The sequence below is a fragment of the Streptomyces sp. NPDC001401 genome (genome assembly GCF_042895385.1).
Taxonomy (GTDB): Bacteria; Actinomycetota; Actinomycetes; order Streptomycetales; family Streptomycetaceae; genus Streptomyces.
Genome location: NZ_JBIAWI010000015.1, coordinates 166,896 through 279,300, shown reverse-complemented (window position 1 = coordinate 279,300; position 112,405 = coordinate 166,896). Strand labels below are relative to the sequence as shown.

Annotated in this window: 111 protein-coding genes, 4 tRNA genes, 1 pseudogene and 1 riboswitch (2 of these 117 only partly in view); of the genes and pseudogenes, 38 read left to right on the top strand and 78 right to left on the bottom strand. The window is 69.2% G+C overall.

What is annotated here, in order from left to right; genetic code table 11:
- The 24 genes from map to rpsJ form a co-directional block, all read right to left on the bottom strand.
- On the bottom strand, nt 1–657 hold the 5' portion of the coding sequence (map, locus tag ACFY10_RS39045) for a type I methionyl aminopeptidase (RefSeq protein ID WP_390670028.1). Its footprint begins 180 nt before the window's first position; 657 of the gene's 837 nt are visible here — the first part of the coding sequence; it begins with the start codon at nt 655–657; the stop codon falls past the left edge of the window.
- A gap of 99 nt (nt 658–756) precedes the next feature.
- Nucleotides 757–1,419, bottom strand: a complete 663-nt coding sequence (locus ACFY10_RS39040) for an adenylate kinase (protein ID WP_232650423.1) — start codon at nt 1,417–1,419, stop codon at nt 757–759.
- A complete protein-coding gene (gene secY / locus ACFY10_RS39035) occupies nt 1,419–2,732 on the bottom strand; it encodes a preprotein translocase subunit SecY (protein ID WP_390670027.1) in 1,314 nt (437 codons plus the stop codon). Before secY ends, ACFY10_RS39040 begins: the two co-directional genes overlap by 1 nt.
- A gap of 187 nt (nt 2,733–2,919) precedes the next feature.
- The gene (gene rplO, locus ACFY10_RS39030) at nt 2,920–3,375 is read right to left on the bottom strand and encodes a 50S ribosomal protein L15 (RefSeq protein ID WP_003974249.1); all 456 of its coding nucleotides are present in this window, start codon (nt 3,373–3,375) and stop codon (nt 2,920–2,922) included.
- 2 nt (nt 3,376–3,377) lie between these two features.
- Nucleotides 3,378–3,560: a 50S ribosomal protein L30 gene (gene rpmD, locus ACFY10_RS39025; RefSeq protein WP_003974250.1), complete on the bottom strand. Its 183-nt coding sequence runs from the start codon at nt 3,558–3,560 to the stop codon at nt 3,378–3,380.
- Between the two features lie 2 nt (nt 3,561–3,562).
- On the bottom strand, nt 3,563–4,168 hold the full coding sequence (rpsE, locus tag ACFY10_RS39020) for a 30S ribosomal protein S5 (RefSeq protein WP_019753099.1): 606 nt from the start codon (nt 4,166–4,168) through the stop codon (nt 3,563–3,565).
- A 36-nt stretch (nt 4,169–4,204) separates the two neighbouring features.
- Nucleotides 4,205–4,588, bottom strand: a complete 384-nt coding sequence (rplR, locus tag ACFY10_RS39015; RefSeq protein ID WP_007494754.1) for a 50S ribosomal protein L18 — start codon at nt 4,586–4,588, stop codon at nt 4,205–4,207.
- 3 nt (nt 4,589–4,591) lie between these two features.
- A complete protein-coding gene (gene rplF / locus ACFY10_RS39010; RefSeq protein WP_390670026.1) occupies nt 4,592–5,131 on the bottom strand; it encodes a 50S ribosomal protein L6 in 540 nt (179 codons plus the stop codon).
- Between the two features lie 24 nt (nt 5,132–5,155).
- A complete protein-coding gene (gene rpsH / locus ACFY10_RS39005; protein WP_030930492.1) occupies nt 5,156–5,554 on the bottom strand; it encodes a 30S ribosomal protein S8 in 399 nt (132 codons plus the stop codon).
- A 213-nt stretch (nt 5,555–5,767) separates the two neighbouring features.
- On the bottom strand, nt 5,768–5,953 hold the full coding sequence (locus ACFY10_RS39000) for a type Z 30S ribosomal protein S14 (RefSeq protein WP_003948630.1): 186 nt from the start codon (nt 5,951–5,953) through the stop codon (nt 5,768–5,770).
- A 5-nt stretch (nt 5,954–5,958) separates the two neighbouring features.
- Entirely contained in the window at nt 5,959–6,516 is a 558-nt protein-coding gene (rplE, locus tag ACFY10_RS38995; RefSeq protein WP_007494758.1) for a 50S ribosomal protein L5, read from the bottom strand.
- Nucleotides 6,516–6,839 carry a 50S ribosomal protein L24 gene (rplX, locus tag ACFY10_RS38990; protein WP_018543913.1) on the bottom strand — a complete coding sequence of 108 codons (324 nt, stop codon included), beginning with the start codon at nt 6,837–6,839 and terminating at the stop codon, nt 6,516–6,518. The genes rplE and rplX overlap by 1 nt, the downstream gene beginning before the upstream one ends.
- 2 nt (nt 6,840–6,841) lie before the next feature.
- Nucleotides 6,842–7,210 (bottom strand): 50S ribosomal protein L14, encoded by a 369-nt coding sequence (gene rplN, locus ACFY10_RS38985; RefSeq protein ID WP_003998823.1) that lies wholly within the window; start codon nt 7,208–7,210, stop codon nt 6,842–6,844.
- A 97-nt stretch (nt 7,211–7,307) separates the two neighbouring features.
- The gene (gene rpsQ / locus ACFY10_RS38980; RefSeq protein ID WP_099930779.1) at nt 7,308–7,598 is read right to left on the bottom strand and encodes a 30S ribosomal protein S17; all 291 of its coding nucleotides are present in this window, start codon (nt 7,596–7,598) and stop codon (nt 7,308–7,310) included.
- Nucleotides 7,598–7,822, bottom strand: a complete 225-nt coding sequence (rpmC, locus tag ACFY10_RS38975) for a 50S ribosomal protein L29 (protein ID WP_030930505.1) — start codon at nt 7,820–7,822, stop codon at nt 7,598–7,600. The genes rpsQ and rpmC overlap by 1 nt, the downstream gene beginning before the upstream one ends.
- The gene (gene rplP, locus ACFY10_RS38970; protein WP_009327094.1) at nt 7,822–8,241 is read right to left on the bottom strand and encodes a 50S ribosomal protein L16; all 420 of its coding nucleotides are present in this window, start codon (nt 8,239–8,241) and stop codon (nt 7,822–7,824) included. Before rplP ends, rpmC begins: the two co-directional genes overlap by 1 nt.
- A 5-nt stretch (nt 8,242–8,246) precedes the next feature.
- Nucleotides 8,247–9,074, bottom strand: coding sequence for a 30S ribosomal protein S3 (gene rpsC / locus ACFY10_RS38965; RefSeq protein WP_126273791.1), 828 nt, complete (start codon nt 9,072–9,074; stop codon nt 8,247–8,249).
- Nucleotides 9,074–9,421 carry a 50S ribosomal protein L22 gene (gene rplV, locus ACFY10_RS38960; protein WP_003974262.1) on the bottom strand — a complete coding sequence of 116 codons (348 nt, stop codon included), beginning with the start codon at nt 9,419–9,421 and terminating at the stop codon, nt 9,074–9,076. Before rplV ends, rpsC begins: the two co-directional genes overlap by 1 nt.
- Before the next feature lie 44 nt (nt 9,422–9,465).
- The gene (gene rpsS / locus ACFY10_RS38955) at nt 9,466–9,747 is read right to left on the bottom strand and encodes a 30S ribosomal protein S19 (RefSeq protein ID WP_030930516.1); all 282 of its coding nucleotides are present in this window, start codon (nt 9,745–9,747) and stop codon (nt 9,466–9,468) included.
- Between the two features lie 12 nt (nt 9,748–9,759).
- On the bottom strand, nt 9,760–10,596 hold the full coding sequence (gene rplB, locus ACFY10_RS38950) for a 50S ribosomal protein L2 (RefSeq protein ID WP_390670025.1): 837 nt from the start codon (nt 10,594–10,596) through the stop codon (nt 9,760–9,762).
- 38 nt (nt 10,597–10,634) lie between these two features.
- Entirely contained in the window at nt 10,635–11,054 is a 420-nt protein-coding gene (gene rplW, locus ACFY10_RS38945; RefSeq protein WP_030930522.1) for a 50S ribosomal protein L23, read from the bottom strand.
- Entirely contained in the window at nt 11,054–11,710 is a 657-nt protein-coding gene (gene rplD / locus ACFY10_RS38940; RefSeq protein WP_266958977.1) for a 50S ribosomal protein L4, read from the bottom strand. Before rplD ends, rplW begins: the two co-directional genes overlap by 1 nt.
- A 7-nt stretch (nt 11,711–11,717) precedes the next feature.
- Nucleotides 11,718–12,362 carry a 50S ribosomal protein L3 gene (gene rplC, locus ACFY10_RS38935; protein ID WP_053753931.1) on the bottom strand — a complete coding sequence of 215 codons (645 nt, stop codon included), beginning with the start codon at nt 12,360–12,362 and terminating at the stop codon, nt 11,718–11,720.
- Between the two features lie 17 nt (nt 12,363–12,379).
- Nucleotides 12,380–12,688 carry a 30S ribosomal protein S10 gene (gene rpsJ, locus ACFY10_RS38930; protein ID WP_003948644.1) on the bottom strand — a complete coding sequence of 103 codons (309 nt, stop codon included), beginning with the start codon at nt 12,686–12,688 and terminating at the stop codon, nt 12,380–12,382.
- Nucleotides 12,689–13,277: 589 nt separating this feature from the next.
- Between rpsJ and ACFY10_RS38925 the strand changes: the two genes are divergently transcribed.
- On the top strand, nt 13,278–14,450 hold the full coding sequence (locus ACFY10_RS38925) for a right-handed parallel beta-helix repeat-containing protein (protein ID WP_390670024.1): 1,173 nt from the start codon (nt 13,278–13,280) through the stop codon (nt 14,448–14,450).
- Between the two features lie 122 nt (nt 14,451–14,572).
- Nucleotides 14,573–15,940 (top strand): S41 family peptidase, encoded by a 1,368-nt coding sequence (locus ACFY10_RS38920; RefSeq protein ID WP_390670023.1) that lies wholly within the window; start codon nt 14,573–14,575, stop codon nt 15,938–15,940.
- 148 nt (nt 15,941–16,088) lie between these two features.
- On the opposite strand, the gene ACFY10_RS38915 is transcribed toward ACFY10_RS38920, so the two are convergent.
- From ACFY10_RS38915 to ACFY10_RS38890, 6 genes are all read right to left on the bottom strand, one after another.
- Entirely contained in the window at nt 16,089–17,231 is a 1,143-nt protein-coding gene (locus ACFY10_RS38915; RefSeq protein ID WP_390670022.1) for an acyltransferase family protein, read from the bottom strand.
- A gap of 265 nt (nt 17,232–17,496) precedes the next feature.
- A complete protein-coding gene (tuf, locus tag ACFY10_RS38910; RefSeq protein WP_093905285.1) occupies nt 17,497–18,690 on the bottom strand; it encodes an elongation factor Tu in 1,194 nt (397 codons plus the stop codon).
- A 179-nt stretch (nt 18,691–18,869) separates the two neighbouring features.
- Nucleotides 18,870–20,996, bottom strand: a complete 2,127-nt coding sequence (gene fusA / locus ACFY10_RS38905; RefSeq protein ID WP_390670021.1) for an elongation factor G — start codon at nt 20,994–20,996, stop codon at nt 18,870–18,872.
- 39 nt (nt 20,997–21,035) lie between these two features.
- Entirely contained in the window at nt 21,036–21,506 is a 471-nt protein-coding gene (gene rpsG / locus ACFY10_RS38900) for a 30S ribosomal protein S7 (RefSeq protein WP_003998848.1), read from the bottom strand.
- A 2-nt stretch (nt 21,507–21,508) separates the two neighbouring features.
- Nucleotides 21,509–21,880, bottom strand: coding sequence for a 30S ribosomal protein S12 (rpsL, locus tag ACFY10_RS38895; protein ID WP_003948652.1), 372 nt, complete (start codon nt 21,878–21,880; stop codon nt 21,509–21,511).
- Between the two features lie 331 nt (nt 21,881–22,211).
- Entirely contained in the window at nt 22,212–22,676 is a 465-nt protein-coding gene (locus tag ACFY10_RS38890) for a DUF1707 and DUF4190 domain-containing protein (protein WP_390670035.1), read from the bottom strand.
- A gap of 435 nt (nt 22,677–23,111) precedes the next feature.
- Here ACFY10_RS38890 and ACFY10_RS38885 point away from each other — a divergent pair, with 435 nt between their 5' ends.
- The 6 genes from ACFY10_RS38885 (at nt 23,112) to ACFY10_RS38860 (ending at nt 30,404) form a co-directional block, all read left to right on the top strand.
- A complete protein-coding gene (locus tag ACFY10_RS38885) occupies nt 23,112–23,852 on the top strand; it encodes a Crp/Fnr family transcriptional regulator (protein ID WP_390670020.1) in 741 nt (246 codons plus the stop codon).
- Between the two features lie 180 nt (nt 23,853–24,032).
- Nucleotides 24,033–24,863 carry a hypothetical protein gene (locus ACFY10_RS38880; protein WP_390670019.1) on the top strand — a complete coding sequence of 277 codons (831 nt, stop codon included), beginning with the start codon at nt 24,033–24,035 and terminating at the stop codon, nt 24,861–24,863.
- The gene (locus tag ACFY10_RS38875; RefSeq protein WP_390670018.1) at nt 24,860–27,070 is read left to right on the top strand and encodes a hypothetical protein; all 2,211 of its coding nucleotides are present in this window, start codon (nt 24,860–24,862) and stop codon (nt 27,068–27,070) included. The genes ACFY10_RS38880 and ACFY10_RS38875 overlap by 4 nt, the downstream gene beginning before the upstream one ends.
- Nucleotides 27,071–27,098: 28 nt before the next feature.
- Nucleotides 27,099–28,622 carry a hypothetical protein gene (locus ACFY10_RS38870; protein ID WP_390670017.1) on the top strand — a complete coding sequence of 508 codons (1,524 nt, stop codon included), beginning with the start codon at nt 27,099–27,101 and terminating at the stop codon, nt 28,620–28,622.
- On the top strand, nt 28,619–29,161 hold the full coding sequence (locus tag ACFY10_RS38865; RefSeq protein ID WP_390670016.1) for a Pycsar system effector family protein: 543 nt from the start codon (nt 28,619–28,621) through the stop codon (nt 29,159–29,161). The genes ACFY10_RS38870 and ACFY10_RS38865 overlap by 4 nt, the downstream gene beginning before the upstream one ends.
- 46 nt (nt 29,162–29,207) lie before the next feature.
- The gene (locus ACFY10_RS38860) at nt 29,208–30,404 is read left to right on the top strand and encodes a M48 family metalloprotease (protein ID WP_390670015.1); all 1,197 of its coding nucleotides are present in this window, start codon (nt 29,208–29,210) and stop codon (nt 30,402–30,404) included.
- Nucleotides 30,405–30,478: 74 nt separating this feature from the next.
- Here the strand turns inward: ACFY10_RS38860 and ACFY10_RS38855 are convergent, their stop codons facing one another.
- The 11 genes from ACFY10_RS38855 to ACFY10_RS38805 all read right to left on the bottom strand — a co-directional run bounded on the left by ACFY10_RS38855 (nt 30,479) and on the right by ACFY10_RS38805 (nt 44,654).
- Nucleotides 30,479–34,378 (bottom strand): DNA-directed RNA polymerase subunit beta', encoded by a 3,900-nt coding sequence (locus ACFY10_RS38855; protein ID WP_390670014.1) that lies wholly within the window; start codon nt 34,376–34,378, stop codon nt 30,479–30,481.
- A 100-nt stretch (nt 34,379–34,478) separates the two neighbouring features.
- On the bottom strand, nt 34,479–37,964 hold the full coding sequence (rpoB, locus tag ACFY10_RS38850) for a DNA-directed RNA polymerase subunit beta (protein WP_390670013.1): 3,486 nt from the start codon (nt 37,962–37,964) through the stop codon (nt 34,479–34,481).
- A gap of 558 nt (nt 37,965–38,522) precedes the next feature.
- Nucleotides 38,523–38,906 (bottom strand): 50S ribosomal protein L7/L12, encoded by a 384-nt coding sequence (rplL, locus tag ACFY10_RS38845; RefSeq protein ID WP_186281297.1) that lies wholly within the window; start codon nt 38,904–38,906, stop codon nt 38,523–38,525.
- Between the two features lie 108 nt (nt 38,907–39,014).
- Nucleotides 39,015–39,545 (bottom strand): 50S ribosomal protein L10, encoded by a 531-nt coding sequence (rplJ, locus tag ACFY10_RS38840; RefSeq protein WP_390670012.1) that lies wholly within the window; start codon nt 39,543–39,545, stop codon nt 39,015–39,017.
- 279 nt (nt 39,546–39,824) lie between these two features.
- Complete coding sequence (locus tag ACFY10_RS38835) at nt 39,825–40,682, bottom strand: DUF1396 domain-containing protein (protein WP_390670011.1); 858 nt, start codon at nt 40,680–40,682, stop codon at nt 39,825–39,827.
- A gap of 112 nt (nt 40,683–40,794) precedes the next feature.
- The gene (locus ACFY10_RS38830) at nt 40,795–41,727 is read right to left on the bottom strand and encodes a hypothetical protein (RefSeq protein ID WP_390670010.1); all 933 of its coding nucleotides are present in this window, start codon (nt 41,725–41,727) and stop codon (nt 40,795–40,797) included.
- Between the two features lie 139 nt (nt 41,728–41,866).
- Nucleotides 41,867–42,592: a 50S ribosomal protein L1 gene (rplA, locus tag ACFY10_RS38825; protein ID WP_275775550.1), complete on the bottom strand. Its 726-nt coding sequence runs from the start codon at nt 42,590–42,592 to the stop codon at nt 41,867–41,869.
- Between the two features lie 79 nt (nt 42,593–42,671).
- Nucleotides 42,672–43,106 (bottom strand): 50S ribosomal protein L11, encoded by a 435-nt coding sequence (gene rplK / locus ACFY10_RS38820; protein WP_037858373.1) that lies wholly within the window; start codon nt 43,104–43,106, stop codon nt 42,672–42,674.
- A gap of 177 nt (nt 43,107–43,283) precedes the next feature.
- Complete coding sequence (nusG, locus tag ACFY10_RS38815) at nt 43,284–44,105, bottom strand: transcription termination/antitermination protein NusG (protein ID WP_390670009.1); 822 nt, start codon at nt 44,103–44,105, stop codon at nt 43,284–43,286.
- Between the two features lie 80 nt (nt 44,106–44,185).
- Complete coding sequence (secE, locus tag ACFY10_RS38810; RefSeq protein ID WP_275775554.1) at nt 44,186–44,473, bottom strand: preprotein translocase subunit SecE; 288 nt, start codon at nt 44,471–44,473, stop codon at nt 44,186–44,188.
- Nucleotides 44,474–44,581: 108 nt separating this feature from the next.
- Nucleotides 44,582–44,654, bottom strand: a tRNA-Trp gene (locus ACFY10_RS38805).
- A 283-nt stretch (nt 44,655–44,937) separates the two neighbouring features.
- Between ACFY10_RS38805 and ACFY10_RS38800 the strand changes: the two genes are divergently transcribed.
- Complete coding sequence (locus ACFY10_RS38800) at nt 44,938–46,164, top strand: pyridoxal phosphate-dependent aminotransferase (RefSeq protein WP_390670008.1); 1,227 nt, start codon at nt 44,938–44,940, stop codon at nt 46,162–46,164.
- A gap of 129 nt (nt 46,165–46,293) precedes the next feature.
- Nucleotides 46,294–47,322 (top strand): adenosine deaminase, encoded by a 1,029-nt coding sequence (locus tag ACFY10_RS38795; RefSeq protein WP_390670007.1) that lies wholly within the window; start codon nt 46,294–46,296, stop codon nt 47,320–47,322.
- 27 nt (nt 47,323–47,349) lie between these two features.
- Here the strand turns inward: ACFY10_RS38795 and ACFY10_RS38790 are convergent, their stop codons facing one another.
- Entirely contained in the window at nt 47,350–47,946 is a 597-nt protein-coding gene (locus ACFY10_RS38790) for a TetR/AcrR family transcriptional regulator (RefSeq protein WP_390670006.1), read from the bottom strand.
- A 102-nt stretch (nt 47,947–48,048) separates the two neighbouring features.
- On the opposite strand from ACFY10_RS38790, the gene ACFY10_RS38785 reads away from it, so the two are divergent.
- Nucleotides 48,049–48,681, top strand: a complete 633-nt coding sequence (locus ACFY10_RS38785; protein ID WP_390670005.1) for an NAD(P)-dependent oxidoreductase — start codon at nt 48,049–48,051, stop codon at nt 48,679–48,681.
- Between the two features lie 18 nt (nt 48,682–48,699).
- Here ACFY10_RS38785 and ACFY10_RS38780 read toward each other — a convergent pair whose 3' ends face one another.
- The 7 genes and pseudogenes from ACFY10_RS38780 to ACFY10_RS38750 form a co-directional block, all read right to left on the bottom strand.
- Nucleotides 48,700–49,755 (bottom strand): UDP-N-acetylmuramate dehydrogenase, encoded by a 1,056-nt coding sequence (locus ACFY10_RS38780; protein ID WP_390670004.1) that lies wholly within the window; start codon nt 49,753–49,755, stop codon nt 48,700–48,702.
- 487 nt (nt 49,756–50,242) lie between these two features.
- Nucleotides 50,243–50,566, bottom strand: a pseudogene (locus ACFY10_RS38775) (MFS transporter); the annotation flags it as partial.
- A 71-nt stretch (nt 50,567–50,637) separates the two neighbouring features.
- Nucleotides 50,638–51,066 carry a MaoC family dehydratase gene (locus ACFY10_RS38770; RefSeq protein WP_390670034.1) on the bottom strand — a complete coding sequence of 143 codons (429 nt, stop codon included), beginning with the start codon at nt 51,064–51,066 and terminating at the stop codon, nt 50,638–50,640.
- An 8-nt stretch (nt 51,067–51,074) separates the two neighbouring features.
- Complete coding sequence (locus tag ACFY10_RS38765) at nt 51,075–51,527, bottom strand: MaoC family dehydratase N-terminal domain-containing protein (protein ID WP_390670003.1); 453 nt, start codon at nt 51,525–51,527, stop codon at nt 51,075–51,077.
- Nucleotides 51,528–51,687: 160 nt separating this feature from the next.
- Nucleotides 51,688–51,852 carry a 50S ribosomal protein L33 gene (rpmG, locus tag ACFY10_RS38760; RefSeq protein ID WP_003948671.1) on the bottom strand — a complete coding sequence of 55 codons (165 nt, stop codon included), beginning with the start codon at nt 51,850–51,852 and terminating at the stop codon, nt 51,688–51,690.
- An 89-nt stretch (nt 51,853–51,941) separates the two neighbouring features.
- Nucleotides 51,942–52,014, bottom strand: a tRNA-Met gene (locus tag ACFY10_RS38755).
- A gap of 46 nt (nt 52,015–52,060) precedes the next feature.
- A tRNA-Thr gene (locus tag ACFY10_RS38750) sits at nt 52,061–52,133 on the bottom strand.
- Nucleotides 52,134–52,400: 267 nt separating this feature from the next.
- On the opposite strand from ACFY10_RS38750, the gene ACFY10_RS38745 reads away from it, so the two are divergent.
- From ACFY10_RS38745 to ACFY10_RS38735, 3 genes are all read left to right on the top strand, one after another.
- Nucleotides 52,401–53,708, top strand: coding sequence for an amidohydrolase family protein (locus ACFY10_RS38745; RefSeq protein ID WP_390670002.1), 1,308 nt, complete (start codon nt 52,401–52,403; stop codon nt 53,706–53,708).
- Between the two features lie 417 nt (nt 53,709–54,125).
- Complete coding sequence (locus tag ACFY10_RS38740) at nt 54,126–54,782, top strand: NAD(P)H-binding protein (RefSeq protein WP_390670001.1); 657 nt, start codon at nt 54,126–54,128, stop codon at nt 54,780–54,782.
- A 1-nt stretch (nt 54,783) separates the two neighbouring features.
- Nucleotides 54,784–55,164 carry a nuclear transport factor 2 family protein gene (locus ACFY10_RS38735; protein WP_390670000.1) on the top strand — a complete coding sequence of 127 codons (381 nt, stop codon included), beginning with the start codon at nt 54,784–54,786 and terminating at the stop codon, nt 55,162–55,164.
- 55 nt (nt 55,165–55,219) lie between these two features.
- On the opposite strand, the gene ACFY10_RS38730 is transcribed toward ACFY10_RS38735, so the two are convergent.
- A complete protein-coding gene (locus ACFY10_RS38730; RefSeq protein WP_390669999.1) occupies nt 55,220–55,432 on the bottom strand; it encodes a hypothetical protein in 213 nt (70 codons plus the stop codon).
- Between the two features lie 229 nt (nt 55,433–55,661).
- On the opposite strand from ACFY10_RS38730, the gene ACFY10_RS38725 reads away from it, so the two are divergent.
- The gene (locus ACFY10_RS38725) at nt 55,662–58,085 is read left to right on the top strand and encodes an MFS transporter (RefSeq protein ID WP_390669998.1); all 2,424 of its coding nucleotides are present in this window, start codon (nt 55,662–55,664) and stop codon (nt 58,083–58,085) included.
- A gap of 202 nt (nt 58,086–58,287) precedes the next feature.
- Here the strand turns inward: ACFY10_RS38725 and ACFY10_RS38720 are convergent.
- Nucleotides 58,288–58,369: transfer RNA gene (locus tag ACFY10_RS38720), tRNA-Tyr, on the bottom strand.
- A gap of 234 nt (nt 58,370–58,603) precedes the next feature.
- On the opposite strand from ACFY10_RS38720, the gene ACFY10_RS38715 reads away from it, so the two are divergent.
- A complete protein-coding gene (locus tag ACFY10_RS38715) occupies nt 58,604–59,092 on the top strand; it encodes a YajQ family cyclic di-GMP-binding protein (RefSeq protein ID WP_030945172.1) in 489 nt (162 codons plus the stop codon).
- Between the two features lie 124 nt (nt 59,093–59,216).
- Here the strand turns inward: ACFY10_RS38715 and ACFY10_RS38710 are convergent, their stop codons facing one another.
- Nucleotides 59,217–59,483: a GlsB/YeaQ/YmgE family stress response membrane protein gene (locus tag ACFY10_RS38710; RefSeq protein WP_390669997.1), complete on the bottom strand. Its 267-nt coding sequence runs from the start codon at nt 59,481–59,483 to the stop codon at nt 59,217–59,219.
- A 155-nt stretch (nt 59,484–59,638) separates the two neighbouring features.
- Here ACFY10_RS38710 and ACFY10_RS38705 point away from each other — a divergent pair, with 155 nt between their 5' ends.
- Nucleotides 59,639–60,889, top strand: a complete 1,251-nt coding sequence (locus tag ACFY10_RS38705; RefSeq protein ID WP_390669996.1) for an APC family permease — start codon at nt 59,639–59,641, stop codon at nt 60,887–60,889.
- A gap of 184 nt (nt 60,890–61,073) precedes the next feature.
- On the opposite strand, the gene ACFY10_RS38700 is transcribed toward ACFY10_RS38705, so the two are convergent.
- From ACFY10_RS38700 to ACFY10_RS38640, 13 genes are all read right to left on the bottom strand, one after another.
- Nucleotides 61,074–61,640, bottom strand: coding sequence for an SMI1/KNR4 family protein (locus ACFY10_RS38700; RefSeq protein WP_390669995.1), 567 nt, complete (start codon nt 61,638–61,640; stop codon nt 61,074–61,076).
- 116 nt (nt 61,641–61,756) lie between these two features.
- Nucleotides 61,757–62,149, bottom strand: a complete 393-nt coding sequence (locus tag ACFY10_RS38695; protein ID WP_390669994.1) for a YccF domain-containing protein — start codon at nt 62,147–62,149, stop codon at nt 61,757–61,759.
- Entirely contained in the window at nt 62,146–63,009 is an 864-nt protein-coding gene (gene htpX, locus ACFY10_RS38690; protein WP_390669993.1) for a zinc metalloprotease HtpX, read from the bottom strand. The genes ACFY10_RS38695 and htpX overlap by 4 nt, the downstream gene beginning before the upstream one ends.
- A 193-nt stretch (nt 63,010–63,202) precedes the next feature.
- A complete protein-coding gene (locus ACFY10_RS38685; RefSeq protein ID WP_390669991.1) occupies nt 63,203–64,723 on the bottom strand; it encodes an NADH-quinone oxidoreductase subunit N in 1,521 nt (506 codons plus the stop codon).
- Nucleotides 64,720–66,294, bottom strand: coding sequence for an NADH-quinone oxidoreductase subunit M (locus tag ACFY10_RS38680; RefSeq protein WP_390669990.1), 1,575 nt, complete (start codon nt 66,292–66,294; stop codon nt 64,720–64,722). The genes ACFY10_RS38685 and ACFY10_RS38680 overlap by 4 nt, the downstream gene beginning before the upstream one ends.
- Nucleotides 66,295–66,300: 6 nt before the next feature.
- On the bottom strand, nt 66,301–68,322 hold the full coding sequence (locus ACFY10_RS38675) for an NADH-quinone oxidoreductase subunit L (RefSeq protein ID WP_390669989.1): 2,022 nt from the start codon (nt 68,320–68,322) through the stop codon (nt 66,301–66,303).
- Entirely contained in the window at nt 68,319–68,708 is a 390-nt protein-coding gene (gene nuoK / locus ACFY10_RS38670) for an NADH-quinone oxidoreductase subunit NuoK (RefSeq protein ID WP_390669988.1), read from the bottom strand. The genes ACFY10_RS38675 and nuoK overlap by 4 nt, the downstream gene beginning before the upstream one ends.
- Entirely contained in the window at nt 68,708–69,445 is a 738-nt protein-coding gene (locus ACFY10_RS38665; RefSeq protein ID WP_390669986.1) for an NADH-quinone oxidoreductase subunit J, read from the bottom strand. Before ACFY10_RS38665 ends, nuoK begins: the two co-directional genes overlap by 1 nt.
- Nucleotides 69,442–70,044 carry a NuoI/complex I 23 kDa subunit family protein gene (locus ACFY10_RS38660; protein ID WP_390669985.1) on the bottom strand — a complete coding sequence of 201 codons (603 nt, stop codon included), beginning with the start codon at nt 70,042–70,044 and terminating at the stop codon, nt 69,442–69,444. Before ACFY10_RS38660 ends, ACFY10_RS38665 begins: the two co-directional genes overlap by 4 nt.
- Nucleotides 70,044–71,012, bottom strand: a complete 969-nt coding sequence (locus tag ACFY10_RS38655; protein WP_390669984.1) for an NADH-quinone oxidoreductase subunit H — start codon at nt 71,010–71,012, stop codon at nt 70,044–70,046. The genes ACFY10_RS38660 and ACFY10_RS38655 overlap by 1 nt, the downstream gene beginning before the upstream one ends.
- On the bottom strand, nt 71,009–72,655 hold the full coding sequence (locus ACFY10_RS38650; protein ID WP_390669983.1) for an NADH-quinone oxidoreductase subunit C: 1,647 nt from the start codon (nt 72,653–72,655) through the stop codon (nt 71,009–71,011). The genes ACFY10_RS38655 and ACFY10_RS38650 overlap by 4 nt, the downstream gene beginning before the upstream one ends.
- The gene (locus tag ACFY10_RS38645; protein WP_390669982.1) at nt 72,652–73,308 is read right to left on the bottom strand and encodes an NADH-quinone oxidoreductase subunit B; all 657 of its coding nucleotides are present in this window, start codon (nt 73,306–73,308) and stop codon (nt 72,652–72,654) included. The genes ACFY10_RS38650 and ACFY10_RS38645 overlap by 4 nt, the downstream gene beginning before the upstream one ends.
- Nucleotides 73,299–73,706 carry an NADH-quinone oxidoreductase subunit A gene (locus tag ACFY10_RS38640; protein ID WP_030945210.1) on the bottom strand — a complete coding sequence of 136 codons (408 nt, stop codon included), beginning with the start codon at nt 73,704–73,706 and terminating at the stop codon, nt 73,299–73,301. Before ACFY10_RS38640 ends, ACFY10_RS38645 begins: the two co-directional genes overlap by 10 nt.
- 215 nt (nt 73,707–73,921) lie before the next feature.
- On the opposite strand from ACFY10_RS38640, the gene ACFY10_RS38635 reads away from it, so the two are divergent.
- The 5 genes from ACFY10_RS38635 to ACFY10_RS38615 all read left to right on the top strand — a co-directional run bounded on the left by ACFY10_RS38635 (nt 73,922) and on the right by ACFY10_RS38615 (nt 80,795).
- Entirely contained in the window at nt 73,922–75,115 is a 1,194-nt protein-coding gene (locus ACFY10_RS38635; protein ID WP_390669981.1) for a sensor histidine kinase, read from the top strand.
- Nucleotides 75,116–75,243: 128 nt separating this feature from the next.
- Nucleotides 75,244–76,602 carry a sensor histidine kinase gene (locus tag ACFY10_RS38630; protein ID WP_390669980.1) on the top strand — a complete coding sequence of 453 codons (1,359 nt, stop codon included), beginning with the start codon at nt 75,244–75,246 and terminating at the stop codon, nt 76,600–76,602.
- 239 nt (nt 76,603–76,841) lie between these two features.
- Nucleotides 76,842–77,501, top strand: a complete 660-nt coding sequence (locus tag ACFY10_RS38625; RefSeq protein WP_390669979.1) for a response regulator — start codon at nt 76,842–76,844, stop codon at nt 77,499–77,501.
- Nucleotides 77,502–77,794: 293 nt separating this feature from the next.
- Nucleotides 77,795–79,723 (top strand): 2-oxoacid:acceptor oxidoreductase subunit alpha, encoded by a 1,929-nt coding sequence (locus ACFY10_RS38620; protein WP_390669978.1) that lies wholly within the window; start codon nt 77,795–77,797, stop codon nt 79,721–79,723.
- The gene (locus tag ACFY10_RS38615) at nt 79,716–80,795 is read left to right on the top strand and encodes a 2-oxoacid:ferredoxin oxidoreductase subunit beta (RefSeq protein ID WP_390669977.1); all 1,080 of its coding nucleotides are present in this window, start codon (nt 79,716–79,718) and stop codon (nt 80,793–80,795) included. Before ACFY10_RS38620 ends, ACFY10_RS38615 begins: the two co-directional genes overlap by 8 nt.
- Before the next feature lie 71 nt (nt 80,796–80,866).
- On the opposite strand, the gene ACFY10_RS38610 is transcribed toward ACFY10_RS38615, so the two are convergent.
- The 3 genes from ACFY10_RS38610 to ACFY10_RS38600 form a co-directional block, all read right to left on the bottom strand.
- A complete protein-coding gene (locus tag ACFY10_RS38610) occupies nt 80,867–81,124 on the bottom strand; it encodes a hypothetical protein (protein WP_030945221.1) in 258 nt (85 codons plus the stop codon).
- A gap of 159 nt (nt 81,125–81,283) precedes the next feature.
- Complete coding sequence (locus tag ACFY10_RS38605) at nt 81,284–81,847, bottom strand: DUF6082 family protein (protein WP_390669976.1); 564 nt, start codon at nt 81,845–81,847, stop codon at nt 81,284–81,286.
- Between the two features lie 249 nt (nt 81,848–82,096).
- A complete protein-coding gene (locus tag ACFY10_RS38600; protein ID WP_390669975.1) occupies nt 82,097–82,507 on the bottom strand; it encodes a winged helix-turn-helix transcriptional regulator in 411 nt (136 codons plus the stop codon).
- A 92-nt stretch (nt 82,508–82,599) separates the two neighbouring features.
- Between ACFY10_RS38600 and ACFY10_RS38595 the strand changes: the two genes are divergently transcribed.
- The 4 genes from ACFY10_RS38595 (at nt 82,600) to ACFY10_RS38580 (ending at nt 86,217) form a co-directional block, all read left to right on the top strand.
- On the top strand, nt 82,600–83,454 hold the full coding sequence (locus ACFY10_RS38595) for an SDR family oxidoreductase (protein WP_390669974.1): 855 nt from the start codon (nt 82,600–82,602) through the stop codon (nt 83,452–83,454).
- 155 nt (nt 83,455–83,609) lie between these two features.
- Nucleotides 83,610–84,560, top strand: coding sequence for an EamA family transporter RarD (rarD, locus tag ACFY10_RS38590; protein ID WP_390669973.1), 951 nt, complete (start codon nt 83,610–83,612; stop codon nt 84,558–84,560).
- 101 nt (nt 84,561–84,661) lie between these two features.
- A complete protein-coding gene (locus ACFY10_RS38585) occupies nt 84,662–85,132 on the top strand; it encodes a VOC family protein (protein ID WP_390669972.1) in 471 nt (156 codons plus the stop codon).
- Between the two features lie 137 nt (nt 85,133–85,269).
- Entirely contained in the window at nt 85,270–86,217 is a 948-nt protein-coding gene (locus tag ACFY10_RS38580) for a M28 family metallopeptidase (protein WP_390669971.1), read from the top strand.
- 13 nt (nt 86,218–86,230) lie between these two features.
- Here ACFY10_RS38580 and ACFY10_RS38575 read toward each other — a convergent pair whose 3' ends face one another.
- Entirely contained in the window at nt 86,231–87,640 is a 1,410-nt protein-coding gene (locus tag ACFY10_RS38575) for a tetratricopeptide repeat protein (RefSeq protein ID WP_390669970.1), read from the bottom strand.
- Nucleotides 87,641–87,889: 249 nt separating this feature from the next.
- Here ACFY10_RS38575 and ACFY10_RS38570 point away from each other — a divergent pair, with 249 nt between their 5' ends.
- Nucleotides 87,890–88,405, top strand: coding sequence for a DUF6668 family protein (locus ACFY10_RS38570; protein WP_390669969.1), 516 nt, complete (start codon nt 87,890–87,892; stop codon nt 88,403–88,405).
- Between the two features lie 25 nt (nt 88,406–88,430).
- Here ACFY10_RS38570 and ACFY10_RS38565 read toward each other — a convergent pair whose 3' ends face one another.
- From ACFY10_RS38565 to ACFY10_RS38545, 5 genes are all read right to left on the bottom strand, one after another.
- Nucleotides 88,431–89,345: an ABC transporter permease gene (locus ACFY10_RS38565; protein ID WP_390669968.1), complete on the bottom strand. Its 915-nt coding sequence runs from the start codon at nt 89,343–89,345 to the stop codon at nt 88,431–88,433.
- Nucleotides 89,332–90,306, bottom strand: a complete 975-nt coding sequence (locus ACFY10_RS38560) for an ABC transporter ATP-binding protein (RefSeq protein WP_390669967.1) — start codon at nt 90,304–90,306, stop codon at nt 89,332–89,334. Before ACFY10_RS38560 ends, ACFY10_RS38565 begins: the two co-directional genes overlap by 14 nt.
- Nucleotides 90,307–90,390: 84 nt before the next feature.
- The gene (locus ACFY10_RS38555; protein ID WP_390669966.1) at nt 90,391–91,623 is read right to left on the bottom strand and encodes an outer membrane lipoprotein carrier protein LolA; all 1,233 of its coding nucleotides are present in this window, start codon (nt 91,621–91,623) and stop codon (nt 90,391–90,393) included.
- A gap of 292 nt (nt 91,624–91,915) precedes the next feature.
- Complete coding sequence (locus ACFY10_RS38550) at nt 91,916–92,863, bottom strand: CHRD domain-containing protein (protein WP_390669965.1); 948 nt, start codon at nt 92,861–92,863, stop codon at nt 91,916–91,918.
- A 146-nt stretch (nt 92,864–93,009) separates the two neighbouring features.
- Nucleotides 93,010–94,020 (bottom strand): polyprenyl synthetase family protein, encoded by a 1,011-nt coding sequence (locus ACFY10_RS38545; protein WP_390669964.1) that lies wholly within the window; start codon nt 94,018–94,020, stop codon nt 93,010–93,012.
- Nucleotides 94,021–94,289: 269 nt separating this feature from the next.
- Between ACFY10_RS38545 and ACFY10_RS38540 the strand changes: the two genes are divergently transcribed.
- The 3 genes from ACFY10_RS38540 (at nt 94,290) to ACFY10_RS38530 (ending at nt 98,309) form a co-directional block, all read left to right on the top strand.
- Nucleotides 94,290–95,297: an MFS transporter gene (locus tag ACFY10_RS38540; RefSeq protein ID WP_390669963.1), complete on the top strand. Its 1,008-nt coding sequence runs from the start codon at nt 94,290–94,292 to the stop codon at nt 95,295–95,297.
- Nucleotides 95,298–95,331: 34 nt separating this feature from the next.
- Nucleotides 95,332–97,374, top strand: coding sequence for a CocE/NonD family hydrolase (locus ACFY10_RS38535; protein WP_390670033.1), 2,043 nt, complete (start codon nt 95,332–95,334; stop codon nt 97,372–97,374).
- Between the two features lie 281 nt (nt 97,375–97,655).
- Nucleotides 97,656–97,822: riboswitch (cyclic di-AMP (ydaO/yuaA leader) on the top strand.
- A 4-nt stretch (nt 97,823–97,826) separates the two neighbouring features.
- Complete coding sequence (locus ACFY10_RS38530) at nt 97,827–98,309, top strand: transglycosylase SLT domain-containing protein (RefSeq protein WP_390669962.1); 483 nt, start codon at nt 97,827–97,829, stop codon at nt 98,307–98,309.
- Here the strand turns inward: ACFY10_RS38530 and ACFY10_RS38525 are convergent.
- The 3 genes from ACFY10_RS38525 to ACFY10_RS38515 form a co-directional block, all read right to left on the bottom strand.
- Nucleotides 98,306–99,226 (bottom strand): HAD family hydrolase, encoded by a 921-nt coding sequence (locus ACFY10_RS38525; RefSeq protein WP_390669961.1) that lies wholly within the window; start codon nt 99,224–99,226, stop codon nt 98,306–98,308. The two genes, ACFY10_RS38530 and ACFY10_RS38525, sit on opposite strands and share 4 nt — an antisense overlap.
- Nucleotides 99,227–99,360: 134 nt before the next feature.
- A complete protein-coding gene (locus tag ACFY10_RS38520) occupies nt 99,361–100,563 on the bottom strand; it encodes an FAD-dependent oxidoreductase (RefSeq protein ID WP_390669960.1) in 1,203 nt (400 codons plus the stop codon).
- 67 nt (nt 100,564–100,630) lie between these two features.
- On the bottom strand, nt 100,631–101,899 hold the full coding sequence (locus ACFY10_RS38515; protein ID WP_390669959.1) for an ATP-grasp domain-containing protein: 1,269 nt from the start codon (nt 101,897–101,899) through the stop codon (nt 100,631–100,633).
- A gap of 230 nt (nt 101,900–102,129) precedes the next feature.
- On the opposite strand from ACFY10_RS38515, the gene fahA reads away from it, so the two are divergent.
- The 8 genes from fahA to ACFY10_RS38475 all read left to right on the top strand — a co-directional run bounded on the left by fahA (nt 102,130) and on the right by ACFY10_RS38475 (nt 111,622).
- A complete protein-coding gene (gene fahA / locus ACFY10_RS38510) occupies nt 102,130–103,350 on the top strand; it encodes a fumarylacetoacetase (RefSeq protein WP_390669958.1) in 1,221 nt (406 codons plus the stop codon).
- Between the two features lie 201 nt (nt 103,351–103,551).
- Nucleotides 103,552–104,493, top strand: coding sequence for a M56 family metallopeptidase (locus ACFY10_RS38505; protein WP_390669957.1), 942 nt, complete (start codon nt 103,552–103,554; stop codon nt 104,491–104,493).
- A 167-nt stretch (nt 104,494–104,660) separates the two neighbouring features.
- A complete protein-coding gene (locus ACFY10_RS38500) occupies nt 104,661–105,449 on the top strand; it encodes a GntR family transcriptional regulator (RefSeq protein WP_390669956.1) in 789 nt (262 codons plus the stop codon).
- Nucleotides 105,450–105,491: 42 nt separating this feature from the next.
- Nucleotides 105,492–105,719 carry a ferredoxin family protein gene (locus ACFY10_RS38495; RefSeq protein ID WP_055491243.1) on the top strand — a complete coding sequence of 76 codons (228 nt, stop codon included), beginning with the start codon at nt 105,492–105,494 and terminating at the stop codon, nt 105,717–105,719.
- Between the two features lie 15 nt (nt 105,720–105,734).
- On the top strand, nt 105,735–107,078 hold the full coding sequence (locus tag ACFY10_RS38490) for an ABC transporter substrate-binding protein (RefSeq protein ID WP_390669955.1): 1,344 nt from the start codon (nt 105,735–105,737) through the stop codon (nt 107,076–107,078).
- Nucleotides 107,075–107,989, top strand: coding sequence for an ABC transporter permease (locus tag ACFY10_RS38485; RefSeq protein WP_390669954.1), 915 nt, complete (start codon nt 107,075–107,077; stop codon nt 107,987–107,989). The genes ACFY10_RS38490 and ACFY10_RS38485 overlap by 4 nt, the downstream gene beginning before the upstream one ends.
- The gene (locus ACFY10_RS38480; protein WP_390669953.1) at nt 107,973–108,740 is read left to right on the top strand and encodes an ABC transporter ATP-binding protein; all 768 of its coding nucleotides are present in this window, start codon (nt 107,973–107,975) and stop codon (nt 108,738–108,740) included. Before ACFY10_RS38485 ends, ACFY10_RS38480 begins: the two co-directional genes overlap by 17 nt.
- An 11-nt stretch (nt 108,741–108,751) precedes the next feature.
- Nucleotides 108,752–111,622, top strand: a complete 2,871-nt coding sequence (locus tag ACFY10_RS38475; RefSeq protein WP_390669952.1) for a fumarate reductase/succinate dehydrogenase flavoprotein subunit — start codon at nt 108,752–108,754, stop codon at nt 111,620–111,622.
- 77 nt (nt 111,623–111,699) lie between these two features.
- On the opposite strand, the gene recQ is transcribed toward ACFY10_RS38475, so the two are convergent.
- Nucleotides 111,700–112,405, bottom strand: the 3' end of a protein-coding gene (gene recQ / locus ACFY10_RS38470; protein ID WP_390670032.1) for a DNA helicase RecQ. Its footprint extends 1,307 nt past the window's final position; only the last 706 of its 2,013 coding nucleotides appear in the window; its start codon lies beyond the right edge, outside the window; the stop codon is at nt 111,700–111,702.

Genomic DNA, 112,405 nt, shown 5'->3' with positions numbered 1-112,405 from the left:
CGGGGTGCCCAGGGAGACCATCGGCTCGATCGCGAGGCAGAATCCGGTGACCAGCTTCGGCCCCTTGCCCCGGCGCTTCTCGACGTAGTTCAGCAGATGCGGGTCCATGTGCATCTCGGTGCCGATGCCGTGGCCGCCGTAGTCCTCGATGATCCCGTACTTGCCGCCGCCGGGCTTGGGCTGGCGGCGGATGTACGTCTCGATCGCGCGGGAGACGTCGACGAGCCGGTTGCCCTGCTTCATCGCCGCGATGCCCGCCCACATGGACTCTTCCGTGACCCGCGAGAGCTCGATCAGCTCCGGGGCGTGGCCGGAGCCGACGAAGGCGGTGTACGCGGCGTCGCCGTGCCAGCCGTCGATGATCGCGCCGCAGTCGATGGAGATGATGTCGCCGTCCTTCAGGACGACGTCGTCGGACGGGATGCCGTGCACGACGACCTCGTTGACGGAGGTGCAGATGGTCGCCGGAAAGCCGCCGTAGCCAAGGAAGTTCGGCTTGGCGTTGTGCTCGGCGAGTACCTTGCGCGCGACCTGGTCCAGGTCCTTGGTGGTGGCCCCGGGCACCGCGGCCTCACGAGTGGCCGCGTGGATGGCGGCGACGACCAGCCCCGCCTCACGCATCTTGGCGATCTGCTCGGGGGTCTTGATCTGCACCATGGGTGGCCTGCGCTCTCCGTCACTCACGTCAACCGGTTACCTACACAACAGTACGGCCGTGACGCCCCGTCGGGTGCCACGGCCGTAACTGGCTGACGGCTACTTGCCGTCGTCCTCGCGCTTGAGGGCTTCCAGCGCCCGCTGCGTGACCTCGCCCACCGGGCCGAGGGACGAGATCGTGACGACCAGGCCCTGCGACTTGTAGTAGTCGATGATCGGCTCGGTCTGCGTGTGGTAGACCTCGAGCCGCGTGCGGACGGTGTCCTCGGAGTCGTCGTCACGCTGGTACAGCTCGCCGCCGCAGACGTCGCAGACGCCTTCCTTCTTCGCCGGGCTGTACGTCACGTGGAACACGTGCGCCGAGTCGTTACGGCAGATGCGCCGACCGGCGATCCGCTTGACGACCTCTTCCTCGGGGACCTCGAGGTCGAGTACCGCGTCCAGCTTGATGCCCTCGGTCTTGAGCAGCTCGTCGAGCGCCTCGGCCTGCGAGACATTGCGCGGGAAACCGTCGAGCAGGAAGCCGTTCTCCGCGTCCGGCTGCTCCATGCGGTCCTTGGCCATCGCGATGGTGACCTCGTCGGGGACGAGGTTGCCGGCGTCCATGTAGGACTTCGCGAGTTTCCCGAGCTCCGTCTGCTGGCTGATGTTGGCGCGGAACAGGTCGCCCGTGGAGATGTGCGGGACGCGCAGCTTGTCGGCAAGGCGAGTGGCCTGCGTGCCCTTTCCTGCACCCGGCGGCCCGACGAGGACGATTCGCATCAGCGGAGGAACCCTTCGTAATTGCGCTGCTGAAGCTGGCTCTCAATCTGCTTCACCGTCTCGAGGCCAACACCCACGATGATCAGGATGCTGGTACCACCGAACGGGAAGTTCTGGCTTGCCCCGAAGCCAACCAACGCCATCGTCGGTACGAGAGCGATCAGACCCAGATACAGCGAACCCGGCCAGGTGATCCGGTTGAGTACGTAACTCAGGTACTCAGCGGTCGGTCGGCCAGCCCGGATGCCCGGGATGAAGCCACCATACTTCTTCATGTTGTCGGCGACTTCCTCGGGGTTGAAGGAGATCGCCACGTAGAAGAACGCGAAGAAAACGATCAGCAAGAAGTACGTGGTGACATAGACCGGGTGATCACCCTTGGTCAGGTTGTCCTGGACCCACGTCTTCCAGCCGGAATTGCCGCCCGAGAACTGGGCGATCAGGCTCGGAATGTAGAGCAGCGAAGAGGCGAAGATCACGGGGATGACACCCGCCTGGTTGACCTTCAGCGGGATGTACGTCGACGTACCACCGTACGACCGGCGTCCGATCATGCGCTTCGCGTACTGCACCGGGATCCGCCGCTGGGCCTGCTCGACGAAGACGACCAGCCCGACCATGACGAGACCCACGGCGATCACCGTGCCGAACTCGATCCAGCCACCGGCGAGCTTGCCCTGCAGCTTGATGGTCCACAGCGCGCTCGGGAAGGTGGCGGCGATCGAGATGAACATCAGGATCGACATGCCGTTGCCGATGCCGCGGTCGGTGATGAGCTCACCGAGCCACATGACTACACCCGTACCGGCGGTCATCGTGACGACCATGGTGATGGTCGTGAAGATCGACTGGTCCGGAACGATCTGGCTGGCCACCGGGCAGCCGGTGAACAGGGCGCCACTGCGGGCGGTGGCGACCAGGCCGGTGCCCTGCAGGATGGCCAGCGCCACCGTCAGGTACCGGGTGTACTGCGTGATCTTCGCCGTGCCGGCCTGGCCCTCCTTCTTGAGGGCTTCGAGGCGCGGGATCACCACGGTCAGCAGCTGGAGGATGATGCTCGCCGTGATGTACGGCATGATGCCGAGCGCGAAGATCGTGATCTGCAGCAGCGCGCCACCACTGAACATGTTGATCAGACTGAACAGGCCGCGGTTCGAGCTGGCCACATCCATGCACTGCTGGACGTTCTTGTAGTCGACGCCCGGGATCGGGATGTGTGTACCGACCCGGTACACCACGATGATGGCGAGCGTGAAGAGCAGTTTCTTGCGCAGGTCGGGCGTCCTGAACGCCCGGGCGAACGCGGTGAGCACGGTGCCTCCTGCGACCCCCGCGCAACTGCGTCAAGGGTGACGGTCTTGAGGTTCGACGGATACAAAAAAGAACAGTGCAGGCTACCTTACCGGCGGCACGGCTCCCCTTGGAACGACCGACCGGGGATACCTCATTGTGAGGTATCCCCGGTCGGGACTTCTTACGTCATCGAGACGTCCGAAAAATTCAGACGAGCTCGGTGACGGTGCCGCCGGCGGCGGTGATCTTCTCCTTGGCGGAGCCGGAGACGGCGTCGACCGTCACCTGCAGCGCCACGGAGATCTCGCCCTGGCCGAGGACCTTGACGAGGCTGTTCTTGCGAACGGCACCCTTGGCCACCAGACCCTCGACGGTGACTTCGCCACCCTCGGGGTAGAGCGCGGCCAGCTTGTCGAGGTTCACGACCTGGAACTCGGTCTTGAACGGGTTCTTGAAGCCCTTCAGCTTCGGAAGACGCATGTGGAGGGGCATCTGCCCACCCTCGAAGCGCTCCGGAACCTGGTAACGGGCCTTCGTGCCCTTGGTACCACGACCGGCCGTCTTACCCTTCGACGCCTCACCACGACCGACACGGGTCTTCGCGGTCTTGGCGCCCGGGGCGGGACGGAGGTTGTGGATCTTGAGCGGGTTGTTCTCCGCCATGATCAGTCGACCTCCTCGACCGTCACGAGGTGGCGGACGGTGTGCACCATGCCGCGGAACTCGGGGCGGTCCTCCTTGACGACCTGCGTGTTGATGCCCTTGAGACCAAGGGAGCGCAGGGTGTCACGGTGGTTCTGCTTGCTGCCGATGTAGGACTTGACCTGCGTAATCTTGAGCTGCGCCATGATTACGCACCCGCCCCGGCACGCGCACGCAGCAGGGCCGCGGGGGCGACGTCCTCGAGCGGCAGACCACGGCGGGCCGCGATCTCCTCGGGACGCTGCAGACCCTTCAGGGCCTCCACGGTCGCGTGCACGATGTTGATCGCGTTGTCGGAGCCGAGCGACTTCGACAGCACGTCGTGGATACCGGCGCACTCGAGCACGGCACGCACCGGGCCACCGGCGATAACACCGGTACCGGGGGACGCGGGCTTGAGCAGAACAACGCCGGCAGCCTTCTCACCCTGGATCGGGTGCGGGATGGTGCCCTGGATACGGGGGACCTTGAAGAAGTGCTTCTTGGCCTCCTCAACGCCCTTGGCGATGGCGGCCGGCACCTCCTTGGCCTTGCCGTAACCGACACCCACGGTGCCGTCACCGTCGCCCACCACGACCAGCGCGGTGAAGCTGAAGCGACGACCACCCTTCACAACCTTGGCGACACGGTTGATCGCGACGACACGCTCAACGTAAGCAGTCTTCTCGGCGGCAGCTGCGCCACCGTCACGACCCTTACGGTCCCGCCGCTCGCCGCCACCGGCACCGCTTCCACGGCGCTGGGGTCCAGCCATTGGATTACCTCTCTCTTTCCGCTAGCTACGAGCGGCTCAGAACTTGAGCCCGGCTTCGCGGGCGGCGTCCGCCAGGGCGGCGATGCGCCCGGCGTACTGGTTGCCACCACGGTCGAATACGACGGCCTCGACACCGGCGGCCTTGGCGCGCTCGGCGACCAGGGCACCGACCTGCTTGGCCTGCGCGGACTTGTCGCCCTCGCCACCGCGGATCGAGGTGTCCAGGGTGGACGCCGACGCAAGGGTGTGACCCTTGATGTCGTCGATCACCTGGGCCACGATGTGGCGGTTGGAGCGGGTAACGACCAGACGCGGACGCTCCGCCGTTCCGTTGATGTGCTTACGGATCCGGATGTGGCGGCGCTTGATCGCGGCGCGCTTGTAGGCGTCGCCCTTAAGGATCTTCTGTCCGTATGCCATGGCTTACTTACCCGCCTTTCCGACCTTGCGGCGGATGACTTCGCCCTCGTACTTGACGCCCTTGGCCTTGTACGGGTCGGGCTTGCGCAGCTTGCGGATGTTGGCCGCAACCTCGCCGACCTTCTGCTTGTCGATGCCCTCGACCGAGAACCGGGTGGGGGCCTCCACCTTGAAGGTGATGCCCTCGGGGGCCTCGACGGTGATCGGGTGGCTGTAGCCGAGAGCGAACTCGAGGTTCGAACCCTTGGCGGTCACTCGGTAACCGACACCGCTGATCTCGAGCTTCTTCACGTAACCCTGGGTCACGCCGGTGATCATGTTCGCCACCAGCGTGCGGGACAGGCCGTGCAGGGCCTTGTTCTGACGCTCGTCGTTGGGGCGGGTGACGTTGAGAACGCCGTCCTCACCCTTGGCGATGTCGATCGGCGAAGCGACGGTGTGGGTCAGCGTGCCCTTGGGGCCCTTGACCGAGACCGTACGGCCGTCGATGGTGACGTCCACGCCGGCGGGAACCGTGATGGGGAGCTTGCCAATACGCGACATAGCTTTTTCCTCCGTTCCCTTCCGCTACCAGACGTAGGCGAGGACTTCCCCACCCACGCCCTTCTTGCCGGCCTGCTTGTCGGTCAGGAGACCGTGCGACGTGGAGATGATCGCCACGCCGAGGCCACCGAGGACCTTGGGCAGGTTGGTGGACTTCGCGTAAACCCGGAGACCGGGCTTGGAGATCCGCTTGATGCCCGCGATGGAGCGCTCACGGTTCGGGCCGAACTTCAGCTCGAGAACGAGGTTCTTGCCGACCTCGGCGTCCTCGACCTTCCAGCCCGTGATGAAGCCCTCCTGCTGGAGGATCTCCGCGATGTGCGACTTGATCTTCGATGCCGGCATCGACACGGAGTCGTGGTATGCCGAGTTCGCGTTCCGCAGACGCGTAAGCATGTCTGCGATCGGATCAGTCATGGTCATGAATTGGCCTTCGGCCTCTCTCGCCGGGGTTTCCAAGTGCCCATCCCTCTCCTCGATCCGAGACGAGGCGGGTGCGGTGCGGTGGACCTACGGCGTAGTAAGTCGTACGGGCGACCATCAGGCGCCCAACCCTCCAAGCCTAAGCCATGGAGAGGAGGGCGCCTGACACGCCCATTGCTTACCGAGAGCTTCGGGAATCCCTGATTTGGGGGATTACCAGGAGCTCTTGGTCACGCCCGGCAGCTCGCCACGGTGAGCCATCTCACGAAGGCACACGCGGCACAGGCCGAACTTGCGGTACACGGAGTGGGGACGGCCGCAGCGCTGGCAGCGCGTGTAGCCACGCACGCCGAACTTGGGCTTGCGAGCAGCCTTCGCGATCAGAGCCTTCTTCGCCATCTCGCTCACGCCTCCTTGAAGGGGAAGCCGAGGTGACGAAGGAGCGCACGGCCCTCAGCGTCGTTGGTCGCCGTGGTGACCACGGTGATGTCCATACCCCGGACGCGGTCGATCTTGTCCTGGTCGATCTCGTGGAACATGACCTGCTCCGTGAGACCGAAGGTGTAGTTGCCACGGCCGTCGAACTGCTTGGGGGACAGACCACGGAAGTCGCGGATGCGCGGGAGCGCGAGCGACAGGGTGCGGTCCAGGAACTCCCACATGCGGTCGCCACGGAGCGTGACATGGGCACCGATCGGCTGACCCTCACGCAGCTTGAACTGCGCGATGGACTTGCGGGCCTTGGTGACGGCCGGCTTCTGACCGGTGATCGTGGTGAGGTCGCGGATGGCGCCCTCGATCAGCTTGGAGTCGCGGGCGGCGTCGCCCACACCCATGTTGACCACGATCTTGACGAGGCCGGGGATCTGCATGACGTTCTCGTACTTGAACTCGTCACGCAGCTTGCCCGCGATCTCCTCGCGGTACTTCGTCTTGAGACGCGGAGTGGTGGTGGTAGCCATCAGATGTCCTCACCCGTCCGCTTGGCAACGCGGATCTTGTTGCCCTCGTCGTCGAAGCGGTAACCGACACGCGTGACGACCTTGTTGCCGTCCTTCTCAACGACCAGCTGGACGTTGGAGACGTGGATCGGCGCCTCGGTCGTGACGATGCCGCCGGCCTGCGAACCGCTGGCGGTCGGACCGGCCTTGGTGTGCTTCTTGACCCGGTTGACACCCTCGACCAGGACACGCTCGTCGCGCGGGTAAGCGGCAATGACCTTGCCCTGCTTGCCCTTGTCCTTGCCGGTGATGACCTGGACCAGGTCGCCCTTCTTGATCTTCATGCTTACAGCACCTCCGGAGCCAGCGAGATGATCTTCATGAACTTCTTCTCGCGCAGCTCACGCCCGACCGGGCCGAAGATGCGGGTGCCGCGAGGGTCGCCGTCGTTCTTCAGAATGACGGCGGCGTTCTCGTCGAAGCGGATGTACGAGCCGTCCGGACGGCGGCGCTCCTTGACGGTGCGAACGATGACCGCCTTGACGACGTCACCCTTCTTCACGTTGCCACCGGGGATCGCGTCCTTGACGGTGGCGACGATGACGTCACCGATGCCCGCGTAGCGGCGACCGGAGCCACCGAGCACACGGATGCAAAGGATTTCCTTCGCACCAGTGTTGTCGGCGACACGCAGTCGCGACTCCTGCTGGATCACGTCTATCTCCTGTTTGTCTGCCGGTTCCCGGCAGGGGTTCTTTTACGAACCCCTGCCGAGCCTGGCGGAACTGTCCTGCGGGGATGCCCGCAGGAAATTACTTGGCCTTCTCGAGGATCTCGACGACGCGCCAGCGCTTCGTCGCGGACAGCGGCCGGGTCTCCGCAAGGAGGACACGGTCGCCGACACCCGCGGCGTTCTGCTCGTCGTGCGCCTTGAGCTTGTTCGTACGGCGGATGACCTTGCCGTACAGCGCGTGCTTCACGCGGTCCTCGACAGCGACGACGACGGTCTTGTCCATCTTGTCGCTGACGACGAGACCCTCACGGGTCTTGCGGGCGCCACGTGCCTCGGTCGTCTGCTCTTCAGTCACATTGCTCTCGCTCATCAGGCGTTCTCCACCGTTTCGATGCCCAGCTCACGCTCGCGCATCAGGGTGTAGATCCGCGCGATGTCCTTACGGACCGCCTTCAGGCGGCCGTGGTTCTCGAGCTGACCCGTCGCCGCCTGGAAGCGGAGGTTGAACAGCTCTTCCTTGGACTCGCGGAGCTTCGCCAGAAGCTCCTCGTTGCCCAGCTCGCGCAGCTCGGACGCCTTGGTACCGGCCGACATCACGCTTCACCTGCCTCGCGCTTGACGATCCGGCACTTCATCGGCAGCTTGTGAGCGGCACGAGTGAGGGCCTCACGCGCAATCTTCTCGTTGGGGTACGACAGCTCGAACATCACGCGTCCGGGCTTGACGTTGGCGATCCACCACTCCGGAGAACCCTTACCGGAACCCATGCGGGTCTCGGCAGGCTTCTTGGTGAGGGGACGGTCCGGGTAGATGTTGATCCAGACCTTGCCACCACGCTTGATGTGACGCGTCATGGCGATACGAGCGGCCTCGATCTGACGGTTCGTCACGTACGCCGGGGTGAGCGCCTGGATGCCGTACTCGCCGAACGCAACCTGCGTGCCGCCCTTGGCAGCGCCGGAGCGCTTCGGGTGGTGCTGCTTGCGGTGCTTGACCCTACGGGGGATCAGCATGTCGGTCAGGCCTCCGTTCCGGTGCTCTCAGCCGGAGCGGCGGCGGGAGCCTCGGCCTTGGGGGCCTCGGAGCCTGCAGCCTGCTGCGGCTTGCGACCGCGCCCGCCACGCTCGCCACCGCGGCCACCACGGGCCGGGCGGTCGGCGCCACCACGGGCCGGGCGGTTACCCGCACGGGCCGCAGCGTTCTCGGCGCGGACCTCGGCGATGTTCTTGACGTCGCCCTTGTAGATCCAGACCTTCACACCGATGCGGCCGAAGGTCGTCTTGGCCTCGAAGAAGCCGTAGTCCACGTTCGCGCGGAGCGTGTGCAGGGGCACACGGCCCTCGCGGTAGAACTCCGAGCGGGACATCTCGGCGCCACCGAGGCGGCCACCGCACTGGATCTTGATGCCCTTGGCGCCGGCCTTCATCGCCGACTGCATGCTCTTACGCATGGCGCGGCGGAAGGAGACGCGGGAGGAGAGCTGCTCGGCGACGGCCTGAGCAACCAGCTGAGCGTCCGTCTCGGGGTTCTTGACCTCGAGGATGTTCAGCTGGACCTGCTTGCCCGTGAGCTTCTCGAGGTCACCGCGGATGCGGTCGGCCTCGGCGCCACGGCGGCCGATGACGATGCCCGGACGAGCGGTGTGGATGTCCACACGCACACGGTCACGGGTGCGCTCGATCTCAACCTTCGAGATGCCGGCGCGCTCCATGCCGGACGTCATCATCCGACGGATGGCGACGTCTTCCTTGACGTAGTCCTTGTACAGCTTGTCGGCGTACCACCGGGACTTGAAGTCCGTGGTGACACCGAGCCGGAACCCATGCGGGTTAACCTTCTGGCCCATTACCGGGTTCCTTCCTTGCTGCTGACGACCACGGTGATGTGGCTGGTCCGCTTGCGGATCCGGTAGGCACGGCCCTGGGCACGCGGACGGAACCGCTTCAGGGTCGGGCCCTCGTCGACGTACGCCTCGGAGATGAAGAGGCTGTCGGCGTCGGTGTGGTCGTAGTTGTGCGCGGCGTTGGCGATGGCGCTGTCGAGCACCTTGCCGACGGGCACGGAGGCTGCCTGCGGAGCGAATCGCAGAACAGCCTGAGCCTCCGTGGCGTCCATGCCACGGATAAGGTCCACCACGCGGCGGGCCTTCATGGGCGTAACGCGGATGTACCGCGCCTGGGCCCTGGCTTCCATGGTTGTCCCTCTCAGTTACTTACGTGTCTGAATGCGATCCGCTACTAGCGGCGCTTCGACTTCCGGTCGTCCTTGACGTGGCCCCGGAAGGTGCGCGTCGGCGAGAACTCGCCGAGCTTGTGGCCGACCATCGACTCGGTGACGAACACCGGGATGTGGGTCTTGCCGTTGTGCACCGCGATCGTGTGGCCGAGCATGGCCGGGACGATCATCGAGCGACGGGACCAGGTCTTGATGACGTTCTTGGAACCGGCTTCGTTCTGAGCATCCACCTTCTTGGCGAGGTGCTCGTCGACGAAGGGCCCCTTCTTGAGACTGCGCGGCATCTAAACCCGCTCCTAGCGCTTCTTGTTCGTCTTGCGGCGGCGGACGATGTACTTGTTCGACGCCTTCTTGGGCGAACGAGTACGACCTTCCTTCTGACCCCAGGGGCTGACCGGGTGGCGACCACCGGAGGTCTTGCCCTCACCACCACCGTGCGGGTGGTCAACCGGGTTCATCGCCACACCGCGAACGGTCGGGCGGACGCCCAGCCAGCGCTTGCGGCCGGCCTTGCCCCAGTTGATGTTGCTCTGCTCGGCGTTGCCGACCTCGCCGACCGTGGCGCGGCAGCGCTGGTCGACCAGGCGGATCTCACCGGACGGCATGCGGAGGTGGGCCATCGAGCCCTCCTTCGCGAGCAGCTGCACGGAGGCACCGGCGGAGCGGGCGAACTTGGCGCCGCCGCCCGGACGAAGCTCCACGGAGTGGATCGTCGTACCGACCGGGATGTTGCGCAGCGCCAGGTTGTTGCCGGGCTTGATGTCGGCGCCGGGACCGTTCTCGATCCGGTCGCCCTGGTTCAGGCCCTTCGGCGCCAGGATGTAGCGCTTCTCGCCGTCCGCGTAGTGGAGCAGCGCGATGCGCGCGGTGCGGTTGGGGTCGTACTCGATGTGCGCGACCTTCGCCGGCACGCCGTCCTTGTCGTGACGACGGAAGTCGATCACTCGGTAGGCGCGCTTGTGTCCGCCACCCTGGTGGCGAACGGTCACACGACCGGCGTTGTTACGGCCGCCCTTGCTGTGCAGCGGGCGGACCAGCGACTTCTCCGGCGTGGACCGCGTGACCTCGACGAAGTCGGCGACGCTGGAGCCACGGCGGCCCGGCGTAGTCGGCTTGTACTTGCGGATTCCCATTTCTCAGTCCTCGTCCGATATCGGACGATCCGACCCGCTTACGCGGTCGGACCGCCGAAGATGTCGATACGGTCGCCCTCGGCGAGGGTCACGATCGCGCGCTTGGTCGCCGCACGCTGGCCGAAGCCGGTGCGGGTCCGCTTGCGCTTGCCGATGCGGTTGATCGTGTTGACCCCGGTGACCTTGACCGAGAAGACCGCCTGGACGGCCTGCTTGATCTGGGTCTTGTTGGCACTCGGGTCGACGATGAACGTGTACTTGTTCTCGTCGAGAAGCGCGTAGCTCTTCTCGGAGACGACCGGCTTCAGCAGGACGTCACGGGGGTCCGTGTACGACTTGCTCAGCGGCGTCTCGACGGTGTTCTTGCCCTCGGCCTCGTGGCGACGCGCCTTGGCGACGCGCGCGGCCTTGGCGGCCTTGGCCGCCTTGGAGGCAATGCTCGGGTGACGCGTAGCCATCAGGCTTCGCTCCCTTCGGTGTCAGCGGCCTTGGGGCCAGACACGAAGGACTCGAAAGCGGCCTGGGTGAAGACCACGTCGTCCGAGACGAGAACGTCGTACGTGTTCAGCTGGCCCGGCTCCAGGATGTGGACCTGGGGCAGGTTGCGGGCGGACAGCCACGCGGCCTCGTCGGCGCGCTCGACGACCAGGAGCAGGTTCTTGCGCTCCGAGATCTTGCCGAACAGCGTCCTGGCGGCCTTCGTCGACGGGTTCTCACCCTCGACGACGCCGGAGACGACGTGGATGCGGTTGTGGCGGGCCCGGTCGGTGAGGGCGTGACGCAGGGCGGCAGCCTTCATCTTCTTCGGGGTCCGCTGCGAGTAGTCACGCGGCACGGGACCGTGCACGACGCCACCACCGGCGAACTGCGGGGCGCGGGTCGAGCCCTGACGGGCGCGGCCGGTGCCCTTCTGGCGGTACGGCTTCTTGCCGCCACCGCGAACCTCGCCACGGGTCTTGGTCTTGTGCGTGCCCTGACGGGCCGCGGCCAGCTGCGCGACGACGACCTGGTGGATCAGCGGAATGCTGACCTTCTCGACGTCGAAGATCTCCGCGGGGAGCTCGACGGAACCGGCCTTGTCGCCCGCCGGCGAAAGGATGTCAACAGTGCTCATCGGTACCTCAGGCCCCCTTGGCCGCGGTGCGGACCAGGACGAGGCCGCCGTTCGGACCAGGAACCGCGCCCTTGATGAGCAGCAGACCCTTCTCCGCGTCAACGGCGTGGACGGTCAGGTTCTGGGTGGTGACCCGCTCGTTGCCCATGCGACCCGCCATGCGGAGGCCCTTGAACACACGGCCCGGGGTGGCGCAGCCACCGATGGAGCCGGGAGAGCGGTGCTTGCGCTGGGTGCCGTGTCCGGCGCCGAGGCCCTTGAAGTTGTGACGCTTCATGACACCGGCGAAGCCCTTGCCCTTGCTCTTGCCGGTCACGTCGACCTTGATGCCGGCCTCGAACACCTCGGCGGTGATCTCCTGGCCGAGGGTGTACTCGCTGGCGTCAGCGGTACGGATCTCGACGAGGTGGCGGCGGGGAGTGACGTCGGCCTTGGCGAAGTGGCCCTTGAGGGGCTTGTTCACCTTGCGCGGGTCGATCTCGCCGAAGGCGATCTGGACCGACTCGTAGCCGTCGCTGTCGTTCGTACGCACCTGGGTGACGACGTTCGGGCCGGCCTTGACGACGGTGACCGGAACAACACGGTTGTTCTCGTCCCACACCTGCGTCATGCCGAGCTTCTCGCCCAGGATGCCCTTGATCTGCTTAGCCATTCTCAGATCACCGACCCTCAGAGCTTGATCTCGATGTCGACACCGGCCGGGAGGTCGAGTCGCATCAGAGAGTCAACGGTCTTGGGCGTCGGGTCGAGGATGTCGATCAGGCGCTTGTGCGTGCGCATCTCGAAGTGCTCGCGCGAGTCCTTGTACTTGTGCGGCGACTTGATGACGCAGTACACGTTCTTCTCAGTGGGCAGCGGCACCGGGCCCGCGACCGACGCACCAGTGCGGGTCACCGTCTCGACGATCTTCTTCGCCGAGGAGTCGATGACCTCGTGGTCGTAGGCCTTGAGCCGGATGCGGATCTTCTGTCCCGCCATGGCTACTCAGTAGTCCTGTCTCTATACAGCTCTGGAACCCGGCGGTTCCGTACCCTTCTCCTCCGACCCACGCGGTCGGGCGTGTCGCGCTTTCACTGACACAGATGTCCCTTGTTCGAACATCCCTGCCGGGAAAACACGGCCCTTCCGGAACCGCAAGCCGAGGACGAGAAGTCCACCGGGTGCCTGGTCGGTGCCGCACTGACACTTCCCGGAAGATTCCCGTACGTCCGCCCCAGTGCTGCCTTACGGCAGTTAGGGCGACGAGTACTGTGGGACTCGCTTCCGGTCCTCCCGGCGGGAGGCGCGCAGCATCAACACTCGACCGAGCAACTCCGACAGTCTGCCATACGGGGCAGGGGGCTGGCCAATCGAGCCGGAGAGAATACCCCCGGAGTGACGCAGGTCAAACACGCGCCCTAGTCGCACACCTGACACACCCTCACTCGCGTTCATGTCCGTGAATAAGAATCAAGCACCTATCTATTGACGCGTCCATAGCAAGCGCTTACGGTCCCGGTTGAGTACGGAGGAAAGCGCTTTCCCTTGCACGGCACCCCTGGTCACGGACGAACCCGGAGGCACCACCATGCAAGTGAGACCCGTCATCGCGTGTGTCAGTCTGCTGTCCGGCGCGCTGGTCGCGCTGTCCGGCACCCCGGCGCAGGCCGCGAGCACCACGCAGTACGTGTCGCCGAGCGGCACCGCCGGCGCGGCCGGCACGCAGTCCGCCCCGACGACGCTCGCCACCGCGATCAGCCGCATCGCATCCGGCGGCACCATCTACCTGCGCGGCGGGACGTACAACTACTCGTCGACGATCACGATCCCGGCCGGCAGCAACGGCACCTCGAGCGCCCGCACCACCCTGGCCGCCTACCCGGGCGAGACCCCGGTGCTCAACTTCTCGGCGCAGAGCGAGAGTTCGTCGAACCGCGGGCTCCAGCTGAACGCCGACTACTGGCACGTCCAGGGCCTCACCGTCGAGCACGCCGGCGACAACGGGATCTACGTCGGCGGCAGCAACAACGTCATCGAGCGCACGGTGACGGCGTACAACCGCGACACGGGCCTGCAGCTGGGCCGGATCTCCTCCAGCACCCCAAGCAGCCAGTGGCCGTCGAACAACCTGATCGTGAGCTCGGAGTCGCACGACAACGAGGACTCCGGCGGCGAGAACGCGGACGGCTTCGCGGCGAAGCTCACCACCGGCACCGGAAACGTCTTCCGCTACGACGTGTCCCACAACAACATCGACGACGGCTGGGACCTCTACACCAAGACCGACACGGGCGCCATCGGCCCGGTGACCATCGAGTACTCCCTCTCCTACGGCAACGGCACCCTCACCGACGGCACCCAGAACGCGAACGGCGACCGCAACGGCTACAAGCTCGGCGGCGACGACATCGCGGTCAATCATGTGGTCCGGCACGACATCGCCTACGGCAACGGCCATCACGGGTTCACGTACAACAGCAACCCGGGCACGATGACGATCTCGAACAACGTCGGCATCGACAACGCCCAGCGCAACTTCTCGTTCGACGCGGGCACGTCGGTCTTCCGCACCAACACCTCGTGCCGCTTCAACGTCAGCGGCTCGAACGACAAGACCGTCGGTGACGCCGACAGCTCCAACCAGTTCTACAGCGGCACGAACGGCTCCCGCTGCTCCTCCTACAGTGGCGCCCTCGGCTGGTCCTTCGCCTCGGACGGCCATCTCGCCGTGACCTTCGGCGGCAAGGTGGTCACGCCGTGACCAGGGGTTTCTGAATCCCCTGGGGCTTCCCCCACCCCGATACACCGGCTTGCCGGATGGTCCGGGGGAAGCCGCCCCGGCCACGGTGGTTGCACACCTTGCACCCACCGGAAGGACCGCTCGTGCGCATCGTCACGGCCACCACCGTCATCCTGACCCTGGCGGCGGGAGCCGCACCGGCCGCCGTGGCCGACGCCGGCAGATCCAGTACCGACGGCCTGTGGCGCATGGACGGCTACGGCACCGTCCTCGCCCTCGGCCACGGGGTCTACCAGGAGTACCAGACCACCGCGGTGAGCTGCCTCAAGGGCGACTCGGCGCGGCAGACGGGCCCGGGCACGTACACGGCGGACGGCGTCGTGCTGACCGTGCGCCTCGGTCACGACCGCGATCACGCGCAGCTGTCGGCGGACAGTTCCGTGGGCCACCGGCAGCTGCGGCGGATCGGGGCGCTGCCCGCGGAGTGCACCCTACGGACGCCCACGGACCCCCGTACCTCCTTCGACGTGTTCTGGCAGTCGTTCGCGGAGAACTACCCCTTCTTCGCCGCCAAGGGCATCGACTGGCATGCCGTGCGCGACCGTTACCGGCCGCTGGTCCACAAGGACACAACCCGCTCGGAGCTCTTCGACGTCTTCAGCCGCATGGTCGCCCCGCTCCACGACGCCCATGTCGCCGTACAGGACGGCGAACGCGTCTTCGCCCAGGGCCGCCCCGGCACCGAGATTCCCTCGGACACGCTGGACGCCAGGGTCAAGAAGTTCATCGTCGGGCGCGACCTCAAGGGCGCCCCCTACCGACGGGACTTCGCCGCCGGCCGCATCACCTACGCCGACCTGCCCGACGGCGGCCCCGGCTACCTGCGCATCTCCGGCTTCGGCGGGTACACGACCGCCGACCACGGCTCGTACGCCGCCAACCTGGCCGAGCTCGACAAGGCGCTCGAAACCGTCCTCACCGCGGAGTGCACCCGGCGCCTGCCCGGCCTGATCATCGACCTGCGCGTCAACGGCGGCGGCTCCGACGCCCTCGGCATCCACATCGCCGAGCGCCTCACCGACCGCCCCTACATCGCCTACGCCAAGCGCGCCCGCAACGACCCCGCCGACCCGACCCGGCACACGCGCCCCGAGCCCGTACCCGTGACCCCCGCGCACGCGCCCCGCTACACCGGCCCCGTCGCCGTCCTGACCGGCGGCTCCACGGTGAGCGCGGGCGAGACGTTCACCCAGGCGCTCATGGACCGCCCGGGCAGGACGGTGCGCATCGGGCAGCCCACGCAGGGCGTCTTCTCGGACGTCATGGCCCGCAAGCTCCCGGACGGCATGGCCGCCTGGCTCCCCAACGAGGAGTTCCTGACCCACACGGGCCACACCTTCGACGGCACGGGCATCCCACCACAGATCACCGAACCGGTCTTCACAAAGGAGGAGTTCACCAAGAACAGGGACTCGGCATTCGACCGAGCGGTGAGCGAACTGGGGCGCTGAGCAAGGTGCGCGAAGGGCGTTACGGCTCGGCAGCCCCCTCAGGGGCGCGGGGCTGTATCGATATGCGGCTCCGACGCGTGGGCGCGACCAGCCACAACGCACCCGTAGACAATCGCCGACCAATCGCGGCACTTCCCGGGGGAGCAAGCTAAGCGCTCGCGTGCCGCAGGCGCGCAAACGACGTATCCAGTCCCCGCTTCAGCACCCGCGCCGCAGGCCGTTCCACCAGCCGGTGAACAAGCCAGCTCACCACCAGGAACCCGGCGATCACGACGACAACCAGCAGCCGGGGATCCATCGTGCCGCGGAGCTGCCCGATCAGCGTCGTACCGGCCACGTAGTGGATCAAGTACAGCGGATACGTCAGGCTGCCCGCAGTGACCAGCCACTTCCAGCGAATGCGATCCGTCGCACCGAGCGCGATCGCGGCCATGACGAGCAGGAACACGGTGTAGATCACCATGCTGCCCCGCCATCCGGAGACATGCTCGGTGTTGTCGATCCTCAGGCCCAGCTGCCGCTGCCCCATCAGCCACGCCATCGCGAGGATGCCCCACAGCAGCAGGTCCTGGCCGAAGCGGTGCATGAGGTAGAGGGCGAGGCCGGCGATGAAGAACCAGGCACCCTCCGGGTTGGCGGCCAGCGTCAGGAGGTGGAAATCCGCCACCGGGGCGAGCATCGCGGCCGCGCCCCAGACACAGCAGAAGATCACGACCTTGCGGTACGTCAGCCCGGTGGCGACGACGACCATGAAGAGCAGATAGAAGCGCAGCTCCGACCAGAGCGTCCAGTAGACGCGGTCGACGTTCGCCACGCCCGAACCCGCCTGCAGCATCGTGAAGTTGAGCAGAACGTCGCGCAGCTTCAGCCGGTCCCAGACCCCCGGCGCCACCACCAGCACGGCGGTGGTGAAGGCGATCCCGAACCAGTACGCCGGGTACAGGCGGATCACCCGGGAGACGAAGAACTCCCGCGGGGTGCGCCCCCAGCAGGACATGCAGATCACGAAGCCGCTGATCACGAAGAAGATCTCGACGCCGATCCAGCCGTAGGCGGCGAAATGGAAGACCGTCGGCATGATGTCGGAGACCGGCCGGTCCCAGACGGCGTTGGCCGGCTGGTCGACGCGCCAGCTGCCGGCGTAGTGGTGCACGGCCACCATCAGGGCGGCGACGAGACGGATGCCGTCGATGGCGTACAGACGGGGACGCTCGCGGCGGAGCGGGGCCGCCTGACGGCGTACCTGCACCGTGCGCAGCTGCTGCGTCGGCCGGTCGACCATCGTGGACATCAACGACCATCCCCTGTCTTGCCTGCTCCGACCACTCACGCTAGGGGGTCACAACCGCCACACAGCGAACAGACGAGAACATTCGGGGCATCGACCACGGGGATTTGGTCCAACCCTCGACGAGTTGTCCCGCAAGGTTCGCCGAGACTTCACCGTGCGACCGTCGGCCCTGCCGGCGCAGGGCAAGCGAAAAGGCCCGTACGACCGAAGTCGTACGGGCCCCTTCAGGAGCTCGCGCTGGAGCTACCAGGTCAAACCAACAAACTTACTTGTTGATCTTGGTGACCTGGCCGGCGCCGACCGTCCGGCCACCCTCACGGATGGCGAACTTCAGGCCCTCTTCCATGGCGACGGGCTGGATGAGCTCCACCTTCATCTCGGTGTTGTCACCCGGCATGACCATCTCGGTGCCCTCGGGGAGGGTCACGACGCCGGTCACGTCCGTCGTACGGAAGTAGAACTGCGGACGGTAGTTGTTGAAGAACGGCGTGTGGCGGCCACCCTCGTCCTTGGACAGGATGTACGCCTGGGCCTCGAACTCCGTGTGCGGGGTGACCGAGCCGGGCTTGATGATGACCTGGCCGCGCTCGACGTCCTCGCGCTTGATGCCGCGGAGCAGCAGACCGACGTTCTCACCGGCCTGGCCCTCGTCGAGCAGCTTGCGGAACATCTCGATGCCGGTGACCGTGGTGGTGGTCTTCTCCTGCTTGATGCCCACGATGTCGACGGTCTCGTTGACCTTCAGGACACCACGCTCGATACGACCGGTGACGACGGTGCCACGACCGGTGATCGTGAAGACGTCCTCGATCGGCATCAGGAACGGCTTGTCGACGTCACGCTCGGGCTGCGGGATGTTCTCGTCGACGGCCTTCATCAGGTCGAGGACGGACTGGCCCCACTCCTTGTCGCCCTCAAGGGCCTTGAGCGCCGAGACCTTGACGACCGGCAGGTCGTCGCCCGGGAACTCGTACTCGGAGAGCAGCTCGCGGACCTCGAGCTCGACGAGCTCCAGGATCTCCTCGTCGTCCACCATGTCGGCCTTGTTCAGGGCGACGACGATGTACGGAACGCCGACCTGGCGGGCCAGGAGCACGTGCTCCTTGGTCTGCGGCATCGGGCCGTCGGTGGCGGCGACCACGAGGATGGCGCCGTCCATCTGGGCAGCACCGGTGATCATGTTCTTGATGTAGTCAGCGTGACCCGGGCAGTCGACGTGCGCGTAGTGACGCGTCTCCGTCTGGTACTCGACGTGCGCGATGGAGATGGTGATACCGCGCTGGCGCTCCTCGGGAGCCTTGTCGATCTGGTCGAACGCCGAGGCCTCGTTCAGGTCCGGGTACGCGTCGTGCAGCACCTTGGTAATGGCGGCCGTGAGGGTCGTCTTACCGTGGTCGATGTGACCGATGGTGCCGATGTTGACGTGCGGCTTAGTCCGCTCGAACTTCGCCTTCGCCACTGGGGTCCTCCTGTGGAGTGGTTCTGGTACGCCTTACTTCATCGGCGCCAGGTGATCTTTGCTGTTAGTGCCCGGGCCCCGGGGCACCACTCGCAAACGGTGACGAATGCGGGTGAATGCCCCGGCAGGCTCCGGAGTCAAGCCTAAGGCGTGTGAACGCGGTGCGATAACGCGGTGCGTTACTCGCCCTTGGCCTTCGCGATGATCTCCTCGGCGACGTTCCGCGGAACCTCGGCGTAGGAGTCGAACTGCATCGAGTAGCTTGCGCGACCCGACGTCTTGCTGCGGAGGTCTCCGACGTAGCCGAACATCTCCGAGAGGGGCACGAGGCCCTTCACGACGCGGGCACCGGCCCGCTCCTCCATGGCCTGGATCTGACCACGGCGGGAGTTGATGTCGCCGATGACCTCACCCATGTAGTCCTCGGGCGTGGTGACCTCGACGGCCATCATCGGCTCGAGCAGCACGGGGCTGGCCTTGCGCGCGGCCTCCTTGAAGGCCTGCGAACCGGCGATCTTGAAGGCGAGCTCGGAGGAGTCGACCTCGTGGTAGCCACCGTCGATGAGCGTGACGCGGACGCCCGTCATCTCGTAGCCGGCGAGGATGCCGAACTGCATGGCCTCCTGCGCACCGGCGTCCACCGAAGGGATGTACTCCTTCGGGATGCGGCCACCGGTCACCTTGTTCACGAACTCGTACGAGGCGTCGCCGCCCTCGATGGGCTCGATCGCGATCTGCACCTTGGCGAACTGACCGGTACCACCGGTCTGCTTCTTGTGGGTGTAGTCCACGCGCTCGACGGCCTTGCGGATCGTCTCGCGGTATGCGACCTGCGGCTTGCCGACGTTGGCCTCGACCTTGAACTCACGGCGCATACGGTCGACCAGCACCTCGAGGTGCAGCTCGCCCATACCACCGATGATGGTCTGGCCGGTCTCCTCGTCCGAGTGGACCTGGAAGGACGGGTCCTCCTCGGCCAGGCGCTGGATCGCGACGCCCAGCTTCTCCTGGTCGCCCTTCGACTTGGGCTCGATGGCGACCTGGATGACCGGCGCCGGGAAGTCCATGGACTCCAGGATCACCGGCTGCTTGTCGTCGCACAGCGTCTCACCGGTCGTGGTCTGCTTCAGACCCATGACGGCGATGATGTCGCCGGCGCCCACCGCCTCGATCTCCTCACGCTTGTTCGCGTGCATGCGGTAGATCTTGCCGATGCGCTCCTTCTTGCCCTTGACGGAGTTCAGCACCGAGGTGCCGGACTCCAGGCGGCCCGAGTAGACCCGGACGAAGGTGAGCTTGCCGAGGTGCGGGTCGCTCATGATCTTGAACGCCAGCGCGGACAGGGGCTCGTCCTCGGACGGCTTGCGCTTGACGACCGTCTCCGGGTCCTTGACGTCGTGGCCCTCGATGGCCTCGACGTCCAGGGGGGAGGGGAGGTAGCGCACGACCGCGTCGAGCAGGGGCTGGACGCCCTTGTTCTTGAACGCGGTGCCGCAGAACACCGGGGTGACCGTGGTGTCCTTGGACTTGCCGGACGCGATGGTGATACGACGGATCGCGGCGTACAGCTGCTCCACGGAAGGCTCTTCGCCCTCCAGGTACAGCTCCATGATCTCTTCGTCGTTCTCGGCGACGGTCTCGACCAGCTTGCCGCGGTACTCCTCGGCAGCCTCGACGTGCGTGGCCGGGATGTCGACGATGTCGTACATCTCGCCCTTGGTGGCCTCGGCGGACCACACGAACGCCTTCATCGTGACCAGGTCGACGACGCCCTTGAAGTCGGCCTCGGCACCGATCGGCAGCTGCATCACGATCGGCTGAGCGCCGAGGCGGTCAGAGATCATGTCGACGCAGCGGTGGAACTCGGCACCGGTCCGGTCGAGCTTGTTGACGAAGCAGATACGCGGAACGCCGTAGCGGTCCGCCTGACGCCACACCGTCTCGGACTGGGGCTCAACGCCGGCGACGCCGTCGAACACCGTCACGGCACCGTCGAGCACACGCAGGGAACGCTCCACCTCGACGGTGAAGTCGACGTGGCCCGGCGTGTCGATGATGTTGATGGTGTGGTCGACGTCTTCCAGCGGCCAGTGACAGGTGGTGGCAGCAGAGGTGATCGTGATGCCACGCTCCTGCTCCTGCTCCATCCAGTCCATGGTGGCAGCGCCGTCGTGGACCTCACCGATCTTGTAAGACACACCGGTGTAGAACAGGATCCGCTCGGTGGTGGTCGTCTTGCCCGCGTCGATGTGGGCCATGATCCCAATGTTGCGGACCTTGGCCAGGTCAAGTGAAGTGGTAGCCATAAGGCTTCAGTCTTCTCTCGGTCTCGATGTGGGTAGCGACTACCAGCGGTAGTGCGCGAAGGCCTTGTTGGACTCGGCCATCTTGTGCGTGTCCTCGCGCTTCTTGACGGCCGCACCGAGGCCGTTCGAAGCGTCGAGAAGCTCGTTGAGCAGACGCTCGGTCATGGTCTTCTCGCGACGGGCGCGGGAGTAACCGACCAGCCAGCGCAGCGCCAGGGTGTTGGCGCGGCCGGGCTTGACCTCGACCGGCACCTGGTAGGTGGCGCCACCGACACGGCGGGACTTGACCTCGAGGGTCGGCTTGATGTTCTCGAGAGCGCGCTTGAGCGTGATGACCGGGTCGTTGCCGGTCTTCTCGCGCAGGCCCTCCATGGCGCCGTAGACGATGCGCTCGGCGGTGGAGCGCTTGCCGTTCAGCAGCACCTTGTTGATGAGCGACGTGACCAGAGGAGAACCGTAGACCGGGTCGATGATGACCGGGCGCTTCGGGGCGGGGCCCTTACGAGGCATTTCTACTTCTCCTTCTTGGCGCCGTAGCGGGAACGGGCCTGCTTGCGGTTCTTGACACCCTGGGTGTCGAGGGAGCCACGGATGATCTTGTAGCGAACACCCGGCAGGTCCTTCACACGGCCGCCGCGCACGAGCACGATGGAGTGCTCCTGCAGGTTGTGTCCCTCACCCGGAATGTAGGCCGTGACCTCGATCCCGCTGGTCAGACGCACACGCGCGACCTTACGCAGGGCCGAGTTCGGCTTCTTCGGGGTGGTCGTGAACACACGCGTGCAGACGCCACGACGCTGAGGGGAACCCTCGAGTGCGGGCGTCTTGTTCTTCTCGACCTTGTCCTGCCGGCCCTTACGGACCAGCTGCTGGATCGTAGGCACTACTTCTCCGGTTTCTGTGTGCCGATAGGTGAAGCTAACCTGGAACGTCGCCGACCCACGCGGTCGGGTGTGTCGAATCCGGCAGACTCTCGCCGCGAGGCGAAAAGGGCGCAGATTACGGTGGCCAATGACGGCTCGCTATGCGGTTGAAGGCACGCACGAGAGCCAGGGCACACCCCAGGCACAAGGTCTGAGCGTACCTACCTCATTCGCTGTGGTCAAAACAAATGGGCCGCGCCCGCATCGGCGTGCGGTGCATGTCAAGACCCAGTACCGTACGCGATCTTCGAATCCACCGTCCGCGGTCCTCGGCGCCGGGCGTTCGCGCAGGTCAGCCGGAGGACGCCAACCCAGCCGCGATGAGGATGGTGATGATCAGTGCCCATCCGGCGACCGACAGCCAGCCCAGGACCAGCCCGGTCATCGCCATGCCCTCACCGCGCTCGCCGGTGCGCTGCATTTCGCTGCGGGCGGAGTGACCGAGGATGACCGCGGGGATACCGGTGAGACCGGCGGTGAAGAGCGTGAGCAGCCCGCAGACCATGGAGCCGACCGCCTTGCCGTTCGTCGGCGGCGGGGCCGGGAGAAAGGTCGCGGGCACGGGCGGAGCGGCCTGAGCGACCGGCACGGGGCCCTGCGGCAGGTCGGCGACCAGGAGGGCCAGCTCCCCCACCGTGCGGGCCGCGTACGCCCGTGCCACCCTCCGGTCGAACTCCCCCTTCTCCAGCCGCCCCTCTCCGTACCCCGCCCGGAGCACGTCCACGGCGCGTTCACGGTCGGCGTGGGAGGCGAGCATGGACGGCGCGGTGTGCCCCTGCCAGGTCTGTCCGAAGCCCTGGGCCGGCGGCGAGGCACCCTGCCACGCCTGCGGGAGGCCGTGCTGCCCCTGCTGCGGGGCCCGCTGCCAGGGCCGCGGGGGTACGTCCTGGTCCGACTGCGGGACGTCATGCCCCTGCTGCGAGTCCCCCTGCCCCGACTGCCAGGGCTGCCACGACGGATTGGACACGAGTACCTCCCCGAACCCCCGAGTCCCTCCATGATGCGCCGAACCGGCATTTCCGGCACAGACCGCGTCGCGGAACGCTCTCCCGCCCACGCTCTCCCCCTGGTCCGTGCCCTCTCCGCACCGGCCGCAGATCATTTCGCGTCGTTGGCTGGTTCGCGCCCTTTCCGGTCCGGCGGTCTTGCGCTTTCAGTACCTTGATCCGTCCGCTGCGAGGGGAATCGGGGGATGAGCGTGACGAGAGCGGTGGTGCACTCACCGGACGACGGGGGCCTGGACGACCGGGTGCCCTTTCTGGCACGGCTGGAGAGCGAGGACCGTTCGGTGCTGCTGGCACTCGGCCGGCAGCTGGACTTCGCGGCGCGCATGGTTCTCATCCACCAGCACGAGCCCTCCTCGCACGTCCTGTTCCTGGTGCACGGCTGGACCAAGGTGACGGCCGCGGCGGCCAACGGCTACGAGGCGCTGCTCGCGCTGCGCGGGCCCGGCGACATCGTCGGCGAGTCCGCGGCGCTCACGGGGCGGCCTCGGTCGGCGACGGTGACCGCGCTGGAGCCGGTGCGGGCGGTGGCCGTGGAGCACGAGCGTTTCAAGGACTTCCTGGGCCGCTCCCCCGCCGTGTCCTTCGCCCTCCTCGGCCTGACCGCGGACCGCACCCGGGCGGCCGACCGGCGCCGGCTGGAGTTCGCGTCGATGAGCGTGCGGGAGCGTTTCGCCGTGCTCCTGCTGGACCTGGCCCGCACCCACGGCCGCCGCACGGAGGAGGGCATCGAACTCGCCGTACCGCTGAGCAAGCAGGAGCTGGCGGGCTCGGTGGGCGCGTCCCGGGAGATGGTGCAGCGGCTGCTGCGGGAGCTGCGCGACAAGGAGGCGGTGGTGACGGGGCGCCGGGCGCTGTTGATACGGCGGCCGGATGTGCTGCGGCGGATCGCGGCGGCGGCGCCTCCATCCAGCCCGTCCGGCGATTGAGGACGAAGCCGTTCAGGCCGAAGGGGGGTCTGGAGGCACAGCCCCCAGGGGCGGTACCTGTCCCAGACGGCCCTTCTGTGTACACGGTCACAGTTCGACTGCGTCATCCGCCCTCACCGCCCGGGTCGCGCGGGCGCCACTCTGGCGCCCTGCACCGCACACCCCCTCGGAGAGGCGACCATGAACGACCCCGTGAGCCGCACGATCCTGTTGCTGGACATCGAGAGGTTCAGCGACCGGGACGACGTGGAGCAGGCCTATCTGCGGCGCATGCTCTACGACATCACCGACCGCGCGCTGGAGAGCGCCGGCATCGACGAGACACTGCGGCTGCGGGCCGACCGCGGGGACTCGGTGATGGAGCTCATCGACGCGAGCGCATCGGTCACGGCGTTGCTGCGCAGCCTGCTCACGGAGGTGCCGGCGCAGCTGCGGGCGGTCAACAGGATGGCGTCCAGCTCCGCGCAGATCCGGCTGCGAGGGGTCGTCGCCACCGGCTGGGTGGCCGTGGACCAGCTCGACGGCTGGGTCGGCTCCGACCTGAACCACGCCTGCCGGCTGCTGGATGCGCACGTGCTTCGCGCCGCACTGCGCGAGCGCCCCGACGACTTCGCGCTGTGCGTCTCGGACCCCCTGTACTCCGGGGTCGTACGGCACGACCACACCGGGATCCCGAAGGCGGAGTTCCACGCGGTGACGGTGGACAGCAAGAACGGCCCGCTGAGGGCCTGGCTGCACGGCCCGGTGCCGGCCGGTGCGGCGAGTGAGGACCACGGTGACACGGGGGCGGGGGAGGCGTCGGGCGGTTCGGGGGACCGCCCGACGCCGCGGGTCCCCCCGCAGGGCGGCCCGGCGCCGGACCGGGGAGCCCCGGCGCCGGGCCCTGTCTTCAACGGCAACGTCACCATCGGCGGCGGCACGGTGAGCGGCGACCAGAACAACGTCACCGGCAACCAGATCACCGGGGACTTCAACTTCGGTGGTGGCCGCAGGCGGGGTGAGGGCTCGTGAGCACGCCCGAGCAGCAGCCCCCGGCGGGCGGCGCCGGCCCCGCGCCGGACCAGCCGCAGGCCGACCCGGCCCCGGCCGACGAGGCCCGAAGAGAGGGCACGGACGACGAGTCCGAGGAGCGCGACCAGCCGCAGGACGCCTGGGCGGCCCGCCGGGACCTGGTCGACCACAGCCCACGGAGCATGAGCTTCGGCGCGCAGGCACGCTTCGGCGGCGGCACGGTGGGCGGCGACCAGAACAACGTCACCGGCAACCAGGTCAGCGGCGACGTGATCATGGGCAGCAAGACGGAGGTCTACCAGTTCTCGATACCCGGGTTCTCGGCGCCGTCGTCCGCCTCCGGCGAGGTGCCCGGGGCCACCCTGGAGCGGCTGGCCGAGCGCTTCGTCGCCGACGAGGAGGTCGTCGCCGCTCTCCTCGACCGGCTGCGCCGCGACCGCGTCCTCATCCTGTCCGGTGCCCGCTTCACCGGCCGGCGCACGGCCGCGCTGATGCTTCTGCACCGCCTCGGCGTCTCCTCGGTGCGCACCCTGGACCGCGACACCGGCCCGAGCGCTCTCGCCGAACGGGTCGCCGCGACGGAGACCGACGAGGACCCGTCCCGCGGATACGTCCTGTGCGACCTGGCCACCCGGCGCGACCGCCCGCTGCGCGAACCGCATCTGCTCGCCGCCCGCGACCGGCTCGGCGAGCACGGCTACCTGATCATCACGGTCGACCCCACCGCCGTACTGGAGGACGTGCCGTTCACCGTCGCCTGGCGCCCGCCCGCCGCCGCCGACGTCCTCGCCGCCCACCTGAGCACCCGCACCGACGCCGAGACCGCCGCCAAGCTGCTCGAACTCCCAGATGTCACCGAGTTCCTGGGCCGCAGTCACCAGCTGCGCGAGGTCGCCGCCTTCGCGCAGCAGCTCGCCCGGTACGCGGCCGGGGAGGCGGGTGCGGACACGGTGGCGCAGTTCTCGCTCGTGTCGCTGGAGAGCCAGGTCCAGGAGTGGTTCGAGGAGGACGAGGCCTCGATCCATCTGCGGGACAAGGCGTTCCTGGTGGCCCTCGCCGCCTTCGACGGCGGCCCGTACGCCCTCACCGCCGAGGTCAGCGACCTGCTGTACCGCCTCCTCCAGGAGACCTGGAACCGGTCCCTCGTCCCCGAGGTCCCCGTCTTCGGCACGCACATCGGCAAGCGCCTCCAGCTGGCCCGCGCGGAGAAGTTCGAGGAGGACGAGCACACCGAGTGGGGGCCGGTGCCCCAGCGGAAGGCCAGGTTCCTCGACGAGCGGGTCTCCCTGGTGCTGCTGCGCGAGGTGTGGCTCGGCCATCCGTCCGCCCGGCCCGCGCTGATCGCCTGGCTGCGCCGCCTCGCCGACGACGGCCGCCCGCTGGTCCGTACCCGCGCCGCGTCCACCGTCGCGGTCCTCGCCCGCACCGATCTGCCCTCGGCGATGGCGCTGGTCATCGAGCCCTGGGGCACCTCGAAGCGGTTCCGGCACCGGCTGGTCGCGGTCAACGCGCTCACCCTCGCCCATCTCATCGGCACGCCCTACGTCCCGCGCATCCTCGACGGCTGGTGCGAGGGCGACGACCCGCGGCTGTGCTGGGTGGCCGTACGGGCGTACGGGCTGATCGGGCCGGAGCGGCCGGAGCAGGCGCTCGCCGCGCTGCGCAAAGCGGTCCGCAGGCTGTACGAGGCCGATCCCGACGACCTCGACGGCGAGATGGCGGGCGAACTCGCCGAAGCCGTCGAGCTGTTGCTGCTCTCCCCCGCCGGCGACCGGGTCCTGGCCGAACTGCGCGAGCACCTCGACGACGACCGCGCCGTGCACGACCTGGCGCTCGGCGGCTTCGTGAACGCCTGCCACCGCACACAGGACGGCGAGCGGTACGGCAACCCGCTGGTCCTCGACTGGTACGCCCGCACCGCCCACGAGGACGGCGAGCCCGCGCACACCATTCCCGCGCTGTGGCGGGCGGCCCTGGCCGACCCCCGCTCCACCCGGCACGCACTCGACGTGCTGCGCGACTGGGTGCTGATCGCCGACCGGGCCACGGCCACCGAGTGGGCGCTGGCCGCGCTGCTGCCGCGGCTCGTCACCACGCCCGCCGAGCACGACCGGCTGAGCCATCTGCTGCGGACGATGCCGGGCGAGGACGGCAAACCCCCGCCCGACGTCGCGGCCCGCCTGCTGGCGGTCCTCCCGCCCCGCTGACCTGCACATCCCCGAGGAGAAACGCACCATGCCCGCTTTCAACCGCCCGCCCGAGTGGCAGCAGCAGGCGGACCGGCACACCCAACTGGTCGACCCGGTGCTCACCGTGCGCCAGCTGGGCCGCTTCGACTTCAACCTCAAGTCGCTGGTCCGCATCGACCACGCCCTGGTCTTCTCCACCCCGAAGGGCGGCTACGACCCGTATCTGCCGCCCCGGCGGCCCACGCGCAGCGAGATCGCGGCGAAGCGGTACACGGCCGTGTACGAGGTGGACATGGGCGTGCACCCGTTCTCCGCGGAGCTCGCCCTGCCCAGCGACAACGACGCGTTCGAGTTCACGGCAGCCGTCGACCTGTCCTGGCAGGTCCTCGACCCGGCCCGGTTCGTGGCCAGCGGGCACCGGGACGTGCCGGCGCTGGTCCTGGGCGAACTGCAGCAGGCGGCCCGGCCGGTGACCCGGCGCTTCGCCATCCCCGACAGCGCGGACGCCGAGCGCGAACTGCTGCAGGCGGTCACCGTGCTGGGGCCGCTCGGGGCGCCCGCGGGACTGCAGGTGACCTGGACGCTGCGACTGCGGCGCGACCAGGAGAACATCGACCACCAGCGCCGGCTCCAGGCCATCGACCACTCCGCCGCCGAGCAGATCCGGGCGGCCGAGCAGGGCATGAAGATCGACGTCGAGGTGGACCGCCGCAACAGGCAGCAGGACCAGCTCCAGATCGGACGGGCCACGGACTACGGCCGTCAGCAGCAGGAGCTGATCCTCCAGCAGCAGCGCTGGCAGCACGAGCAGGCGATGCTGGCGAGCGGGCAGCAGCACCAACTCGCCCTGCAGCAGGGGCAGCAGATGATCGAGCTGCAGGCCATCGAGGCCGAGAAGATCAAGTTCTACCAGTGGCATCTGCAGCAGGGCGGCGTCCACGCCTGGGCCCTCCACCTCGCCCAGCACCCCGAGGACTCCCGCCTGGTCATGACCAGCATGCGCGAGGACCAACTCCGCATGATCCAGGCCCAGATGGACCTGGTGAGCCAACTCCTCAGCGGCGACACGGCCGAGAGCTACGAGCTGGAGGGTCCCAAGCAGCTCGCCCTGCGCACGGTCAGCGACATCCTCAACCAGCGCCTGCCGGGGGTCCCGCAGACCCCGCCGCTCATCGCACCGCAGGGCGATGGACCGGCCTACCCCGGCGCACCGAACGATCACCCGCCGGGCAACCAGCCTCCGCCCCAGGTGATGCCGGGAGCTGAGACACCTCCCCCGCAGACCCCGCAGACCCCTGCACCTCCGAGCCCTCAGGCACCCCCCGCCGCGGCCGCCCCCGGCACCCCGCCCTGGCAGCCGCCCGCGCCGTACACCCCACCGCCCCCGCTCTCCGGCCCGTACCCCGGCGTCCCCGCCCCGCCGGCCACCCCGCCGCAGACCCCTGCCTGGCAGCCCCCGCCCGGCTACGGCAGCACCCCGACCCTGCCCACGCAGGCGCCGCCGCCCGACCAGGCTCCCCAGGACGACCCGGCCGACACGGACAACTCCCCGGAGACAAGCGGCACATGACCACCACCGACCCGTCGCCCGCATGCGCGCCCGCCGCCTCCGCCTCCGCCGAACGCATACGGCTCTGCGAGCGTCTCCTCACCGATCTGCGCACCGAGATCGCGCGCGCCGACAGCAAGGCCTCCGTACTGGTCGCCGCGCTCGGCATGACGGCCGGCGTGTTCAGCGGACTGCTCGCCGGACGGGGCTGGACCCCGTCGGCGCTGTCCACCGCGGGCACCGCGCTGTGGTGGTCCGGGACGCTGTCCCTCACCGTCTCTCTCTTCGCCATGCTGCTGGCCGTACTCCCGCGCTTCCGCTCCGCGGCGTGGGTCCCGGGACAGCCCCTGACCTACTTCGGCGACATCCGACAGGCCGTACAGCAGGGCCACTTGGAGTCCGCGCTCGCCGACACGGAACAGAACCCCCTGGCCGGTCTGACCGTGGCCCTCACCGAGGCGAGCCGCCTCGCCGCCCGCAAGCACCAGTGGATCCGTGCCGGCCTGATCGCCTTCTGCGTCGGCACGGTCCTGCTGCCCGCGTCCCTGCTGCTCGGCTGAGCCGCCGCACCGACGTCCCCGACTGAAGCAACCACTAGGAACCGCCATGACCCAGCAGCCACCGGAGTATCCCCAGTACCCGACGCAGCCGCCCCAACCGTCGGTGCCGCCGCAGTACCCGCAGTCGGCCCAGCCTCCCCAGTATCCGCAGGCACCGCAGTACCCCGCTCAGACACCTCCCGCACCTTCCGCGCCGCCCCAGTACCCGCAGGCCGCCCAGGCCCCGCAGTACCCCAGGACCCCGCCTCCCGCGCCCTCCGCGCCGCCCACGCCCCCCGATCCCACCGCCCACCCGCACCACATCAGCACCGACCACGGCCGCGTCCACATCCGCCGCGACCAGCGCCGCACCGACGCCACCGCCGTCAGCAGCCTGCTGCTCCACCTGCCGAACTTCCTGTGCAGCCTGTTCGTCGTCGGTCTCGTCTCGCTGCTCTTCGGCGGCTTCGGCATCGTCGTGGTGCTGGCCTGGCTCGCCAGCGGCGCACTCGTGTTCCACCGCCCCACGGAAAGCGCCGTCGCGCGCCATCTGCTCCGTCTGCGCTACCCCACGCCACAAGAACGAGCCAAACTCGAACCGGTCTGGCGCGAGGTCACGGCCCGCGCCGGCATAGACGCCCGCAACTACGAGCTGTGGGTGGAGGACAGCGACAGCCTGAACGCGGTCGCCGCGGCCGGCCACATCGTCGGCGTCACCCGCTTCGCCATGAACCAACTGCCCAACGGCGAACTCGCCGCCGTCATGGCGCACGAGCTGGGCCATCACGTCGGCGGCCACGCCTGGTCCGGGCTCCTCGGCTACTGGTACGCGCTGCCCGGCCGGATCGCCTGGCGCGTCCTGAAGGCGTTCTCCGGCTTCGTGTTCAAGGTGTCGCGCTCGTTCGGCTGCTTCGGCATCGGCTTCATCGTGCTGGTTATCGGCAGCATCGCCCTGGCGACCATCAGCTCGCTGTACGGTCTGCCCCTGCTCGTCCTGGCCATGCCGTACGCGCTGGCCGCCGTCGGCCGGCGCTCCGAGCTGCGGGCCGACGAGCACGCGGCCGCGCTGGGCTTCGCCCCGATGCTGGCCGCCGTACTCGACAAGCTGCACCAGCAGGAGCAGCACGCCGAGGCCGCCCTCACGGCGGCGAACGGCGGTGTGCAGCTGGAGGAGAGCGCGCTCAGCAAGCTGCTCTCCTCGCACCCGGACCACTACACGCGGCTGCACCATCTGCAGCCGTATCTCCAGCAACCGCCGTACTGACGGACGACACCCGCACACGCCGAAGGGCGGTCACCCCGCAACGGGGTGACCGCCCTTCAACTCAAGCTGCTCGCTTACTGGTTGTACGGACCGTAGTCGTAGTCCTCCAGCGGAACGGCCTGGCCGGAGCCGGTGCCGAACGGCGAGTAGTCGATGTCGTCGTAGCCGACGGCCGAGTACATCGCGGCCTTGGCCTCCTCGGTCGGCTCGACCCGGATGTTGCGGTAGCGGGACAGGCCCGTACCGGCCGGGATGAGCTTACCGATGATGACGTTCTCCTTGAGGCCGATCAGGGAGTCGGACTTGGCGTTGATCGCCGCGTCCGTGAGGACCCTGGTCGTCTCCTGGAAGGACGCCGCCGACAGCCACGACTCGGTCGCCAGCGAGGCCTTGGTGATACCCATCAGCTGCGGACGGCCGGAGGCCGGGTGGCCGCCTTCCTGGACCACGCGACGGTTCTCGACCTCGAACTTCGAGCGCTCGACCAGCTCGCCGGGCAGCAGCTCGGCGTCGCCGGACTCGATGATCGTCACACGGCGGAGCATCTGCCGGATGATGATCTCGATGTGCTTGTCGTGGATCGACACACCCTGCGAGTTGTAGACCTTCTGGACCTCGCCGACCAGGTGGACCTGGACGGCACGCTGGCCCAGGATGCGCAGCACGTCGTGCGGGTTGGTGGCACCCACGGTGAGCTTCTGGCCCACCTCGACGTGCTCGCCCTCGCTGACCAGAAGACGGGCACGCTTCGAGATCGGGAACGCCGTCTCGTCGCTGCCGTCGTCCGGGGTGACGACGATCTTCTTGGTCTTCTCGGTCTCCTCGATCCGGACGCGGCCGTTGGCCTCGGAGATCGGGGCGACACCCTTCGGCGTACGAGCTTCGAAGAGCTCGACGACACGGGGCAGACCCTGGGTGATGTCGTCACCGGCCACACCACCGGTGTGGAAGGTACGCATCGTCAGCTGGGTACCGGGCTCACCGATGGACTGGGCGGCGATGATGCCGACCGCCTCACCGATGTCGACCAGCTTGCCGGTGGCCAGCGAGCGGCCGTAGCAGAAGGCACAGGTGCCGACCTGGGACTCGCAGGTCAGGATCGAACGGGTCTTGACCTCCTCGACACCGTGGTGCACCAGCTGGTCGATGAGCACGTCGCCCAGGTCCACGTTGGCCGGCGCGATCACCTTGCCGTCGATGACGACGTCCTCGGCGAGCATGCGGGCGTAGACGCTGGTCTCGACGTCGTCCGCCTTGCGCAGCACACCGTCGGCGCCGCGGTTGGCGATCCGCAGCTTCAGACCGCGCTCGGTGCCGCAGTCCTCCTCGCGGATGATGACGTCCTGCGAGACGTCCACCAGACGACGGGTCAGGTAACCCGAGTCGGCGGTACGCAGGGCGGTGTCCGCCAGACCCTTACGGGCACCGTGCGTGGAGATGAAGTACTCCAGCACGGACAGGCCCTCACGGAAGGACGCCTTGATCGGACGCGGGATGGTCTCGTTCTTCGCGTTCGACACCAGACCGCGCATACCGGCGATCTGCCGCATCTGCATCATGTTTCCTCGGGCACCCGAGTCAACCATCATGAAGATGGGGTTGGTCTTGGGGAAGTTCTCGTTCATCGCCTCGGCGACCTCGTTGGTCGCCTTGGTCCAGATCGCGATGAGCTCCTGCGTGCGCTCTTCCTTGGTGATCAGACCGCGCTCGTACTGCTTCTGGACCTTCTCGTCCTGCGCCTCGTAGCCCTTGACGATCTCCTTCTTCGCCTCGGGAACGACGACGTCGGAGATGGCCACGGTGACACCGGAACGGGTCGCCCAGTAGAAGCCGGCCGCCTTCAGGTTGTCGAGCGTCGCCGCCACGATGACCTTGGGGTAGCGCTCGGCCAGGTCGTTGACGATCTCGGAGAGCTGCTTCTTGCCCACCGAGTAGTCGACGAACGGGTAGTCCTCGGGCAGCAGCTCGTTGAAGAGCGCGCGGCCCAGGGTCGTCCGCAGGCGGAAGGTGTCACCCTGCTGCCACTCCGGCTCGCCCTCTTCGCGGGCCGGCGGGGTCCAGCCGCGCGGCGGGATGGTGCCCACCGGGAAGCGGATGTCGATCGCCGACTGCAGCGCGAGCTCGCTGGCGTCGAACGCCATGATCGCCTCGGCCGTGGAGCCGAAGGACCGGCCCTCGCCCTTGACGTCACGCAGCTCGCCGTCGGTGGTGAGGAAGAACAGACCGAGGACCATGTCCTGGGTCGGCATCGTCACCGGACGGCCGTCCGCGGGCTTGAGGATGTTGTTCGAGGACAGCATCAGGATGCGGGCCTCGGCCTGCGCCTCCGCGGACAGCGGCAGGTGCACGGCCATCTGGTCACCGTCGAAGTCCGCGTTGAACGCGGTGCAGACGAGCGGGTGGATCTGGATGGCCTTGCCCTCGACCAGCTGCGGCTCGAAGGCCTGGATGCCGAGGCGGTGCAGGGTGGGAGCACGGTTCAGCAGAACCGGGTGCTCGGCGATGACCTCTTCGAGGACGTCGTACACGACCGTGCGGCCGCGCTCCACCATGCGCTTGGCGCTCTTGATGTTCTGCGCGTGGTTCAGGTCCACCAGGCGCTTCATCACGAACGGCTTGAAGAGCTCCAGCGCCATCGCCTTCGGCAGACCGCACTGGTGCAGCTTCAGCTGCGGACCGACGACGATCACGGAACGCGCGGAGTAGTCCACACGCTTGCCGAGCAGGTTCTGACGGAATCGACCCTGCTTGCCCTTCAGCATGTCGCTGAGGGACTTCAGCGGGCGGTTACCGGGACCGGTGACCGGGCGACCACGACGACCGTTGTCGAACAGTGCGTCGACGGCCTCCTGGAGCATGCGCTTCTCGTTGTTCACGATGATCTCGGGCGCACCGAGGTCGAGAAGGCGCTTCAGTCGGTTGTTGCGGTTGATCACACGGCGGTACAGGTCGTTCAGGTCGGAGGTCGCGAAGCGGCCACCGTCCAGCTGCACCATCGGGCGAAGGTCCGGCGGGATGACCGGGACGCAGTCGAGGACCATGCCCTTGGGGCTGTTGGAGGTCTGCAGGAAGGCAGACACGACCTTCAGCCGCTTCAGGGCGCGGGTCTTCTTCTGGCCCTTGCCGGTGCGGATGATCTCGCGGAGGCGCTCGGCCTCCTCCTCGAGGTCGAAGGACTCCAGGCGCTTCTGCAGCGCCGCGGCACCCATCGAGCCGTCGAAGTACGTGCCGAAGCGGTCACGCAGCTCGCGGTAGAGCAGCTCGTCGCCCTCGAGGTCCTGGACCTTGAGGTTCTTGAACCGGGTCCACACCTCGTCGAGGCGGTCGATCTCGCGCTGCGCACGGTCGCGCAGCTGCTTCATCTCACGCTCGGCACCCTCGCGCACCTTGCGGCGCACGTCGGCCTTGGCGCCCTCGGCCTCGAGCTCGGCCAGGTCGGACTCGAGCTTCTTGGCACGGGCCTCGAGGTCGGCGTCACGCCGGTTCTCGACCTGCTGACGCTCCACGGAGACATGCGCCTCCAGGGAGGGCAGGTCGCGGGTACGGCGCTCCTCGTCGACGTACGTGATCATGTACGCCGCGAAGTAGATGACCTTCTCGAGGTCCTTGGGAGCCAGGTCCAGCAGGTAGCCCAGACGCGACGGGACACCCTTGAAGTACCAGATGTGCGTGACGGGAGCGGCCAGTTCGATGTGGCCCATCCGCTCACGGCGCACCTTGGCGCGAGTCACCTCGACGCCGCAGCGCTCACAGATGATGCCCTTGAACCGGACACGCTTGTACTTGCCGCAGTAGCACTCCCAGTCCCGGGTCGGACCGAAGATCTTCTCGCAGAAGAGTCCGTCCTTTTCGGGCTTGAGGGTGCGGTAGTTGATGGTCTCGGGCTTCTTGACCTCGCCGTGGCTCCACTGACGGATGTCGTCAGCGGTGGCCAGACCGATCCGGAGCTCATCGAAGAAGTTGACGTCGAGCACTATGCGTCAATCCCTCTCAGGGTTGTAAGTCTTGGGGTCTGAAACGGGGGTCCAGGGGCCAGCCGGAGGTTCCTCACCAGGACCTCCGGCCGGACTCCCGTCAGACCTCTTCGACGCTGCTCGGCTCGCGCCGGGACAGGTCGATGCCGAGCTCTTCCGCAGCGCGGAAGACGTCCTCGTCGGTGTCGCGCATCTCGATGGACATGCCGTCCGAGGACAGCACCTCCACGTTGAGGCACAGGGACTGCATCTCCTTGATGAGCACCTTGAAGGACTCGGGGATGCCGGGCTCGGGGATGTTCTCGCCCTTGACGATGGCCTCGTAGACCTTCACGCGGCCGGTGACGTCGTCGGACTTGATGGTCAGCAGCTCCTGGAGGGCGTACGCGGCGCCGTAAGCCTCCAGCGCCCACACCTCCATCTCGCCGAACCGCTGGCCACCGAACTGGGCCTTACCACCCAGCGGCTGCTGGGTGATCATCGAGTACGGGCCGGTCGAACGCGCGTGCAGCTTGTCGTCGACCAGGTGGTGCAGCTTCAGGATGTACATGTAGCCGACCGAGATCGGCTCCGGGAACGGCTCGCCGGAGCGGCCGTCGAACAGCGGCGCCTTGCCGGACGGGAGCACCATGCGCTCGCCGTCGCGGTTCGGGATGGTGTGGTTCAGCAGACCCGCGAGCTCGTCCTCGCGCGCACCGTCGAAGACGGGGGTCGCGACGTTCGTGCCCGGGTCGACCTGGTCGGCGCCGATGACCTGCAGGCGCTGCGCCCACTCGTCGGCGAGACCGGAGACGTCCCAGCCGCGGCTGGCGAGCCAGCCGAGGTGGATCTCCAGCACCTGTCCCGGGTTCATTCGGGACGGCACACCCAGCGGGTTGAGGATGATGTCGACCGGAGTTCCGTCCTCGAGGAACGGCATGTCCTCGATCGGAAGGATCTTCGAGATGACACCCTTGTTGCCGTGACGGCCGGCGAGCTTGTCACCGTCGGTGATCTTGCGCTTCTGCGCCACGTACACGCGCACCAGCTGGTTCACACCGGGGGGAAGCTCGTCGCCCTCCTCGCGGTCGAAGACGCGGACGCCGATGACCTTGCCGGTCTCGCCGTGCGGCACCTTCAGCGAGGTGTCACGGACCTCACGGGCCTTCTCACCGAAGATCGCGCGCAGCAGGCGCTCCTCGGGGGTCAGCTCGGTCTCACCCTTGGGGGTCACCTTGCCGACGAGGATGTCGCCGGCGATGACCTCGGCACCGATACGGATGATGCCGCGCTCGTCGAGGTCGGCGAGGACCTCCTCGGAGACGTTCGGGATGTCCCGGGTGATCTCCTCGGGGCCGAGCTTGGTGTCACGGGCGTCGACCTCGTGCTCCTCGATGTGGATCGAGGAGAGGACGTCGTCCTGCACGAGGCGCTGCGACAGGATGATCGCGTCCTCGTAGTTGTGACCCTCCCACGGCATGAACGCCACGAGCAGGTTCTTGCCCAGCGCCATCTCGCCGTTCTGGGTGGCCGGACCGTCGGCCAGGACCTGGCCCTCGATGATCCGGTCGCCCTCGTTGACGATGACCTTCTGGTTGACCGAGGTGCCCTGGTTGGAGCGGGCGAACTTGGCCAGGCGGTACGTGATGTACGTGCCGTCGTCGTTGGCGGTGGTGATGTAGTCCGCGGAGACCTCCTGGACCACACCCGCCTTCTCGGCCTTGACCACGTCGCCGGCGTCGACGGCGGAGCGGTACTCCATGCCGGTGCCGACGAGCGGGGACTCGGACTTAATCAGGGGCACGGCCTGACGCATCATGTTCGCGCCCATGAGGGCACGGTTGGCGTCGTCGTGCTCGAGGAACGGGATCATGGCGGTCGCGACCGACACCATCTGGCGCGGCGAGACATCCATGTAGTCCACGTCGTCACCGGCGACGTAGTCGACCTCACCGCCACGGCGGCGGACGAGAACACGGTTCTCGGCGAACCGCATGTCGTCCGAGAGCGTGGCGTTGGCCTGCGCGATGACGAAGCGGTCCTCCTCGTCGGCCGTCAGGTAGTCCACCTCGTCGGTGACCTGACCGTCGACGACCTTGCGGTACGGCGTCTCCACGAAACCGAACGCGTTGACGCGGCCGTAGGAGGCGAGCGAACCGATCAGACCGATGTTCGGGCCTTCGGGGGTCTCAATCGGGCACATACGGCCGTAGTGAGACGGGTGCACGTCACGGACCTCGAAGCCGGCCCGCTCACGGGAGAGACCACCCGGGCCAAGAGCCGACAGACGGCGCTTGTGGGTGAGACCCGACAGCGGGTTGTTCTGGTCCATGAACTGCGACAGCTGGCTGGTGCCGAAGAACTCCTTGATGGAGGCGACGACCGGCCGGATGTTGATCAGGGTCTGCGGCGTGATCGCCTCGACGTCCTGAGTCGTCATGCGCTCACGGACGACGCGCTCCATACGAGCCAGACCCGTGCGGACCTGGTTCTGGATGAGCTCGCCGACGCTGCGCAGACGACGGTTGCCGAAGTGGTCGATGTCGTCGGTCTCGACGACGATCGTGCCGCCGCTGTCGCCGGTCGTCTCGGTCTCGCCGGCGTGCAGCTTGACCAGGTACTTGATCGTCGAGATGACGTCCTCGACGGTCAGGATGCCCGCGTCGAGCGGAGCGTCCGCACCGAGCTTCTTGTTGACCTTGTAGCGGCCGACCTTGGCGAGGTCGTAACGCTTCGGGTTGAAGTACAGGTTCTCGAGCAGCGTCTGCGCGGCCTCACGGGTCGGGGGCTCGCCCGGACGCAGCTTGCGGTAGATGTCGAGCAGCGCGTCGTCCTGGCCCTGGGTGTGGTCCTTCTCCAGGGTGGCGCGCATCGACTCGTACTCGCCGAACTCCTCCAGGATCTGCTCGGTCGTCCAACCGAGAGCCTTGAGCAGAACGGTCACGGACTGCTTGCGCTTGCGGTCGATGCGCACACCGACCATGTCGCGCTTGTCGATCTCCATCTCCAGCCAGGCACCCCGGGACGGGATGATCTTGGCGGAGAAGATGTCCTTGTCGGACGTCTTGTCGATCGAGGAGTCGAAGTAGACACCGGGCGAACGGACCAGCTGCGACACCACGACACGCTCGGTGCCGTTGATGACGAACGTGCCCTTGTTCGTCATGAGCGGGAAGTCGCCCATGAAGACCGTCTGCGACTTGATCTCGCCGGTCTCGTTGTTGGTGAACTCAGCCGTCACGAAGAGCGGAGCGGCGTACGTGAAGTCGCGCTCCTTGCACTCGTCGATGCTGTTCTTCGGCGGCTCGAAACGGTGGTCGCGGAACGTCAGCGACATCGACCCGGAGAAGTCCTCGATCGGAGAGATCTCCTCGAAGATCTCCTCCAGACCGGACTTCGTGGGGACGTCCTGACCGGACTCAAGAGCCGCCTCGACCCGACTCTGCCAGGCGGTGTTCCCGAGCAGCCAGTCAAAGCTCTCGGTCTGCAGCGCGAGCAGGTTGGGAACCTCGAGGGGCTCCTTGATCTTTGCAAAGGAGATGCGCAGCGGGGCGGTGCTGGCGCCGTTGTTCGTATTCGCGGTCGAGGCAGTGCGCGAGGCGGCCAAGAGGGGGTCCTTCCGAGGGCTCGGACTCACTACGCGCGTACCGGTCCCTCTCCTGCACACAGAGACAGGACCCCCTGATTTGGCCGAAAGGCCAAGTCAGAGACGTTCTGATCGTCGGTGCTCAAGCGAGGGCATGCCCCTGGTGACGGGCAGGGGACAGCTAACAGGCAGCGCAAAGGGTCAGTGTAGCCACTCGGCACACTGATGTCCAGCCCCGGTTTTCTGAGACCCTCGTTGTTCTCAACACCTGCGGCAAGCCCACGCCCTCAATGCACGTTGATACTGCCCTCTTCGTCGTCGATCCATGCCTCGGATTCGGATCCTTGTGACGACGCGTCCTGAGAATTGCGCGCTGCGTGCGGTTCGTCAAGGCCCCCATGGCCCAAACCACATACCACCTGGGGTGCTTGGAGCAACGACGAAGATCACCATACTCCGCACACCCGCGGGTGCAAGGCAGCCACCGCCCGACGCCCAGGAACGCCGAAGAGCGACCACCCGGATGGATGATCGCTCTTCAGCGCTTGAGCGTTACAGGCCCGGTGGGCCTGAGAGGTGTTACTTGACCTCGACGGAGGCGCCGGCGCCCTTGAGGGACTCGGCGGCCTTCTCGGCGGCGTCCTTGGCGACCTTCTCGAGAACGGGCTTCGGGGCGCCGTCCACGAGGTCCTTGGCCTCCTTCAGACCCAGGGAGGTCAGCTCACGCACGACCTTGATGACCTGGATCTTCTTGTCGCCGGCGCCGGTGAGGATGACGTCGAACTCGTCCTTCTCCTCGGCAGCCTCGGCCGGGGCGGCCGGACCGGCCGGGCCGGCAACGGCGACCGCGGCGGCGGCGGTGACGTCGAACTTCTCCTCGAACGCCTTCACGAACTCGGAGAGCTGGATGAGGGTCATGCCCTCGAACTCGGCGAGCAGTTCGTCCTGGGTGAGAGCCACGATGGCTTCCCTTCACTAATTTCGGCTGGTGCCGGTGTGTACATGTCTGGCGGGCGTACGTTCGGCCCGCTGTGACCGTCGCCTCAGGCGGCGGTCAATGCGCGAGCCGAGTTACTCGGCACCGCCCTGCTCGTCCTGCTTGGCGCGAAGCGCGTCCACGGTGCGGACGAGCTTCGACGGGAGCGCCTGGAAGACCTGAGCAGCCTGCGTCTGCTTGCCCTTCAGGGCGCCCGCCAGCTTGGCGAGCAGAACCTCGCGGGACTCGAGGTCCGCAAGCTTCTTGATCTCGTCGGCGGACAGCGCCTTGCCGTCAAGGACACCGCCCTTGATGACGAGGTTCGGGTTGTCCTTGGCGAAGTCACGAAGACCCTTCGCCGACTCCACCGGGTCACCGGTGATGAAGGCGACCGCCGTCGGACCGTTGAACAGGTCGTCGAGCGTGTTGATCCCGGCCTCGTTGGCCGCAATCTTGGTCAGCGTGTTCTTCACCACGGCGTACTGGGCGTTCTCACCGAGCGAACGACGCAGCGTCTTGAGCTGCGCCACGGTGAGACCCCGGTACTCGGTCAGCACGGCGGCGTTCGAGCTGCGGAACTGGTCCGTGAGCTCGGCTACCGCGGCAGCCTTGTCGGGCCTTGCCATGAGCGTCGGCCTCCTTCCGGGTGATGACGACCGCTCGGAAGGGGCTGGGGAAACGAAACGCCCCGGCGCAGGCGCACGGGGCGTAGCTCGACCGGGCACTCACAGCACAAGCTGCGAACTCCGGGAGCACTTCCACAGTCACCTGCGCGGGTCGTCCGCAGTTCAGCGGATCCTTCGGCCACCGCACCCTCCAGGAGCGCACGGCAACGACCAGCGGTCTTTGGCTTCTCCAGGAGGGTACGTGACCGGATCGCCGTCAAGCAAATCCGGTCCTACGGCTCAGCTCTGCGCGCCCTTCAGCATCTCGGCGAGGTCGGCCGTCTCCTTGGCCGGCGGGGCGGTGACCTTCACCGGCTGGTTGATGTCGAGGAAGGTGATCGTCATGTCGAGCGGGCCCTTGTCGGCCTCGCCGCGCATCCGGAACTGCTTGGTGTGGTCGTCGCCGTCGACCCACATGTCCATGGTCATCGAGTCGATGCCCATCTTCTTGTACTGCTCGAGGCTCTTCTCCCGCTGCTCCCGGACGGTCTTGTTCCCGCCCTTGAGGGAGGCCTTGAGGGCGTCGACGGTGACCGTGCCCCTGTAGTGGGTGGTCTTCACGCCGTCGACGGTCTCGGTGCCGACCTTCTTCACGTCCTTGGAGCCGGTGAGGAAGGTGGACTCGCTCGCGGGGTTCTTCTCGGCCTGGCCGGCGCCCAACTGATCCGCGTTCAGCTCCTTGCCCGCGCCGAGCGCGGACAGGTCGAACTTGATCCAGCTCTTGCCGTCCATCTCCTTGGCCATCTGCGCGTTCCCGCCGATGTACATGGCCTTGTCGACGAGACGGATCTCGACCGGGCCCTTGGTGGCCTGGTCCTGGGCCGTCATCTTCATGCTCATGGCCAGCGGCTTCATGCTCATCGCGGCCTCGCCGGAGACCCGGCCCTCGCCCGGGACCTTGCCCGCCATCTTGTAGCGCAGGGACGTGATGCCCTCGCTGTTCTTCGCCGCCTTGGCGACGGCCGCAGCGGGCGTCATCGCGGGCGACTTGTCCGCTGCGCCCTTCTGACAGCCGACGGCTCCCCCGGCGAGCAGCAGGGCGGCAAGCCCGGCGCCCGTCGCTCTACGGCGCGCTGAACCACGTACAGAAGACCCCATTTGATTCCCCCCAAAGGAAATGCATGGCCGATACACAACAAGGACGAGAGCCTAGCCCCAGGAGGTTGCAGGAGTCTTCTGTATTCCCGCCGGCATCAGGAGCCCCCTGGCCTCAAGAGGTGCTGTCGGACCCGCTCGAGGTGTCGCTGCTGCCCGGTGTCATCCCCTGCTTCTTCAGCAGCTGCTTGAAGTCCTCGGTGTCGCCGGCCGGCGGCTTGGTGGCGGAGACCTTCACGCCGTAGTCGCTGTAGTACGCGGTCTGGGTGTAGGCGCCGTTCGCTGTCTGGCCCTTCTCGGCCTTCTTGACCAGCAGGTTCTGGCCGTCGACCCAGATGTCGACGGTCTCGGTGGTCACGCCGGCCTTGGTGAGCTGCTTCTTCAGCGCGGCGAGCTGGCTCGCGCTGAGATCGGTGTTCTTGGCGGTGAGGCCCGCGACATCCACCGTGCCGGAGTAGTGCGTGGTGTTCACGCCGCGCACCTTCTCCGTGCCGGCCTTCTTGACGTCACCGGAGGCCAGCAGGAGCTTCACCGACTGGTTGGGCGTGGTGTTCTGCATCTGGTCCTTGAGGGCCGTACCGGATGCGCCGGCGAGACCCTCCAGGTCGGAGTACCCGTACCTGATCCAGTGCTTGCCGCCCGACTGCTGGGCGAACTTGTCGCCCATCTTCGCGTAGTAGGCGTCAGGGAGGTAGCGGGCCTCCATCGACGTGCTGCCGAGCCGGCGCATCAGGTCGGCCGCCGTGCCACCGGTGTACGTGATCGTCACGGTGCCGGTGATGCCGTTCCCCCAGCCGAGGGCGCCGTCGGCCTTCATGGACATCACGGAGCCCAGGGTGGTCGTGGACTCGACCTTGGCGGAGTCGGCGCCGTCGGTGGACTTCTCGGCGGTGCGCAGGGCCGCTATGGGGCTGATGTGCGTCGCGCCCTTGCCGGAGGCCTTGTCGCCCTTGCCGGAGGAGTCCGAGGAGCTGCAGGCGGCCACCCCCGACAGCGCGGTCACCACCGCGATCGAAAGGCTCACGCGGCGCACGGTCGTGCTCTTCATTCGTCCCCCACCCCTGTGCGATTGCCGTGCCCGCACGCTAACGCAGGGCACTGACACACGTCCGGGAAAGGAACGAGCCCCGCACCTCGAAAGGTTGCGGGGCTCGCCTCAGTTACGCGTACGCGCGACTGCCGTCGGATCAGACGGCGGCCGGGTCCTCCTCGACGAGGAGGTTGCGGGTGCGGTTGGAGTCGACCGGAATGCCGGGGCCGATCGTGGTGCTGATCGCGGCCTTCTTGATGTAGCGACCCTTGGCGGCGGACGGCTTCAGACGGAGGATCTCCTCCAGCGCCGCCGCGTAGTTCTCCACCAGCTTGGTGTCGTCGAAGGACACCTTGCCGATGATGAAGTGCAGGTTCGAGTGCTTGTCGACGCGGAACTCGATCTTGCCGCCCTTGATGTCGTTGACGGCCTTCGCCACGTCCGGGGTCACGGTGCCGGTCTTGGGGTTCGGCATGAGACCACGGGGACCGAGCACACGGCCGAGGCGGCCGACCTTGCCCATGAGGTCCGGGGTGGCGACGACGGCGTCGAAGTCCAGGCGGCCCTTCGAGACCTCGTCGATCAGTTCGTCGGAGCCGACGATGTCGGCGCCGGCGGCCTCCGCGGCCGCAGCACGGTCACCGGTCGCGAAGACCAGGACCCGGGCGGTCTTACCGGTGCCGTGCGGAAGGTTCACGGTGCCACGGACCATCTGGTCGGCCTTGCGCGGGTCGACACCCAGGCGGAAGGCGACCTCGACGGTGCCGTCGAACTTGGTCGTGGAGGTCTCCTTGGCGAGACGGACGGCCTCGAGCGGGGCGTAGAGCTTGTCCCGGTCGACCTTGGCGTCCGCAGCGCGGAGAGACTTGCTGCGCTTGCTCACTACTGCTCCTGTGTGTTCTTGAGGAGTCGTGGTTCGGGCCGAGCAGGCCCTGCCACTTCTACTGCTGGGGGATTGGGGCTCAGCCCTCGACCGTGATGCCCATGGAACGGGCGGTGCCGGCGATGATCTTCGACGCGGCGTCCAGGTCGTTGGCGTTGAGGTCGGGGAGCTTGGTCTGGGCGATCTCGCGGACCTGCGCCTCGGTGATCTTGGCGACCTTGGTCTTGTGCGGCTCGCCGGAGCCCTTCTCCACACCCGCGGCCTTGAGGATCATCTTCGCGGCCGGCGGCGTCTTGGTGACGAAGGTGAAGGAACGGTCCTCGTAGACCGTGATCTCCACCGGGATCACCCAGCCACGCTGCGACTCGGTCGCGGCGTTGTACGCCTTGCAGAACTCCATGATGTTGACGCCGTGCTGACCCAGCGCGGGGCCGACCGGCGGAGCCGGGTTCGCCGCACCGGCGTTGATCTGGAGCTTGATGAGCCCCGTGACCTTCTTCTTCTTGGGAGGCATTGCTCTCCGGGTCCTTTCGATTGAGGCGTGCCTCCGCCCGGGTCGCGTCCCGGATGAAGGCATACCGCACAACGATAACGGGTATGGATGCGCGGCTAAAAACCGAGCAGGTCAGACCGGCTACGAGAGCCCGCCTGACCTGCGCGGAAGCGGTGCGTCCAGAAGCTGCCAGTTCTTCTAGTTCTTCTGGATCTGGTCGAAGGAGAGCTCGACCGGCGTCTCGCGGCCGAAGATCTCCACCAGGCCCTTGACCTTCTTCGAGTCGGGGTTGATCTCGTTGATGGTCGCCTGGAGCGTGGCGAAGGGGCCGTCGGTGACGGTGACCGAGTCGCCGACCTCGAAGTCCAGCACCTGGACCTCGACCTTGCGCTGCGGGGCGGGCTTGCCCTCGGCCTCGGCGGCCTCGCGGGCGGCCTTCTCCTCGGCCTCCGGGGCGAGCATCTTGACGATCTCGTCCAGGGTCAGCGGGTACGGGTCGTAGGCGTTGCCCACGAAGCCGGTGACGCCAGGAGTGTTGCGGACGACACCCCAGGACTCGTTCGTCAGGTCCATGCGGACGAGAACGTAGCCCGGGAGCTTGTTCTGCTTGATCGTCTTGCGGTCGCCGTTCTTGATCTGGACGACCTCTTCCTGCGGCACCTCGGCCTGGAAGATGTAGTCCTCGACGTTCAGCGAGACGGCGCGCTGCTCCAGGTTGGTCTTCACGCGGTTCTCGTAACCGGCGTAGGTGTGGATGACGTACCACTCGCCGGGCAGGGAGCGCAGCTCCTCGCGGAGGGCCTCGACCGGGTCGACCGGCTCGGGCTCCTCCTCGACGGCCTCCTCGGCGAGCTCTTCCTCGTCCACGACCTGGAGGGCGGCCTCCTCGGCCGGCTCCCCCGCCTCGGCCTCGGCAGCCTCGAACTCGTCCTGTTCGTCCGCGCCCTCGACGATGTCGAGCTCGTCGTCCACGGACTCGTCCGGCTCGATGGCGTCGTCGTTCAGGTTCGTGTCAGACACGGTGGCTGCTTCTTCCTGGATACATAGGGGTGGAACATGCGAAAGGGGCGCCGGGTACCTCGGCGCCCTTCGCTCTCGGCTCAGCCGAAGACGTACTTGGCCGCGTGGTTGAGCCCATAGTCAATCACGGTCACCAGGGCGATCATGACGGTGACGAAGAAGATCACCACGGTCGTGTACGACGTCAGCTGGTTACGCGTGGGCCAGACGACCTTGCGGAGCTCTGCGATGACCTGGCGGTAGAAGAGGGCAAGCCTCTTGAACGGGCCCTTCTTGGCCCGCTTGCCGCCCTTGCGGGCCTTCTTCTGTGACTCCTGCGCCTCGTCCTGGGCATCAGGCGTGTCGATGGAGCCCACGGCGTCCGCCATTCGTCCTCACCTGTTCCCGGGTCGTGGCCGTGCCGCGCCCGGTCTGAGCCGCACGGCGTTGCATTGCTGTACGTACATGCGCACACATCCTGGCGAAGGTGTGTGTAGCAGGGCCGGAGGGACTTGAACCCCCAACCGCCGGTTTTGGAGACCGGTGCTCTACCAATTGAGCTACGACCCTTTGTGTGTCCCCCAACGTACCGCATCCGACCGGGTGCTCGGTGTGCACCGTCTGCGGCGCGGCAGTTGATGGCCAACGAGGTGAGAGTGTACGTGGTCCGGAGCGCATCGTCGAACAGAAAGCGCCCGTAGGGGCCTTGGCGGAGGAAGATCGCCGGAAAACCGATGGAAGATCACCCAGGCCACTGGCTGATTCCGGACAGGTGTTCAGTGGTCGACCCGCACATGTTCAGTCTGTGAAACCCGCGTGCCGGGGTCGTTTCCGGTCTGAAACGATGGGGCCCATGAGCGCTGCAACCCCTCCCACCGAGCGCCGGGTCTCCGCCCGAGTCGGCGCGATCTCCGAGTCCGCCACCCTCGCCGTGGACGCCAAGGCCAAGGCCCTCAAGGCCGCCGGGCGTCCGGTGATCGGCTTCGGCGCCGGCGAGCCCGACTTCCCGACCCCGGACTACATCGTCGAAGCCGCCATCGAGGCGTGCAAGAACCCGAAGTACCACCGGTACACGCCGGCCGGCGGTCTGCCGGAGCTGAAGGCCGCGATCGCCGCGAAGACGCTGCGCGACTCCGGCTGGGAGCCGGACGTCTCGCAGATCCTGGTGACCAACGGCGGCAAGCAGGCCATCTACGAGGCCTTCGCCGCGATCCTCGACCCGGGCGACGAGGTCATCGTCCCGGCGCCGTACTGGACGACGTACCCGGAGTCGATCCGTCTGGCCGGCGGCGTTCCCGTGGAGGTCGTCGCGGACGAGACCACGGGTTACCGCGTCTCGGTCGAACAGCTCGAGGCCGCCCGCACGGAGAAGACCAAGGTCGTCCTCTTCGTGTCGCCGTCCAACCCGACCGGCGCGGTGTACTCCGAGGCCGAGACCGAGGCGATCGGCCGCTGGGCCGTCGAGCACGGTCTGTGGGTGTTGACCGACGAGATCTACGAGCACCTGGTCTACGGCGATGCGGTCTCCGTGTCCCTGCCTGCGCTGCTGCCCGAGCTGCGCGACAAGTGCGTCGTGGTCAACGGGGTCGCGAAGACGTATGCGATGACGGGCTGGCGCGTGGGCTGGGTCATCGGCCCGAAGGACGTGGTCAAGGCCGCGACCAACCTGCAGTCGCACGCCACGTCGAACGTGTCGAATGTCGCACAGGTCGCGGCGCTGGCGGCCGTCTCCGGTGACCTGGACGCCGTGGCGAAGATGCGTGAGGCCTTCGACCGCCGCCGCAAGACGATCGTCCGCATGCTCAACGAGATCGACGGCGTCGTCTGCCCGGAGCCCGAGGGCGCCTTCTACGCGTACCCGTCGGTCAAGGGCCTGCTCGGCAAGGAGATCCGCGGCAAGCGCCCGCAGGACACGGTCGAGCTGGCCGCGCTGATCCTGGAGGAGGCCGAGGTCGCGGTCGTCCCGGGCGAGGCGTTCGGTACGCCCGGTTATCTGCGGCTGTCCTACGCCCTGGGTGACGAGGATCTCGTCGAGGGCGTCAGCCGGATCCAGAAGCTGCTGGCGGAGGCGCAGGACTGACGTCCACGCACGCGTGCAGGGCCTTGCCCACTCACGACGAGTGGGCAAGGCCCTGTTTCTTTGTGCGAGCAAGACCACGTACGGGGAATCCGCTACCGGGACGGCAGGGACGTACGGCAGGATCCTGGAATGGAGCGTGTACGTGATGTCTCTGAGCTGCCGAAGGCCCATCTGCATCTGCACTTCACCGGGTCGATGCGGCCCACCACCGTGCTGGAGCTGGCAGACAAGTACGGTGTGCGACTGCCCGAAGCGCTGACCGAGGCGCTGACCAGCGGGGAGCCGCCGAAGCTGCGGGCGACGGACGAGCGGGGCTGGTTCCGCTTCCAGCGGCTCTACGACGCGGCGCGCTCGTGCGTCAGGGAACCCGAGGACATCCAGCGGCTGGTGCGGGAGGCCGCCGAGGAGGATCTGAAGGACGGCTCGGGGTGGCTGGAGATCCAGGTCGACCCGACCTCGTACGCCCCTCGTCTGGGCGGTCTGATTCCGGCGCTGGAGATCATCCTGGACGCGGTGGACACGACGATGCGGGAGACGGGCCTGGGCATGCGGGTGCTGGTCGCCGCGAACCGCATGAAGCACCCCCTGGACGCACGCACGCTGGCCCGGCTGGCCGTGCGGTACGCCGACCGGGGCGTGGTCGGCTTCGGTCTGTCCAACGACGAACGCCGGGGCATGGCAAGGGACTTCGACCGGGCGTTCGCGATCGCCCGCGAGGGCGGGCTGCTGTCGGCCCCGCACGGCGGCGAGCTGACGGGCCCTTCGTCGGTACGGGACTGTCTCGACGACCTGGACGCGAACCGGATCGGGCACGGGGTGCGTGCGGCGGAGGATCCTCGGCTGCTGAAGCGGCTCGCGGAGCGGGGTGTGACGTGTGAGGTCTGCCCCGCCTCGAACGTGGCCCTGGGCGTGTACGAGAAGCCCGAGGACGTCCCGCTGCGGACGCTGTACGACGCGGGTGTCTCGATGGCCCTGGGCGCCGACGACCCGCTCCTGTTCGGTTCCCGGCTGGCCGCCCAGTACGACATCGCCCGCCGCCACCACGCCTTCACGGACGAGGAGTTGGCGGAACTGGCCCGCCAGTCGGTACGGGCTTCGGCGGCACCGGAGGATGTGCAGGCGAAGCTGTTGGCCGGGGTTGACGACTGGCTGGCCTAGGCCGGCCGGCTGGTTGGCCGACTCAGGTCAGTCGGCGATGCCTGCCAGCAGGGTTCGCGCCAGCCGCTGGGCGAACTCGTCCACCGGCGGACGCACCGCCTCTCGCGTCGCGTCGTAGGCGAAGGCCCGCTGCACACACGCGCCCAGCAGCAGCGACGCGGCCGCGAAGGTGTCCGCGTCGAGGCTGACCCGGCCGAGTTCCTGCTCGGCCCGCAGGTATGTGTCCACGCCCTGGATCGGCTTGTGCGGCCCCGTTCCCATCTGGCGCATCACGTCGTCGTGCCGTCGCTTGAGCTGGGTCTCGGCGTACAGGGACGCGGCGATCGGGAAGCTCTGCTCGTAGAAGAGGGCGGCCTGGCGGGCGATCTCGGTCAGGTTCTCCTCCAGCGTGCTCTGTCCGGGCTCGGCGGCCAGGCTGCGCAGCAGTGGCGTCAACTGAGGCAGGCGCTCCGCGAGGACGCGGATGAACAGCTCTTCCTTGTTCGCGAAGTACTTGTAGAGCGCGGCCTCGGAGCAGCCGGCCGTCTTGGCGATCTCCTTGGTGGTGGCGCGGGCCAGCCCGACGGTGAGCATCAGCTCGTGAGCGGCATCGAGGATGCGGACACGGGCCGGCTTCGTTTCCATGTGTCGTCCAATCGGGCTTGACGGGTGGGTGAGTGCTTGCTCACTCTAGTGGGAGATAGGTGAGTGAATACTCACCCACCATCTACGACCACGGGAGTACCCATGAAACTCACCGTTTTCGGCGCCACCGGCGGCATTGGCCGGGAAGTCGTCCGACAGGCCCTGGCCGCGGGTCACGAGGTCACCGCAGTCGTACGGGATCCCGCGCGGCTGTCCGTGACGGGCGACCGCCTGGAGGTGTTCCGGGACGACCTGACCGACCCGGAGGCGGTGCGCCCCGCGGTGGCCGGCCGGGACGTGGTCCTGTCGGGGCTCGGTGCGCGCGGCCGCAAGGAGGCGGGGGTCGCGACCCGGCTCACGCGCACGGTGCTGGGCGCCATGGAGGCGGAGGGGGTGCGGCGGCTGCTCGTGGTGAGCGCGGGGCCGGTCGGCCCGCCGCCCGAGTTGGACGGTCCGCTCGACCGTGCGGCGCGCGGCATCGTCTCCGCGCTGCTCAAGGACGTCTACGCCGATCTGAGCGCCATGGAGGCCGAGTTGGCCGCCAGCACCACGGACTGGACGGCCGTACGGCCTCCTCGGCTGCAGAACAAGCCGGTCACGGGCGCGTACCGGACCGTGGTCGGCGGCTTCCCGGCGAAGGGCCGCTTCATCGGGCGGGCGGATGTGGCGCACGCGATGCTGGCGATGGCCGGCGATCCGGGGACGGTGAAGCAGGGGGTGGGCGTGGCGTACTGAGGCCCTCCCGTGCGGGTCCTAGAGGCTGACCCCGATTGTCACCGGCTCGTTGACCAGGGTGATGCCGAAGGCCTCGCGGACTCCGGTGACGACCTCGCGGGCGAGTGCGAGCAGGTCCTCCGTGGTGGCTTCGCCACGGTTGGTGAGGGCGAGGGTGTGCTTGGTGGAGATGCGGGCGGGGCCGGTGCCGTAACCCTTGGTGAAGCCCGCCTTGTCGATCAGCCAGGCCGCGGAGGTCTTGGTGTGCCCCTCCCCCGCCGGGTATGCGGGCGGCTGCACGCCGTCGCCGAGCCGCTGCTGCACGCGCGCGTGGAACGCGGCGAACTGCTCGTCGGTGAGGATCGGGTTGGTGAAGAAGGAACCGGCCGACCAGGTGTCGTGGTCCTCGGGGTCCAGGACCATGCCCTTGCCGGAGCGCAGCTTCAGGACGGTCTCGCGGGCCGCGGCCAGCGGGACGCGGTCGCCGGGCTCGACGCCGAGGGCGCGGGCCGTCTCGGCGTACTTGACGGGGCCGGAGAGCCCGTCCGCGTCCTCCAGTTCGAAGCGGACGCGCAGGACGACGTAGCGCTCGGGGTCGGCCTTGAAGCGGCTGTGGCGGTACGAGAAGGCGCAGTCGGCGTTCGGGACGGTGACCGTCTCGCGCGTGTGGCGGTCGTAGGCGATCACTTCGGTGATGGTCGAGGAGACCTCCTGGCCGTACGCCCCCACGTTCTGGATGGGAGTCGCGCCGGCCGAGCCCGGGATGCCGGCCAGGCACTCGATGCCGGCGAGTCCGGCCTCGACCGTGCGGGCGACGGCGTCGGTCCACACCTCGCCGGCCGCGAGCTCCAGGCGCCTGCCGTCGAGGTCGAAGCCCTTGGTCGCGATGACGAGCGCGGTGCCCGCGAAGCCCTTGTCGCCGATGACCAGGTTCGAACCGCCGCCGATCAGCAGCAGCGGTGTGCCGGTGTCGTCGGCCTCGCGGACGGCGGCGATCACCTCGGCGTCGGTGGTGGCGGTGATCAGACGGGTCGCTGGGCCGCCCAGCCGGAAGGTGGTCAGCGGGGCGAGGGGGGCGTCGTGGAGTTCCTGCACGGGCCCAAGAGTACGAGACGCCACTGACAGGGGGTGCGACGCCTGCGGCGGCCTGCGCGGGTTCGGTGGGGGGGCGATGCCTGCGGCCGCCTGCGCGGGTTCGGTGGGGGTGCGATGCCTGCGGCCGCCTGCGCGGGTTCGGTGGGGGTGTGCGGCGCCTGCCGCCTCGTCGTGGGTCGGGGCCGCGCCGGGGGGTGTCCGTCCTCGGTCCGGCGGTTGCCGTTCGTTGCCGCGGTGCCCGGCGGCTGACGCCGGCCGCTGCGGGCGGACACCCCCCGCCACGTCCCCTTCCGGGCGTGGGCGGGTGCGGGTGCCCTCCTCCCCCATGCGTAGCCTGCGGGCAGTCGTGCCGCTGGGGCGGCACGGGTGGGCGCAGGCGGCACCCCGCAAGCGCGGGTGAGCGATGCCACCCCTGCCTCAGCCTCCACGCCGCAGCACGCGAAAACGGCCCCACCCTTGCGGACGGAGCCGTTTCGTCGTCGTGTGTTCAGCCTGCGACGGGTTCCAGGGCCGACGTCGGTTCCTCGGCCGGCGTGACCGCAGTGGCCTGCGAGGTATGCCTCCTCGGGATGAGCAGGGCCGCTACGGCGGCAACGGCCACCACCGCGGACCCGGTGACCAGCGCGGGCTGCAAGCCGTCCACAAAGGCCTGCCCGGACTCGTAGCCACCCTGCGCCGAGAAGATCGACGACATGATCGCGATGCCCAGCGCACCGCCCACCTCACGCAGCGCGTTGTTGGCCCCGGAGGCAATGCCCTGCTCCTTGGCACGGACGCTGGACATCACCAGGTTGGCGGCCGGGGCGAAGTACTTCCATGGCCAGGATGAGCGCAGAAGAACGGCGCGAGAATGGAGAACGCCCCTTACACCCAGGTCGCTCCTCAGGCCAGCCGTACGACCGCCCGCGACATACCCAGCACCTTCTGCCCGGCGCTGGTCGCCGTGAGGTCCACGCGGACCGTGTTGTCGTCGAGCTTGGCGGCCACCTTGGCGCTAACCTCGATGACGGCACCCTGGTCGTCGTTCGGGACGACGACGGGCTTGGTGAAGCGGACGCCGTACTCGACGACCGCACCCGGGTCGCCGGTCCAGTCGGTGACCACCCGGATCGCCTCGGCCATGGTGAACATGCCGTGCGCGATGACGTCCGGCAGTCCGACCTCCTTGGCGAACTTCTCGTTCCAGTGGATGGGGTTGAAGTCCCCGGAGGCGCCGGCGTACTGGACGAGCGTGGCGCGTGTCACGGGGAAGGTCTGGGCGGGCAGTTCGGTGCCGACCTCGACGCCGTCGTAAGCGATCTTCGCCGTCATCCTCTTCCTCACGCCTCCTCTGCCGCGCGCGCGACGAGCTTCGTCCAGGCGGTTACGACGTGCTCGCCGGCCTCGTCGTGAACTTCGCCACGGATGTCCAGAATGTCATTGCCGGCCAGGGACTTGATGGCCTCGATGGTCGACGTGACGGTGAGCCGGTCGCCGGCGCGCACCGGGCGGACGTAGGCGAACTTCTGGTCACCGTGTACGACGCGGCTGTAGTCCAGGCCGAGCTGCGGGTCCTGGACGACCTGCCCCGCGGCCTTGAAGGTGATCGCGAAGACGAAGGTCGGCGGGGCGATCACATCGGGGTGGCCGAGCGCCTTGGCGGCCTCCGGGTCCGTGTACACCGGGTTGGCGTCCCCCACCGCCTCCGCGAACTCACGGATCTTCTCCCGGCCCACCTCATAGGGCTCGGTGGGCGGGTAGCTCCGCCCCACGAAGGACTGGTCGAGCGCCATGGCTCGGCACCTCCTGATGTCTGCGTGCTGATGTCTGCGGATACCCGCCGGATATCTGCTCCGGACGCCCTGTAATCGGCCGGAACCGGCCGGTAACCGGGGCTGAAACGACGCGAGGCCGCCCCCGAACAGTGGGGGCGGCCTCGCGTACGAGCCTGATTTATCGCGTTTCGCGGTGCGCGGTGTGCGCGTTGCAACGCGGGCAGTGCTTCTTCATCTCCAGTCGGTCCGGGTTGTTACGCCGGTTCTTCTTGGTGATGTAGTTCCGCTCCTTGCACTCCACGCAGGCCAGCGTGATCTTCGGGCGGACGTCGGTGGCAGCCACGTGAGTGCTCCTTGACGAACGGATGGGATGGTTTAACGCATAGAAGAGTAGCCGATCGAAGGACCGACCCCACAATCGGCTACTGTCAGTAGCGGTGACCGGACTTGAACCGGTGACACAGCGATTATGAGCCGCTTGCTCTACCGACTGAGCTACACCGCTGTGATGCGATCCGTTCCCGCCTTGCGACGGGAACCTCACACACCAGAGCCCCAATACGGAATCGAACCGTAGACCTTCTCCTTACCATGGAGACGCTCTGCCGACTGAGCTATTGGGGCGAGCGATGAAGACATTACACGCTCGGCCGCCGTTCACCCAAATCCGTTTCGCGGCCCCCGTCCCGGCCTGTTCCAGGGACGCTCCCGGCCCCTGCCCCGGCCCGTTTCCCGGCTCTCCCACGCGCCACCGAAGCCGCTCCGATACGGCGGACCACACCGGTACGACTATTGCGCTCCTCCCCGACACGAGCAGATCGCCGCCCTAGGCTCGACTCACTCTGCGTGATCTTGCGTCCCCCTGCGCAGCCCCCGAGCCCCTGGAGTGCGATGCCCGACAGCCAGCCGCAGCCACCCCACTCGTCGTCGTCCTCGTCGGGCTCGTCCTCCTCCTCGGGTTCCTCGGGTTCTTCGGATTCCTCGGGACGGGTGGGCGACCCGACCGCCCTGCTGCTGTGCGGGGCCCGGCTGACCGACGGCCGGACCGTGGACGTACGGCTGGGCGGCGGGCGCATCGAGGCGGTCGGCACGGCCGGCAGCCTGGCTGCCGGCGGAATGCGGGACTGCGGCATGCGGGTGGATCTCAGCGGCTATCTGCTGCTGCCGGCCCCGGCCGAACCGCACGCGCACGGGGACACCGCGCTGTCCGCCGAGGACGACGGTCCGGCCTCGTACGAGCCCCAGGACGTGCAGCGCCGGGCCACCGAGGCGGCGCTGTTGCAGCTGGGGCACGGGGCGACCGCGGTGCGGGCACACGTGCGCGTGGGCGACGTTCAGGGGCTGGGCGCGCTGGCCGCCGTACTGCAGGCGCGGCGTTCACTGCGCGGGCTGACGGAACTGACGGCCGTGGCGATGCCGCGCATGCTGACCGGCGTGGCCGGTGCGGACGGGCTGGCGATGCTGCGGGACGCCCTGAAGATGGGTGCCTCGGTGGTGGGCGGCTGTCCGGACCTGGACCCGGATCCGACCGGATACGTGGAGGCGGTCCTCGAGGTCGCCTCCGAACACGGCTGCCCTGTCGACCTGCACACCGACGCCGCCGATCCGGCGCGCCTGGCCCGTATCGTCGCGATGGCCGGCGGGCTGCGTCCCGGGGTGACGCTCGGACCGTGCGGCGGCCTCGGCCGCCTGCCCGCCGAGACGGCCCGGCGCACCGCCGACCAGCTCGCGGCGGCCGGGGTGACGGTGGTGTGTCTGCCTCAGGGCGGCTGCGGCGGCACCGACCGGCGCGAGACGGCTCCGGTACGGCTGCTGCGGGCGGCCGGCGTACGGGTGGCCGCGGGCAGCGGCGCCCTGCGCGACATGTCGAACCCGGTGGGACGCGGGGACCCCTTGGAGGCGGCCTACCTGCTGGCTTCCCGGTACGGGCTGCGGCCCGAGGACTCGTACGACGCGGTGAGCTCCTCGGCGCGGTCGGTCATGGGGCTGCCCGAGGTGCGCTTGGAGGCGGGTTTCCCGGCCGAGTTGCTGGCCCTGCGCGGCGACCGGCTGGCGGGGGCGTTGTCGCTGGCGTACAGCCGCATCGTGGTACATCGGGGGCGGGTGGTGGCGCGGACGAGCGCGGTACGGGAGTACTGCAACTCGGCTGCGGCGGCGGAGCTGGGCCTGCCTCGGCAGGGGCGGGGGGAGCTGTCGTGAGGGGTGGGTTGGGTGGGCGTGGTGGGGGTGCCGGCCGGTGAGGGGTCTCGGTGAGTGTTGAGGTGCGTGCTGGGGCGCGTGTAGGCGCTGGGAGCGCTCGGTAGTGGTTTGTGCGCGGGGCGCGCACGCCGGGAGTGTGCGCCGTCCACTTGTGCGCCGCACTCCGCCCCACCGACGCACTGATGCGAAGCCACGCTGTCGGCTCGCGCGCCGGAGATGCGCGCCACCAGAGCCCTCTCCGAGGTCCCGTGCAGGGAGCGAGGGGGCAGCGGGTGCATCAGAGGCGCGCGCCGGGAGCACAGGGTCGGGGCTCGCGCGCCGAGCGCGCGCCCTCCACCTGTGCGCTCCGAATGCGCACCCTGAGGCGTGGCTCAAGTCGTGCGGCGGACGCGGCCGTGCGGGCGTACGGTCGGAAACATGCGCATTGTCATCGCTGGTGGTCATGGTCAGATCGCGCTGCGGCTGGAGCGGCTGCTCGCTGCGCGCGGAGACGAGGTTGCGGGGATCATCCGTCACGCCGAGCAGGGCGACGACCTGCGGGAAGCCGGCGCCGAACCGGTTCTGCTGGATCTGGAGTCGGCCTCGGTCGAGGAGGTCGCGGCGTATCTGCAGGGTGCCGACGCGGCGGTGTTCGCGGCGGGTGCGGGTCCGGGCAGCGGGGCGGCCCGCAAGGACACGGTGGACAAGGGGGCGGCGATCCTGTTTGCGGACGCGGCGGTTCGGGCGGGTGTACGACGACACGTGGTCGTCTCGTCGATGGGCGCCGATCCCGCGCACCAGGGGGACGACATCTTCGACGTGTACCTGCGTGCGAAGGGCGAGGCGGACGCGTACGTGCTGCGGCAGGACGCGCTGGACTCGACGATTCTGCGCCCCGGGATGCTGACGAACGACGCCGGCACGGGTCTCGTACGACTGGAGGCACACACGGGCCGCGGCGCCGTCCCCCGCGATGACGTGGCCGCCGTACTGGCGGAGTTGGTGGACACCGCGGCAACGGCCGGCCTGACGCTGGAACTGGTCAGCGGATCGGCTCCGGTGTCGGTCGCAGTGAAGTCGGTGGCCGGGAACTGAGGTGCCCGGCGAGGGAGTTCCGGCCGCGCGGGAGGCCCTGCTGCGGCGGATGTACGAGGTCTTCTCGACCGACGAGCGCGACGCCTTCGTAACGCCTTGTCTGGCGCCGGACGTCGACTGGCCGAATGTCCTCGACGGCGTTCGTCTGCACGGCCGTGAGGAGGTACGCGCCTATTGGGCGCGGCAGTTCGCGGCCGGGCATCCCCTCGTACGGCTGGAGGGGTTGCGGCTCGACGGGGACGGCGAAGGGGTGGTGGCGACCGTTCGGCCCGGGATGCGGGACGCGTCGGGTGACCGGTGGGCGGAGGGGACGGTCGAGCACGTGTACCGGTTCGGCGGGGACGGGCTTGTGACGCGGATGGACGTACGGGCGGGGTCGTAGGGGGCGCAGGAGTCGTAAGGGCCGCAGGAGCGGTGACGGCCGTCTGGAACTCCCCCTAGAACAGGGGCAGTTGGCCAGGGATCTCCGGGAGGACGAATCCGTCCAACGACGGCTGGGCCGCGCCGAGTTGTGCCTGGCGGCGCGAGCCGGGGCAGGAGACGAGTACGCCGTTCTCGCGCGCGCCGGGCGGGTCGTGGCGAGCGAACCGTCCGGCGACGACGGCGATCTCGCGACGGCATTCGGGGCAGCGTCTGCGACGAGAGGACATGGGGTCAGTGTGCCCCGGGCGGGGGCGTGTTGTGCGCGGGGCGCACGCCCCCGTCTCCTCGCGGATCTCGCGCACCGTGAGGTCACTGGCGGGCTCCCCCGATCCCTGCCACCCCGAAGCCTTCACCGGGCCGCTACGAAATCCGACTACGCTTGCTTAAGTCAATCAACTGACTTAATTTGAGGATGTCGCGCACACCCGATGCCCCTTGCCTATGGAGGCCCGGCCCATGTCCCACGCTCTTCCCCGACCCGCCGACGACGGGGTGGTGTCCGCAGCGCCGCGGGCCAATGCCGTCGTAGCGGTCCTGGCCTTCGGCGGGATCGTGGTCTCGCTGATGCAGACCCTGGTGATCCCGATCGTCCCGGAGCTGCCGAAGCTCCTGAACGCCCCGGCGTCCGACACCGCCTGGGCCGTCACCGCAACGCTGCTGGCCGCCGCCGTGGCCGTCCCGATGACGGGCCGGCTGGGAGACATGTACGGCAAGCGCCGCCTGCTCCTGGTGAGCCTGGTGCTGCTGGTCGCCGGATCGGTCACCGCGGCGCTCAGCGACTCCCTGGCCCCGATGATCGTCGGGCGGGTGCTGCAGGGCACGGCGGGTGGTGTGATCCCGCTCGGCATCAGCATCATGCGGGACGAGTTGCCTGCCGAACGGCTCGGTTCGGCCACCGCGCTGATGAGCGCCTCACTCGGCGTCGGGGGCGCTCTCGGCCTGCCGGCCGCCGCCCTCATCGCGGACAACTTCGACTGGCACGTGCTGTTCTGGAGCTCGGCCGGGATGGGTGCCGTGGCGCTCCTGCTGGTGCTGTTCGTCGTACCCGAGTCCAAGGTGCGGACAGGCGGCCGCTTCGATGTCGTCGGCGGTCTCGGCATGGCAGTCGGCCTGGTCTGCCTGCTGCTCGGCATCTCCAAGGGCGGCGACTGGGGCTGGGACAGCGGCACCACACTCGGCCTGTTCGGGGCGGCCGTGGTGGTCCTGCTGCTGTGGGGCTGGTACGAGCTGCGCACCGAGCAGCCGCTGGTCGACCTGCGCACCACCGCCCGCCGGCAGGTGCTGGTCACCAACCTCGCTTCGATAGCTCTCGGCTTCGGCATGTTCGCGATGTCCCTGGTGCTTCCGCAGCTCCTGCAGTTGCCTGAGGCGACCGGCTATGGTCTGGGTAAGTCGCTGCTCACAGCCGGCCTGGTCATGGCCCCCTCCGGCTTGGTGATGATGGCGATCGCCCCCGTCTCGGCCGCCCTTTCCAAGGCCAAGGGCCCGAAGGCGAGCCTGATGCTCGGCTCCCTGATCGTGGCCGCGGGCTACGGGCTCAACATCCTGCTGATGTCCGAGGTCTGGCAATTCGTGCTGGTGTCGTGCGTCATCGGTTCCGGTATCGGCTTCACGTACGGCGCGATGCCGGCCCTCATCATGGGCGCCGTGCCGCCGTCGCAGTCGGGCGCGGCCAACAGCCTCAACACCCTGATGCGGTCGATCGGTACGTCGACCGCCAGCGCCGTCGCCGGCGTCATCCTGTCGCAGATGACCACGGACCTCGGCGGGGTCCCCCTCCCCTCGGAGAACGGCTTCAAGACCGTCCTCGCCATCGGCGGCGGCGCAGCGCTGCTCGCCTTCGCCGTCGCGTCCTTCATTCCGCGGCATCGGGCGGCTGCGGCCGGGGGCTCTGCGTCCGGGGGCTCTGCGTCCGGAGAGGGGGCTACGACTGCGGCTATGGCCGGGGAGCCGTCTGCCGCGGCCGCGGCCGCGATCGCGACGGGCGGGCCTGCCCTGATCGAGGAGGGAGCGCCGGGCCTGTCGGCCGCGCGTTCCAGCGACGCCGTGCCGGGACCTGCGTCCTCGCCTGCTTCCGTCGCGACCGCCGAGCCTGACGGGGCGAGCGGCTCCGCCGACGACGGAATCCCGGTGAGCGGTCATGTCCTGGGGGCGGAGCGCATCCCCGTGGCCGGGGCCGCGGTCACGCTCATCTCGCTCGGCGGAAAGCAGCTGAGCCGGTCGGTCTCGCGGGGCGACGGCTCGTACCGTGTCGATGCGCCCGCCGCCGGTTCGTACGTCCTGATCGCCTCCGCCGACGGCTTCCAGCCGCAGGCCTCGGCACTCGTCGTCTTCGACGGGCCGGTCTCGTACGACGTCCTGCTGAGCGGCACCAGCGGCCTCGCCGGGCTGGTGCGGTCCGCCGAGAGCGGGGCGCCGGTCGCCGACGCCGTGGTGATCGTGACCGATGTGCGCGGGGAAGTGCTGACCACCGGACGCACCGACCTCCTGGGCGAGTTCACGGTCACCGATCTGGTGCCGGGGACGGTGACGCTCGCCGTCAACTCCCCCAAGCACCGCCCGCTGGCCCTGCCCGTCGAGATCGGCGGCGCCGGCACCACACGCATCGAGGTCGAGCTCCGGCCCGGCGCCCACGTCCGTGGCACGGTACGCGCAGCGGGCGCCCCGCTGAGCGACGCCCGGGTGACCCTGGTGGACGCCGCGGGCAACGTGGTCGCCACGACGAGAACCGGGCACGACGGTGCGTACGCCTTCTCCGACCTGGACAGCGGCGCGTACACGGTCATCGCGACGGGCTATCCGCCACAGGCGGCGACGGTGACGGTGTCAGGTGGCGGCGCAGACGACCATGACATCGAACTGGCCCACAGCGGGAAGTAGTTCCGCCTGAACTGCAATCCGAACCGCGATCTGAACTGCAATCCGAGCGGCCTGGGACACGGCCCGCATGGACACCTTGAGCGGAGGAGTTCGTGCGGGTCGGTCGCCTTGATGGTGTGACGGCGCGACACCGAAGCCGGCACATGAAGAGACCCTCTCTGATCTGCGTTTCCGCAGATCAGAGAGGGTCTCTTCACTAAAGTGGCGGCGCCAGGATTCGAACCTGGGAAGGCTGAGCCGGCAGATTTACAGTCTGCTCCCTTTGGCCGCTCGGGCACACCGCCGGGTTTGCTGCCGTTCGAACCGCTTTTCGGCGGTGCTTCCTGGCAACGACGTAAACAATACCCGATGCCGAGGGGTGCTTCGCCACCCGATTGATCTGCGCCCGGAGGACGACGGGTGGCTAGGCTTGTCCGGATGCGGCCCGGGACCACGCCGGGCTCGGCGCCCGCCCCCACGTACGCCGATACGCACCCGTACGCACCCCCATCACGCACCGATACAAGGAGCCACAGGACATGGCCGACTCCAGTTTCGACATCGTCTCGAAGGTCGAGCGGCAGGAGGTCGACAACGCCCTCAACCAGGCCGCCAAGGAGATCTCGCAGCGCTACGACTTCAAGGGCGTGGGTGCCTCGATCTCGTGGTCCGGTGACAAGATCCTGATGGAGGCGAACTCCGAGGACCGAGTCAAGGCCGTCCTCGACGTCTTCCAGTCCAAGCTGATCAAGCGCGGGATCTCGCTGAAGGCCCTGGACGCGGGCGAGCCCCAGCTCTCGGGCAAGGAGTACAAGATCTTCGCGTCGATCGAGGAGGGCATCTCCCAGGAGAACGCGAAGAAGGTGGCGAAGATCATCCGCGACGAGGGCCCGAAGGGCATCAAGGCGCAGGTGCAGGGCGATGAGCTGCGCGTCAGCTCGAAGAGCCGTGACGACCTGCAGGCCGTGATCGCGCTTCTGAAGGGCAAGGACTTCGACTTCGCGCTGCAGTTCGTGAACTACCGGTGAGCCACTGATTCACCGTGGCCGACCAGCCGTCGCTGACCGACTGGCCACGAGGAAGGGTGGGCACCTGGCGGGTGCCCACCCTTCTCGCCTGCTGGCTGCGGTCCGGGGGCGTGCTCGGTCGTGCTCAGTTGCGCGAATTGCCGAACAGGAGGCGGTAGACGATCAGGAGGACGAGCGAGCCTCCGATCGCCGCGGCCCATGTCGCGCCGTCGTAGAAGGTCTTGGTGATCGGGTGGTCCAGCCAACGGGCGGAGATCCAGCCGCCGATGAACGCGCCCGCGATGCCTATGAGAGTCGTGCCGATAAAGCCGCCCGGGTCGCGGCCCGGCAGCAGGAATTTGGCGATGGCCCCGGCCAACAGCCCCAGGATGATCCAGCTGATGATGGTCATGCCGTGAACCTGCCCTTCCGCACCGTGCCTGCACTTTCCGGACAGTGAGATTTCGGTCAAGATCCGCTGTGCGTCACGTGCTTGTACCTGCTCCGTCGATGAACAGGACGTCACGTCGGCACTCATCGGTTGCAGTGATCAGTAGGGTGCGAGCCATGGCATCGACCGGTTCTGCCTCCGAGCTGCGGCGTACGTTGGGCGTCAGCGACGCCGTGGTCATCGGGCTGGGCTCGATGGTCGGTGCCGGGATCTTCGCCGCCCTGGGGCCTGCGGCGCGCGCAGCCGGGTCCGGGCTGCTGCTCGGCCTCGCCGTCGCCGCCCTGATCGCCTACTGCAACGCCATGGCGTCGGCGCGGCTGGCCGCGCTGTATCCGGCCTCGGGCGGCACGTATGTGTACGGGCGCGAGCGGCTCGGCCCGTTCTGGGGTTATCTCGCGGGCTGGTCGTTCGTGGTCGGGAAGACCGCCTCCTGTGCGGCGATGGCGCTCACCGTGGGGGCGTACGTCTGGCCGGGGCAGGCGCACGCGGTGGCGGTTGCGGCCGTGGTGGCGCTGACCGCGGTGAACTACGGCGGTGTCCAGAAGTCCGCATGGGTCACCCGGGTGATCGTGGCGGTGGTGCTGGCTGTCCTCGCTTCCGTCGTGGTCGTGTGCCTGGGGTCCGGGGCGTCCGACGCCGGGCGTCTGGACGTCGGGACCTCGGGTGGCGTAGGCGGGGTGCTGCAGGCGGCCGGGCTGCTGTTCTTCGCGTTCGCCGGGTACGCGCGCATCGCGACCCTCGGGGAGGAGGTACGGGATCCGGCGCGCACCATCCCGCGCGCGATCCCCTTGGCTCTGGGCATCGCGCTTGCGGTGTACGTGTGTGTGGCGGTGGCTGTCCTTTCCGTGCTGGGGGCCGGCGGTCTCGGGCGTGCGGGTGCTCCGTTGGCCGACGCGGTGCGGGCGGCCGGGGTGCCTGGGCTGGTTCCGGTGGTGCGGGTGGGTGCCGCCGTGGCCGCGCTGGGTTCGCTGCTCGCTCTGATCCTGGGCGTCTCGCGGACGACGCTGGCCATGGCCCGCGACCGGCACCTTCCCGGCGCACTGTCGGCCGTGCATCCGCGCTTCAAGGTGCCGCACCGGGCCGAACTGGCCGTGGGTGCCGTGGTCGCAGCCCTGGCCGCCACGGTGGACGTAAGGGGAGCGATCGGTTTCTCCTCCTTCGGCGTACTGGCGTACTACGCCGTGGCCAACGCCTCGGCCTGGACGCTGAGTTCAGCTCCGACGGCTCGGGTGCCGCCCTCGGTGGGTCTCCTCGGGTGCGTGGTGCTGGCGTTCTCGCTCCCGGCGGTTTCGGTGGTCGTGGGCGCGGGAGTGCTGGCGGTGGGCGTGGGTGCGTATGGCGTACGGCGATGGGTGGCTGCGCGGTAGCGGGCTGGGCCGAACAGCAGTCGGAGCGGGTGGACACCTGGTCAAGGCTTCCGCCGGGGTGGGCATGGCCGGCCGCCGATCAGGACCGGACAGAGCACGTTCTTCCGGCGGTTGGCCTGCGGGATCCCCGCAGTCGCCCTACTAGAGGATCCGCTGCGATGTCGTACGCATGGTGTCGCGGATGCTAGGACGCTTGCGCCGCCGTGGTGCGTATGCGGAAGTCGGTCCAAGGTGCCATCTCCTGCTCCTCGTTCGTCTCTTCGTACCAGCCCGTGCCGTCGGCCCAGGAGCTCAGCCAGGCCGTGAGGCTGGGGGCGTCGACGTACCAGGCGTGGTCGGCGTCGTCCGCGTTCGGCTCGAAGAGGAGGACGGGGGCGCCCGGAGTATGGCAGTCCACGCACGCGTACATCGCGCAGCCCCAGTGGGATATCGGCAGGACGCCTTCGGGCCAGGGCCAGTCGGGGTCCCTCCGGCCGCTCTCACGATTGGCGAGGTACTGCACGACGGCGGCCGGCTCGCCGGCGGGCGGGCTGTCGAGGAGGGGCAACAGGCCGTACTCCGGGCCGAATCCGCCGTCTCCTATGCGCAGGTAGAGGTCGGCGAGCAGGGGAGGCAGGGAGAAGCCCAGGGTGGTCTCGGCGCGGGCCAGCGTGGACGCGTCGGCGGGCTCCGGGAGTGAAGGCCAGCCCCATGGACGGGTGTTGTGTGCCTTGGCTGACACCCGTGCCAGCAACTGCTCGTTCTCGGTCATGGGTTCATAATGCAAGGCGCCACTGACAATCGGGCCGGCCTGTGGACAAGGGCGGGGCTGTGGAAAACCCGGTCACTCGGGGGCGGGCAGGCCGCCCCCGCCTTCGTCCCGCTCGGTCAGCGAGTCGCGAACGGCTGGTCCGTCCGCACGATTTCGCGGCCGAGCGGCAGGAGCGAGACCGGGATCAGCTTGAAGTTGGCGATGCCGAACGGGATACCGATGATCGTGATGCACAGGGCGATGCCGGTGACGATGTGCGCGAGTGCGAGCCACCAGCCCGCGAGCACCAGCCACAGGACGTTGCCGATGCAGGAGGGCGCACCGGCGTCGCGGCGCTCGACCGTCGTGTACCCGAAGGGCCACAGGGCGTAGACACCGATGCGGAACGCCGCGATGCCGAACGGGATGCCGATGATCGTGATGCAGAGCAGAATGCCCGCGGCCAGGTACCCGAGGAACAGCCAGAAGCCGCTCAGGACGAGCCAGATGACGTTCAGAATGGTTTTCACTGGGGGCGACCTGCCATCTTCTCGAGCCGGGCGATGCGCTCCGCCATCGGCGGGTGTGTCGAGAACATCTTGGAGAGTCCCTGGCCCGGGCGGAACGGGTTCGCGATCATCATATGGCTCGCGGTCTCGATGCGCGGCTCGGGCGGCAACGGCAGCTGTTTGGTGCCCGCTTCGAGCTTGCGCAGGGCGCTGGCGAGCGCGAGGGGGTCGCCGGTCAGCTGGGCGCCGGAGGCGTCGGCTTCGTATTCCCTGGAGCGGCTGATGGCCAGTTGGATGAGGGTGGCCGCGAGCGGGCCCAGGATCATGATCATCAGCATGCCCAGGATGCCCGGGCCGTCGTCGTCGTTGGAGCGGCCGACCGGGATCAGCCAGGCGAAGTTGACCAGGAACATGATCACGGAGGCCAGAGCGCCGGCGACTGACGAGATGAGGATGTCGCGGTTGTAGACGTGACTGAGCTCGTGGCCGATGACACCGCGCAGTTCGCGCTCGTCCAAGATGCGCAGGATGCCTTCCGTGCAGCACACGGCGGCGTTGCGCGGGTTGCGGCCCGTCGCAAAGGCGTTCGGCGCCACCGTCGGGGAGATGTACAGGCGTGGCATGGGCTGGCGGGCCTGGGTGGAGAGGTCGCGGACCATGCGGTACAGGGCGGGGGCTTCGAACTCGCTGACGGGGCGTGCGCGCATCGCGCGTAGCGCCAGCTTGTCGCTGTTCCAGTACGCGTACGCGTTTGTGCCCAGTGCGATCAGAACCGCGACGACGAGCCCCATACGGCCGAAGAAACTGCCGATGACGATGATGAGGGCGGACAGTCCCCCGAGGAGAACTGCTGTCCTTAGCCCGTTGTGCCGGCGGTGCACGGTACGCCCTCCAAGTCGTGCAGCAGGGGAACCCTTTGCTTGCTGATCTCCGGTGCCACTGGTGCCGTGGTGTCACGTCCAGTGGACCCTCCCGTACTGGTCAACGCCAGGCGAGGGCGACTAGTTCCCTTGTGCGTACGGCGGCGTGCGTGGACCGTCCGGGTGACGGCGGCCCTCAGTGGCCGACGTCGGCTCAGAAAAGGGCTGTGCCGGCGAAGCGCAGGACCAGCTGGGGTGCTCCGGAGAGGGCAATGCCGAGGGCGCCGGTGAGGGTGAGCGCCGCAGTGAGGGGCGCCGGGAGACGGTGCTTGGCGGGCTCGCCCTCGGGGGCGCGGAACAGCAGTGCCGTCCATTGGAGGTAGTAGAACAGGGCGATGACGACGTTGACGGCCATGACCACGGCCAGCCAGCCGAGTCCCGCGTCGACCGCCGCCGAGAACACGGTGACCTTGGCGAAGAGGCCGATGATGCCTGGGGGCAGTCCGGCCAGGCAGAGCAGGAAGAAAGCCATCAGAAGGGCGGTGAGGGGATTCCTTGCGTAGAGGCCGCGGTAGTCCGTGATGCGGTTCACGGACCGCGTGCGGCCCACCAGTGCGGCCACCGCGAAGGCTCCCAGGTTCACAGCCGCGTACATGAGGGCGTAGGCAACGGTGGAGCCGATGGAGTGCTCGGCATCGTCGGAGTAGGCGGCTGCGGCGATCGGTACGAGGAGGTAGCCGGCCTGGCCCACCGAGGACCAGGCGAGCAGACGTACCGCGCTGTACGCGCGCGTGGCTTGCTGGCGCAGGGCGCCGACGTTGCCGACCGTCATGGTGAGTGCGGCCAGGGCTGCGAGTGCGGGGCCCCAGACGTCGGCGTACGACGGGAACGCGACGACCGTGACGAGGATCAGGCCGGAGAAGCCGACCGCCTTGCCGACGACCGACAGATAGGCGGCGATCGGCAGGGGCGCCCCTACGTAGGTGTCCGGGACCCAGAAGTGGAAGGGCACGGCGGCCGTCTTGAAGGCGAAGCCGACGAGGGTGAGAACGACGCCGGTCTGGGCGAGCGTGTGGAGCTGCCCGTCGACGTGCTGGATCCGGTCGGCGACCTGGGTGAGGTAGAGGGTGCCGGTGGTGGCGTACACGAAGCTGATGCCCATGAGGCTGACGGCGGTCGCGGTGACCGATGACAGGAAGAACTTCAGGGCCGCTTCGGAGGACTTCTTGTCGCCGTGCCTGATGCCGACGAGGGCGAAGGCGGGCAGGGAGGCGACCTCCAGGGCGACGATCAGGGTCGCGAGGTCGCGGGAGGCGGGCAGGAGGGCGGCGCCGGCCGCGGAGGAGAGCAGCAGGAACCAGTACTCCCCTTCGGGGAGTTGTTTGTCGGCGTCCTTCAGGGCGGTCACCGACAGGAGAGCGGCGAGGAGGGCGCCGCCGAGCACCAGGAACTGGATGACCAGGGTGAAGCGGTCCGCGGTGTAGCTGCACGCGTGTGTGCCGTTCACGCAGAAGGTACTGCGGTCGCCGTCCAGGAGGGGCAGCAACAGGAGCGCGGAGGCGGCGAGGCCGGCGACCGAGGCCCAGCCGAGGAGTGCCTTCTTGGCGTCGGCGATGAACAGGTCTGCGACGAGGACGACGAGTCCGACGACCGCCGTGAGGGTGGGCGGCGCGATGGCGAGCCAGTCGACGGACTGGACGAGACTCGCCGCCAGCGGCTGGGCCAGAGAGCTCATCGGGTGCCTCCTGAGAGGAGCTGCTGCACGGCCGGGTCGGTCAGGCCCAGGAGGGCCCTGGGCCACAGACCGGCGGCGATGGTGAGGGCGACGAGCGGGGTCCAGGCCGCGAACTCGTACGTGTGGACGTCGGCGAGCTGCGGCGCTTCCTGCGGTGCGGCGCCCATGCAGACGCGGCGGACGACGGCCAGCATGTACGCGGCCGTGAGGAGGGTGCCGAAGGCCGCGATCGCCATGAAGGTGAGGAAGGCCGGGCGGCTGAGGTCGCCTGCGGGCTTGAACGCGCCGAACAGGGCCAGCATCTCGCCCCAGAAACCGGCGAGGCCCGGAAGGCCGAGCGAGGCGACCGCGCCGAAGGCGAGCAGGCCGCCGAGGCGGGGGGCCTTGCCGTAGAGCGCGGCGCCGGTCTCCTCGGCGAGGCTGTCGAGGTCCGTCGTGCCCGTGCGGTCCTTCAGCGCGCCGACCAGGAAGAAGAGGAGGCCGGTGATGAGGCCGTGGGCGATGTTGGCGAACAGGGCGCCGTTCACGCCGGTTGGGGTCATGGTCGAGATGCCGAGCAGGACGAAGCCCATGTGGCCCACGGAGGAGTAGGCGATGAGGCGCTTGAGGTCGCCCTTCGCGCCGTGTTTGGCGAGGGCCAGGCAGGCCAGGGATCCGTAGATGATCCCGACGACGGCGAAGGCGGCGAGGTAGGGCGCGAAGGTGTGGAATCCGTCCGGCGCAATCGGCAGGAGGATCCGGACGAACCCGTACGTACCCATCTTCAGCAGGACACCGGCCAGCAGGACCGATCCGACGGTCGGGGCGGCGGTGTGGGCGTCGGGCAGCCAGCTGTGCAGCGGCCACATCGGCGTCTTGACCGCGAGTCCGATTCCGATCGCCAGAACGGCGATGACCTGCACGGATGTGGTCAGCGACCGGCCGTTGTCAGTGGCGAGTGCCACCATGTCGAATGTGCCGGCCTTGATCCCGATCAGGAGCAGGCCGAGCAGCATGACGACCGAACCGAGCAGTGTGTAGAGGATGAACCGCCAGGCGGCCTGGGTCCGGCCCTCGCCGCCCCAGCGGGCGATGAGGAAGTACATCGGGACGAGGACCATCTCGAACGCGAGGAAGAACAGCAGCAGATCGAGGACCGCGAAGCTCGCGAGGGTGCCGGACTCGAGGACCAGCAGCAGTGCGACGAACGCCTTCGGGGTCGGGCCCGCGGGCATTTTGAAGTACGAGTAGAGCGCGCACAGGAAGGTCAGCAGCGCGGTCAGGACCAGAAGGGGGAGGGAAATGCCGTCGATGCCGAGGTGGATCCGCACGTCGAGTGCGGGGATCCAGCTGATGTCGGTCGTGGCCTGCATCTTCGACGGGTGGTCGTGGTCGAAGCCGAGCGCGAGGACGATCGCGGCGATGAGGACCGCGCCGGTCACGGTCACGCCGTGGCGGAGCACGGCCTGCTCGGGGGACTTCCCCTTCAGCCCGGGCGGGGCGGGCAGGAGAGCGGCGGCGGCGCCGAGGAGCGGGCCGACGACGACGAATGCCAGAAGGAACTGCATCACGGACTCGTTGATATCGATCACGCCTGCTCACGCTCCCGTGGCGACGAGGAGGACGGCGACCGCCAGGACGACGGTGCCGGCGAGCAGCGCGCTCACATAGGTCTGCACATTGCCGGTCTGGGCGCGCCGCACGGCGGCACCGAGCAGGCGCGGCAGGGCGCCCGCACCGCGTACGTAGGTCTCGACGACCTCGCGATCCAGGAACCGGACGAGACTCGCTCCGGCCTGGACCGGGCGGACGAAGAGGGCCGCGTACACGGCGTCGAGGTGGAAGCCGACGGCTGCGTGCCGGTGCAGCGGGCCCAGCAGCAGCCGTCCCGGGTCGGCCGCGTAGGCCACTCCCCCGTAGGCGGGCGAGTGGCCGGCGATGGCCTCGGCCTCGACGAGTCCGGCGTCGCCCTCGGGGTGGGCCGCGACCGCGCCATGGGGGTGCCCCCGCTCGAGCGAAGCCGAGAGTGGGAGAGGGACGCGGGACGCGAGGGCGGTGGTGTGCCGCCAGGCCGCATAAGTGACGATGCCGCCGACCAGAGCCAAGCCCGTGCCGAGGACGGAGGTGGTGAGGGTCGGGGTGAGGTCGCGGCCGTCGAACCAGTCGGGCAGCGAGCGGTAGGCGAGCCCGCCGAGCGCGAGGGAGGGTACGGCGAGCACCCACAGCACCACGGTCATGGTCAGCGGCTGGCGGCCGTGGTCGGGGGCCTCGGCGCCCCGGCCGTGGAAGGCCAGCAGCCACAGGCGCATCGCGTACGCCGCGGTGAGTACGGCGGTGAGCAGGCCGGCGACGAGGGTGATCCAACCTGCAGCGCCGGGGGCCTGCCCAGTGTGACCGGTGGCGACGTGCTCGGCGGCGCCGAGGACGGACTCCTTGGAGAAGAAGCCGCTGAAGGGCGGGATCGCGGCGAGCGCGAGAAGCGCCACGGTCATCGTCCAGTAGGCGTCGGGGACGCGGTCGCGCAGACCCCGCATACGGGACATGGCGGCCAGCGAGTTGGTGCCGGCGGCGTGGATGATCACGCCGGCCGCGAGGAACAGCAGCGCCTTGAAGGCGCCGTGGGACAGGAGGTGGAAGACGGCGGCTCCGCGGTCGCCGACGGCGAGGGCGCCGGTCATGTAGCCGAGCTGACCGATCGTCGAGTAGGCGAGGACGCGCTTGATGTCGTCCTGGGCGAGCGCGGCGAGACCCGAGCCGACCATCGTGACAGCGGCCATGACGGCAAGGACCACCATCGCGGCCCGGGAGGCCTCGAAGACCGGGAGGAGACGGGCGATGAAGTAGACGCCGGCGGCAACCATGGTCGCTGCGTGGATCAGCGCGGAGACGGGTGTCGGGCCCGCCATCGCATCGGGGAGCCAGGTGTGCAGCGGGAACTGCGCCGACTTGCCCGCCACGCCTGCCAGGAGCAGCAGGGCGATCACTGTCGGGTGGTCGAGTCCGCCGCTCGCGACCGTTCCGAGGACCTTGGTGATGCGGAAGGAGCCGGCGTCGGTGGCGAGGGCGAACAGGCCGATGAGGAAGGGGACGTCACCGAGCTTGGTCACCAGGAAGGCCTTGATGGAGGCGGCGCGGGCCTCCGGGGTCTCCCAGTAGTGGCCGACCAGGAAGTACGAGCAGATGCCCATGATCTCCCAGCCGACCAGCAGCACGATCAGGTCGCCGGAGTAGACGACGAGCAGCATCGCGGAGGTGAAGAGGGAGACGAGGGCGGCGTACGAGGGATAGCGCGGATCGTCGCGCAGGTAGCCCGTCGAGTAGATCTGCACGCAGGTGGCGACGACGCCGACCAGGATGGCGACGAGGGCGGCGAAGCCGTCGATGTACAGGGCGAGTTCGATGGGGACCGAGCCGGTGGGCGTGAGCTCGGTGGCGGCGTCGATCGCCTGGCCGCCGCCCTGGCGCACGGCGACCAGCACGGCCAGCACGAGGGAGACGAGGGTCGGCAGGACAGCGAGCGGGCGGACGAAGCCGGGGGCCGTGCGGCCCAGGAGCAGGCCGGCCGCGGCGCCCAGGAACGGCAGGAGGGGGACGAGGACGGCGAGGGTGGTCGTGGTCACGCGGCGGCCTCAGCCTTTCCGGTCTCTTCCGCCGTGAGGGCGTTGCCGTCGGGGCCGTCGCTCTCGTGGCCCTCGGCGCTGTCGCGGAGCTTGTCGATGTCCGAGGTGCCGCGGTTGCGGTAGACGGCGAGGACGATCGCCAGGCCGATACCGATCTCGGCGGCGGCGATGGCGATGGTGAACAGGGTCAGGGCCTGGCCGGAGTGCAGCGTGTCCTGGGCGGCCTTGCTGAGCCAGACGTCGAAGGCGACGAGGTTGAGGTTGACGGCGTTGAGCATCAGCTCGACGGACATCAGGACCAGGATCGCGTTGCGGCGGGCGAGGACGCCGTAAAGGCCGGTGCAGAACAGGAGGGCGGAGAGTACGGCGGGATAGGCGAGGTGCATCAGCGGACGCCTTCCTGCTCGGCCGGGCTGGTTCCCTCGACCGGCTCATTTCCCTCTATCGGGTGATTCCGGGAATCCGGGACGGATGGGGAACTGCCGGTCGCGGCTCGGGAGTTCACAGGGGGAGAGCTCATCTCCGCCTTCGCCTTGCGGGACAGGACGATCGCGCCGACCAGGGCGGCGAGGAGGAGGACGGAGAGGGCCTCGAAGGGGAGGACCCAGTTCTGGAAGAGGCTCGCTCCGGTGACGGCGGTGGAGCCGGCGGCCGGACCGTGCAGATCGATCCAGGTCGTGCGGAAGGCGTCGACGACGACCCAGACCAGGGCGGCGGCCGCGGCGACGGCCACGGTGAGGGCGGCCCATCGGTTGCCGGAGTCGGCGTCCGGCGAGCGGCCGATCGGGGCCTTGGTGAGCATCAGACCGAACAGGAGGAGGACGACGACGGAACCCACATAGATGAGGACCTGCACCCAGGCGATGAACTCGGCGGTGAGCAGGAGGTATTCGACGGCGAGGCCACCGAGGGTGACCACCAGCCACAGGGCGGCGTGCACCAGTTGCCGGGTGGTGACGGTGACCAGCGCTGCGCCGAAGGTGGCCAGCCCGACAAGGAGGAAAGCGATCTCGACGCCGGTCGGGGAGAGGAAGCCGTGGGTGTCGGCGGCGGCCGTGGTCGCCGGGGCGTGTGTCACGGCGGCGCGTGCCACTGCCCCCGCGGTGGCTGCGATGAGGCTCATGACGCGCCTCCCCCGGGTTCGTTCGGCTGGGTCGGTTCGGCGGATTCGGACTGCGCGGCCGCGAGTTTCTCCGCCGTCTTGCGGGCGGCGGCGATCTCCTTCGGCTCCTCCGCACCGGGGTCGAGGGCGGGCGGGGCCGGGACCGTCCACATCCACTCACGGAGCTTGTCGCGTTCGTGGGTGAGTTCGTGGATGTCGGTCTCGGCGTATTCGAACTCCGGGGACCAGAACAGGGCGTCGAAGGGACAGACCTCGATGCAGATACCGCAGTACATGCAGAGCGAGAAGTCGATGGCGAAGCGGTCGAGGACGTTGCGGCTGCGTTCGCGGCCGCCGGGGGTGGCCGCCGGCACCGTCTCCTTGTGGGAGTCGATGTAGATGCACCAGTCCGGACACTCCCGGGCGCAGAGCATGCAGACCGTGCAGTTCTCCTCGAACAGGCCGATGACGCCGCGGGTGCGGGGCGGCAGGTCGGGCTGGACGTCCGGGTACTGCTCGGTGACCGTCTTCCGCGTCATCGTGCGGAGGGTGACCGCCAGGCCCTTGGCCAGGCCGGCGCCGGGGATGCGGGACCGGGTGGACGGGTGCGGCTCAGCCATCAGGAGATCACCACCTTGACGATGCCGGTGAGGGCGATCTGAGCGAGGGAGAGGGGAACGAGGAGGGTCCAGGAGAGTTTCTGGAGCTGGTCCTCGCGCAGGCGGGGATAGGTGACACGGAGCCAGATCACGAGGAAGGCGAGGACGGCCGTCTTCAGCAGGGTCCAGACCCAGCCGAGGCCGTCGGCGCCCCAGGGGCCGTGCCAGCCGCCCAGGAAGAGGACGGTGGTCAGACCGCACAGGACGATGATTCCGGCGTACTCGGCGAGGAGGAACAGAGCGAAACGCAGACCGGTGTATTCGGTGTACGCGCCGAAGATGATCTCCGAGTCGGCGACGGGCATGTCGAAGGGCGGGCGCTGGAGTTCGGCGAGACCGGCGACGAAGAAGACGATCGCGCCCACGATCTGCCAGGGCAGCCACCACCAGTGGAAGGCCTCCAGGATGCCGGGCAGGGAGACCGTGCCGGCCGCCATCGCGACGGAGGCCGCGGCGAGGAGCATCGGGAGTTCGTAGGCGAGGAGCTGCGCGGCTGTGCGGAGGCCGCCGAGGAGGGAGAACTTATTGGCGGAGGCCCAGCCAGCCATGAGGGAACCGAGGACGCCGACCCCCATCACCGCCAGGACGAAGAAGATGCCCGCGTCCAGGACCTGACCGACGGCGCCCTCGCCGGGGCCGATCGGGATGGCGAGGAGGACCAGGAGGTACGGGAGGAGGGCCACGGCGGGGGCGAGCTGGAAGATGCGGCGGTCCGCGCCCGCCGGGACCACGTCTTCCTTCTGTGCGAACTTCACGCCGTCGGCGACGAGTTGGGCCCAGCCGTGGAAGCCGCCGGCGTACATCGGGCCGAGGCGGCCCTGCATGTGAGCCATGACCTTGTGCTCGGTCTGGCCGACGATCAGAGGGAAGGTGAGGAAGACGACGAACACGATCAGGAGTCGCAGGGTGACGTCCAGAGCGTCGGTCACTGCGGGCCTCCTGCAGGGTCTTCGGGGTTCCTGGCCGGGGGTTCGGCGGCCGGATCCTCGGGGGTGACGTGGGGGGACTTCTCGGCGGGGGCCTCCTCGGAGGAAGTCGGCGCCGAGGCGGGTTCACCGAGGGCTGCGGGGGCTGCCCCGGACGGGCTTGAACCCGCGTCGGCACCAGCAGACGGTTTCGGTGAGGGTTCGGCTTCGCCCGACGGTTCCACGACGGGCTCGGCGTCCGGGCTCGGCTCAGTCGTCGACTGCCGCTCCGGTACCGGGCTCGGCTCGCTCGCCCGGATCGTCTTCGCGTCCGCGCTCGACTCCGCTCCCGGGCCCGACTCCGCTCCCGGGCTCGACTTCGTCTCAGGCTTCGGCTCGGCTTCCGAGCTCTGCTCGGCCTCCGGGCTCTGCTCGCTCTCCGGGATGGGCTCGGTCTCCGGGATGGGCTCGGTCTCCGTCTCGTCGAAAGCCGGGCGGGCGTGGTGCCACGGGGCGTCCGAACTGCGGGGGGCGGGAGCGGGTCGGGTGGTCGGGCCCTCTGGCGAGGGGGTTCTGGCGGTCTGTGAGGCCGAGCCTTCGCTCGCGCTGCGTGTGCGTCGCGGCGCAGCTGTGCCGGAGGCACCCGGCTGCCGGTCGGCCGGGGCACCCTCGGCCGAAGTCGGCGCCCCCTGACTCACTGACCCTTCCGCGGCCGAACGCCCACGCCGCGCAGCAGCCGGGGCATCGGCAGACGCTGCAGCCGCCGCCCGACCGTCCGCACCCTCCGCCTGGCTCGCCGAGCCCTGCGCCGCCGTGCGGGCACGGCGCGGTGCAGTCGGGTCGGCCGTAGCACCCTCAGCCGTGGACGACGACGCCTGACTCACCGATCCCTCCGCGGCCGAACGCCCACGCCGCGCAGCAGCCGGGGCATCGGCAGACGCTGCAGCCGCCGCGCCACCGTCCGCACCCTCCGCCTGGCTCGCCGAGCCCTGCGCCGCCGTGCGGGCACGGCGCACGGGGCGGTCGCCCGCTGCGCGGGCAGGGCGGTCGGCTGAGGGGCGGCCTGCGGCTCGGGTGGGGCGGGTTGGGGCAGGGGGGAGTTGGCCCTTCTGGGGGCCCCATTCGTTCGGGTCGGGGACGCCCGGGGGGAGCATCTGGCGGCGCTTGGGGCCGCCGTGGTCGGACTCGCCGGGTTCCTTGGCGCCCGGCCAGGCCTTGGCCACGCGGGCTGCCAGGACGAAGTCCTTGCGGAGGGGGTGGCCTTCGAAGGTTTCCGGGAGGAGGAGGTGGTCCAGGGCGGGGTGGCCCTCGAAGACGACGCCGAACATTTCGTGGGTCTCGCGTTCGTGCCAGGCGGCGCCTGCGTAGACGCCGACGGCGGAGGCCAGCGTCGGCGCCTCGTGCGGGACCGTGGTGCGCACGAGCAGACGGCGCACGGGAGACAGGGAGACGACATGGGCCGAGACGCGGAAACCCGTGCCCGGTTCGTCGACCGCGCTCAGCCAGTCGAAGTAGGTACAGGACAGCCGGTCACGGGCCACCTCCAGCGCCGCGAGCCAGGTCGCCGGCGGGACGTCGACCGTCAGGAGCTCGTACGACTCCTCGGCCGTGGCCTCCGTGCCGAACAGTTCGTCGGCGGGGGCGGGGAGCCAGCCGACCGTGCTCATCGGCCCTCCCCCGAAGGAGACTCGGAGGCCGTGGACGAGTCGGAAGCCGCCGGAGATCCGGCCGCCGGCGGCTTCACCAGGCCGCTCTGCAGCGCCGCCGCAGACGGGCGTGCCGGTCCGGTTCCGTAGCGCTCCCCCAGCGACTCCCGCGCGATCTTCTCCTGGAGCTTCAGGATCCCCTGCAGGAGGGCCTCGGGGCGCGGCGGGCAGCCGGGGACGTATACGTCGACCGGGATGATCTGGTCGACGCCCTTGGTGACGGAGTAGGAGTCCCAGTAGGGGCCGCCGCAGTTGCTGCAGGCGCCGAAGGAGATGACGTACTTGGGTTCCGGCATCTGTTCGTACAGGCGCTTCACGGCCGGGGCCATCTTGTCCGTGACCGTGCCGGACACGACCATCAGGTCGGCCTGGCGGGGGCCCGGTGCGAAGGGGATGACGCCGAGGCGGATGAAGTCGTGGCGGGCCATCGACGCGGCGATGAACTCGATCGCGCAGCAGGCGAGGCCGAAGTTGAAGACCCAGAGCGAGTAGCGGCGGCCCCAGTTCAGGACCACCTTCATCGGCTCGGGGGCCAGGCGTGCGAGGGCGCCCAGCCGCTTCGGCTCCGGGAGGAGTACGGGCTGACCGTTGGTGTCCGGCGTCGTCACGTCCATGCCAGGACGCCCTTCTTGTATGCGTACAGCAGACCCACGGCCAGGAAGCCGAGGAAGATGAACATCTCGACAAGCGTGGTCACGCCGTACCCATCTCCAGCAAACACCGTCGCCCAGGGGAAAAGGAAGATCGAGTCGACGGCGAAGATGACGTACAGGAAGGCGTAGACGTAGTAGCGGACCTGGGTGTGGGCCCAGCCCTCGCCGACGGGGTCGACTCCGCACTCGTACGTCAGAAGCTTCTCGGGCGTGGGGACCACGGGCCGCAGCAGTCGGCCGGCTCCGAAGGCGACCGCGACGAAGAGCACGCCGACGACGGCGAGCAGTCCGACGACCGAGTACGACTGGAAGTAGTCCGCCGCGACGACGGTCGGATCGGCGCCGGTCGATTCCCGCACGTCCGTCCCTTCGCTGCTGTTCGACGATCTGTACGCACGGGAGTCTAGGCCCTGATAAAGAGACGGTAAGCAGCCCGTCACCGCTTGGAACGTCCTTTGAGACGTCCTTGAGATGCAGGAAGCCGCCGAGGAGCTGCCGGGGTGGGGTTTTCCCCAGGGGACGGGGGCGGCCGACCTCATGGCGCGGGCGCGCGGCGCGCGGCACGCTAGCCCATATGACCGAACGACACTCGCGCCCGATGGGGGCCCCGGAAGGTGACGGCGACCGTCTGCCGCCTGCCCGTTTCGCCTACGACCGGCACACCTGGAAGGAGATCGCGCATCTCCTGGCGAACCTTCCGGTGTCGCTGATCGGGTTCGTCTACGTCGTGACGGTGCTGTTCACCGGCTTCTGGCTGACCGTGACGGTGATCGGGTTCCCGCTGCTGGCGGCCGGCCTGGCGGGCGCGCGGCTGCTGGGCAGGATGGAGCGGGCGCGGGCCAGGAAGCTGCTCGGGGTGCGGGTGGACGAGCCGAGCCGGCTCCCCGGACGCGGCACCGGCTTCCTCCCGTGGCTGTGGATGAGGGTGAAGGACCCGGTGGGCTGGCGCACGGTGCTGTACGACTTCATCCGGCTGCCCTGGGGGATCCTGACCTTCGTCATCACGCTGACCTCGCTGTTTGTGCTGTGGCCAGTGCTGCCGTTCATCGCCCGGGGTCTGACCAACGCCGACCGGGCGATGGTGCGCGGGCTGCTGTCGCCCTCCGACGAGCTGGAGCGGCGCATCGCCGAGCTGGAGTCGGACCGGGGGGTCGTGGTCGACACGGCCAACGCAGATCTGCGGCGGATCGAACGCGATCTGCACGACGGGGCACAGGCCCGCCTGGTCAATCTGGCCATGGGGCTGGGCCTGGCCAAGGAGAAGCTCCTGGAGGACCCCGACGCGGCGGCGGAGATGGTCTCGGAGGCGCACGGCGAGGTGAAGCTCGCGCTGCAGGAGCTGCGGGATCTGGCCAGGGGCATCCATCCCGCCGTACTGACGGACCGGGGGCTCGATGCCGCACTGTCCGCGGTCGCCTCGCGCTGCACGGTGCCTGTGAAGGTGACGGTCGATCTGGCCTCCCGGCCCGCCGCGGCCATCGAGGGCATCGCCTATTTCACCGTCTCCGAGCTGCTGCAGAACATCAGCAAGCACAGCGCGGCGAAGACCGCGTCCGTCGAGGTGTGGCGGGCGGCGGACCGGCTGCTCATCCAGGTCGAGGACAACGGCCGCGGGGGCGCGCGCCTCGACGGCGGCTCGGGGATGCAGGGGCTTGCCGACCGGCTGGACGCCGTCGACGGACTGTTCGTCATCGACTCGCCGCAGGGTGGGCCGACCGTCGTCACGGCGGAACTGCCGTGGCGCGACCGCGCGCCCGGTGAGGGGTAGGGAAAACCCCACTTCCAAGACGCCGACGGCCTCCATGGTTCGCGGACCTGCGGCGCAGCAGTGTGGTGGTACGGCAGGACAGCCGCAGCCGGACAGGGCGAACGGGACGAGTAGAACGGACGACGCGGATGGCCACGGAGTACGGACAGGGCTACGGGCACGACAGCGGGCTCGGGTTCACCGAGGGGACGCGGCGCCGGCTGCCCGCCGGGCTGCGGGCGCCGTTCGAGGCGCGCAGCTGGCGCGAGTTCGGATATGTGCTGCTCAGCCTGCCGATCGGCATCATGCTCTTTGTCTACGCCGTCACGATGGTGTCGCTCGGGGCGGGTCTGCTGGTGACGTTCCTCGGGATTCCGGTGCTGGCGGCGGGGCTGGCCGGCTGCCGGGGGTTCGGGGCGCTGGAGCGGGCGCGGGCGCGGGGGCTGCTGGGGCTCGAGGTGGCCGACCCCGAGCCGCTGCGGATGAAGAAGTCCGGCGTGATGGCCTGGATGGGGGCCGTGCTGAAGAGCGGCACGTCGTGGCGGACGCTGCTGTACGCGCTGCTGCAGTTTCCGTGGTCGGTGTTCTCGTTCGTGGTCGCGGTGAACTTCTGGGCGTACGGCTGGGCGCTGCTGACGTATCCGCTGTGGTTCTGGGTCTTTCCGATGTACGCCGGTCAGGGCGGGCTTCAGCTGTACGGCGACGGAAGCCACAGCATCTACCTCGACAACCCCTTCGAGATCACCGTGACGGCGCTGGTGGGGCTGCTGTTCACGCTGGCCACGCCCTGGATCGTGCGGGCGCTGACGATGGTGGACCGGGTGATGGTGCACGGGCTGCTCGGGCCGTCGCGGCTGGCGACGCGGGTGGTGGAGCTGGAGTCCGACCGGGGCGTTGTGGTGGACACGGCTGCCGCGGATCTGCGTCGGATCGAGCGGGATCTGCATGACGGGGCGCAGGCACGCCTGGTGGCGCTCGCCATGGATCTGGGGCTGGCGAAGGAGAAGCTGACGGAGGATCCGCAGGCGGCGGCGCGGATGGTCGACGAGGCGCACGGTGAGGTGAAGACGGCGCTGCAGGAGCTGCGGGATCTGGCTCGTGGGATTCACCCGGCGGTGCTGACGGATCGGGGGCTGGATGCGGCGCTGTCGGCTGTTGCCTCGCGGTGCACCGTGCCGGTGCAGGTGGAGGTGGACCTGGTGGAGCGGCCGGCGCCTGCGATCGAGGGGATCGCGTACTTCACGGTGTCGGAGCTGCTGCAGAACATCAGCAAGCATGCGCGGGCCACCTGGGCTGCGGTGGATGTGTGGCGGGTGGAGAACCGGCTGATGGTGCAGGTCGTGGACAACGGGGTGGGCGGTGCGGATGCCTCCGGCGGGTCGGGGCTCGGGGGGCTTGCGGAGCGGTTGGATGCGGTGGACGGGATTCTGGTGGTGGACTCGCCGGTGGGGGGGCCTACTCGGGTGACCGCGGAGTTGCCCTGGCGGGGGGAGCGGGCGCTGGGGTGAGCGCAGGCCCTCGGCGGAGCCGCTGATGGATGCAGCTCCGCCCCCTGCACCCCCGATCGGCCTGAACGGCCTCGTCCTCAAACGCCGGACGGGCTGAAAATGCCTGGCCGGAACCCGTCATATCGTGCATGTATTCCCATTGATTCCCGTTGGTCAGGGGCGGGCGGGTCCGAATGCTGGAATGCTGGACTACTGGCATTCGGAGTCGGGCTGGGGGGCCGGGAATCGTGGAGGACAGGGTGCGGGTGGTCATTGCCGAGGATTCAGTGCTGCTCAGGGAGGGGCTGACCCGGCTGTTGACCGACCGTGGGCACGACGTTGTCGCCGGGGTGGGTGACGGGGAAGCGCTGATCAAGACCATCACCGAGCTGGACGGCCAGGGCGAGCTGCCCGATGTCGTGGTCGCGGATGTGCGGATGCCGCCGACGCACACCGATGAAGGGGTGCGGGCCGCGGTGCAGCTGCGGAAGGCTCATCCGGGACTCGGCGTGCTCGTGCTGTCGCAGTATGTGGAGGAGCGGTACGCCACCGAACTGCTGGCCGGCTCCAGTCATGGCGTCGGGTATCTGCTCAAGGACCGGGTGGCCGAGGTCCGGGAGTTCGTGGATGCCGTGGTGCGGGTGGCCCAAGGGGGTACCGCGCTGGACCCGGAAGTGGTCGCGCAGCTGCTCGGGCGCAGTCGTAAGCAGGATGTGCTGGCCGGGCTCACCCCGCGGGAGCGGGAGGTCCTGGGACTCATGGCCGAGGGGCGTACCAACTCGGCCGTCGCGCGGCAGCTGGTCGTCAGCGACGGCGCCGTCGAGAAGCACGTCAGCAACATCTTCCTGAAGCTCGGGCTGTCCCAGAGTGACGGGGATCACCGGCGCGTTCTCGCGGTCCTCACCTATCTGAACTCATGACGGGCTGACACTTAGTCAGTAATCGCGTGGTCACTGATCGCGCGTCCAGTCGTCAATCCACTGTCCGTCCAGCACCCGTCCAGCCCTAGAACCGAACCGATCGCGGGGAGCGTCTTCAAAGGAAGCGCCGGGGGGCGAGAAATCATGACAAGTCAGGGCGTCACACCGTCTCAAAACTGTGTCCATGATGCGAATGGCCACGGGAAGGCGACCCTAACGGACGTAGGGTTGATCCTGGGAGGGCCTGCGGGAAGGCCGGTCCCAGACAGCCGCCTCGAGGGAGGTCCAGTTCAGTGACCAGCCAGGTCAGCAGGACAGCGGAGCAGGCAGACGGAGCCGTCGTCGGAGAGCAGCGGGGGCCGGGCGGAACAAAGGACGTACGCAGGCTGGACCGGGTGATCATCCGGTTCGCGGGGGACTCCGGTGACGGTATGCAGCTCACCGGTGACCGCTTCACCTCGGAAACCGCGTCCTTCGGAAACGACCTCTCCACCCTTCCCAACTTCCCCGCCGAGATCCGGGCGCCTGCCGGGACCCTGCCGGGTGTGTCGTCCTTCCAGCTGCACTTCGCCGACCACGACATCCTCACCCCGGGCGACGCGCCGAATGTGCTGGTCGCCATGAACCCCGCCGCCCTCAAGGCCAACATCGCCGACCTGCCGCGCGGCGCGGAGATCATCGTCAACACGGACGAGTTCACCAAACGGGCGATGCAGAAGGTCGGGTACACCGCCTCCCCGCTGGAGGACGGCTCGCTCGACGGGTACAGCCTCCACGAGGTGCCGCTGACGACCCTCACGGTCGAGGCGCTCAAGGAGTTCGATCTCTCCCGCAAGGAGGCCGAGCGCAGCAAGAACATGTTCGCGCTGGGCCTGCTGAGCTGGATGTATCACCGGCCGACCGAGGGGACCGAGAAGTTCCTGCGGGCCAAGTTCGCGAAGAAGCCCCAGATCGCCGAGGCCAACCTCGCCGCCTTCCGCGCGGGCTGGAACTTCGGCGAGACGACCGAGGACTTCGCGGTCTCCTACGAGATCGCGCCGGCGACGACGGCGTTCCCGACCGGCACCTACCGCAACATCTCCGGGAACCTGGCCCTCGCCTACGGCCTGGTCGCCGCCTCGCGCCAGGCCGACCTGCCGCTGTTCCTGGGCTCGTACCCGATCACTCCGGCCTCGGACATCCTGCACGAGCTGAGCAAGCACAAGAACTTCGGTGTACGGACCTTCCAGGCCGAGGACGAGATCGCCGGCATCGGCGCGGCCCTGGGCGCGGCCTTCGGCGGTTCGCTGGGGGTCACGACCACGTCCGGCCCGGGTGTGGCGCTCAAGAGCGAGACCATCGGGCTCGCCGTCTCGCTCGAGCTGCCGCTGCTCGTGATCGACATCCAGCGCGGCGGGCCGTCCACCGGACTGCCCACCAAGACCGAGCAGGCGGATCTGCTGCAGGCCATGTTCGGCCGCAACGGCGAGGCCCCCGTCCCGGTGATCGCTCCGCGTACGCCCGCCGACTGCTTCGACGCGGCCATGGAGGCGGCGCGGATCGCGCTGAAGTACCGCACCCCGGTGATGCTGCTCTCCGACGGCTATCTGGCCAACGGCTCGGAGCCCTGGCGGATCCCGGAACTGGACGAACTCCCGGATCTGACCGTGCAGTTCGCGCAGGGCCCGAACCACACCCTGGACGACGGCACCGAGGTCTTCTGGCCGTACAAGCGCGACCCGCAGACCCTCGCCCGCCCCTGGGCCATTCCCGGCACGCCAGGTCTCGAGCACCGCATCGGCGGGATCGAGAAGGAGGACGGCACGGGCAACATCTCGTACGCCCCCGCCAACCACGACTTCATGGTCCGCACCCGCCAGGCCAAGATCGACGGCATCGACGTACCGGAGCTGGAGGTCGACGACCCGCACGAGGCCGCGACCCTGGTGCTGGGCTGGGGGTCGACATACGGGCCGATCACCGCCGCGGTACGGCGGCTGCGCGCGGCCGGGGAGTCCATCGCGCAGGCCCATCTGCGTCATCTCAACCCGTTCCCGAGGAATCTCGGCACGGTGTTGAAGCGTTACGACAAAGTGGTGATTCCCGAGATGAACCTCGGTCAGCTCGCCACGCTGATCCGGGCGAAGTACCTGGTAGACGCCCACTCGTACAACCAGGTGAACGGCATGCCGTTCAAGGCTGAGCAGCTCGCCACGGCTCTCAAGGAGGCCATCGATGGCTGAGACGTCCACGGAAGGCACGGGCACGATCGAGGCACTCTCGCTCGTCCCCAAGGCCGAGGCCCGCCAGTCCATGAGGGACTTCAAGTCCGATCAGGAAGTGCGCTGGTGCCCCGGCTGCGGTGACTACGCGATCCTGGCGGCCGTCCAGGGCTTCATGCCGGAGCTGGGCCTCGCCAAGGAGAACATCGTCTTCGTCTCGGGCATCGGCTGCTCGTCCCGCTTCCCGTACTACATGAACACGTACGGCATGCACTCCATCCACGGCCGGGCGCCCGCCATCGCGACCGGGCTCGCCTCCAGCCGGCGGGACCTGTCCGTGTGGGTGGTCACCGGTGACGGCGACGCGCTGTCCATCGGCGGCAACCACCTCATCCATGCGCTGCGCCGCAATGTGAACCTCAAGATCCTGCTGTTCAACAACCGGATCTACGGCCTGACCAAGGGGCAGTACTCGCCGACGTCGGAGGTCGGCAAGATCACCAAGTCGACGCCGATGGGATCGCTCGACGCGCCCTTCAACCCGGTGTCCCTGGCGATCGGCGCGGAGGCCTCCTTCGTCGCCCGCACCATCGACTCCGACCGCAAGCATCTGACGGAGGTGCTGCGCCAGGCCGCCGCCCATCCGGGCACGGCGCTGATCGAGATCTACCAGAACTGCAACATCTTCAACGACGGCGCCTTCGAGGCCCTCAAGGACAAGCAGCAGGCCGAGGAAGCGGTGATCCGGCTCGAGCACGGGCAGCCGATCCGCTTCGGGGCGGACGGTGCGCGCGGTGTCGTACGGGATGCGGCCACCGGTGACCTGAAGGTGGTCGATGTGACCGCGGACAACGAGTCCCGGATTCTGGTCCACGACGCCCACGCCGAGTCGCCGACCACCGCCTTCGCACTGTCCCGGCTGGCCGACCCGGACACCCTGCACAACACCCCGATCGGTGTGCTGCGGTCCGTGGACCGTCCGGTGTACGACACTCAGATGGCCGACCAGCTGGACACGGCGATCGTGCAGAACGGCAAGGGCGACCTTGCCGCGCTGCTGGCAGGGGGCGACACCTGGACGGTCGTCGGCTGACGGCGACGGTGACGGACATGCACAGGGCCCGGATGCCGTACGGCGTCCGGGCCCTCGGTGTCAGGCGTCGGTCAGGCGTCGGGGATGTCCTTCTTGGCGCGGATGAGGGTCTCTCGGCTGATCACGACAATGCGTTCGTAGTCGGCTCGGGCGGCGTCCTGGGGTAGGTGGGGGTCGAGGGCGGTTGTGGCTTCGGTGCCGATGACGGCGAAGTTCCCGTCACTCAGTTCGAAGAGGTCGGGGCAGGTTTCCTGGGTGTAGCTGCCTCTTTTGCGAGGGGGATCGCCGAGGCGGCGCGCAATCCGGACGGACGTGAACTCGTCGTGCAACTGGGCCGTCCCCTCCCGGGGCTGGTAGCCCCGCCTGAACGGGGTGCAGCCGTTTTCGGCCCACCCCGAAAAACCCGTCGCACTTATTGATGTGCCATGACACGCAGGACTATGCGGCGCCCTGCGCACCCAGTTGGATCGTCGGGGGCACGGAGTGGCTCATTCATGCGCCGGGGGCTCAGGTACCGAGCCCACCACCCACCATTCGTCGGGATCGTCGGCCAGTTCCTCCAGCATGACGTCGACGACCGAGCCGACCTTCGCGTCCACGGACTCGGCCGGCAGGCTCCGCCGGTGCTCGGCCGTGCGGTCCCAGTACTCGGCGAACACGGAGTTGCGGCACAGCACGCGCAGATGCCCGAGCAGTTGGTCCCAGTCGAGCGCGCCCACCCGGTGTGCGAGGACGAGAGCACCGAACTGCCGGTTGGCGTACATCATCTGACGGCGCCTCAGATCGCTCAGGCCGTCCAGTGTGCTCGACGCGTCGGCAAGCGCGGAGTCGTCGCTGGCCCGGTCCAGCTGATCGGTGGTGAGGCGGTAGTGCTGGATGAGGTTGGCCCGGTGGATCTCCTCGGTCATCAGCGCGAGCTGTTTCAGCAGCTCCAGCAGCAGCTCCTCCTGGCGCCGCCGGGTGCCCCGGGCGAAGGACACCCGCATCAGGCCCAGCCCCGCCGCCAGTGCAGAACCGATACTTCGCGCGGCCGCGTTCCGCCGTAAAGCCATCTCGAGGAATCCCCCTGGATCAGGTGACCGTGCACCGGCCGCCGATGCACGGACCGGCGCACGGCAGGGCATGACATCCCGCCTCCAGCGTGCCCCGTGCCATCAGGCGGTGCGGAAGGCGGAGAGGGGGCGCATGGAAGGACGCACCGCTCACGCCTGTCCGCGCCCTGACACTCGTGTGCCCGGCGAGCGCCCGCCGCATGCCTGCGGCCGGTGCCGACGGACGCGTCAGCCCTGCTCAGCCCGGCCTCAGCGGTGCCGCTTCGCCGTGTCGTACACGTCCCGCGCCTGCTGTACGGCGTCCATGCGCTCCTGGGTCCACACCGCCAGGGCCCGCACCTGCTGCGCCGCCTCGCGCCCCAGGTCGGTCAGGGAGTAGTCGACCCGCGGCGGGATCACCGGCTTGGCGTCGCGGTGCACCAGGCCGTCGCGCTCCAGGGTCTGCAGGGTCTGGGTGAGCATCTTCTCGCTGACCCGGCCGATGGCCCGGCGCAGTTCGCTGAAACGGTACGGGCGCTCCAGGAGCTCGATCAGCACGAGGACGCCCCAGCGGCTGGTGACGTGCTCCAGGACGAGGCGGTAGGGACACATCGCCTCGCCGGTGTCGTACTTGGCGACGATTGCCGGCTCGGCGGCGACTTCCGGGTTACTTACGGCCATGCCAGTACCTTACTTCAAAGTGGGTACTTTCCAAGAGTTAGCGCACCTCCTAGGGTTAGTGACATCCGCACCCCACAAGGAGATCGCAGATCATGAGCATCGTCGTCACCGGAGCCACCGGACACCTCGGCCGTCATGTCGTGGAGCAGCTGCTGGAAAAGGTCCCGGCAGAGCAGATCACCGCCGTCGTACGCGACGAGGCGAAGGCCGCCGACTTCGCGGCGCGCGGCGTAAAGCTCGCGGTCGCCGACTACAACGCGCCGGAGACCTTCGGCAGCCTCTTCTCGGCCGGTGACAAGGTGCTGCTCATCTCCGGCAACGAGTTCGACAAGGGCCGCGTCGGCCAGCACAAGGTGGTCATCGAGGCCGCGAAGGCCGCCGGTGTCGCCCTGCTCGCCTACACCAGCGCCCCCGGCAGCCTGACCGCCGCACTCGCCGACGACCACCGCGGCACCGAAGAGGCGCTTCTCGCCTCCGGCGTGCCGTACGCGCTGCTGCGCAACGGCTGGTACCACGAGAACTACACGGAGAACCTGGCCCCCGCGCTCGAGCACGGCGCCGTCGTCCAGGCCGCCGGCGAGGGCCGGGTGTCCTCCGCCTCGCGCGCCGATTACGCGGCCGCCGCCGTAGCCGTGCTGACCGGCGAGGGGCATGAGAACAAGACGTACGAGCTGGGCGGCGACGAGGCGTGGAGCTTCGCCGAGTACGCGGCCGAGGTCAGCAAGGCGACCGGCAAGGAGATCGCCTACAGCCCCGTCTCGGTCGAGGCCTACACCGGGATCCTGACCGGCGCCGGACTGCCCGGCCCGCTCGCCGCCGTCCTTGCGGGCGTGGACGCCTCCATCGAGAAGGGCGAGCTGGTCGTCTCCACCGGCGACCTGTCCCGCCTGGCGGGCCGTCCGACCACGCCGCTCGCCGACGCGATCGCGGTGGCCGTCAAGGGCTGACGCCCCCGGCACCTCCCGGAGACCGCACCCCCGGCGGTCCTCGGGGACACCACCCCCGCCTGTCATGACCGTATGCCGATACGGACATGACAGGCGGGGGCGCTCGGCGTTACCTTCTGCCTGGCACGTGTGCGCGACGAGGCGAGGAGGGTCCCGTGACCGGGAAGACGAGGGGCGAGCTGCGCACTGGACTGCTGAACGGCTTCGCGGCATACGGGATGTGGGGCCTCGTCCCCCTCTTCTGGCCCCTGGTGAAGCCCGCCGGAGCGGTCGAGATCCTCGCCCACCGGATGGCCTGGTCCCTTGTCTTCGTGGGCGCCGCGCTCGTCGTGATGCGGCGCTGGGCCTGGGCCGGCGAACTGCTGCGGCAGCCGCGCAGGCTGGGGCTCGTCGCGGTCGCCGCGGCGGTCATCACCGTCAACTGGGGCGTGTACATCTGGGCCGTGAACAGCGGGCACGTGGTCGAGGCCTCACTCGGGTACTTCATCAACCCGCTGGTCACCATCGCCATGGGCGTGCTGCTCCTGAAGGAACGGCTGCGGCCCGTGCAGTGGGTGGCGGTCGGCACCGGGTTCGCGGCGGTGATCGTGCTCACGGTGGGGTACGGGCAGCCGCCGTGGATCTCGCTCACGCTCGCCTTCTCGTTCGCGACGTACGGGCTGGTGAAGAAGAAGGTCGGTCTCGGCGGGATCGAGTCGCTGGCCGCGGAGACCGCGATCCAGTTCCTGCCCGCGGTGGGTTATCTGCTGTGGCTGACCTCGCAGGGCTCGTCGACGTTCGCGACGGAAGGGGTGGGGCACGGGGCGTTGCTCGCCTCGACCGGGGTGGTGACCGCGCTGCCTCTGGTCTGTTTCGGGGCGGCGGCCATTCGGGTGCCGCTGTCGACACTGGGGCTGCTGCAGTATCTGACGCCGGTGTTCCAGTTTCTGCTCGGGGTTCTGTACTTCCATGAGGCGATGCCGGCGGAGCGGTGGGCCGGGTTCGCCTTGGTGTGGGGTGCGCTGTGTCTGCTGACGTGGGATGCGTGGCGCGCGGCGCAGCGGTTTGGCCGCCGGGTGAGTGTGCCGGAGGTTGAAACGCGGGCGTCCGCTGCAGTGGACGTCTGACTGGGGGCTGCGCCCCCAGGCCCCCGCTTCGGCCCTTAAGGGGCCTCGTCCTCAAACGCCGGACGGGCTGAGTGTCGTACCCGACCGCTATAAGTGGTCCCATGACACAGACACCCGCACCCGCCCCCATCCACTGGAAGCTCGTCATCGACGCGGCCGATCCGCATGCGCAGGCCGACTTCTGGGCCGCCGCGCTCGGCTACCTGGCCGAGGACAACAGTGCGCTCGTCGAGCGGCTGCTGGAGCTCGGTGCGCTGCCTGCCGCGGCCACCGTCGACTTCCACGGTCGCGCGGCCTTCCGGGACCTGATCGCCGTGCGGCATCCGGACGACCCGTACGACAAGGACCGGGGGACGGGTCTCGGGCGGCGGCTGCTGTTCCAGCGGGTGCCGGAGGCCAAGACCGTCAAGAACCGGCTGCATCTCGATCTGCATCCCGGCGAGGGGCGGCGGGACGGCGAGGTCGAGCGGCTGGAGGGGCTGGGGGCGAGTGTGCTGCGGCGGGTGAAGGAGCCGGCCGGGGAGTGGGTGGTGATGGCGGACCCGGAGGGGAACGAGTTCTGCGTGCAGTAGGTCACAGCGGGGAGTCCCTGTGGGCCGGATGTTCCGTTATGCGAACTCGCAGTCCTGATAACACTCTTGACTCCCAGTTGGTAAAAGCTTCACCATCCGGGGACCCAATTCACTCCAAGGAATTCGGAGCCCCCCACATGAAGTTCTCCGTTTCCGGGCGTGCGGCGGCAGCCGTTGGTGTTTCGGCTGTCATGCTCCTGACCGGCGGTTCCATAGCCGGTGCGGCGCCCTCGCCGGCGGCGGCGGCCGCCGCGCCCGACATCTCCGTGGCGAACGTCAAGGCCCACCTCGCCCAGTTGCAGTCCATCGCCAACGCCAACGGCGGCAACCGCGCGCACGGCAGCGCCGGTTACAAGGCCTCGCTCGACTATGTGAAGGCCAAGCTGGACGCGGCCGGATTCACCACCACCGTCCAGCAGTTCACGTCCTCCGGCCGCACCGGCTACAACCTGATCGCCGACTGGCCGGGCGGGGACGCCGGCCAGGTCGTCATGGCGGGTTCTCACCTGGACAGCGTCAGCAGGGGCCCCGGCATCAACGACAACGGCTCCGGTTCGGCCGCCATCCTGGAGACCGCGCTCGCCGTGTCACGGGCCGGCTACCAGCCCACCAAGCACCTGCGTTTCGCCTGGTGGGGTGCGGAGGAGCTGGGCATCGTCGGCTCCGGCCACTACGTCGACAGCCTCTCCGCCGCAAATCGCTCGAAGATCAGCGGCTATCTGAACTTCGACATGATCGGCTCGCCGAATCCCGGTTATTTCGTCTACGACGACGACCCGGCGATCGAGAAGACGTTCAAGGACTACTTCACCGGGCTCGGTATCGCCACCGAGCCCGAGACCGAGGGCGACGGCCGCTCCGACCACGCGCCGTTCAAGGACGCGGGCGTCCCGGTGGGCGGGCTGTTCAGCGGTGCCGACTACGTCAAGACGGCGGCGCAGGCAGCGAAGTGGGGCGGTACGTCGGGGAAGGCCTTCGACGACTGCTACCACTCGTCCTGCGACACGACGTCCAACATCGACGACACCGCTCTGGACCACAACAGCGACGCGATCGCCCACGCGGTGTGGGAGCTGTCGGAGTAGAGGTCCCGGGAGGTCAACTCGGCGGCTGCTGGGCCGACTTGCGGGCACGTTCCGTGAGCCGGCCCATGCGGGCGCGGGCCGACTCCAGCCGCTCGATGTCTTCGGCGGCCGGGCCGCCCTCGGCGGCGAGCTCGCTCCACAGGCCGATCAGATCGCGGCCGAGGTCCAGGCCCTGCTGCGGATCGCGCACGGCACGCCAGGCGGAGGCCGCGCTCTGGATGTTGCCGTAGGCCGCCTCCGCGTCCCGGGCGCGACGGTGGATCCGGGCCAGATCGAGCGAGACCCGGAAGGCACGGACCGGTTCGCCCGCCAAGTAGGCGATGTACGCGGTGAGTTCGCGCAGCCGGAGCACTTCGGCGTGCTCCGGCCCGAGCGCCGCCGACGCCTCCTCGACCGTGGTCTCGGCCAAGGCGGCCGCCGTCTCTGTCCGCCCCGCCTTCACGGCCTCGTTGATCTGCGCCATCGGCTCCGCGAGGAACGCGGGGGCGGTCGGCGGTTCGTCACCGAGGACTGCTTCGGCCACGGCGTCGAAGCCGCGGGCGGGGGTGGGCTTGGGGTCGGGGTCGAGGGCCGGGTCCGGGGGGACCATGAGGAGGGAGCCGGTCAGTGAGCGGTCGGGGGCGGGGGCGGGTTCCTGGCGGGGAGCGGGTGCGTCCTCACGTCCGGGTTCGGGGGCACGTTGCGGCACCGCGTCCATCGGCGGGGGCGGGCCGAACTCGCCCGTCGGGGCCGCGACCGTGCCGGGAGCCCTGTCCTGGGGCGGTTCCGGCAGCGCACGCAGCGTGAACGTCGGCGCGGATCTGCTGTCAGCCGGCGGCTCCGGGACGCCCCCCAGGGGGAACGTCGGCACGTTCTCCCCCAGCGGCTGCGGCTCCGACACCGCCCGCAGCGGGAAGGTCGGGGCGGCCTCCCGCGCGGGTTCCGCGCTCGCCCGAAGGACGTGCGTCGGCTTGTCACTCTGAGGCTGCTGCTCGGGCCGCCGCGGTTCCACGGCGGCTGCGGAGGCCTCCGGCTCGGCAGGCGACGAGGGCGGTGCGGGCGGCAGGGACTGCACCGGCGGCGGGGGCGGCGGCCCCTCCACCGCGTCCCTCGGTCCCCCCGCGGGAGCAGTCATCCCTACGGGTTCCCCCGTAAAACTGCTGGCCCCGTCCGTGTCCACCTGAAGGTGTACGACGTAACCGATCCGCTCGTCGTGGACCGTGGCGTGCACGGGGTGGCCGGTGGCGAGGGCTATGCGGTGGAGGTGGTTCAGGACGGCCTGCTGGATCTCCTCGCCGGCAGCCGCCGTGACCGGCACGCCGCCGATCCAGGCGCCGACCGGGCCGGCCTCGGGTACGCGAACGTCGATCGGTGCTGCCACGAGGGCCGCCGAGCCCTCGGCGCGCTTCTGTTCCTGCTTCTTCTCGCGGCTGAGTCGAGCCATCGGTTCCCTCACTCGGATGCGTCGGGGAGGCTGCGGACAGCGCGTTCGGGTTCCATGGTGCTCCCTCCCGCCGTCGGGTTCCGCTCCCCCGGCGTCAAGATCCGTTCGTGCACGTACTGTTGAGTCTCTCCGGTCGCTCCCGGTTCTCCGGTCACCATGGCGTCACAGACTCGTCCCAGGAGCTCGCCCCCGTCGCGTGGCCGACCTGCGCTGTGAGCACCGGTGGGCGTACGAAGGAGGAGAGCGGGCATGCGGACGGACGTGCAGCAGGGACCGGAGATCTGGATCCGCGGTCCGGTCACCGTACCGGAGCCGGGGCCGCAGCAGCCCGCCCCGTCCGCCGCCACCGCCCGGCGCTACTCCTGGGTGGGCACACACGGCGGCGCCGGCGTCTCCACACTCGCCGCCGTCTACGGCGGTCACGACTGCGGCCGCGCCTGGCCCGGCCCCGAGGACCCGCGGTCCGTCCTGCTCGTCGCGCGTACGCATGCGTCGGGGCTCGCGGCCGCCCTGCGCACCCTTGAGGTGTTCCGGCTCGGGGAGGCCCCGCCGGGACTCGACCTCGACGCCGTCGTGCTCGTCGCGGACGCGCCGGGGCGGCTGCCGCGGCCCCTCGACCGGCAGGTGCGGCTGATCGAGTCGCTCATCGACGTGTACCGCGTGCCCTGGGTGTCCGACTGGCGCCTCGGTGACCTGGGCGGGACGCCGCCGCGCGAGACGGAGGCGCTGGCCCGGCTCACGGGGGCGGCGGCGCGGCGCAGGTGAGGTGAGGGGTCAGACTGCTTGAGCGCTACGCGGTGATGTCCTTCGCCGTGAACCGCGCCCATGCCGCCGAGCCGAACACGGCCGCGTACAAGGCCTGGATTTCGAGGTTCTTCACCAGGTCGTCCCAGTAGACCGGGTCGCGCATCAGGTCGGCGAAGGACAGCCAGTAGTGGGAGAAGAAGTACGGCTGTATCGCGTGGAGTTGGGGTATCTGGTCGAGGATCTGGATAGTGATCAGCAGTCCGACGGTCGTCGCCATCGCTGCTATGCCGCTGCTGGTCAGGGTCGAGACGAACAGGCCGAGTGCCGCGACGCCGATGAGGGACACGGCGACGATCAGGGCGATCAGCAGGGCTCTGCCCAGGCCCTCGGTGAAGCTGATCTGGGTGCCGGAGATGGTCGTCAGGTCGCCGAGCGGGAAGAGGAGCGCCCCGACGGTGAGCGCCGAGACGGCGACCACGAGGGTGGCGACCAGGCAGAAGGCCATCACGGTCGCGTACTTGGTGAGCAGGAGGCGGGTGCGGCCGGCGGGGGCGACCAGGAGGTAGCGGAGGGTGCCCGAGTTCGCCTCGCCGGCGATGGCGTCGCCCGCGATGACGCCGATCGCCATCGGCAGGAAGAACGGGAGCGTCGCGGCCAGCGCGGTGAACACCAGGAACAGGCCGTTGTTGGTGATCTGCGAGATGAACGCGGGGCCGCCGCCGCGACCGGGGCCGGCCGACGAACCGTCGCTGGTCTCGATCTTGACTGCGATGCCGACCAGGATCGGGACGGCCGCGAGTACGGCGAGGAGGGCGAGGGTGCGCCAGCGGCGGAAGGTGGTGAGCAGTTCGTTGCGGAAGAGAGTGCCGTAGAAGGTCGTTCGGCGGCCTGCGGTGCGTTGTGGCTTGTCGCGCAGTTCCCCGCGCCCCTTGACGGCGTTGACCTCAGCCTGCGACATCGAACCCCTCCCCCGTCAACGCCACGAACGCGTCCTCCAGTGAGGCGCGCTCCAGGCCGAACCCCCTCACACGGACGCCGGCCGTCACCAGCGCGGCGTTCACCTCGGCGAGGTCGCGGTCCGGGGGCTCGGCGGTCACCCGGTCGTCGGTGACGACGACATCGGCCGCGCCCTGCTCCTTCAGCACGCGGGCCGCGTCCCCGGTGTCGGGCGTGGTGACGACCAGCCGGCCGCGCACCCCCGCCGCCAGGTCGGCCACGGCGCCCTGGGTGATCAGGCGGCCCTGCGCCATCACCGCGGCATGGGTGCAGACCTGCTCGATCTCGTCGAGGAGGTGGGAGGAGAGGAAGACGGTCGTGCCGTCGGAGGCCAACTCCCTGACCAGGGAACGGATTTCGCGCATTCCCTGCGGGTCGAGCCCGTTGGTCGGCTCGTCGAGCACGAGCAGTCTGCGCGGCTGGAGCAGCGCCGCCGCAAGGCCGAGTCGCTGCTTCATGCCCAGCGAGTACGCCTTCGCCTTCTTCCCCGCCGCCGCGGTCAGGCCCACCCGGTCCAGCGCGGCGGCGACGCGGGTACGACGGGTGCGTGGATCGGCGGTCGGGTCTGCGGCGTCGTAGCGCAGCAGGTTGTCGCGGCCGGAGAGGAAGCCGTACAGGGCGGGGCCCTCGATGAGGGCCCCGACGTGCGGGAGCACGGCGCGCGACGCCCGCGGCATGGGCCGCCCGAGCACACGCGCCGTGCCCGATGTGGGCTCGATGAGGCCCATCAGCATGCGGATGGTGGTGGTCTTGCCCGAGCCGTTCGGGCCGAGGAAGCCGAAGACGCTGGCCGCCGGGACGGTCAGATCCAGGCCGTCGACGGCGAGTTGCCCGCCGCGGTAGCGCTTGGTGAGCCCATGGGTGGCGATGACGCTGTCACCCGGCTCGCTCTGCTCCGGCTCCGTGGCGGACTCCTCGTCCATCGGCTCCCTCGATTCGTGCTTGTACGACCTCGCGCGGCGACTACGTACAGTGATTACGTACGAGCGCCGCGCAAGGTTCCCGGGCTAGCCCGCGTTCGCCGCCTTGACCAATGCGTCCTTGGTCACCGCGCCGACGTAGACCTTGCCGTGGTCGGTGATCAGGGCGTTGATCAGGCGGGTCTTGAAGACCGTGCCCGAGCCGAACTTGCCGGAGACCTTGTCGCCGAGCGAGTCGAGGAAGCCGCCGAAGTTGCCGCCGGCCTCGGAGCCGGACGGCACGCCCTGGCCGCCGGTGTCGAAGGTGGCGATGGAGTTCCAGCCCTTGCCGATGACGTTCAGCCCGTCGAGCCCCTTGCCGAGGTCCTCGCCGGACTTGCCACCCTTGCCGCTCTTGCCGAACTTCTCGCCCTTGTCGCTGCCCTTCAGCCCGTGCTCGGCCTGGCTGTCCTCGGTGACCTTCGCGCCCTTGGGCGGGGTGAAGTCGAAGGTCGAGGCGCTCGGCTTGGCGAAGCTGATCTGGGTGAAGCCGGCGTCGATCACGGCGGCGCCGCCGCTCGCCGGGGTCAGCGTGAACTTCAGCGGCAGCCCCGTCTTGCTGTCCACGGCCACGGTGATCTGACCGACCGTGGAGCCGGACTGCTTCGGCTTGATGACCAGCCGGTATGCGTCACGGCCCGCGACCTGGGCGGTCCCCTCGACGGTCACCGAAGTGGTGTCGTCGACCGACTTGAGGGCGTCCTTGGTGAGGTCCTTGGGTGTGGCGGGGACGTCTTCCTTCTGCTGCTTCGCCGCGCCGTCGGGGGCGGTCGAGTGGTAGACCTCGTTCGACTGGCTGTCGTAGCCCCAGACGTTCTTGCCGTTGTGGATGATGCTGTACTCGGCCGCGTTCTCCAGCAGCGACAGCTTCTGCCTGTCCTGGCCGTCGGCCGCGACGCGCAGGGTGTGCGTGCCGGTGGCCAGCTCCGTGAGCTTGGATGTCGGGTCGGCGGACGAGCCGTCGCCCGACTTGGCTGCGCCGGACGTCAGGCTGCTCTCGAGACCGCCGAGGTTCGGCAGCCCCAGATCCGTGGTGATCTTCACTGTGCCGGACATCTGCTGTACGTCCGACTTGGCGATCTTGTCGATGAGTTGCTGCGCGCTGATCTTCGGCAGGTCGGGGTCGCCGGAGTCGGCGAGCGCCGGGACGAGCCCGATGGTCGCCGCCGCCACCCCCACCACCGCGACCGGGACGACGTACCGCGCGGCCTTGCGCCGACCTGCGCGCAGGTCGTCGGCCTCCCCGGCGGTCATGCTGTCGTCGGATTCGTACGGTGCCATGTGTGCGCTACCTCCGTCGTCGGCGGCGGCTTGTCCAACTCGCGTGTCTCTGTTGTCCACCCCGAGCCGCCATTCTCACCCGAATCGGTGAGGAGTGGTGATTTCCGTGGTTTCCATCTCACCAAATCGGCCAGGGAGAAGCGTCAGACCCGGGGGCCAACTCCGTGTACACCTGGGGTATGACGCGAGAGGGCGGCGCCTCCCCCGACCCGTAGGGGTCGTGCGGGGAAGACGCCGCCCGAGGTGAGCTCGTATCAACTCCCTCGCGTCAGGTCCTGTTCGTGCACTTGGCTCAGTTCTGCACGAAGACGTAGTCCGCCTGGTACGGGACGCCGACGATCGCGCCGGGCGTGCAGGAGCCGGCCGGGGCCACTCCGCCCACGGTGTTGAGCCGCAGGATCTCGGCGGTGTTCGCAAGCAGCCCGTGGTGCTTGCCGGACCGGGTGGCCTTGAGGTCGAGCTCGGGGATGTTGCCGTCCCCGTTCGGCGTCTTGGACAGGACGGCCCCGGTCACCGCGCTTCCGTCCGGCGCGACCCACTGCGGCGTACCGGAGTTGGGTGCGACGAAGGAGTGCCGGATGCCGCCGCCGAGCAGGGCTGCGACGTCCCGCTGGGCGAAGGCGTAGCCGCCGCCGGCGGCCGGCTTGCACTCGTAGATCTGCCGGCCCTTGACCACGGACGCCTGGAAGTTGTGCAGGGCGTCACGGAAGTCGAAGGCGGCGACGGTGACCTTGTGGAGCTGGCCGCGAACGGCTCCGCCCGGGAACTCGGTGGTGTGCAGGTTGGCGTAGAACGAACCGGGATCGGACTTGAGAGCGGCGAGCAGGGCGGCGTCCTTGACCGTGACCGTGCCGGTGACGCTGTGCCGCTTGCTGTTCTTCAGCAGGTCGGTGAAGTCGACCTTGACGCCGCCGTTGGTGCCCTTGGCGCCCTGGTGGATGTGGAGCATGGTCGGCTTGCCGGTGCCGCGCCAGGTCACGGCGACGGACACCTTGTCGTCCTGCACCTTGATGAACTCGAGAGCGGCGCCGTCCTGGTCGCCGACGGCGGGACCGCCCGCCACGGGAACCTCGTTGGCACCCCGCAGACTGGTGGCCAGGAGGGTCCCCCCGGTGCCGCCGGACGCGGTCCCCCCGGTGGCGTGGGCCGGGATCACCGCGGCAGCGATCCCCCCGGCGGCGGCCACCGCGACAGCTGTGACGATCAGGCTCTTACGGCGCTTCGAGAACGTCGCGTTCATGCCCATGATGCTGTTTTCTCCCCGTAGACCGGCCGACACCCCCTGCGTCGGCCTTCTGCGTATGACTACGGAAGCGATCTTAGTTTGGACTCAGTCCAGACTTGTGACGTGTATCACACCGCGTGAAACGCAGGCCAACCAGCAGCTCAACCGGCCCGGTGCACAACGGCGTCACACATCTCCATCAGCGCGAGCTTCGCGTCGCACTCCGTCAGCGGAGCCAGCGCGGCGCGCGCATCCTCCGCGTACCGCACCGTGTCCCGGCGCGCCTGCTCCAGCGCGGGATGCGCCCGCAGTCCGGCGAGCGCCTCCGCGTGCCGCGCGTCGTCGCTCAGGTCGGAGTCCAGCAGCTCGCACAGGGCGATGTCCTCGGCCAGCCCCAGCCGCGCCGCCCGCTCCCGCAGCCGTAGCACCGGAAGCGTGGAAACCCCCTCGCGGAGGTCGGTCCCCGGCGTCTTCCCGGACTCGTGGGAGTCGGACGCGATGTCCAGCACGTCGTCCGCCAGCTGGAAGGCGACCCCCAGCCGCTCCCCGTACTGCGTCAGCACGTCCACGACGGTCTCGTCGGCGCCCGACATCATCGCCCCGAAGCGGCACGACACGGCCACCAGCGAACCTGTCTTGCCGCCGAGCACGTCCAGGTAGTGGTCGACCGGGTCCCGTCCGTCCTGCGGCCCCGCCGTCTCCAGGATCTGCCCGGTGACCAGCCGCTCGAACGCCTCCGCCTGGACCCGGACCGCCTCGGGCCCGAGGTCGGCCAGGATGTGCGAGGCGCGCGCGAACAGGAAGTCGCCGGTGAGGACCGCGACCGAGTTGCCCCAGCGGGTGTTGGCGCTGTCCACGCCGCGCCGCACGGCCGCCTCGTCCATCACGTCGTCGTGGTACAGCGTCGCCAGATGGGTCAGCTCCACCACGACGGCAGACGGCACGACCCCCGGCGCATACGGATCGCCGAACTGCGCGGCAAGCATCACGAGCAGCGGACGGAACCGCTTCCCGCCCGCCCGCACCAGGTGCTGGGCGGCCTCCGTGATGAAGGGCACCTCACTCTTGGTGGCTTCGAGCAAACCTTCCTCGACGGCCGCCAATCCGGCCTGGACATCGGCTTCCAGAGCCTGGTCCCGCACGCTCAGCCCGAACGGCCCGACGACGGTCACGAGGGGTCTCCTGTCTGCTGGTGTCTACTGGCGGTTACGCGGTTTGTCGATAGGTCGCTGCCATCACTCAAGTCAGCGTATCCGGTCACCTTTCGATCACCGATGCCGCCCACCCTCCCCCAATCCCGACTTCGCTCGATCGGGAGGTGCCCCCATTCGCCCGGGCGGTATCGGATCACGACCGGTATGTTTTTGATCGCCTGATAAGAGCGGATATTCAGTGACTTGTCTACCGGCGTGTCCGTCGGCTCGGAGGGAAGCAGCGGCCCGTGTCCCGAACGGAAACCCATGTCGCCTCCGCAAGCGGACCGCCCCCGGAGGACGACCGCGCCTTCTTCGGCCAACCGAAGGGCCTCCTCACCCTCTCCGGCCTGGAGGTCCGGGAACGCTTCTCGTTCCTCGGCATGCAGGCCGTCCTGGTCTCGCGGCCGACGACCACCAGGTTGTGCCCGTCGGCTGCCGGCCGCCGCGCGAACGCGGCGCCGATGCCCGCGGTGGCGGTGCCCACCCCGACCATGACCTGGGTGGGCCTGGGCCTGATCAGCGCCGGGGCAGGGCTGCTCAAGCCCAACGTCGCCGCCATGGTCGGCAAGCCGTACCGCACCGACGACGACCGCCGGGACGCCGATTTCGCGCTCTACTGCATGGCGATCAACATCGGCGCCTTCGCCGGTCCGCTGGTCACCGGCCGGCTCGACGACCACAAGGGCTGGCACTGGGGTTTCTCGGCCGCCGCGATCGGCATGACCTTCGGCCTGGTCCAGTACGTCGCGGGCCGACGTCACCTGGCCGGACGCAGGCACACGGCTGAATTCGCCCTCGCGCCGGACTCCCCGACGCTCGAATGCGCTCGCGCGGGGGGACCCCCGTCGCGCCGCGTGATCCGTCTGATCGCCATCGGCGTCGTGCTCGGCGGCCTGTCCTTCCTGCTGCTGGTCCTGCCCACATCCGGCCACCCGGGCGACGATCAACTGATGTCCGCCTGGTGGATCGTGGGCTCGTATCTCCTGCTCGGCCTCGGCGACATCCTCCTGGAGACCTCCGGCATGTCGGCCACGACCAAGCTGGCGCCCGCCGCCTTCTCCAGCCAGACCATGTCCCTCTGGTACCTCTCCTTCGCCCTCGCGGGCGGCATCCAGGCCCAGACGGTGAAGCTCTACGACGACGTCTCCAAGCCCGCCTACTTCGGCGTCAACGGCGCGATCGCGGTGGCCGCGGGCCTGGCCGTGACGGAGGCCGCGCCCTGGCTGCGCCGCACGATGCACCCGGTCCACTGAAGCCCACCCAGCCACTGGGGTCACCGCGATGAGCCTGCACATCCGAACGTCCTTCCCCTACGAGACGACTCACGAGGACCTCTGGATCCCGCTCCCGGACGGGATCGTGCTCTACGCGCGCGTATGGCGCCCACTGACGGACGAGCCCGTACCGGCGCTCCTCGAATACCTGCCGTACCGCCTGACCGACTGGACCGCGCCCCGCGACCACCAACGCCATCCCTGGTACGCGGGCCACGGCTACGCCTCCGTCCGGGTCGACATCCGCGGGCACGGCAACAGCGAGGGCCTGCCGACGGACGAGTACTCGGCGACCGAGCTCGCAGACGGGGTCGCGGTGGTCAACTGGCTTGCGGAGCAGCCCTGGTGCGACGGCAAGGTGGGCATGTTCGGCATCTCCTGGGGCGGCTTCAACTCCCTCCAGATCGCGGCCCTCGCGCCCGAGCCGCTCAAGGCGATCGTCACCGTGTGCTCTACGGACGACCGCTATGACAACGACGTGCACTACATGGGAGGTTCCGTCCTCGCGGTGGACATGCACGCCTGGGCGGCAACAATGCTCGCCTTCGTCTGCCGGCCGCCGGACCCGCTGTACGTCGGCAAGGCCTGGCGGGACATGTGGCTGGAGCGGCTGGAGGCCGTCGACCCCTTCGTCCACACCTGGCTCGCACACCAGACGCGGGACGACTACTGGCGGCAGGGCAGCGTCTGCGAGGACTACGGCGCGATCGACGCCGCCGTCCTCGCCGTGGGCGGCTGGCACGACCCGTACCGCGACACGGTGCTCCGGCTCGTCGAGCACCTGCCCGCCGACCGGGTACGCGGCCTGATCGGCCCCTGGTCGCACCAGTACCCGGACCGCGGCCTGCCACCCGGCCCGGCGATCGGGTTCCTCCAGGAGACCCTGCGCTGGTGGGACCACTGGCTCAAGGGGATCGACTCCGGGGTGATGCGGGAGCCGCTGCTGCGGTCGTACATCAGCGACTCGCATCCGCCGGCCACGGTGTACGAGACGCTGCCGGGGCGGTGGGTGGGGGAGTCGGCCTGGCCGTCGCCCGGGGTGACGGGGGTTTCGTATGCCTTGGCGGACAGTGCTATGTCACATTCCACTGCCCCCGTGCTCATCCGCTCCCCGCAGCACACGGGCGTGGACGCCGGCCGGTTCCTCCCGTTCGGGAACGATGCCGACCTGCCGCCGGACCAGCGGGAGGAGAACGCCAGGTCAGCCTGCTTCGAGTTCGAGGTGGGCGAGGAGACATGGGTGCTGGGGCGGCCCCGGGTGCGGTTGCGGGTGACGTGCGGGGCGCCGAGCGGGCAGGTCGTCGCGAGGGTATGTGACATAGCACTGGACGGCTCATCAACCCTGGTCACCCGAGGAGCACTGAACCTGTCGGCCCGCCACGGCCGCCACCAGGCGGTCCCATGGACGCCGGGCGCCACCGAGGACGTCGAGTTCGAGCTGAACGGCATCGGTCACGCCTTCCCGCCCGGCCACCGCATCCGCCTTGCCGTCTCCTCCGCGTACTGGCCGTGGATCTGGCCGCAGCCCGACTCGGCGGCGGGCTTCACCATCGACCCGGCGGGCAGCTTCCTGGAACTCCCGGTACGCGCACGCGTGTTGGACGAGAGAGCGATCACCTTCGAGGAGCCGGAGCAGTCCGATCCGATGAACGTGGCCCGCGGCCTGGCCGCTGATGGATGGAGTCCGATCACGCTCGACGAACCGCGCCCCGAGCGCCTGGTGGTGCGTGACGTGACCAAGGGCGAGTGGCGCCTGGAGGTCGACCCGCGCTACGGCGGCACGCGCGTGTATCCCGACGGTCTGGAGTTCACCGAGGACGCGCTGGAGACGTACACGATCCAGGAGACCGACCCCCTGTCGGCCCGCACCCGCTCGGACTGGTCGATCCGTCTGCACCGCCCCGATCTGGCCTGGGACACGACGATCCGCGCCCGCTCGGAAATCACCTGCGACGAGGAGTCCTTTTTCGCCTCCAATGAGGTGATCTGCACCGAAGGTGGAGAGGCGGTCTTCCATCGGACCTGGGTGAAGCGAATTCCACGGTCGGCTGGTTGACCACCAGTTGGGACCATTGCCCTATTTGCCACTCTTGCGGATGTCGGTGACTTGACTCACACGGCAGGGTCGGCCGGCGACGGCCCGACGCCTGCCGCTTCCCCTTCCCCCGCACGCCAGTTGAGGCTTGGCAACCGCAAAGGATCAAGTGCCCCATAAGCCTCAGACCAAGGTCAATAGGCATGATCAGTGAACCCGGCACTTGTTCCGGGCATGTGCTCTCGCATACGTTCCCGGCCTGTCGGGCGGACGCCGAATCCTGCCGCCGCCCCGGCACGACCCATCGACGAACGCACTCGCACGGCAGGAGCGGGGGAACCAGGTAAGTCGCCGGACCGGGCATCGCCCGGACCGACTAGGGGTGAAGCCGCGTTGCCGTACGGCTGCGCGGCCGGGCATCTCCCCGCCCGAACCCGACAGCTCACCTCGCAGGCGCCGGAGAGGAATCCGCCATGCCTGCAACAGGTCAGCACCGTCGCCCCAGAAACGCCCGCCTCGCCCGCAAGCTCGCCGTCGCCGGTACGGGCGCCGCCGTTCTCGCCCTCCCGCTCATCGGGGCGACCAGCGCGTCCGCGGCCACCCCGACCCTGGTCACCGCGAAGTCGATGGGCTACACCGACAACCTCGACGGCTGGATCCGGGCCGCCCTCCAGGTCATGTCGCAAAACGGAATCCCCGGGACGTACAACGGCATTTACCGCAACATCATGCGGGAGTCCTCGGGCGACCCGGCCGCCATCAACAACTGGGACTCGAACGCGGCCGCCGGCACCCCGTCAAAGGGGCTGCTGCAGGTCATCGACCCGACGTTCCTCGCGTACCACGTGCCCGGCACGCAGCTCAACCCCTACGACCCCGTCGCGAACATCACGGCCGCCTGCAAGTACGCCGCCGCGCGGTACGGGTCGATCGACAACGTGTACGGCGCCTACTAGAGCTCCTCGAACTCCCCCAGTTCCTCGAGCTCTTCCAGTTCCCTGAGCTCCTCAAGGCCCTTGAGGCCCTTGAGCCCCTCGATGTCCTCGAGGTCCTCCAGGTCCTCGAGGCCGAGGAACAGTCTCTCGAGGACGACGGCGATGCCGTCGTCCTCGTTCGACAGGGTGATCTCGTCAGCCACCGCCTTGAGTTCGGGGTGGGCGTTGGCCATGGCGACGCCGTGGGCGGCCCAGTCGAACATGGGGATGTCGTTGGGCATGTCGCCGAACGCGATCGTCCGCTCCGGACCAAGTCCCAGATGTGCGGCGGCCAGTGCGAGGCCCGTCGCCTTGGTGATGCCGCATGGCTGGAGTTCGACGGTCCCCGGACCCGACATGGTGACGGTGGCCAGCGAACCGACCACCGAGCGCGCCGTCGCCGCCAACTCGTCGTCGGACAGGTCGGGATGGCGCAGCAGCACCTTGCTGATCGGTTCGCACCACAGGTCGTCGCGCCGGTCGACCCGTACGGCCGGCAGCGTCGGATGCGGCATGAGGTAGCCCGGTTCGATGAGCGTGAGCCCCTCCACGCCGTCCTGGTCGACAGCCGCGTACACCTGACCCACCTCGGCCTCGATCTTGCCGAGGGCGGTCTCGGCCAGCTCCCGGTCCAGCGTGACGGACCACAGCAGACGGTCCGCGCCGACGTCGTACACCTGCGCGCCCTGTCCGCACACCGCGAGCCCCCTGCTGCCCAGTTGGTCGAGGAGCGGCCGCACCCTGGGGGCCGGCCGGCCCGTGACGACCAGGTGCCGGGCGCCGGCCCCGGCCGCCCGCGCGAGCGCGGCGAGGGAGCGGTCGGAGAGCGTGTCGTCGCCTCGGAGCAGCGTGCCGTCCAGGTCGGTGGCGATGAGCGCATATGCGGTGGGTGCAGCCATGATCAGAGAATACGGACACGACGCCCCACCGACTCATCGCGAACCGGACGACGGCGGAGTGCACCACCGCCCCTTGCTCAACTCCCTTATCCTTGTGGGCTCTTCATCACCAGGCAGGGGCCCGCCGGCTCGGCCTACCCGTGCGCTGCCGCCAGGTGTTCGGCCAGCCTCGGAGAGGCGAACTCCGTGCCGCACACGAAGCGCATCACCGGGCCGTACGACGCCGCGGCCGGCAGGCCCGTGAAGTACAGGCCGGGGACCGACGAGACGTATCCCGCGCCCAGTTTGGGTGTGCCGCGGCTCACCGCCAGACGCGTACGCAGTTCGTGGCCGAGGAAGTCCATCGCCGCGATGTCCACCCGGTATCCGGTGGCCGCGATGACGTGGTCCGCGGACAGGTCCTGGGTACGGCCCGCGAGCGTGCGGACCGTCAGCTTCGGGCTGCCGTCGGCCGCGTCCGCCCGCACTATCCGGTCGACCTCGCTGACCTGCACCTTCCCCTCGAAACGGTCGCGCAGCCACCACGCGCCGAGCGGGCCGAGGACGCGGCGGACCAGGTAGTGGCGGGCCTCGGCCGGCAGGTAGCGGTAGGGGTGCGGGTAGTAGCTGAGGGCCCACAGGGACCAGGCGCGGCCGAAGGGCGACTCGGGGCGCAGCTTCGGCTGCTTCCACGGCGGTGCGCCGAAGGCGACCCGGCCGCGGCCGCGGGACACCACCCTCACCTGTGCGCCCGCCTCCGCCGCCAGCGCCGCGGTCTCCAGCGCGGACTGGCCGGCGCCGACCACGATCAGGTCCTTGCCGGCATAGCGCGTGAGGTCGTGCTGCTGGGAGCTGTGGGAGATCGGGCCCGTGGGGGTGGGTCCGTCCGCCGCGGCGGTGGCCAGCTCGGCCGGCAGGTGCGCGAGGCCGGACAGGCCGGTCGCCACGACGACCGCGCGGGCCGTGAACAACTCGCCCGAGTCCAGCTTCAGTTCGAAGCCGCCGGCCCCCCGCCGGTCCACCGACACCACCCGCACCTGCTCCAGCTCGGGCACCAGCTTCTGCTGGAACCACTCGCCGTAGGCGATGAAGGTCTCGATCGGGATGATGTCCTCGTCCGTCACCAGCCGCCTGATGCCGGCGGCGTCGCAATAGTCGGCGAGCGTGTGACCCTGCTGCGGCGCGTCCAGGCTGGAGGCGGCGGGGGTCGACTTCAGGAGCATTCCGGCGGGCATGTGGTCGCGCCAGCTGACCATGGGTTCGCCGAAGACGCGGACCGGGAGGCCGCGTGCTCGAAGATGGGCGGCGGTCGACAGGCCGAAGGGCCCGGCGCCGATGACTGCAACCGGTTGATTCACGAAGTCCCTCCCCAGGACGCTTACTTCGTCACTTCGTGTGGTTCGCCTCGGGCGGCTGACCGGTCGGCTAGCCGCCCGAACTGGTGGTGCTGCCACGGCGGTTGGTCCGCCACAGCTGATACAGGTGCTTCGCGCCCGGCCGCACGAAGCGCGCGAGCATCGTGAGGAACGGCAGCGGGTCGTCACCCGCGAGCCAGGCCAGCTCCGTCCCGCTCGCCTTCGCCGGTGCGTGCGGCGTCGTATAGCCGCTGCGGCGGTAGGCGAGCAGGGCGGGCAGGTCGATGTTCTCCACGATGTACCGGTGTCCGGCCCGCTGTTCCCCCTCCGGGACGGTGCGGCCGGTCAGGTCGAGGTGCATGGCGCGGACGACGTCCACCGCCGACTCGTTCTCGAAGAGCCGGAACTGGGCGCCCATGCGTGGGTTGAAGTCGAGGAGCTTGTACTGACCGTCGCGCCGGTCGAAGCGCAGGTCGAGGTCGATGATGCCGGTGAAGCCGATCTGTTTGATGAAACGCGCGGCGATGTCCGCGAGTTCCGGGTTGTCGACGACGTACGCGTTCGCCGTCATGCCCGCGTGCGGCGGCCAGGAGCGCACTTTGACGCCGGTGAACATGGCGAGCGGGGTGGAGTCCTGGTCGAAGTAGGCGTGCACGATCCAGTCCTCGGCCTCCTCCCTCGGCAGGTATTCCTGGAGGATCACCCCGGGGTGCTCGCCCCAGTCGCGGGCGAGCCGGAGCAGACCTTCTCGGGTGCCGATCCGCGTCGTGCCGTTCACCGCGGGCTGTTTGCGCCGTACGAACGCCTCGCGGTTCTTGGCCACCACCGGAAAGCAGGCCTTCTCGGCGAACGTGACGATGTCGTCGTACGACTGCGGGAAGGCGGCCGTAGGGCTCGGGATGCCGTGTTCCACGCACAGTTCGTGCAGGCCCTGCTTGCTCGCGAGGCGGCGGGGCAGGGCGGGGTCGACGCGGGGGAAGAGGAAGTTGCCGGCGAGTTCCTCCTGGTGCTCGGCGATCAGGACGGCTGCCTCCTCGTCGGTGGGGACGAGGACGGTGGGGCGGCCGATGCGGCGCCCGATGCGCAGCAGGCCCTCCACCAGGTGGCCGGGGTCCTCCGTGCCGGTGGTCGGCCAGACGAAGGCTTTCTTGAGATAGCGGGAGGCGGCGGCGGGTGTGTAACGGTCCTCCGTGATCGCATACATCGGCACGCCGAGACGGCCCAGGCTGCGGATCGCACCGACGCCGCCGTGGTGCAGCGGGTAGTCGCCGAACTTGACGATCAGGCCGGGCACTTCACGGTCGGCCCGGAAAGGCACACTGCTCGTGCTGCTGGCCACGGGTCCCCCCACGCGTCCCCCCTACGGACCGGACCCACCCCGTCCGTGTCCCCCAAAGGACGCTAAGCCGGAATTGACACGTCCGACAAGCCCAATTCGGACATTGCAAACTCTTTAGACACTGCCCAAGCAGGCAACTCAGCCGTAACGTGTGGCGCGGCCATATGACGGTTCGCGCAGATGGCACACGACAGACGGTTCGCGACACAGTGAGAGTGAGGCAGCAACCCATGCCCCCCTTCGATGTCCCCGAGGGCGATCCCTTCGGTCCGCACAACCTTCCGTACGGCGTTTTCTCCCCTGCCGGTTCTGCGGACCGGACCGTCGGCGTCCGGCTCGGCGGTCATGTCCTCGACGCGGGCGCGGCGGCACGGGCGCTCGGCTCGCCGTATGCCTCCCTGCTCGCGCAGCCCTCGCTGAACCCGCTCCTGGCCGCGGGCCGCACCGCCTGGTCGGACGTACGGCGCGCGCTGACGGCGTGGGTGACGGTGCCGGCGCACCAGGAGGCGATCGAGGCCTTCCTGCATCCGCTGGAGTCGGTGACGCTCCACCTTCCGTTCGAGGTCGCGGACTACGTCGACTTCTACGCCTCCGAGAACCACGCACGGAACGTCGGCCAGATCTTCCGCCCGGACGCCGCGGACTCGCTGACGCCGAACTGGAAGCACCTCCCGATCGGTTACCACGGGCGGTCCGGCACGGTCGTGGTGTCGGGCACGGACGTCGTACGGCCGTCCGGGCAGCGCAAGGCTGCGGCCGATGCGGCTCCCGTCTTCGGGCCGTCCGTCCGCCTGGACATCGAGGCCGAGGTCGGTTTCGTGGTGGGCGTGCCCTCGGAGCGCGGGCGGCCGGTGGCGCTCGGCGACTTCCGGGAGCACGTGTTCGGGCTGTGCCTGCTCAACGACTGGTCCGCGCGCGACATCCAGGCCTGGGAGTACGTCCCGCTCGGCCCGTTCCTCGGCAAGTCGTTCGCCACGTCGGTGTCGGCGTGGATCACCCCGCTGGACGCACTGGAGGACGCGCGCGTGGCGCCGCCGGAGCGGACCCATGCGCTGCTGCCGTATCTGGACGATGCCCAGGACGAGCCCGGCGGGTACGACCTGCGGATCTCCGTCGCGGTCAACGGCTCCGTCGTCTCCGAGCCGCCGTTCTCCACCATGTACTGGACGGCCGCGCAGCAGCTGGCCCATATGACGGTGAACGGCGCCTCCCTGCGGACCGGCGACCTGTACGGGTCGGGCACGGTGAGCGGTCCGGAGCCTTCGCAGCGCGGGTCGCTGCTGGAGCTGACCTGGAACGGGCGGGATCCGCTGGAACTTCCCGAGGGCAAGCGGACGTTCCTGGAGGACGGGGACGTGGTGACGATGTCGGCGTGGGCGCCCGGACCGGGCGGAATCCGCGTGGGACTGGGCGACGTGAGCGGCCGGATCGTGGCAAGCGCGTTGGAGTGAGCGGAAGTTGCGGGGCGTGACGGCGGCTGTACGGGTCGTGCGGGTGGTCGTACAAGACGTGCGAGGTGGTCGTACGGGATGGCCGTGGTCCCCTGACTCCCGCGCCGTTGGCCGTCATACTGGCGGCGGGCGTCTTGTGCGCCGAGCCGCACCACCCCACCGCCCCGCCCCTTCCTCCGACCAGGATCCGGAGACCGTGGCATGACCGTCTGCCTGCTCCTGCTGAGCGTCGTCGCCCTGATGGCCGCAGTGCCGGTTCCGCGTGCGCTGGTGCGGTCGGCGTGGCCCGAGCGGGAGCCCGTGGTCGCGCTGTGGGTGTGGCAGTGCCTGGTCGCCACGGTCCTGCTGTGCTGTCTGACGGCGCTCGTGCTGGGCACGGCCGCCGTCTTCCGCACCTTCCGCGACCACGTCTTCGCGCCGGCGCCCCCGGCCGTGACCGCGGCGTACGACCTGACCGCCGCCCCGGCCTGGTCGGTGGCCCTCACGCTGCTGCTGGCCTGCGGTGCCGCCTGGACGACGGCGATGCTCGCCCGCGAACTCTTCGAGGCGCGCCGGCGCCGCGGCCAGACCCGGGCGCATCTGCGCGAACGCGCCCCCGAGCTGCCCGCCGGGCTGGAGGAGGCGGCGCGCGGCCCGCTGCTGGTGCTGGAGGACGAGTACCCGGACGCCTGGTGGATGCCCGGCCACCCGCCCCAGCTGGTCGTCACGACGGGCGCCCTGCACCGTCTCACCGACCACCAGCTCGACGCCGTCCTCACCCATGAGCGCGACCACGCCCGCGCCCACCACGACTGGCTGCTGCACCTGTCGACCGCCCTCGCCACCGGCTTCCCCCGCATCCCTCTCTTCACCCACTTCTGCGACCAGACCCACCGCCTGGTCGAACTTGCGGCGGACGACACGGCGTCCCGCCGCTGCGGCCACCTGACCACGGCACTCGCCCTGATCGAGCTGAACCAGCACCGCGGCGTCCTGTCCTGCGCCTCCAGCCACCGCCTCCTCGGCGAACGCGTCGACCGCCTCCTGGAGCCGCCCCCGCGCCTGGGCCGCCGGCACCGAGCGCTGACGACGACGGTGGCGGCACTGGTGCCGTTGCTGCCGCTGCTGATCGCGTTCGCGCCGGGGCTGACGGCACTGGGGTGAGCCGTCGGGCGGGGTGACCGCCCACCTGCCCCACGGGCTGGTACGTCGTGGCAGATCTTGCCCGAGAGCAGACGTATCCCCAGGTCAGCGCCCTGCCTGACGCACCGGCAGGTGGCGCAACACAGCTGCAACAGTGCATTCCCTACCGGCTCGCTATGGTTCAAAACATGCCTCCCAGCGACCGCATCCGAGACCACGCCGGCCAGGGCGCGACCACCGTCGCCGCCCACCGGGCGCGGCGTCGGCTGCGCGCCGACCAGGCCAGGCAGCTCGCCGACCTGCTCCGCCACCAGCTCCTGGCCGGCGGATTCCCGGACGGCACACTCCCCCACGAGACGACCCTCGCCACGGACTACCGCGCCACCTGCAACACCGTCCGCCAGGCCCTGGACCTGCTCAGGGCCGAGGGCCTCGTGGAACGGCTCCCCGGAGTAGGCACCGTGGTCGTCGCCGAGAAGTACCCGCACGGCCTCGACCATCTGATGGGCCTCGCGGAAACCCTCCACGAGCACGGCCGGGTCACCAACGAGGTCCGCACCATGGGCCCCGCCCCCGCACCCGCCCCGGTCGCCGAACGCCTCCGCGTCCCGGCCGGCAACGACGTCCTCTACATCGAACGCCTGCGCCGCCTGGGCGGCATCCCCCTCTCCCTCGACCTCACCTACATCCCGCTCGACATAGGCACCGCCCTGCTCGGCGCCGACCTGGAGAACACCGACGTCTTCCGCCTCCTGGAGACCATCACCGGCCAGCGTCTCGGCCACGCCGAGATCACCCTGGAGGCGGTCAACGCGGACACCCACTCCGCCGCCGTACTCGAAGCCCCGCGCGGCGCAGCCGTCCTCATGCTGGAACGGCTCACCCACCTCGCCGACGGCCGCCCGGTCGACCTGGAGTTCATCCGCTTCCGCGGCGACCGCATCACGATGAGCGGTCTGCTGCACCGCTCCCTCTGACCACACCCCTGCCTTCTGAGCTGGACCTTCCTGGAGACAGCCATGCCCTTGGCGCCCCAGCGGGCCGACGTGCCCGTGACCATCGACGAGTCGAAGTGCATCGACGGCTGCACCCTCTGCGTGGACATGTGCCCGCTGGACTCCCTCGCCATCGACGTCAGCAGCGGCAAGGCCTACATGCACGTCGACGAGTGCTGGTACTGCGGCCCGTGCGCGGCCCGCTGTCCCACCGGAGCCGTCACGGTCAACATGCCCTATCTGCTCCGGTGAAAGGCCCGAACTCCCATGAAAAGCACGGCACTTGCCGCATCCGCCGCCCTTCTCCTGCTCCCCCTGACCGCCTGCGGCGGCAGCGCCGAGGCAGGTGACGGCTCCGACGTCACCATCACTGTCGGCTACCAGTCCAAGACCATCAACACGGTCACGGCCGGCACCCTCCTGCGCTCCCTCGGCTACTTCGAGAAGGAGCTGAACTCGCTCGGCGACGGCAAGCACTACAAGGTCGACTGGCAGGACTACGCCACCGGCGCCCCCATCACCGCCCAGATGACCGCCGGGAAGATCGACATCGGCTCGATGGGCGACTTCCCCCTGCTCATCAACGCGGCCCGGGGCAAGCAGCTCGGCAGGCCGACCCACCTGGTCTCGGTCACCGGCTACAACCTGCGCGGCGGTCTCAACACGATCGTCACCTCCCCGAATTCGAAGCTGGCCGCGCTCACCGACCTGAAGGGCAAGAAGGTCTCGACGAGCGTCGGCTCCGCGGCCGACGGCACGCTCGTACGGGCTCTGCAGCGCGTCGGCATCGACCCCGACAAGGGCGTCGAGAAGCTCAACCAGCAGCCCGCGGTGGGCGCTTCGGCCCTGTCGGCGGGCAGTGCGGACGCACTGTCGCAGTTCGTCGCCTGGCCCGGCCTGCTCGCCTTCCAGGGCAAGGCGAAGGCCCTGTACGACGGTGCCCAGCTGAATCTCCCCACCTTCCACGGCGTCACCGCCCGCGAGGACTTCGCGGGGCAACGGCCCGCCGTCCTGGAGGCCTTCCTCAAGGCCCAGTCGGAGGCCACGGACTATTTGAACGCCCACCCGGTCGCCGCCGCGGAGAAGGTCGCCAAGGCCACCGGCCTGCCCGCCGAGGTGGTCTACCTCTACAACGGCGCCCACGGCATCTCCACCTTCGACCCGGCGGTCAAACCACAGCTCGTGTCCGCGCTGAAGAAGGACGTCTCGGTCCTGAAGTCGGCCAAGCTGACCGGCGACATCGACGTGGACTCCTTCGTCGACGACCAGTACGTCAAGAAGGCCCTCGGCACCGACTACGCCAAGCGGCTCACCGCGACGCCCGCACCGGCCGCGAGCGAGGTGTGGCCCAAGGGCGCCCAGAAGACGCTCAGCTTCAAGTCCCCTTCCGAACTGCTGAGTTACGTCGCCAAACACAAGGACGGCATCCGCGCGGCCTACGTCCCCGACGCCACCACCGGCACCCTGTGGTTCGCCGACAAGGCGGTCTGGGTGACCGACGGCGGCCGGCTCCTGCCCTTCGTCGCACCGGCGACCGCCAAGTCGTACGTCGCCGGGCACGGAGGCGCCCGCGTCATCACGTACTCCGAGGCGCTGGGACGGGCGTCGTGACCGGGCAGACCCACACGGCGAACGCCGGGAGCCGACGAGCGCTGCGGCTCGGGCGGTATGTGCTGAGGGTGGCCTCGCCGGCGGCCGCCCTCGGGCTGTGGCAGCTGCTGACCAGCCTGAACGTCGACCTGTGGCTGCGCTTCTCCCAGTTCCCCACGGTCACCGACGTGGCCCGCGCCTTCGCCGACCGGCTGGCCGGCGCCGACTACTGGACGGACCTCACCGACAGCCTCACCCGCATCCTCACCGGGTTCCTCCTCGCAGCCGTGCTCGGCGTGGCGACGGGCGTGCTCGTGGCGCGCTCCCGCCTCGCCGAGGACCTGCTCGGCCCGGTCCTCGAGGTGATCCGCCCGATCCCGGCGATCGCCCTCGTCCCGGTCGCGATCCTCCTCTTCCCCTCCAATGAACAGGGCATCGTCTTCATCACCTGCACCGCCGCCTTCTTCCCCGTCCTGGTCTCCACCCGGCATGCGGTCCGCGCGCTGACTCCCGTGTGGGAGGAGGCGGTGCTGACGATGGGCGGCGGCCGGTGGCGGATCCTCGGTTCGGTCGTCCTCCCGGGCGCGCTGCCGGGCATCTTCGGCGGCCTGTCGGTCGGCATCGGCGTCTCGTGGATCTGTGTGATCTCCGCCGAGATGATCTCCGGCCAGTACGGCGTCGGCTACCGCACCTGGCAGGACTACACCGTCGTCAACTACGCGGGCGTGTTCGTCGGCATGGTCACCATCGGCGTGCTCGGCTGGGTCACGTCCACGGCCGTGGAGCTCCTCGGCCGCCGCCTGACCCGCTGGCTGCCGCGCACCTCGTACATCTCCGGCGGCCGGCCCCCGCGACGGGCGCGTGACGCAGCCACCCCCGCACCGGCCACCCCCAGGGCCAAGGAGGAGGTGCCCCATGACCAGCTCGTCTGACCTCGGTTCGCCCTCCCGCACCGGCGCGGGACTGGCCCTGCGGGACGCCACGCTCGGACGGCCCGGCGCACCCGTGCTCGACGGGGTGGACCTCGATGTGGCCCCCGGCGAAATCCTCACCCTCGTCGGCCCCTCCGGCTGCGGCAAGTCGACCCTGCTGCGCACGCTGGCCGGACTGCTCGCTCCCCTCGCCGGAGACGTCAGCCAGGACGGGCGCCCGCTGACCGGCCCCGCCGCCGACCGCGCCCTGATCTTCCAGGAGGACGCCCTCCTGCCCTGGCGCACCCTGCGCGCGAACGTCGAACTGCCCCTCGCCATCAAGGGGTTGCCGCGTGCGGAGCGCAGGCGGCAGGCGGAGGCCTGGCTGGAGCGCGTCGGCCTCGCCGAACACTCCCGGCAGCTGCCGCACCGCGTCTCCGGCGGGCAGCGCCAACGCGCCCAGCTGGCCCGCGCGTTGGCGGGCGCGCCCCGCGCCGTCCTCATGGACGAACCCTTCGGCGCCCTCGACGCCCAGACCCGCGCCGGCATGCAGGACCTGCTGGTGGAGGTGTTGCGCGGCACGGGCGCGACGGTCGTCTTCGTCACCCACGACGTGGACGAGGCCGTCTTCCTCGGCGACCGCGTGGCCCTCCTCGGCAACGGCCGGCTGACCGCCGTCCACGACGTGCCTCGCCCGCGTGACCGTACGGCGCACGACGATCCCGCGCGTCTGGCGCTGCGGCGCGACGTCCTCTCCTCGCTCGGTACCTGAAAGGCCCCCCGGTGACCACCCCCGTGAACACGCCCCTGGAGATCCCCGCGCTCGCCGACGCCGAGGAGATCAGCTGCGACGTCCTCGTCATCGGTGGCGGCACCGCCGGCACCATGGCCGCGCTGACCGCCGCCGAGCACGGCGCGAACGTCCTTCTGCTGGAGAAGGCCCACGTCCGCCACTCCGGCGCGCTCGCCATGGGCATGGACGGCGTGAACAACGCGGTCATCCCCGGCCGCGCCGAGCCCGACGACTACGTCGCCGAGATAACCCGCGCCAATGACGGCATCGTCGACCAGTCCACCGTCCGTCAGACCGCCACCCGCGGCTTCGGCATGGTGCAGCGCCTGGAGTCGTACGGCGTGAAGTTCGAGAAGGACGAGCACGGCGAGTACGCGGTCCGCCAAGTGCACCGCTCCGGCTCCTACGTCCTGCCGATGCCGGAGGGCAAGGACGTCAAGAAGGTCCTGTACCGGCAGCTGCGGCGGCGCGAGATGCGGGAGCGGATCCGCATCGAGAACCGGGTGATGCCGGTGCGCGTGCTGACCGCGGAAGGGCGGGCCGTGGGGGCGGTCGGCTTCAATACGCGCACCGGCGCGTTCGTCACCGTCCGCGCGGGCGCCGTGATCCTGGCGACCGGCGCCTGCGGCCGCCTCGGTCTGCCCGCCTCCGGCTACCTGTACGGCACGTACGAGAACCCGACGAACGCGGGTGACGGCTACGCGATGGCGTACCACGCGGGCGCCGAACTCACCGGCATCGAGTGCTTCCAGATCAACCCGCTGATCAAGGACTACAACGGCCCCGCCTGCGCCTACGTCGCCAACCCCTTCGGCGGCTACCAGGTCAACCGGCACGGCGAACGCTTCGTCGACTCCGACTACTGGTCCGGCCAGATGATGGCCGAGTTCGCGGCGGAGGTCGCGTCCGACCGCGGCCCTGTGTACCTGAAGCTGAGCCACCTCCCGGAGGAGTCGATCTCGGCCCTTGAGTCGATCCTGCACTCGACGGAGCGGCCCACGCGCGGCACCTTCCACTCCGGCCGGGGTCACGACTACCGCACCCACGACGTCGAGATGCACATCTCCGAAATCGGCCTGTGCGGCGGCCATTCGGCCTCGGGCGTACGGGTGGACGACCACGCCCGGACGACCGTCCCCCGGCTGTACGCCGCCGGCGACCTGGCCTGCGTGCCGCACAACTACATGATCGGCGCGTTCGTCTTCGGCGACCTTGCGGGGGCGGACGCATCCCAGTACACGCCGTACGAAGGCGAGTTGCCTGCCGATCAGCTCCGGGACGCGCACGAGCTGGTCTACCGCCCGCTGCGCAATCCGGACGGCCCGCCGCAGCCCCAGGTCGAGTACAAGCTGCGCCGCTTCGTGAACGACTACGTGGCCCCGCCGAAGTCCGGCGCCCGCCTGTCCCTGGCCCTGGAGGCCTTCGAGCGGATGCACGACGACATCGCGGAGATGGGCGCGCGCACCCCGCACGAACTGATGCGCTGCGCCGAGGTCTCCTTCATCCGCGACTGCGCGGAAATGGCCGCCCGGGCCTCCCTGGCCCGCACGGAGTCCCGATGGGGCCTCTACCACGATCGGATCGACCACCCCCGACGCGACGACGCCTCCTGGTTCCACCACCTCGACCTGCACAAGTCCCCCTCCGGTTCCATGGAGTTCACGGCCCGTCCCGTGGCTCCCTATCTGGTCCCTGTCGACGAGTTCACCCCTGTCGGCGGCCCTTCCCGTCACCTCGGCGAGGTCCGGCCCGAGGACGTGGCCACGGCCGGCTCGCGCGACGTGGCGCCGGTCGCGTCCGGGGCGCGGGACTCGGCGCCGGCGGCAGCCGACACCGATGGCGCCCGCCCTCCCGCGGCCGGGATCGAGAGCGCCGGTCCGAGCCGGGAGCCCGCCCCCGATTCGCCTGTGTCCCGCCCCGAGCAGACGCCCGCCCGTCTCCTGGAGCTCGTCGCCCTCTCCGAGGAGGAGCCCGAACTCCACGCCCTGCAGCCCTACTTGACCGACCCGGCGCCCGCCGTCCGGCGCGAGGCCGTCGCCGTGCTGACCGAGACGGTGCCGCCGGGCACCGGTCCCGCCCTCGCCGACGCTCTGCGCGACACCGCCACCGAAGTGCGGGCCGCGGCAGCTGCGTCCCTGCGCGAACTCGTCGAGACGCTGCCGCCGGAACCCGCCCTGCGTGACGGCCTCGCCGCCGCCCTCGCCGAACCCGACCCGGTCGTCCGCGCCGCCGCCCTCGACGTCCTGCGCGCCCTGCGCCTGGGTGACGCAGCGCTGTTCGCAGGCTCCCTGACCGACTCCGTCATCCCCGTCCGCATCGAGGCCGTACGCGCCCTCGTCTCGGTCGACGCCGCCGCCGAACTGGCCCGAGCGGCAACCGCCGACCCGTCCCGCGAGGTCCGCGTCACCCTCGCCAAGGCCCTGGCGACGGTGTGGGCGGGGCAGGCGGAGCGGGCGGGGGATGTGGAAACTGCGGGAGCGTCCGGCAGCGGCCTCGACGTCATCCTCGCCGCGCTGGCCGACCTCACCGGCGACCCCGACGCCCTGGTGCAGGGCGCCGCCTACGGAGCGCTGGGCACCACCGGCTGCCCGGCACCGCTCGCCGCACGCGCCGTGGCCGCTCTGTCCGCGTCGGCCTGGCAGGTGAGGTCAGGTGCCGCGACCGCGCTGTCCGCCGCCGAGCCGGACGTGGCCGTCCCCGCCCTGGCCAAAGCCCTCGCCGACCAGAACGCCGACGTACGCAAGGCAGCCGTACTGGCCCTGACCCGGCACAACGACACCGAGGACGCCCGCGCAGCCCTCGCCACGGCCACGACGGACTCGGACGCGGACGTCAGGGCGTACGCGTCACGCGCGCTGTGACGGTGCCCTTCGCGATGCCCTCCGCTGCGGGCCGGGCACCGCTGCGGCGCCGGAACGACGCCCGGCCCGCCCCGCCCCTATGTCCAGTCCTCCGGCTCGGGCTCCGCGTCCATCTCGGGCCAGTAGTCGTCACCCAGGTCACCCACGGCAGCCGTAGCCGGACCAGCCTCCGAAGCCGAACCACTCGCCGACGCGGAACCGGGTGCCCCGCCCAGCGAGGCCAGCACCTCCAGCACGCCCTCGCCGTATGTCGTCAACTTCTTCTCGCCGACCCCGCTGATGCCGCCGAGCTGCGCCACCGACGTCGGCCAGGCGGTGGCGATCTCCCGGAGCGTGGCGTCGTGGAAGATGACGTACGCCGGGACGCCCTGCTCCCGGGCCTGCTCGGCGCGCCAGGCGCGCAGCGCCTCGAAGGCGGGCTGCAGCTCCTCGGGCAGCTCGGCCGCCGCGGCCTTGGCCTTGCGCTCGCCCCGGCTGGAGGACCCCGATGCCGACCGCGAGGTCGCCGGCTTCTTCGGCTCCTTGCGCAGCGGTACCTCCCGCTCGCGCCGCAGCACCGACCCGCTGGCCTCGGTCAGCACCAGCGTGCCGTACTCCCCCTCGACCGCGAGCAGCCCCTGTGCCAGCAACTGCCGTACGACGCCCCGCCATTCGCCCTCTTCGAGCTCCTCGCCGATGCCGAACACGGACAGCTGGTCGTGGTCGAACTGGATCACCTTGGCCGTGCGCTTACCGAGCAGGATGTCGACGATCTGGATCGCGCCGAACTTCTGCCCCCGCTCC

Excerpts from the sequence above, each read along its gene's own strand:
- rpsQ (WP_099930779.1), bottom strand. The coding sequence starts at position 7,598 with ATGAGCGAGAGCAATGTGACTGAAGAGCAGACGACCGAGGCACGTGGC.
- ACFY10_RS38765 (WP_390670003.1), bottom strand. The coding sequence starts at position 51,527 with ATGGCGCTCGACCAGTCCTTCGTGGGGCGGAGCTACCCGCCCACCGAG.
- rplV (WP_003974262.1), bottom strand. The coding sequence starts at position 9,421 with ATGGAAGCCAGGGCCCAGGCGCGGTACATCCGCGTTACGCCCATGAAG.
- ACFY10_RS38550 (WP_390669965.1), bottom strand. The coding sequence starts at position 92,863 with ATGAACGCGACGTTCTCGAAGCGCCGTAAGAGCCTGATCGTCACAGCT.
- ACFY10_RS38745 (WP_390670002.1), top strand. The coding sequence starts at position 52,401 with ATGCCCGACAGCCAGCCGCAGCCACCCCACTCGTCGTCGTCCTCGTCG.
- rplB (WP_390670025.1), bottom strand. The coding sequence starts at position 10,596 with ATGGGAATCCGCAAGTACAAGCCGACTACGCCGGGCCGCCGTGGCTCC.
- rplW (WP_030930522.1), bottom strand. The coding sequence starts at position 11,054 with ATGGCTACGCGTCACCCGAGCATTGCCTCCAAGGCGGCCAAGGCCGCC.
- ACFY10_RS38870 (WP_390670017.1), top strand. The coding sequence starts at position 27,099 with ATGCCCGCTTTCAACCGCCCGCCCGAGTGGCAGCAGCAGGCGGACCGG.
- ACFY10_RS38525 (WP_390669961.1), bottom strand. The coding sequence starts at position 99,226 with ATGGCTGCACCCACCGCATATGCGCTCATCGCCACCGACCTGGACGGC.
- ACFY10_RS38605 (WP_390669976.1), bottom strand. The coding sequence starts at position 81,847 with ATGGCTTTACGGCGGAACGCGGCCGCGCGAAGTATCGGTTCTGCACTG.
- ACFY10_RS38555 (WP_390669966.1), bottom strand. The coding sequence starts at position 91,623 with ATGGCACCGTACGAATCCGACGACAGCATGACCGCCGGGGAGGCCGAC.
- ACFY10_RS38650 (WP_390669983.1), bottom strand. The coding sequence starts at position 72,655 with ATGAGCACGGTCGGCTGGCTCCCCGCCCCCGCCGACGAACTGTTCGGC.
- rplX (WP_018543913.1), bottom strand. The coding sequence starts at position 6,839 with ATGAAGATCAAGAAGGGCGACCTGGTCCAGGTCATCACCGGCAAGGAC.
- ACFY10_RS38715 (WP_030945172.1), top strand. The coding sequence starts at position 58,604 with ATGGCCGACTCCAGTTTCGACATCGTCTCGAAGGTCGAGCGGCAGGAG.
- ACFY10_RS38770 (WP_390670034.1), bottom strand. The coding sequence starts at position 51,066 with ATGACGGCGAAGATCGCTTACGACGGCGTCGAGGTCGGCACCGAACTG.
- ACFY10_RS38710 (WP_390669997.1), bottom strand. The coding sequence starts at position 59,483 with ATGACCATCATCAGCTGGATCATCCTGGGGCTGTTGGCCGGGGCCATC.
- ACFY10_RS38530 (WP_390669962.1), top strand. The coding sequence starts at position 97,827 with ATGCCTGCAACAGGTCAGCACCGTCGCCCCAGAAACGCCCGCCTCGCC.
- ACFY10_RS38635 (WP_390669981.1), top strand. The coding sequence starts at position 73,922 with ATGACCGAACGACACTCGCGCCCGATGGGGGCCCCGGAAGGTGACGGC.
- ACFY10_RS38790 (WP_390670006.1), bottom strand. The coding sequence starts at position 47,946 with ATGGAAACGAAGCCGGCCCGTGTCCGCATCCTCGATGCCGCTCACGAG.
- ACFY10_RS38585 (WP_390669972.1), top strand. The coding sequence starts at position 84,662 with ATGACACAGACACCCGCACCCGCCCCCATCCACTGGAAGCTCGTCATC.
- fusA (WP_390670021.1), bottom strand. The coding sequence starts at position 20,996 with ATGGCTACCACTTCACTTGACCTGGCCAAGGTCCGCAACATTGGGATC.
- rpsS (WP_030930516.1), bottom strand. The coding sequence starts at position 9,747 with ATGCCGCGCAGTCTCAAGAAGGGGCCCTTCGTCGACGAGCACCTCGCC.
- ACFY10_RS38660 (WP_390669985.1), bottom strand. The coding sequence starts at position 70,044 with ATGGCTGAGCCGCACCCGTCCACCCGGTCCCGCATCCCCGGCGCCGGC.
- ACFY10_RS38645 (WP_390669982.1), bottom strand. The coding sequence starts at position 73,308 with ATGGACGTGACGACGCCGGACACCAACGGTCAGCCCGTACTCCTCCCG.
- ACFY10_RS38865 (WP_390670016.1), top strand. The coding sequence starts at position 28,619 with ATGACCACCACCGACCCGTCGCCCGCATGCGCGCCCGCCGCCTCCGCC.
- rplR (WP_007494754.1), bottom strand. The coding sequence starts at position 4,588 with ATGGCATACGGACAGAAGATCCTTAAGGGCGACGCCTACAAGCGCGCC.
- ACFY10_RS38860 (WP_390670015.1), top strand. The coding sequence starts at position 29,208 with ATGACCCAGCAGCCACCGGAGTATCCCCAGTACCCGACGCAGCCGCCC.
- ACFY10_RS38580 (WP_390669971.1), top strand. The coding sequence starts at position 85,270 with ATGAAGTTCTCCGTTTCCGGGCGTGCGGCGGCAGCCGTTGGTGTTTCG.
- ACFY10_RS38795 (WP_390670007.1), top strand. The coding sequence starts at position 46,294 with ATGGAGCGTGTACGTGATGTCTCTGAGCTGCCGAAGGCCCATCTGCAT.
- rplF (WP_390670026.1), bottom strand. The coding sequence starts at position 5,131 with ATGTCGCGTATTGGCAAGCTCCCCATCACGGTTCCCGCCGGCGTGGAC.
- rpsC (WP_126273791.1), bottom strand. The coding sequence starts at position 9,074 with ATGGGCCAGAAGGTTAACCCGCATGGGTTCCGGCTCGGTGTCACCACG.
- ACFY10_RS38730 (WP_390669999.1), bottom strand. The coding sequence starts at position 55,432 with ATGTCCTCTCGTCGCAGACGCTGCCCCGAATGCCGTCGCGAGATCGCC.
- rpmD (WP_003974250.1), bottom strand. The coding sequence starts at position 3,560 with ATGGCGCAGCTCAAGATTACGCAGGTCAAGTCCTACATCGGCAGCAAG.
- ACFY10_RS38800 (WP_390670008.1), top strand. The coding sequence starts at position 44,938 with ATGAGCGCTGCAACCCCTCCCACCGAGCGCCGGGTCTCCGCCCGAGTC.
- ACFY10_RS38685 (WP_390669991.1), bottom strand. The coding sequence starts at position 64,723 with ATGAGCTCTCTGGCCCAGCCGCTGGCGGCGAGTCTCGTCCAGTCCGTC.
- ACFY10_RS38830 (WP_390670010.1), bottom strand. The coding sequence starts at position 41,727 with ATGAAGAGCACGACCGTGCGCCGCGTGAGCCTTTCGATCGCGGTGGTG.
- ACFY10_RS38600 (WP_390669975.1), bottom strand. The coding sequence starts at position 82,507 with ATGGCCGTAAGTAACCCGGAAGTCGCCGCCGAGCCGGCAATCGTCGCC.
- ACFY10_RS38915 (WP_390670022.1), bottom strand. The coding sequence starts at position 17,231 with ATGTCCACGATGGTCGACCGGCCGACGCAGCAGCTGCGCACGGTGCAG.
- rpsJ (WP_003948644.1), bottom strand. The coding sequence starts at position 12,688 with ATGGCGGGACAGAAGATCCGCATCCGGCTCAAGGCCTACGACCACGAG.
- rplP (WP_009327094.1), bottom strand. The coding sequence starts at position 8,241 with ATGCTGATCCCCCGTAGGGTCAAGCACCGCAAGCAGCACCACCCGAAG.
- ACFY10_RS38925 (WP_390670024.1), top strand. The coding sequence starts at position 13,278 with ATGCAAGTGAGACCCGTCATCGCGTGTGTCAGTCTGCTGTCCGGCGCG.
- ACFY10_RS38890 (WP_390670035.1), bottom strand. The coding sequence starts at position 22,676 with ATGCTCGCCTCCCACGCCGACCGTGAACGCGCCGTGGACGTGCTCCGG.
- rpsE (WP_019753099.1), bottom strand. The coding sequence starts at position 4,168 with ATGGCTGGACCCCAGCGCCGTGGAAGCGGTGCCGGTGGCGGCGAGCGG.
- ACFY10_RS38835 (WP_390670011.1), bottom strand. The coding sequence starts at position 40,682 with ATGGGGTCTTCTGTACGTGGTTCAGCGCGCCGTAGAGCGACGGGCGCC.
- ACFY10_RS38705 (WP_390669996.1), top strand. The coding sequence starts at position 59,639 with ATGGCATCGACCGGTTCTGCCTCCGAGCTGCGGCGTACGTTGGGCGTC.
- ACFY10_RS38665 (WP_390669986.1), bottom strand. The coding sequence starts at position 69,445 with ATGAGCCTCATCGCAGCCACCGCGGGGGCAGTGGCACGCGCCGCCGTG.
- ACFY10_RS38740 (WP_390670001.1), top strand. The coding sequence starts at position 54,126 with ATGCGCATTGTCATCGCTGGTGGTCATGGTCAGATCGCGCTGCGGCTG.
- ACFY10_RS38495 (WP_055491243.1), top strand. The coding sequence starts at position 105,492 with ATGCCCTTGGCGCCCCAGCGGGCCGACGTGCCCGTGACCATCGACGAG.
- ACFY10_RS38880 (WP_390670019.1), top strand. The coding sequence starts at position 24,033 with ATGAACGACCCCGTGAGCCGCACGATCCTGTTGCTGGACATCGAGAGG.
- secE (WP_275775554.1), bottom strand. The coding sequence starts at position 44,473 with ATGGCGGACGCCGTGGGCTCCATCGACACGCCTGATGCCCAGGACGAG.
- rplE (WP_007494758.1), bottom strand. The coding sequence starts at position 6,516 with ATGGCTACCACCACCACTCCGCGTCTCAAGACGAAGTACCGCGAGGAG.
- ACFY10_RS38700 (WP_390669995.1), bottom strand. The coding sequence starts at position 61,640 with ATGACCGAGAACGAGCAGTTGCTGGCACGGGTGTCAGCCAAGGCACAC.
- ACFY10_RS38885 (WP_390670020.1), top strand. The coding sequence starts at position 23,112 with ATGAGCGTGACGAGAGCGGTGGTGCACTCACCGGACGACGGGGGCCTG.
- ACFY10_RS38570 (WP_390669969.1), top strand. The coding sequence starts at position 87,890 with ATGCGGACGGACGTGCAGCAGGGACCGGAGATCTGGATCCGCGGTCCG.
- ACFY10_RS38500 (WP_390669956.1), top strand. The coding sequence starts at position 104,661 with ATGCCTCCCAGCGACCGCATCCGAGACCACGCCGGCCAGGGCGCGACC.
- ACFY10_RS38575 (WP_390669970.1), bottom strand. The coding sequence starts at position 87,640 with ATGGCTCGACTCAGCCGCGAGAAGAAGCAGGAACAGAAGCGCGCCGAG.
- rplD (WP_266958977.1), bottom strand. The coding sequence starts at position 11,710 with ATGAGCACTGTTGACATCCTTTCGCCGGCGGGCGACAAGGCCGGTTCC.
- rpsG (WP_003998848.1), bottom strand. The coding sequence starts at position 21,506 with ATGCCTCGTAAGGGCCCCGCCCCGAAGCGCCCGGTCATCATCGACCCG.
- ACFY10_RS39000 (WP_003948630.1), bottom strand. The coding sequence starts at position 5,953 with ATGGCGAAGAAGGCTCTGATCGCGAAGGCTGCTCGCAAGCCCAAGTTC.
- nuoK (WP_390669988.1), bottom strand. The coding sequence starts at position 68,708 with ATGCACCTCGCCTATCCCGCCGTACTCTCCGCCCTCCTGTTCTGCACC.
- ACFY10_RS38615 (WP_390669977.1), top strand. The coding sequence starts at position 79,716 with ATGGCTGAGACGTCCACGGAAGGCACGGGCACGATCGAGGCACTCTCG.
- ACFY10_RS38785 (WP_390670005.1), top strand. The coding sequence starts at position 48,049 with ATGAAACTCACCGTTTTCGGCGCCACCGGCGGCATTGGCCGGGAAGTC.
- ACFY10_RS39040 (WP_232650423.1), bottom strand. The coding sequence starts at position 1,419 with ATGCGAATCGTCCTCGTCGGGCCGCCGGGTGCAGGAAAGGGCACGCAG.
- rplJ (WP_390670012.1), bottom strand. The coding sequence starts at position 39,545 with ATGGCAAGGCCCGACAAGGCTGCCGCGGTAGCCGAGCTCACGGACCAG.
- ACFY10_RS38560 (WP_390669967.1), bottom strand. The coding sequence starts at position 90,306 with ATGGACGAGGAGTCCGCCACGGAGCCGGAGCAGAGCGAGCCGGGTGAC.
- rpmC (WP_030930505.1), bottom strand. The coding sequence starts at position 7,822 with ATGTCGGCCGGTACCAAGGCGTCCGAGCTGCGCGAGCTGGGCAACGAG.
- ACFY10_RS38595 (WP_390669974.1), top strand. The coding sequence starts at position 82,600 with ATGAGCATCGTCGTCACCGGAGCCACCGGACACCTCGGCCGTCATGTC.
- rplK (WP_037858373.1), bottom strand. The coding sequence starts at position 43,106 with ATGCCTCCCAAGAAGAAGAAGGTCACGGGGCTCATCAAGCTCCAGATC.
- ACFY10_RS38565 (WP_390669968.1), bottom strand. The coding sequence starts at position 89,345 with ATGTCGCAGGCTGAGGTCAACGCCGTCAAGGGGCGCGGGGAACTGCGC.
- fahA (WP_390669958.1), top strand. The coding sequence starts at position 102,130 with ATGCCCCCCTTCGATGTCCCCGAGGGCGATCCCTTCGGTCCGCACAAC.
- ACFY10_RS38480 (WP_390669953.1), top strand. The coding sequence starts at position 107,973 with ATGACCAGCTCGTCTGACCTCGGTTCGCCCTCCCGCACCGGCGCGGGA.
- ACFY10_RS38505 (WP_390669957.1), top strand. The coding sequence starts at position 103,552 with ATGACCGTCTGCCTGCTCCTGCTGAGCGTCGTCGCCCTGATGGCCGCA.
- rpsH (WP_030930492.1), bottom strand. The coding sequence starts at position 5,554 with ATGACCATGACTGATCCGATCGCAGACATGCTTACGCGTCTGCGGAAC.
- rplO (WP_003974249.1), bottom strand. The coding sequence starts at position 3,375 with ATGGCGGAGAACAACCCGCTCAAGATCCACAACCTCCGTCCCGCCCCG.
- rplC (WP_053753931.1), bottom strand. The coding sequence starts at position 12,362 with ATGGCTAAGCAGATCAAGGGCATCCTGGGCGAGAAGCTCGGCATGACG.
- ACFY10_RS38630 (WP_390669980.1), top strand. The coding sequence starts at position 75,244 with ATGGCCACGGAGTACGGACAGGGCTACGGGCACGACAGCGGGCTCGGG.
- ACFY10_RS38725 (WP_390669998.1), top strand. The coding sequence starts at position 55,662 with ATGTCCCACGCTCTTCCCCGACCCGCCGACGACGGGGTGGTGTCCGCA.
- ACFY10_RS38490 (WP_390669955.1), top strand. The coding sequence starts at position 105,735 with ATGAAAAGCACGGCACTTGCCGCATCCGCCGCCCTTCTCCTGCTCCCC.